This window comes from Phyllobacterium sp. 22552, from assembly GCF_052044585.1.
Classification (GTDB): domain Bacteria; phylum Pseudomonadota; class Alphaproteobacteria; order Rhizobiales; family Rhizobiaceae; genus Phyllobacterium; species Phyllobacterium ifriqiyense.
Window position 1 is genome coordinate 230,687 of sequence record NZ_JBQENG010000007.1, and the last position, 107,305, is coordinate 337,991.

At 53.5% G+C, this 107,305-nt stretch carries 102 protein-coding genes (1 of these 102 only partly in view); 48 read left to right on the top strand and 54 right to left on the bottom strand.

The annotated features are described in order from the left end of the window. Both nrdE and nrdF read left to right on the top strand, forming a co-directional pair. Nucleotides 1–2 carry a 2-nt sliver of a class 1b ribonucleoside-diphosphate reductase subunit alpha gene (nrdE, locus tag ACTJI9_RS17480; protein ID WP_440809667.1) on the top strand. Its footprint begins 2,152 nt before the window's first position, so only 2 of the gene's 2,154 nt are visible here; its start codon lies off the left edge, out of view; the stop codon is cut by the window's left edge — 2 of its three bases fall inside, at nucleotides 1–2. A gap of 14 nt (nucleotides 3–16) precedes the next feature. Beyond that, entirely contained in the window at nucleotides 17–1,006 is a 990-nt protein-coding gene (nrdF, locus tag ACTJI9_RS17485; RefSeq protein WP_115055017.1) for a class 1b ribonucleoside-diphosphate reductase subunit beta, read from the top strand. Nucleotides 1,007–1,128: 122 nt separating this feature from the next. Here nrdF and hisC read toward each other — a convergent pair whose 3' ends face one another. Beyond that, nucleotides 1,129–2,190, bottom strand: coding sequence for a histidinol-phosphate transaminase (gene hisC, locus ACTJI9_RS17490; RefSeq protein WP_440809671.1), 1,062 nt, complete (start codon nucleotides 2,188–2,190; stop codon nucleotides 1,129–1,131). A gap of 347 nt (nucleotides 2,191–2,537) precedes the next feature. Between hisC and ACTJI9_RS17495 the strand changes: the two genes are divergently transcribed. Next, nucleotides 2,538–3,587, top strand: coding sequence for an SGNH/GDSL hydrolase family protein (locus ACTJI9_RS17495; RefSeq protein ID WP_440809674.1), 1,050 nt, complete (start codon nucleotides 2,538–2,540; stop codon nucleotides 3,585–3,587). Nucleotides 3,588–3,708: 121 nt separating this feature from the next. On the opposite strand, the gene ACTJI9_RS17500 is transcribed toward ACTJI9_RS17495, so the two are convergent. The 6 genes from ACTJI9_RS17500 to ACTJI9_RS17525 form a co-directional block, all read right to left on the bottom strand. Further along, a complete protein-coding gene (locus tag ACTJI9_RS17500; RefSeq protein ID WP_440809676.1) occupies nucleotides 3,709–5,079 on the bottom strand; it encodes an FAD-binding oxidoreductase in 1,371 nt (456 codons plus the stop codon). Continuing rightward, nucleotides 5,076–5,888 (bottom strand): ABC transporter permease, encoded by an 813-nt coding sequence (locus ACTJI9_RS17505; RefSeq protein ID WP_115055019.1) that lies wholly within the window; start codon nucleotides 5,886–5,888, stop codon nucleotides 5,076–5,078. The genes ACTJI9_RS17500 and ACTJI9_RS17505 overlap by 4 nt, the downstream gene beginning before the upstream one ends. A 4-nt stretch (nucleotides 5,889–5,892) precedes the next feature. Further along, nucleotides 5,893–6,720, bottom strand: a complete 828-nt coding sequence (locus ACTJI9_RS17510) for an ABC transporter permease (protein WP_115055020.1) — start codon at nucleotides 6,718–6,720, stop codon at nucleotides 5,893–5,895. Nucleotides 6,721–6,784: 64 nt separating this feature from the next. Next, nucleotides 6,785–7,900 carry an ABC transporter substrate-binding protein gene (locus ACTJI9_RS17515; RefSeq protein WP_115055021.1) on the bottom strand — a complete coding sequence of 372 codons (1,116 nt, stop codon included), beginning with the start codon at nucleotides 7,898–7,900 and terminating at the stop codon, nucleotides 6,785–6,787. Between the two features lie 44 nt (nucleotides 7,901–7,944). Next, nucleotides 7,945–9,051 (bottom strand): ABC transporter ATP-binding protein, encoded by a 1,107-nt coding sequence (locus ACTJI9_RS17520; RefSeq protein ID WP_115055022.1) that lies wholly within the window; start codon nucleotides 9,049–9,051, stop codon nucleotides 7,945–7,947. A gap of 128 nt (nucleotides 9,052–9,179) precedes the next feature. Next, on the bottom strand, nucleotides 9,180–10,070 hold the full coding sequence (locus ACTJI9_RS17525; protein ID WP_115055122.1) for a LysR substrate-binding domain-containing protein: 891 nt from the start codon (nucleotides 10,068–10,070) through the stop codon (nucleotides 9,180–9,182). Between the two features lie 106 nt (nucleotides 10,071–10,176). Here ACTJI9_RS17525 and ACTJI9_RS17530 point away from each other — a divergent pair, with 106 nt between their 5' ends. The 4 genes from ACTJI9_RS17530 (at nucleotide 10,177) to ACTJI9_RS17545 (ending at nucleotide 16,326) form a co-directional block, all read left to right on the top strand. Beyond that, nucleotides 10,177–11,763: an amidohydrolase gene (locus ACTJI9_RS17530; protein ID WP_440809683.1), complete on the top strand. Its 1,587-nt coding sequence runs from the start codon at nucleotides 10,177–10,179 to the stop codon at nucleotides 11,761–11,763. A gap of 13 nt (nucleotides 11,764–11,776) precedes the next feature. After that, a complete protein-coding gene (locus tag ACTJI9_RS17535) occupies nucleotides 11,777–12,712 on the top strand; it encodes a dimethylarginine dimethylaminohydrolase family protein (RefSeq protein WP_440809686.1) in 936 nt (311 codons plus the stop codon). Between the two features lie 177 nt (nucleotides 12,713–12,889). Beyond that, nucleotides 12,890–14,608 (top strand): cation:proton antiporter domain-containing protein, encoded by a 1,719-nt coding sequence (locus ACTJI9_RS17540; protein ID WP_307277395.1) that lies wholly within the window; start codon nucleotides 12,890–12,892, stop codon nucleotides 14,606–14,608. A 137-nt stretch (nucleotides 14,609–14,745) separates the two neighbouring features. Beyond that, nucleotides 14,746–16,326, top strand: coding sequence for an ABC-F family ATP-binding cassette domain-containing protein (locus tag ACTJI9_RS17545; RefSeq protein ID WP_440809690.1), 1,581 nt, complete (start codon nucleotides 14,746–14,748; stop codon nucleotides 16,324–16,326). Here the strand turns inward: ACTJI9_RS17545 and ACTJI9_RS17550 are convergent. The 3 genes from ACTJI9_RS17550 to ACTJI9_RS17560 are packed head-to-tail and all read right to left on the bottom strand — an operon-like array spanning nucleotide 16,315 to nucleotide 20,020. Next, nucleotides 16,315–17,523 carry a TIGR03862 family flavoprotein gene (locus ACTJI9_RS17550; RefSeq protein ID WP_440809693.1) on the bottom strand — a complete coding sequence of 403 codons (1,209 nt, stop codon included), beginning with the start codon at nucleotides 17,521–17,523 and terminating at the stop codon, nucleotides 16,315–16,317. The genes ACTJI9_RS17545 and ACTJI9_RS17550 overlap by 12 nt on opposite strands. Before the next feature lie 26 nt (nucleotides 17,524–17,549). Continuing rightward, entirely contained in the window at nucleotides 17,550–19,157 is a 1,608-nt protein-coding gene (locus ACTJI9_RS17555) for an acyl-CoA synthetase (RefSeq protein ID WP_440809696.1), read from the bottom strand. Further along, nucleotides 19,157–20,020 (bottom strand): IclR family transcriptional regulator, encoded by an 864-nt coding sequence (locus ACTJI9_RS17560; protein WP_115055028.1) that lies wholly within the window; start codon nucleotides 20,018–20,020, stop codon nucleotides 19,157–19,159. The genes ACTJI9_RS17555 and ACTJI9_RS17560 overlap by 1 nt, the downstream gene beginning before the upstream one ends. 215 nt (nucleotides 20,021–20,235) lie before the next feature. On the opposite strand from ACTJI9_RS17560, the gene ACTJI9_RS17565 reads away from it, so the two are divergent. The 8 genes from ACTJI9_RS17565 to ACTJI9_RS17600 all read left to right on the top strand — a co-directional run bounded on the left by ACTJI9_RS17565 (nucleotide 20,236) and on the right by ACTJI9_RS17600 (nucleotide 28,962). Continuing rightward, on the top strand, nucleotides 20,236–21,252 hold the full coding sequence (locus ACTJI9_RS17565) for a TRAP transporter substrate-binding protein (RefSeq protein ID WP_115055029.1): 1,017 nt from the start codon (nucleotides 20,236–20,238) through the stop codon (nucleotides 21,250–21,252). A gap of 17 nt (nucleotides 21,253–21,269) precedes the next feature. Continuing rightward, the gene (locus ACTJI9_RS17570; protein ID WP_440809698.1) at nucleotides 21,270–23,171 is read left to right on the top strand and encodes a TRAP transporter large permease; all 1,902 of its coding nucleotides are present in this window, start codon (nucleotides 21,270–21,272) and stop codon (nucleotides 23,169–23,171) included. After that, nucleotides 23,171–23,974, top strand: coding sequence for an SDR family NAD(P)-dependent oxidoreductase (locus ACTJI9_RS17575; RefSeq protein WP_307277404.1), 804 nt, complete (start codon nucleotides 23,171–23,173; stop codon nucleotides 23,972–23,974). The genes ACTJI9_RS17570 and ACTJI9_RS17575 overlap by 1 nt, the downstream gene beginning before the upstream one ends. Then, nucleotides 23,967–24,839: a PCC domain-containing protein gene (locus ACTJI9_RS17580; protein WP_440809702.1), complete on the top strand. Its 873-nt coding sequence runs from the start codon at nucleotides 23,967–23,969 to the stop codon at nucleotides 24,837–24,839. The genes ACTJI9_RS17575 and ACTJI9_RS17580 overlap by 8 nt, the downstream gene beginning before the upstream one ends. A 189-nt stretch (nucleotides 24,840–25,028) precedes the next feature. Beyond that, nucleotides 25,029–25,835 carry a transporter substrate-binding domain-containing protein gene (locus ACTJI9_RS17585; RefSeq protein WP_115055033.1) on the top strand — a complete coding sequence of 269 codons (807 nt, stop codon included), beginning with the start codon at nucleotides 25,029–25,031 and terminating at the stop codon, nucleotides 25,833–25,835. Between the two features lie 68 nt (nucleotides 25,836–25,903). Then, nucleotides 25,904–27,184, top strand: a complete 1,281-nt coding sequence (locus tag ACTJI9_RS17590) for an NAD(P)/FAD-dependent oxidoreductase (protein WP_440809704.1) — start codon at nucleotides 25,904–25,906, stop codon at nucleotides 27,182–27,184. A gap of 30 nt (nucleotides 27,185–27,214) precedes the next feature. Continuing rightward, nucleotides 27,215–28,186, top strand: a complete 972-nt coding sequence (locus tag ACTJI9_RS17595; RefSeq protein WP_115055035.1) for an ABC transporter permease subunit — start codon at nucleotides 27,215–27,217, stop codon at nucleotides 28,184–28,186. 23 nt (nucleotides 28,187–28,209) lie between these two features. After that, nucleotides 28,210–28,962 (top strand): amino acid ABC transporter ATP-binding protein, encoded by a 753-nt coding sequence (locus tag ACTJI9_RS17600; RefSeq protein ID WP_440809707.1) that lies wholly within the window; start codon nucleotides 28,210–28,212, stop codon nucleotides 28,960–28,962. 10 nt (nucleotides 28,963–28,972) lie between these two features. Here ACTJI9_RS17600 and ACTJI9_RS17605 read toward each other — a convergent pair whose 3' ends face one another. Beyond that, nucleotides 28,973–29,356 carry a hypothetical protein gene (locus ACTJI9_RS17605; RefSeq protein ID WP_440809710.1) on the bottom strand — a complete coding sequence of 128 codons (384 nt, stop codon included), beginning with the start codon at nucleotides 29,354–29,356 and terminating at the stop codon, nucleotides 28,973–28,975. Between the two features lie 234 nt (nucleotides 29,357–29,590). Between ACTJI9_RS17605 and ACTJI9_RS17610 the strand changes: the two genes are divergently transcribed. After that, nucleotides 29,591–32,710, top strand: a complete 3,120-nt coding sequence (locus tag ACTJI9_RS17610) for a LysM peptidoglycan-binding domain-containing protein (RefSeq protein ID WP_440809713.1) — start codon at nucleotides 29,591–29,593, stop codon at nucleotides 32,708–32,710. An 11-nt stretch (nucleotides 32,711–32,721) separates the two neighbouring features. On the opposite strand, the gene sctT is transcribed toward ACTJI9_RS17610, so the two are convergent. The 12 genes from sctT to ACTJI9_RS17670 are packed head-to-tail and all read right to left on the bottom strand — an operon-like array spanning nucleotide 32,722 to nucleotide 40,775. Next, nucleotides 32,722–33,552, bottom strand: coding sequence for a type III secretion system export apparatus subunit SctT (gene sctT / locus ACTJI9_RS17615; RefSeq protein WP_115055038.1), 831 nt, complete (start codon nucleotides 33,550–33,552; stop codon nucleotides 32,722–32,724). 6 nt (nucleotides 33,553–33,558) lie between these two features. Then, nucleotides 33,559–33,828, bottom strand: a complete 270-nt coding sequence (locus ACTJI9_RS17620) for an EscS/YscS/HrcS family type III secretion system export apparatus protein (RefSeq protein ID WP_115055039.1) — start codon at nucleotides 33,826–33,828, stop codon at nucleotides 33,559–33,561. Nucleotides 33,829–33,830: 2 nt separating this feature from the next. Then, entirely contained in the window at nucleotides 33,831–34,490 is a 660-nt protein-coding gene (gene sctR / locus ACTJI9_RS17625; RefSeq protein ID WP_115055040.1) for a type III secretion system export apparatus subunit SctR, read from the bottom strand. Beyond that, on the bottom strand, nucleotides 34,483–35,541 hold the full coding sequence (sctQ, locus tag ACTJI9_RS17630; RefSeq protein ID WP_440809717.1) for a type III secretion system cytoplasmic ring protein SctQ: 1,059 nt from the start codon (nucleotides 35,539–35,541) through the stop codon (nucleotides 34,483–34,485). Before sctQ ends, sctR begins: the two co-directional genes overlap by 8 nt. A gap of 2 nt (nucleotides 35,542–35,543) precedes the next feature. Next, nucleotides 35,544–36,035 carry a type III secretion system stalk subunit SctO gene (sctO, locus tag ACTJI9_RS17635; RefSeq protein WP_440809720.1) on the bottom strand — a complete coding sequence of 164 codons (492 nt, stop codon included), beginning with the start codon at nucleotides 36,033–36,035 and terminating at the stop codon, nucleotides 35,544–35,546. After that, the gene (locus tag ACTJI9_RS17640) at nucleotides 36,032–37,378 is read right to left on the bottom strand and encodes a FliI/YscN family ATPase (protein ID WP_440809722.1); all 1,347 of its coding nucleotides are present in this window, start codon (nucleotides 37,376–37,378) and stop codon (nucleotides 36,032–36,034) included. The genes sctO and ACTJI9_RS17640 overlap by 4 nt, the downstream gene beginning before the upstream one ends. After that, nucleotides 37,375–37,977 carry a FliH/SctL family protein gene (locus ACTJI9_RS17645; RefSeq protein ID WP_307277435.1) on the bottom strand — a complete coding sequence of 201 codons (603 nt, stop codon included), beginning with the start codon at nucleotides 37,975–37,977 and terminating at the stop codon, nucleotides 37,375–37,377. The genes ACTJI9_RS17640 and ACTJI9_RS17645 overlap by 4 nt, the downstream gene beginning before the upstream one ends. Continuing rightward, nucleotides 37,977–38,654 carry a type III secretion protein gene (locus ACTJI9_RS17650; RefSeq protein ID WP_440809725.1) on the bottom strand — a complete coding sequence of 226 codons (678 nt, stop codon included), beginning with the start codon at nucleotides 38,652–38,654 and terminating at the stop codon, nucleotides 37,977–37,979. Before ACTJI9_RS17650 ends, ACTJI9_RS17645 begins: the two co-directional genes overlap by 1 nt. Next, on the bottom strand, nucleotides 38,651–39,457 hold the full coding sequence (gene sctJ / locus ACTJI9_RS17655) for a type III secretion system inner membrane ring lipoprotein SctJ (protein ID WP_440809728.1): 807 nt from the start codon (nucleotides 39,455–39,457) through the stop codon (nucleotides 38,651–38,653). The genes ACTJI9_RS17650 and sctJ overlap by 4 nt, the downstream gene beginning before the upstream one ends. Then, complete coding sequence (locus tag ACTJI9_RS17660; RefSeq protein WP_115055047.1) at nucleotides 39,441–39,854, bottom strand: hypothetical protein; 414 nt, start codon at nucleotides 39,852–39,854, stop codon at nucleotides 39,441–39,443. The genes sctJ and ACTJI9_RS17660 overlap by 17 nt, the downstream gene beginning before the upstream one ends. A gap of 40 nt (nucleotides 39,855–39,894) precedes the next feature. Continuing rightward, complete coding sequence (locus ACTJI9_RS17665) at nucleotides 39,895–40,083, bottom strand: hypothetical protein (protein ID WP_115055048.1); 189 nt, start codon at nucleotides 40,081–40,083, stop codon at nucleotides 39,895–39,897. Next, nucleotides 40,083–40,775 carry a type III secretion protein gene (locus ACTJI9_RS17670; RefSeq protein WP_115055049.1) on the bottom strand — a complete coding sequence of 231 codons (693 nt, stop codon included), beginning with the start codon at nucleotides 40,773–40,775 and terminating at the stop codon, nucleotides 40,083–40,085. Before ACTJI9_RS17670 ends, ACTJI9_RS17665 begins: the two co-directional genes overlap by 1 nt. Before the next feature lie 377 nt (nucleotides 40,776–41,152). Between ACTJI9_RS17670 and ACTJI9_RS17675 the strand changes: the two genes are divergently transcribed. The 12 genes from ACTJI9_RS17675 to ACTJI9_RS17730 all read left to right on the top strand — a co-directional run bounded on the left by ACTJI9_RS17675 (nucleotide 41,153) and on the right by ACTJI9_RS17730 (nucleotide 54,209). Continuing rightward, nucleotides 41,153–41,314 carry a hypothetical protein gene (locus tag ACTJI9_RS17675; protein WP_307277448.1) on the top strand — a complete coding sequence of 54 codons (162 nt, stop codon included), beginning with the start codon at nucleotides 41,153–41,155 and terminating at the stop codon, nucleotides 41,312–41,314. Between the two features lie 136 nt (nucleotides 41,315–41,450). Then, on the top strand, nucleotides 41,451–42,362 hold the full coding sequence (locus ACTJI9_RS17680) for a SctD/MshK family protein (RefSeq protein ID WP_307277450.1): 912 nt from the start codon (nucleotides 41,451–41,453) through the stop codon (nucleotides 42,360–42,362). Nucleotides 42,363–42,485: 123 nt separating this feature from the next. Next, the gene (locus ACTJI9_RS17685; protein ID WP_307277453.1) at nucleotides 42,486–42,878 is read left to right on the top strand and encodes a hypothetical protein; all 393 of its coding nucleotides are present in this window, start codon (nucleotides 42,486–42,488) and stop codon (nucleotides 42,876–42,878) included. Continuing rightward, nucleotides 42,875–43,210 (top strand): type III secretion protein, encoded by a 336-nt coding sequence (locus tag ACTJI9_RS17690; RefSeq protein WP_336441485.1) that lies wholly within the window; start codon nucleotides 42,875–42,877, stop codon nucleotides 43,208–43,210. The genes ACTJI9_RS17685 and ACTJI9_RS17690 overlap by 4 nt, the downstream gene beginning before the upstream one ends. Beyond that, nucleotides 43,207–45,342, top strand: a complete 2,136-nt coding sequence (gene sctV, locus ACTJI9_RS17695; RefSeq protein ID WP_440809734.1) for a type III secretion system export apparatus subunit SctV — start codon at nucleotides 43,207–43,209, stop codon at nucleotides 45,340–45,342. Before ACTJI9_RS17690 ends, sctV begins: the two co-directional genes overlap by 4 nt. 115 nt (nucleotides 45,343–45,457) lie before the next feature. Further along, nucleotides 45,458–46,744: a type II and III secretion system protein family protein gene (locus ACTJI9_RS17700; RefSeq protein ID WP_440809737.1), complete on the top strand. Its 1,287-nt coding sequence runs from the start codon at nucleotides 45,458–45,460 to the stop codon at nucleotides 46,742–46,744. Continuing rightward, the gene (locus tag ACTJI9_RS17705) at nucleotides 46,734–47,177 is read left to right on the top strand and encodes a hypothetical protein (protein ID WP_440809739.1); all 444 of its coding nucleotides are present in this window, start codon (nucleotides 46,734–46,736) and stop codon (nucleotides 47,175–47,177) included. Before ACTJI9_RS17700 ends, ACTJI9_RS17705 begins: the two co-directional genes overlap by 11 nt. Before the next feature lie 40 nt (nucleotides 47,178–47,217). After that, nucleotides 47,218–48,030: a tetratricopeptide repeat protein gene (locus tag ACTJI9_RS17710; RefSeq protein WP_115055056.1), complete on the top strand. Its 813-nt coding sequence runs from the start codon at nucleotides 47,218–47,220 to the stop codon at nucleotides 48,028–48,030. Between the two features lie 15 nt (nucleotides 48,031–48,045). After that, nucleotides 48,046–49,086, top strand: coding sequence for an EscU/YscU/HrcU family type III secretion system export apparatus switch protein (locus tag ACTJI9_RS17715; protein WP_307277472.1), 1,041 nt, complete (start codon nucleotides 48,046–48,048; stop codon nucleotides 49,084–49,086). Nucleotides 49,087–49,145: 59 nt separating this feature from the next. Next, nucleotides 49,146–49,814, top strand: a complete 669-nt coding sequence (locus ACTJI9_RS17720; RefSeq protein ID WP_440809741.1) for a L,D-transpeptidase — start codon at nucleotides 49,146–49,148, stop codon at nucleotides 49,812–49,814. 12 nt (nucleotides 49,815–49,826) lie between these two features. Then, on the top strand, nucleotides 49,827–50,630 hold the full coding sequence (locus ACTJI9_RS17725; RefSeq protein ID WP_115055058.1) for a hypothetical protein: 804 nt from the start codon (nucleotides 49,827–49,829) through the stop codon (nucleotides 50,628–50,630). A gap of 63 nt (nucleotides 50,631–50,693) precedes the next feature. Beyond that, the gene (locus ACTJI9_RS17730; RefSeq protein WP_354346323.1) at nucleotides 50,694–54,209 is read left to right on the top strand and encodes a hypothetical protein; all 3,516 of its coding nucleotides are present in this window, start codon (nucleotides 50,694–50,696) and stop codon (nucleotides 54,207–54,209) included. 34 nt (nucleotides 54,210–54,243) lie between these two features. On the opposite strand, the gene ACTJI9_RS17735 is transcribed toward ACTJI9_RS17730, so the two are convergent. From ACTJI9_RS17735 to ACTJI9_RS17750, 4 genes are read right to left on the bottom strand one after another with little or no spacing between them, the layout of a single operon-like run. Beyond that, entirely contained in the window at nucleotides 54,244–55,251 is a 1,008-nt protein-coding gene (locus tag ACTJI9_RS17735) for an FkbM family methyltransferase (RefSeq protein ID WP_440809746.1), read from the bottom strand. Nucleotides 55,252–55,262: 11 nt separating this feature from the next. Then, the gene (locus tag ACTJI9_RS17740) at nucleotides 55,263–56,567 is read right to left on the bottom strand and encodes a glycosyltransferase family 4 protein (RefSeq protein ID WP_440809748.1); all 1,305 of its coding nucleotides are present in this window, start codon (nucleotides 56,565–56,567) and stop codon (nucleotides 55,263–55,265) included. Then, nucleotides 56,564–58,678, bottom strand: coding sequence for a capsular polysaccharide biosynthesis protein (locus ACTJI9_RS17745; protein ID WP_440809750.1), 2,115 nt, complete (start codon nucleotides 58,676–58,678; stop codon nucleotides 56,564–56,566). The genes ACTJI9_RS17740 and ACTJI9_RS17745 overlap by 4 nt, the downstream gene beginning before the upstream one ends. Before the next feature lie 4 nt (nucleotides 58,679–58,682). Continuing rightward, nucleotides 58,683–60,113 (bottom strand): capsular polysaccharide export protein, LipB/KpsS family, encoded by a 1,431-nt coding sequence (locus ACTJI9_RS17750; RefSeq protein ID WP_440809752.1) that lies wholly within the window; start codon nucleotides 60,111–60,113, stop codon nucleotides 58,683–58,685. Nucleotides 60,114–60,463: 350 nt separating this feature from the next. Here ACTJI9_RS17750 and ACTJI9_RS17755 point away from each other — a divergent pair, with 350 nt between their 5' ends. Continuing rightward, nucleotides 60,464–61,663, top strand: coding sequence for a capsule biosynthesis protein (locus ACTJI9_RS17755; protein ID WP_115055063.1), 1,200 nt, complete (start codon nucleotides 60,464–60,466; stop codon nucleotides 61,661–61,663). Then, nucleotides 61,660–62,394, top strand: a complete 735-nt coding sequence (locus tag ACTJI9_RS17760) for an ATP-binding cassette domain-containing protein (RefSeq protein ID WP_115055064.1) — start codon at nucleotides 61,660–61,662, stop codon at nucleotides 62,392–62,394. Before ACTJI9_RS17755 ends, ACTJI9_RS17760 begins: the two co-directional genes overlap by 4 nt. Before the next feature lie 44 nt (nucleotides 62,395–62,438). Here ACTJI9_RS17760 and ACTJI9_RS17765 read toward each other — a convergent pair whose 3' ends face one another. After that, nucleotides 62,439–63,248 carry an ABC transporter permease gene (locus ACTJI9_RS17765; RefSeq protein WP_115055065.1) on the bottom strand — a complete coding sequence of 270 codons (810 nt, stop codon included), beginning with the start codon at nucleotides 63,246–63,248 and terminating at the stop codon, nucleotides 62,439–62,441. A 244-nt stretch (nucleotides 63,249–63,492) separates the two neighbouring features. On the opposite strand from ACTJI9_RS17765, the gene ACTJI9_RS17770 reads away from it, so the two are divergent. After that, the gene (locus ACTJI9_RS17770) at nucleotides 63,493–64,572 is read left to right on the top strand and encodes a capsule biosynthesis protein (protein ID WP_307277498.1); all 1,080 of its coding nucleotides are present in this window, start codon (nucleotides 63,493–63,495) and stop codon (nucleotides 64,570–64,572) included. 16 nt (nucleotides 64,573–64,588) lie between these two features. On the opposite strand, the gene ACTJI9_RS17775 is transcribed toward ACTJI9_RS17770, so the two are convergent. The 11 genes from ACTJI9_RS17775 to ACTJI9_RS17825 form a co-directional block, all read right to left on the bottom strand. Continuing rightward, nucleotides 64,589–65,434 (bottom strand): tetratricopeptide repeat protein, encoded by an 846-nt coding sequence (locus tag ACTJI9_RS17775; protein ID WP_440809756.1) that lies wholly within the window; start codon nucleotides 65,432–65,434, stop codon nucleotides 64,589–64,591. Further along, nucleotides 65,431–66,429 carry a hypothetical protein gene (locus tag ACTJI9_RS17780; RefSeq protein ID WP_115055067.1) on the bottom strand — a complete coding sequence of 333 codons (999 nt, stop codon included), beginning with the start codon at nucleotides 66,427–66,429 and terminating at the stop codon, nucleotides 65,431–65,433. The genes ACTJI9_RS17775 and ACTJI9_RS17780 overlap by 4 nt, the downstream gene beginning before the upstream one ends. Beyond that, a complete protein-coding gene (locus tag ACTJI9_RS17785) occupies nucleotides 66,407–68,725 on the bottom strand; it encodes a glycosyltransferase family 4 protein (RefSeq protein WP_440809758.1) in 2,319 nt (772 codons plus the stop codon). Before ACTJI9_RS17785 ends, ACTJI9_RS17780 begins: the two co-directional genes overlap by 23 nt. Nucleotides 68,726–68,880: 155 nt before the next feature. After that, nucleotides 68,881–70,065, bottom strand: a complete 1,185-nt coding sequence (locus ACTJI9_RS17790) for a Hint domain-containing protein (RefSeq protein ID WP_440809760.1) — start codon at nucleotides 70,063–70,065, stop codon at nucleotides 68,881–68,883. Between the two features lie 57 nt (nucleotides 70,066–70,122). Beyond that, complete coding sequence (locus ACTJI9_RS17795) at nucleotides 70,123–70,824, bottom strand: outer membrane protein (RefSeq protein ID WP_440809762.1); 702 nt, start codon at nucleotides 70,822–70,824, stop codon at nucleotides 70,123–70,125. 145 nt (nucleotides 70,825–70,969) lie between these two features. Further along, complete coding sequence (locus tag ACTJI9_RS17800) at nucleotides 70,970–72,136, bottom strand: hypothetical protein (protein WP_440809764.1); 1,167 nt, start codon at nucleotides 72,134–72,136, stop codon at nucleotides 70,970–70,972. A gap of 7 nt (nucleotides 72,137–72,143) precedes the next feature. Beyond that, on the bottom strand, nucleotides 72,144–73,466 hold the full coding sequence (locus tag ACTJI9_RS17805; RefSeq protein WP_440809834.1) for a glycosyltransferase family 4 protein: 1,323 nt from the start codon (nucleotides 73,464–73,466) through the stop codon (nucleotides 72,144–72,146). Nucleotides 73,467–73,509: 43 nt separating this feature from the next. Further along, the gene (locus ACTJI9_RS17810; RefSeq protein ID WP_440809766.1) at nucleotides 73,510–74,376 is read right to left on the bottom strand and encodes an FkbM family methyltransferase; all 867 of its coding nucleotides are present in this window, start codon (nucleotides 74,374–74,376) and stop codon (nucleotides 73,510–73,512) included. Nucleotides 74,377–74,419: 43 nt separating this feature from the next. After that, nucleotides 74,420–75,550 (bottom strand): polysaccharide biosynthesis/export family protein, encoded by a 1,131-nt coding sequence (locus ACTJI9_RS17815; protein ID WP_440809769.1) that lies wholly within the window; start codon nucleotides 75,548–75,550, stop codon nucleotides 74,420–74,422. A 102-nt stretch (nucleotides 75,551–75,652) separates the two neighbouring features. After that, nucleotides 75,653–76,642 carry a helix-turn-helix transcriptional regulator gene (locus ACTJI9_RS17820; protein WP_440809772.1) on the bottom strand — a complete coding sequence of 330 codons (990 nt, stop codon included), beginning with the start codon at nucleotides 76,640–76,642 and terminating at the stop codon, nucleotides 75,653–75,655. Nucleotides 76,643–77,107: 465 nt separating this feature from the next. Beyond that, nucleotides 77,108–77,380, bottom strand: a complete 273-nt coding sequence (locus tag ACTJI9_RS17825; RefSeq protein WP_115055075.1) for a hypothetical protein — start codon at nucleotides 77,378–77,380, stop codon at nucleotides 77,108–77,110. A 248-nt stretch (nucleotides 77,381–77,628) separates the two neighbouring features. Here ACTJI9_RS17825 and ACTJI9_RS17830 point away from each other — a divergent pair, with 248 nt between their 5' ends. Further along, entirely contained in the window at nucleotides 77,629–77,799 is a 171-nt protein-coding gene (locus tag ACTJI9_RS17830) for a hypothetical protein (protein ID WP_162802623.1), read from the top strand. A gap of 214 nt (nucleotides 77,800–78,013) precedes the next feature. Here the strand turns inward: ACTJI9_RS17830 and ACTJI9_RS17835 are convergent, their stop codons facing one another. The 3 genes from ACTJI9_RS17835 to ACTJI9_RS17845 form a co-directional block, all read right to left on the bottom strand. Next, complete coding sequence (locus tag ACTJI9_RS17835) at nucleotides 78,014–78,364, bottom strand: DMT family protein (RefSeq protein ID WP_115055076.1); 351 nt, start codon at nucleotides 78,362–78,364, stop codon at nucleotides 78,014–78,016. Nucleotides 78,365–78,480: 116 nt separating this feature from the next. Next, complete coding sequence (locus ACTJI9_RS17840) at nucleotides 78,481–79,578, bottom strand: HPP family protein (RefSeq protein ID WP_440809776.1); 1,098 nt, start codon at nucleotides 79,576–79,578, stop codon at nucleotides 78,481–78,483. A gap of 230 nt (nucleotides 79,579–79,808) precedes the next feature. Beyond that, the gene (locus tag ACTJI9_RS17845) at nucleotides 79,809–80,255 is read right to left on the bottom strand and encodes a hypothetical protein (RefSeq protein WP_162802624.1); all 447 of its coding nucleotides are present in this window, start codon (nucleotides 80,253–80,255) and stop codon (nucleotides 79,809–79,811) included. Here ACTJI9_RS17845 and ACTJI9_RS17850 point away from each other — a divergent pair. The 3 genes from ACTJI9_RS17850 (at nucleotide 80,254) to ACTJI9_RS17860 (ending at nucleotide 81,670) form a co-directional block, all read left to right on the top strand. Next, nucleotides 80,254–80,544 (top strand): hypothetical protein, encoded by a 291-nt coding sequence (locus tag ACTJI9_RS17850; RefSeq protein ID WP_440809778.1) that lies wholly within the window; start codon nucleotides 80,254–80,256, stop codon nucleotides 80,542–80,544. The genes ACTJI9_RS17845 and ACTJI9_RS17850 overlap by 2 nt on opposite strands. Before the next feature lie 179 nt (nucleotides 80,545–80,723). Further along, nucleotides 80,724–81,044, top strand: a complete 321-nt coding sequence (locus ACTJI9_RS17855; RefSeq protein WP_440809779.1) for a PepSY domain-containing protein — start codon at nucleotides 80,724–80,726, stop codon at nucleotides 81,042–81,044. A gap of 29 nt (nucleotides 81,045–81,073) precedes the next feature. Continuing rightward, complete coding sequence (locus ACTJI9_RS17860) at nucleotides 81,074–81,670, top strand: general stress protein (RefSeq protein WP_115055081.1); 597 nt, start codon at nucleotides 81,074–81,076, stop codon at nucleotides 81,668–81,670. Between the two features lie 47 nt (nucleotides 81,671–81,717). On the opposite strand, the gene ACTJI9_RS17865 is transcribed toward ACTJI9_RS17860, so the two are convergent. The 3 genes from ACTJI9_RS17865 to ACTJI9_RS17875 are packed head-to-tail and all read right to left on the bottom strand — an operon-like array spanning nucleotide 81,718 to nucleotide 86,816. Beyond that, nucleotides 81,718–84,867, bottom strand: coding sequence for an efflux RND transporter permease subunit (locus tag ACTJI9_RS17865; RefSeq protein ID WP_440809783.1), 3,150 nt, complete (start codon nucleotides 84,865–84,867; stop codon nucleotides 81,718–81,720). Continuing rightward, nucleotides 84,864–86,081 (bottom strand): efflux RND transporter periplasmic adaptor subunit, encoded by a 1,218-nt coding sequence (locus ACTJI9_RS17870; protein WP_440809785.1) that lies wholly within the window; start codon nucleotides 86,079–86,081, stop codon nucleotides 84,864–84,866. The genes ACTJI9_RS17865 and ACTJI9_RS17870 overlap by 4 nt, the downstream gene beginning before the upstream one ends. Before the next feature lie 21 nt (nucleotides 86,082–86,102). Then, a complete protein-coding gene (locus tag ACTJI9_RS17875) occupies nucleotides 86,103–86,816 on the bottom strand; it encodes a TetR/AcrR family transcriptional regulator (RefSeq protein WP_440809788.1) in 714 nt (237 codons plus the stop codon). A gap of 149 nt (nucleotides 86,817–86,965) precedes the next feature. Between ACTJI9_RS17875 and ACTJI9_RS17880 the strand changes: the two genes are divergently transcribed. From ACTJI9_RS17880 to ACTJI9_RS17890, 3 genes are read left to right on the top strand one after another with little or no spacing between them, the layout of a single operon-like run. Next, nucleotides 86,966–87,502 carry a sigma-70 family RNA polymerase sigma factor gene (locus tag ACTJI9_RS17880; protein WP_115055085.1) on the top strand — a complete coding sequence of 179 codons (537 nt, stop codon included), beginning with the start codon at nucleotides 86,966–86,968 and terminating at the stop codon, nucleotides 87,500–87,502. Continuing rightward, the gene (locus ACTJI9_RS17885; RefSeq protein ID WP_115055086.1) at nucleotides 87,495–88,268 is read left to right on the top strand and encodes an anti-sigma factor; all 774 of its coding nucleotides are present in this window, start codon (nucleotides 87,495–87,497) and stop codon (nucleotides 88,266–88,268) included. The genes ACTJI9_RS17880 and ACTJI9_RS17885 overlap by 8 nt, the downstream gene beginning before the upstream one ends. Nucleotides 88,269–88,291: 23 nt before the next feature. Continuing rightward, the gene (locus ACTJI9_RS17890; protein WP_115055087.1) at nucleotides 88,292–89,008 is read left to right on the top strand and encodes a Bax inhibitor-1 family protein; all 717 of its coding nucleotides are present in this window, start codon (nucleotides 88,292–88,294) and stop codon (nucleotides 89,006–89,008) included. Between the two features lie 56 nt (nucleotides 89,009–89,064). On the opposite strand, the gene ACTJI9_RS17895 is transcribed toward ACTJI9_RS17890, so the two are convergent. After that, nucleotides 89,065–89,625 (bottom strand): winged helix DNA-binding protein, encoded by a 561-nt coding sequence (locus ACTJI9_RS17895; protein ID WP_115055088.1) that lies wholly within the window; start codon nucleotides 89,623–89,625, stop codon nucleotides 89,065–89,067. A 380-nt stretch (nucleotides 89,626–90,005) separates the two neighbouring features. On the opposite strand from ACTJI9_RS17895, the gene ACTJI9_RS17900 reads away from it, so the two are divergent. Then, complete coding sequence (locus ACTJI9_RS17900; protein WP_440809793.1) at nucleotides 90,006–90,134, top strand: hypothetical protein; 129 nt, start codon at nucleotides 90,006–90,008, stop codon at nucleotides 90,132–90,134. A 166-nt stretch (nucleotides 90,135–90,300) separates the two neighbouring features. Continuing rightward, entirely contained in the window at nucleotides 90,301–90,894 is a 594-nt protein-coding gene (locus tag ACTJI9_RS17905; RefSeq protein WP_440809795.1) for a transglycosylase SLT domain-containing protein, read from the top strand. A 208-nt stretch (nucleotides 90,895–91,102) separates the two neighbouring features. Here ACTJI9_RS17905 and ACTJI9_RS17910 read toward each other — a convergent pair whose 3' ends face one another. The 3 genes from ACTJI9_RS17910 to ACTJI9_RS17920 all read right to left on the bottom strand — a co-directional run bounded on the left by ACTJI9_RS17910 (nucleotide 91,103) and on the right by ACTJI9_RS17920 (nucleotide 92,357). Beyond that, complete coding sequence (locus ACTJI9_RS17910; RefSeq protein ID WP_440809798.1) at nucleotides 91,103–91,528, bottom strand: SRPBCC family protein; 426 nt, start codon at nucleotides 91,526–91,528, stop codon at nucleotides 91,103–91,105. Further along, nucleotides 91,521–91,853, bottom strand: a complete 333-nt coding sequence (locus tag ACTJI9_RS17915) for an ArsR/SmtB family transcription factor (protein WP_115055129.1) — start codon at nucleotides 91,851–91,853, stop codon at nucleotides 91,521–91,523. Before ACTJI9_RS17915 ends, ACTJI9_RS17910 begins: the two co-directional genes overlap by 8 nt. Nucleotides 91,854–92,003: 150 nt before the next feature. Further along, a complete protein-coding gene (locus tag ACTJI9_RS17920; RefSeq protein WP_336441518.1) occupies nucleotides 92,004–92,357 on the bottom strand; it encodes a DUF1428 domain-containing protein in 354 nt (117 codons plus the stop codon). 222 nt (nucleotides 92,358–92,579) lie between these two features. Between ACTJI9_RS17920 and ACTJI9_RS17925 the strand changes: the two genes are divergently transcribed. Both ACTJI9_RS17925 and ACTJI9_RS17930 read left to right on the top strand, forming a co-directional pair. Next, nucleotides 92,580–93,683 carry a (5-formylfuran-3-yl)methyl phosphate synthase gene (locus ACTJI9_RS17925; protein ID WP_440809800.1) on the top strand — a complete coding sequence of 368 codons (1,104 nt, stop codon included), beginning with the start codon at nucleotides 92,580–92,582 and terminating at the stop codon, nucleotides 93,681–93,683. Nucleotides 93,684–94,385: 702 nt separating this feature from the next. After that, the gene (locus ACTJI9_RS17930) at nucleotides 94,386–96,014 is read left to right on the top strand and encodes an MFS transporter (RefSeq protein ID WP_115055130.1); all 1,629 of its coding nucleotides are present in this window, start codon (nucleotides 94,386–94,388) and stop codon (nucleotides 96,012–96,014) included. A 3-nt stretch (nucleotides 96,015–96,017) separates the two neighbouring features. Here ACTJI9_RS17930 and ACTJI9_RS17935 read toward each other — a convergent pair whose 3' ends face one another. From ACTJI9_RS17935 to ACTJI9_RS17950, 4 genes are all read right to left on the bottom strand, one after another. Continuing rightward, the gene (locus tag ACTJI9_RS17935; protein ID WP_440809837.1) at nucleotides 96,018–96,440 is read right to left on the bottom strand and encodes a nuclear transport factor 2 family protein; all 423 of its coding nucleotides are present in this window, start codon (nucleotides 96,438–96,440) and stop codon (nucleotides 96,018–96,020) included. Between the two features lie 52 nt (nucleotides 96,441–96,492). Beyond that, complete coding sequence (locus tag ACTJI9_RS17940; protein ID WP_440809802.1) at nucleotides 96,493–96,963, bottom strand: SRPBCC family protein; 471 nt, start codon at nucleotides 96,961–96,963, stop codon at nucleotides 96,493–96,495. An 84-nt stretch (nucleotides 96,964–97,047) separates the two neighbouring features. Further along, a complete protein-coding gene (locus ACTJI9_RS17945; RefSeq protein WP_440809805.1) occupies nucleotides 97,048–98,289 on the bottom strand; it encodes an RNA polymerase sigma factor in 1,242 nt (413 codons plus the stop codon). Then, nucleotides 98,286–98,660 (bottom strand): YciI family protein, encoded by a 375-nt coding sequence (locus ACTJI9_RS17950; protein WP_307277582.1) that lies wholly within the window; start codon nucleotides 98,658–98,660, stop codon nucleotides 98,286–98,288. Before ACTJI9_RS17950 ends, ACTJI9_RS17945 begins: the two co-directional genes overlap by 4 nt. 35 nt (nucleotides 98,661–98,695) lie before the next feature. On the opposite strand from ACTJI9_RS17950, the gene tam reads away from it, so the two are divergent. From tam to ACTJI9_RS17965, 3 genes are all read left to right on the top strand, one after another. Continuing rightward, on the top strand, nucleotides 98,696–99,532 hold the full coding sequence (tam, locus tag ACTJI9_RS17955) for a trans-aconitate 2-methyltransferase (protein ID WP_337353463.1): 837 nt from the start codon (nucleotides 98,696–98,698) through the stop codon (nucleotides 99,530–99,532). A 28-nt stretch (nucleotides 99,533–99,560) separates the two neighbouring features. Continuing rightward, the gene (locus ACTJI9_RS17960; protein WP_307277587.1) at nucleotides 99,561–100,853 is read left to right on the top strand and encodes an NCS2 family permease; all 1,293 of its coding nucleotides are present in this window, start codon (nucleotides 99,561–99,563) and stop codon (nucleotides 100,851–100,853) included. A 223-nt stretch (nucleotides 100,854–101,076) separates the two neighbouring features. Next, complete coding sequence (locus ACTJI9_RS17965) at nucleotides 101,077–101,826, top strand: FadR/GntR family transcriptional regulator (RefSeq protein WP_440809808.1); 750 nt, start codon at nucleotides 101,077–101,079, stop codon at nucleotides 101,824–101,826. Between the two features lie 97 nt (nucleotides 101,827–101,923). On the opposite strand, the gene araD1 is transcribed toward ACTJI9_RS17965, so the two are convergent. Beyond that, nucleotides 101,924–102,916 carry an AraD1 family protein gene (gene araD1, locus ACTJI9_RS17970; RefSeq protein WP_440809810.1) on the bottom strand — a complete coding sequence of 331 codons (993 nt, stop codon included), beginning with the start codon at nucleotides 102,914–102,916 and terminating at the stop codon, nucleotides 101,924–101,926. A 345-nt stretch (nucleotides 102,917–103,261) separates the two neighbouring features. Here araD1 and chvE point away from each other — a divergent pair, with 345 nt between their 5' ends. The 3 genes from chvE to mmsB all read left to right on the top strand — a co-directional run bounded on the left by chvE (nucleotide 103,262) and on the right by mmsB (nucleotide 107,066). Then, entirely contained in the window at nucleotides 103,262–104,275 is a 1,014-nt protein-coding gene (gene chvE / locus ACTJI9_RS17975) for a multiple monosaccharide ABC transporter substrate-binding protein (protein WP_115055132.1), read from the top strand. A gap of 77 nt (nucleotides 104,276–104,352) precedes the next feature. Then, nucleotides 104,353–105,876, top strand: a complete 1,524-nt coding sequence (gene mmsA, locus ACTJI9_RS17980; RefSeq protein WP_337353465.1) for a multiple monosaccharide ABC transporter ATP-binding protein — start codon at nucleotides 104,353–104,355, stop codon at nucleotides 105,874–105,876. Between the two features lie 2 nt (nucleotides 105,877–105,878). Then, nucleotides 105,879–107,066: a multiple monosaccharide ABC transporter permease gene (mmsB, locus tag ACTJI9_RS17985; protein ID WP_115055101.1), complete on the top strand. Its 1,188-nt coding sequence runs from the start codon at nucleotides 105,879–105,881 to the stop codon at nucleotides 107,064–107,066. The last annotated feature ends 239 nt before the right edge of the window (nucleotides 107,067–107,305 follow it).

Consider the following 107,305-nt stretch of genomic DNA (forward strand, 5'->3'; position numbering starts at 1 on the left):
GATTTCCGGGGAAACAATGAACATTCAAATCAAGAATAAAGCTGTAAAGCTTCCTGCAGCCGTTCGCGCCATCAACTGGAACCGCCTTGAGGATGACAAGGACCTTGAGGTCTGGAACAGGCTTACCGGAAATTTCTGGCTGCCGGAAAAGGTGCCGCTGTCGAATGATATTCCGTCCTGGGCTGCACTCAAACCCGAGGAACAGCAGCTTACCATTCGTGTGTTCACGGGGCTGACCCTGCTCGATACAATCCAGACCAGCATTGGCGCGCCAAAACTCATGGAAGATTCGATCACTCCCCATGAGGAAGCAGTCTATTCCAACATCTCCTTCATGGAGGCCGTGCATGCCCGTTCCTACTCGTCCATTTTCTCCACATTGTGCTCGACACCTGACGTTGATGATGCCTATCGCTGGTCCGAGGAAAATGAGCATTTGCAGAGGAAGTCCGCGCTGATCCTCGAACATTACCGCAATCCCGATCCTCTCAAGCGCAAGATTGCCAGTGTGTTCCTGGAGAGCTTCCTGTTTTATTCCGGATTCTATCTACCGATGTTCTGGTCGAGCCGCGCCAAGCTGACCAATACTGCCGACATGATCCGCCTCATCATCCGGGATGAAGCTGTACATGGCTATTACATCGGATATAAGTTTCAACGCGGACTGGAACGTCTTGGTGAGGAGCGCCGTTCGGAAATCAAGGATTTCGCTTTCGATCTTCTGCTTGAACTCTACGACAATGAGGCAAAATACACCGAGACACTCTATGATGGTGTCGGCCTGACCGAGGACGTGAAGAAATTCCTTCATTATAATGCCAATAAAGCACTGATGAACCTCGGCTACGAGGCTCTCTTTCCTGCGGAAGCCTGCAAGGTCAACCCGGCAATTCTTTCAGCGCTATCCCCGAATGCTGATGAAAACCATGACTTCTTTTCCGGTTCCGGCTCTTCCTATGTCATAGGCAAAGCGATCGCCACGGAAGATGAGGACTGGGATTTCTGATCGGTCAGGCTTTTTAGTTAAAGTAGATGATGAGCGACTTAAACTGGAGGATTGTAATTTGCAGAAAAATCAATCCAAAACAGCTAGTTATAGCGGTTTCATCAATCTCTGCATTGATCAGCCTAGCTGTCCAGTATCGCTTGCAATGCGGAAATCAGTTTTTCGCATTCGGAGTCTGTGCCTATGCTGATGCGTAAATAGTCGTTTGTCCTCTGGCCGGGCAGGTGCCTTACAAGAATGGCCTTTGTTCTGAGTTGTGTAAAAATTTCCTTTGCAGAGCAGGCAGGGTGATGGACAAACAGAAAATTTGCCGAGGAGGGCAGGACTTCAAAGCCAAGGCCGCGCATGGACAAAGCCAATCTGTTGCGTGTCGCCATAATTTTATTGCGGCTTTCTTCAAACCAAACTGTATCCTGCCAGGCGGCGATAGCGCCGACGATGGCCAGTCGATCCAGCGGATAGGAGTTGAAGCTGTCTTTAACGCGATTTAACGCTTCAATAAGGGAAGACTCTCCAACAGCAAAGCCAACGCGAAGCCCCGCCAGTCCGCGCGATTTTGACAAAGTTTGGACAACCAGCAAGTTTGGGTAGTTCCTGACGAGAGGAATAGCGCTTTCAGCGCCAAAATCGACGTAGGCTTCGTCGATGACGACCACCTGATCAGGATGCTCGATGAGGAGTTTTTCAATTTCCGATGGTGGCAGTGCTGTACCGGTCGGCGCATTTGGGTTTGGTAAAATGATGGCACCGCAATTTCGCCGGTAATCGGATGTGCGAACTGACATTATGTCATCGAGTGCGATTTCGTCGAAATCAATTCCGTAAAGACGGCAATAGGTAGGATAGAAGCTGTAGGTAATATCCGGAAACAGCAACGGTGCATCGTGCTTCAACAAAGCTTGAAAAGTATGTGCCAGCACTTCATCGGAGCCATTGCCGACAAAAACATTGCTTTCGTCAAGACCGTAACTTCTGGCAATTGTTGCCCGCAATTGCAGCGCCGTGGGATCGGGATAAAGGCGAAGTGAATCTGTCGTTTCCGCAGCAATCGCCTTCAACACAAGCGGTGATGGCCCATATGGATTTTCATTGGTGTTGAGTTTAATCAGATTACCTAATTTGGGCTGCTCTCCTGCTACATAGGGGGACAACTCGTGAACAATCTGGCTCCAGAAACGGCTCATAAAACATCCAGCGCTGAAAAATTACTTGTACTCTTCCATAGCAAAATCAAGCTTATGCGCTAGCCTAAACTTATGACCCGCCCCACTTGGGTGTTGCAATTGTTTTTGTCAAAACTTCCTCTAGTCTGTTTTGAACAGCTTCCCATAATCCAACGTAAACCCAGGGAGAGAAAAATGAGACGTCTCATGAAGGCAGATCTATTGCTGCTTGCTATTTGTCTGATTGCGGGTTCCACATCCATTCAGGCCGTTCAGGCGCAAGAGAGTTGGCAAGGGAGCTGAGGTGCCAGTCCCGCCTTTCCTGTGGGCCAGAATTGAATAACTCGACAATACGGCAATATATTCGGATGAGCGCTGGCGGTTCCAAAGTCCGGTTCCGGTTTTCCAATGAAACTGGTACGCAGCCGCTCGTCATAGGAGCGGCGCGTGTGGCGCGCCCTGGCAATGCACAAGGGTCAATTGATCCTGCCAGCAGTAAAGCATTGACCTTTGGCGGAGAGAGCTCAATAACCATACCGGCTGGTGCCCCTGCAATTTCTGATCCCGTGGACGTCAGTGTTGCGCCGTTTGATACACTGGCGGTCAGCCTGTTTCTCTCACGCTGGACAGGACCTTCAGTCGTCCATCCGCTTGGTGAGCACACAGCTTATCTATCTGAGACGGGTGACAGTACGGAAGCGTCTGTACTGCCAGATGCAAAAACCTCTACCATGCGATTTGTACTTTCGAGAGTTGAGGTGGCCGGAGAGGGCGGTACGCTGGTGACGCTCGGAGACTCGATCACAGATGGGTACAGTTCCGGGGTCGATGCGAACATGCGCTGGCCCGACGTGCTGGCTGAGCGGCTTGGCAAAGCTGATGGAGCAAAGGTCGGCGTCGTCAATGCCGGTATTAGCGGTAACCGAATCCTGCACGACCAGCCGGAAGCGATGTTTGGTCCAAGTGCGCTTTCGCGTCTCGACCGGGATGTCCTGTCTGTACCGAATCTACGCTGGGTCGTAATCATGGAAGGCATTAACGATATCGGCCATTCTACCTCTGCCGGACTATCTGAACAGAGTGTCACGTCAGACGAGATTATTGGCGGGCTGAAACAGCTTGTCAGTAGAATTAAGGGCCATGGAGCAAAGGCCTATTGTGCAACGCTAACTCCCTATGAGGGGACTGTTTTCGCCAACTACTATAAATCGGAAGGTGAAGAAAAGCGTCAGGCTGTCAATGATTGGATCAGGACCAGCAAGGGTTGCGATGCAGTGATCGACTTCGATGCCGCTGTTCGCGATCCGGAAAACCCGAAAAGGCTTCGGGCGGAATTTGATGAAGGAGACCACCTCCATCCAAACGCGAAAGGTTATAAGGCGATGGCCGACTCCATCGATCTGAATTTGTTTCAGTAGATAACAACAATGAAAGATTGGTCGATTCGGGAGGGCGAGTCGTCAAAGACTTTGGTTCGTTTGATACAAGCAATGGTATGCTTGTATCAAACGCGACACTTCCGCAGAGCTGGTTTACAGTTCAGATCACCTTGCCGGGATTCATGATGCCGTTGGGATCGAGCAGAGATTTGAGCGAAAGCATCAGATCGAGCTTGACCGGATCAGCAAGCCTCGCCAACTCCGTTTTCTTGTCCAGTCCAATTCCGTGTTCCGCAGAAAACGATCCGCCCATTTCCTGCAAGGTAGCATAGATCAGCGACTTTACTGCTTTCTTGTCGGATATTCCGGCGACGCCAATATGCAGATTTCCGTCTCCCAGATGGCCAAAGGCAAAACCGTGAACATTTGGCCCGAGCATCGCAATTCCTTCGTGGAATTGTTTCAGCCAGGATTCCAGATGCTGTAGTGGGACGGAAATATCAAACCAGTGACCGTTCGGGTGGACGCGATCAATGACACTGCTGTCTTCGCGTATGTTCCAGATCTCACGGCGTTCCTTCTCGCTCTGCGCAAGAATTGCATCAAGAACCAAGCCGTCTTCTATGGTCAGCGCCAGAGCATTTTCCAGAGCAGATTGCGCCGATGCCTGATCGGCAGCATCGGTTTCGATGATCAGGTAAATGGGAGCCCGGGCGATAGCAGCGAGCGAGGGCGGTCCAAGATGATCGACTGCCACCACGAAATAGTCGTGCGCCATGAATTCGGCCCGCAGCAAATGCACATCATGATTCGCCTGCAATTGATGGAACAGTAAAACCGCGGCAGCCGCCGATTGGCAGGCGACGAGCGCAGTTGCGGTCAATGCGTCGGGAGGCGCAAGTTTAATCACCGCACGCGTTACGATGCCGAGCGTGCCCTCCGCGCCAATGAATAATTGTTTTATGTCATATCCCTCATTTGATTTCGGCACCTGCGCCATATCGCTCATGACGCGCCCGTCGGGGAGGACCACTTCAAGACCGAGTACGCGCTGGCGCATGACACCGTGCCGGAAAGCCTCCATGCCACCGGCATTGGTTGAGATCATTCCGCCTATCGTGGCAGTGCCGCGTGATGCAATGTCTATGCCTGTGGAAAGATGATGATGTGCCGCCGCTTCCTGTAGCGCAAACAAGGTGACACCGCCTTGAACGATTGCTGTGCCAGCGGATGCAGACACCATTTCGATAGTGTTCATTGATGATAAAGAGAGGATGATTTGTCCAACCAGGGATACGGCTCCACCCACTAATCCTGTCCGCCCGCCATGGGGAATAACTGCAATCCGCTGTTCGTTGCACAAACGAAGGACAGCAGAAACTTCCCCGGTGGTTCGGGGTGTCACCATTATGGTGGCATCGAGATTACGCTCGTCGGAACCCGGATGGATCATGGCGAGGGCTTCTCCGGTCTTTAGCCCGCTGGCACCCACGATGAGTTCAAGTTTGGCAAGGATATTTTCGGGTATCATTGAGGGTCCGTAGCCTTGCGCCGGTCAATGATAATTCTCAAGGCAAGTATGGCGGCAGTGACAAGGATCAGAAGAACCGAAATTGCGGCAATGGATGGATCAATATTGTCGCGCAGACCCATCCACATGAGCCGGGGAAGGGTGATTGCATTGACGCTGGTAATGAAGAGGGTGACACCGATTTCCTCCCAGGAAAGGACAAAGGAAAGAAGCGCCGCAGTCGCTATGCCAAATTTAATATTGGGGATGATGACCTTGAATGCGCGGGTGGCCAGATTGGCGCCGAGACCGCGAGCCGCAAGATCTATGCGCCGGTCAACCTGAAACAGGGAAACAAGAATGAGGACGACCGCAAAGGGCGTTATCATCACAGCATGGGCGAGGGCAACGCCGAGCCAGGTGTCATATCCGATCCAGTTGTTAAAGCTCGACAGGGTGGTCATCAGGAAATAAAGCGTCATGGCTGAAACAACTGGCGGAACAATGAGCGGCAACAGCACGAAGCCGATCAGCAAGGCTGAAAAACGTGGCTGGAACATCCAGATTCCAAGTCCGAACATGGTCGCCAATGCTGTTGCTAAAATGCTCGACACAATGCCGATGCGCAGACTGAGCAGAATGCTCTGGAGCCAGGCCGGATTATCGAGAAGAGCCTGATAATGGCGAAGCGAGAGATTGCCGGATGGCATAGAAAGAAATCGGGCAGGGGTGAATGAAACCGGTATCACCGCGACAAGCGGCATCAGCAGGAAGAGTGCGACGGCTGTAGCAAGAATAAGAAGTACGGGACCGGGGCGTGAGGATTGCATGACTCTACCCCACCATATGCGCGGGTTTGATAAAGCGCCGCAGCAGTGCCAGCAAAATCGCGATAAACAGCACCAGTACCACGCTGATTGCGGCGCCAAGTCCCCAGTCAGGGCTCTGGAAGATGCGAAGATAAACCAGCTCCGCTACCATAACGCTTCGACCGCCGCCGAGGATCGCCGGTGTGACGAAAAACCCAAGTGCAAACACGAAGACGATGAGCGCGGCACCGATCAATCCGCCATAGGTCAAAGGCAGGAAAACTGTCCAGAACGTGCGGCTCCTGGATGAGCCCATGCCCCGCGCCGCCAGCAATACACGCTCATCGATGCTGCGCATGGCGGATGCGATGGGAAATACAGCAAAGGGAATGAGGAAATGCGTCATACCGACAATGACGCCAAACTCATTGCGGGCGAGTGCAAGCGGTTCACTGATGATACCGGCCGATTGCAGCCATGTATTGATCAGCCCGCGATTGGACAGCATCGCCAGCCAGCCAAAGGCGCGGGTAAGCACGGAAATCCAGAAGGGCACAAGAATACAAAATTCAGCGAGCGCGCGTTGGACTGAGCTGCCGCGCACCCAGACATAGGCGATTGCGTAAGCTGTGATGAGCGAGGCGGCGGTTACAATCAGGCAGATGCGCAGTGTGCGAACGAAAACAGACTGGACGAGCGGATCGGTAAACACGGCTATATACTGACCAAAACCGGTCTCGGGCAAGGTAAAGCTCCAACGAACCACACCCAGAAAAGGCACGACATAGGCGAGCCCCAGAAACAGGAGCAATGGTCCCAATAGCAGGAATTTTCTGGAGGTTGCCGAGCCCATTCAACGTCCCTTGTTGCAGTGTGTGGAAAATGGCGCGGGATCATTGATCACGCGCCATTTTTCCTCAGGCTGAAATGACTTTTGTATATTCGTCGAATGCCTTGCCATAATTTTCGGCGTACCATTCCATGTCCAGCGGGACCTGCTTGGCCATGTTGGCTGGATCAACGCAGTTTATCCGTTTCTTCTCGTCCGGTATCAGCGCATCGGTTGCCGGATTTGCTGGGCCTTGGCCCAGGAGATTGAACATTTCAAGTTGCCGCTCAGGGGTCTGCGCGCTGGCGATGAATTTCATCGCATTGTCCTTGCCGCCGGGGTTGTTTTTCATAACGGCCAAAGCACCGGGTGAGATCAGGCCCTGATCCCAGACGAATTTGATCGTGCCGCCTGAATCCTGCTCGATAAGCTGCGCGCGCGTCGACCAGATCAATGCCATGGAGGCTTCACCGTCGATCAAAACGGACTGGCTTTCTGCGCCGCCGCCCCAATAGGCCACAACATTTTCCTTGAAAGCCGCAATCTTGTCGTGGGCACGCTTGAGATCAAGCGGGTAAAGTTTTTCCGGTGCAACCCCATCAGCCATCAAAGCCGCTTCCCACATGGCTGCACCCCATTTGTACATGGAGCGTTTGCCGGGAAACTTCTTCACGTCGAAGAAATCTGCCATGCCGGTGGGTACCTGATCGCCAAATTTCGAAGAGTCATAGGCAATGATGTATGAGAAGAAATAGGTTGATGCCGCTGTGTCCCAGCCAAAGCCGGGGCGCATCTTGTTCTTGTCTACAATAGCGTAATCGATTGGCTCAAGCATTCCCTGCTTGCCGAGTGAAATACCGGAGAAAGGATCGATATCAAGGAGGTCCCAGCTCGGTTTGCCGCTCTTGAACTGTGCTGTGACCGCTCCTTCCGTGGGGCCTGAACCGTCCATCTTGACGGTAACACCGCTTTCCTTGGTGAAAGGCTGGCCATAGGCCTTGTCATAGGCAGTCATGGCATCACCGCCCCAATTGACCAGCACAAGCTCCTTGGCCTGAGCATAAGAACCGGTGGATCGGAGAAGCGCTGGTGCACCCGCCAGAAATATCGCAGCCATCTGCGTAAAGCGCCTGCGGCTAATCTCGCCCCGCTCGACTTTGCTGGCCAGTATTTCGAGGCAGTCTTTTTGAAATGCGTGATCCATTTTGTTTCCCTCTGGATTGTTGTTGTCACATTCCTGAATGCAGCCTAACTCCCATTCGGCAGCAAAAAGCCCTGATGCTCCGGCCATGACACCCACACATTCGTGTTGGGTTCTATGGGCGAGGTCGTCGCTGTCGGCATTGAAACCGCCAGGCTCGTTCCGGTGCGTGTTCGTAAATGATACTTGGTCGAAGCGCCGAAATATGTTGCTCCTTCGACCCGGCAGGTGATGGCGTTGCAATTGTCTTTCCGGTGCTCCACAGAAATGACCATGTGCTCAGGCCGTATAGCCGCCAGCGCTGCCCTGCCTGCAAGTGCCGATGATTTATTTACAGTGATCGTCTGGTCTTCAAATCTGCCTGCGGCACGCTCACCATCCAGTTGAACAGTATCGAGCGGCAGAAGGTTGATCTCGCCAAGGAATTCGGCAACAAAACGGTTTGCCGGTCGCTCATAGACCTCCTGCGGTTTGCCTGCCTGCAGCAGTTCGCCATGATTGAAGATGGCAACGCGGGATGACAAAGCAAGCGCTTCGGATTGATCATGCGTAACGAAGACAAAGGTTGTGCCGGTTTCCTGATGCAGCCTCTTGGCTTCTTCCTGCATCATTTCACGCAGATTTTTGTCAAGGGCCGAAAATGGCTCGTCCAGCAGCAGTACGGAAGGCTCAAACGCCAAAGCACGGGCAAGCGCAACGCGTTGCTGCTGGCCGCCGGAAAGTTTGGCTGGCAGTTTCTTCTCATGGCCAACTAGGCCGACACGCTCAACCATTTCACCGACCCTACGCTTGATATCGGCAGCAGATTGGCGGCGTACCTTGAGCGGGAAAGCGATGTTCTGCTCGACAGTCAGATGCGGGAAGAGGGCGTATCCCTGAAAGACCATACCATAGGAGCGATCTTCAGCGGGTATATTGGTAATGTCTTTGCCGTCCATCACCAGTTTGCCGGATGTTGGGGCAAGGAAGCCCGCCAGTATCATCAGAAACGTGGTTTTGCCCGACCCCGAAGGCCCCAGAAGAGTCAAAAATTCGCCGCGCTTGATGTCGAGCGACAGGTCTTTGAGCGCATGAAATGCGCCAAATGTTTTGCCAATAGATATAGCCTTGATCTCGGCGGCTTTCGCGTCGCCCGGCTGCATGCTTTGAGGCATTGATTGAACCTCTTTCCCCTTCTTTTTAATGAAGCCTAGGCACAATCTGCAATAACGACAATTGAATTATATTACCCTGACACGTGAAAATAATTCACGCCACCGCCGAATCTATCCCACGATGCGTTTTAGGCGTTGCGGGTTTGAGAAAGCCGGGACTTCAGCCATTCAGTAAAGGCGAGCTGCGCCGGATGATCCATTCTCGCATAATCGGTAACAAGAAAATACGACTTTGGTGATTTGATAGCGAGATCGAACGGCTGAATGAGCTGGCCGCCTCTCATTGCCTTCCGGCATGTCAGCTTGTCGCCGATTGCAATCCCCTGCGCCGTGATCGCTGCCGAAAACACAAGGTTCATATCGGAAAACACAATTCCGCGCTCTGAGTCAGGGTTGTCGACATTTGCCAAGGCCAGCCAGAGCGTCCAATCCTCGAAATCGACCAGATGCAGCAAAGGTGCCCGCAATATATCCTTCGGTTCGGCCAACCCACCCAATTTGTTGAGCAGAACAGGGCTGCACAGCGGAGTAAACTCGATCTCGCAAAGCAGATCGACGGCCCTGTTGGGCCAATTGCCATCACCAAAAGCGATAAAGAGGTCAACGCCCGGCGCAGTTACGTCATCAAGTTTGCGCGGAGTGACAATCCGCAGGGCGATATCGGGATATTTCTCCTGAAACTCCGCGATATGTGTGCAGAGCCAAAGCGATGCGAAGCCGGACGTGCAACTGACAGTTAATGTCCCGCCAGTGCTTGCAGGGCTATGTCGCCCGCCAGCATCGTCGATGACGATGAGCGCCTTGCGCACATCATTGGCATATTTTCGTCCCCTCGGCGTAAGGGTAACACCCTTGCCATCCCGCTGCAAAAGCTCGAATCCAAGGTCGCGTTCCAACAGACGAAGCTGGTGGCTGACCGCGCTTCTCGTCAGGTGCAGTTCTTCCGCAGACCGCCAAACGCTGCCATGTCTGGCAAAGCTTTCAAGTGCGCGAAGCGCCTGAGTTGAGGGTATTCTCATGCGATGCCTTCGATAAGAGGTGAAAAGAATTTGCACGTTTTGAGAAAACATATCACTTTTTCTCCCTGCATCCAGATGATTATCTGCCGTCTGACGGGAGATAATTGTGGTCACGGAAGCATCGGTCTCAGCACTCAATTTCATTGATGATCACAAGGCTGATCTCTCGGCATCGGCACGCACTATTTTTGATTTCGGAGAAACCGCCTGGCGCGAGTACCGATCTGCAGATTGGTATGTTCATCGCTTGCGGCAGGAAGGCTTTGATGTAGAGGCCGGTTCTGCTGGCATGCCGACTGCATTTTGTGCGCATTGGACCAATAGAGCAGGAATGTCGGGACAGGCGCCAACCATTGGCATGTATGCAGAGTACGATGCGGTGCCCGGCAATTGCCAGGCCGCTACCACGTCGCGGCAACCGCGCTCCGGACTGAGTGAGCATGCTGGTGGTCATACTGACCCGCATTCGGGACTCGGAATATCTGCTCTTGGAGGTCTCTTGGCCACAAAGGCGGCAATGGAAAAACACGGTATTGCCGGAACCCTGCGATTTACCGGAGAGCCGGCAGAGAAAGTGCGCGGCTCCAAGCCCATTCACGCAGCCAAAGGTTATTATGACGGATTGGACGGCATGATCTCGTTCCATCCGTTCTATATGCTGCCTCTGTGCAACACCGTCCGGTGGGATACGCATTGTGGCGCTGCTTATTCGATGATCTATCGATTCATCTGCGATCAGCCTGAACTTTGGGGGTTGAGCGATGGCGCTCCCATTCCGCAATCACATTCCGCTGTGCGTGCGCCAGGAGCCAATGATGCGCTGATGATGATGTATATGGCATCAAAAGCCTTGCGCGATTCCATGTTGCCGCATCAGGGCGGCTGGTCGATCAGCGAGGCAATTCTGACTGCAGGGCAGGCAACAGCTGACAATCTGCCCGCTGGGCTTGCCGAAATTCAGTATATGATGCGCGTTCCGACTATCGCCATGGCTGAGAAGATTACCGCCGCGTTGGATCGAAACGCCGAGCATGCTGCGGCAATGTCCGGTTGCAGGGTTGAGCGGCATTGGGTCTGTAAGTCTCGGCCCGGTCTTGCCAACCACGCAATGGCAAATATTACCTGGGAAGCGCTCAAATATGTTGGTGCTCCGCAATGGGACGAGGCTGCAAAAGCAATCGCGCGAGAGATTCAAGTCAATGCCGGTATTGACGCCATGGACGACCCCTTTCTGGATGAGTGCGAGCGTTTGATTTCACCGCAGGATGCAGAAGCCATATTACGGCGTGACTTGCCCCCCTCGCAGTTGAATTCGACCTCCGATGACTACACCGACATGACCTGGCATGCGCCGACAGTGCGCTTCTACGTGGCTCGTCCGGCGTTGAAAGCGCCAAAGGGTAAAGCCTATCCGGGCTGGGTCATGAATGCCCTTGGCGGAATATCGGAAACGATTGATCCGATGATTGTTTGCGCCGCAAAGACAGTGGCCCTGACGGCATTGCGCTTGCTTGAAGATGGCGAGGCCCGTCGTGCGGCAAAAGATGAGTTTATTGAACGGACAGGCGGCGGTGTCGGCGGTTCCAAATGGATCGCGCCGCTATGCGATTACGAACCGCCAATTCATTTCCGTTGGCCCGAATACATAACAACCGCGCGCGGAACCGAGTGGTGGATACCAAACGCCGCATAATGAGGAGAAAGCAATGACACGTCACGAGAATGGTTTTGATGCCGATGCTTTCACATTGAAGCGGCGAAACCCCAATGGCGCTACAAAGCCGCTTGTCAATTGGGGGTTTCGCAATGAGACCGATCCGCTGACTGATGTGTTGCTGGGATCGCCGGCATTTCTACGTCATATGGCAACCAGTTCACTTTCCCGAAAACACTTGCGTGAAGCTCCCTGCAATATTCAAACCGCGCAGGCGCAGCATAAGGAGCTGGTGGCCGCCTACGAACATTTCGGCGTGAATATTCACTGGCACGAGCCGGAACCTGAATTGCCCATGCAGGTCTATTCAAGGGACTCCAGCGTCATGACGCCCTATGGCGCAATCATCACCGCCATGGCGAACTGGTGGCGACGCGGAGAAAACTACGCGGCGATCCGCACCTATGAACGGCTGGGTATTCCGATCTACGATATGGTCACAGCCGGAACCTTTGAGGGTGGCGATTTTAACGTCATTGAAGAAGGCTGCGTCCTGATCGGATGCGGCGGTGCGCGGACGCAGGAAGAGGGGGCACGCCAAGTCGAGGAGTGGTTCCGCAAAGAAGGTTGGGAAACACGGCTTGCCTTTATCGACGAATATTATGTCCACATTGATCTGATGGTCGTGCCGATTGCGCCAAAGCTCACTGCCGTTTGCCTTGCCTGTACGGAACCTGGCATTGTCGATTGGCTCAAAGCAAAGGGACATGAAATAATTGATGTGCCTTTTCAGGATACGATGAATCTTGGGTGCAATTTTATGTCGCTCGGCAAGGATCGCATCATCGTACCGACATCAAGCAAGACGTTGATCGAAAAGCTGAGAGCGACAGGATTTGAAGTTGCGGCAGTCGATATGAGCGAGATTTCCAAAACCGGCGGCGGAATCCACTGCATGGCGCAGGCACTGCTGCGGTCCCCAGCGTAACAAGAGAGGTCAGCTGATCTGATATTGAGGTGCACACAGCACGGCATTCAATCCGGCATTGAGATTCTGGTTGCATTTAGTGGTAAGCGTTCTTATCGAAACTTTGGGCTGAAATAGCCTGGGGCTCGCGCTTCATAGTTTCACTTATCAATGCAATCTGGAACGCCAAGGATTGATGTGCACAGCGAAGTAGCTTTGATCTCGACAGTTGCCGTCAGCTTCGTGGCCGCAGCTATTTGCGGCTATCTGGCTGACAGATTATGGTTGCCGCCGCTGGTGGGCTATCTTTTCGCAGGCATTCTTCTGGGGCCTTTCACGCCCGGCTTTATTGCCGATAGCGGACTTGCGGGCCAACTTTCCGAAATGGGCGTCATACTGCTCATGTTCGGCGTGGGGTTGCACTTCTCCGCATCGGAGCTTCTGGCCGTCCGCAATATTGCTGTGCCGGGCGCGATCATCCAGATACTCCTTGCCAGTTTGTTGGGGATTGGCCTTAGTTCTTTTTTCGGATGGGGTATTGGTGCCGGGGTTGTTTTCGGGCTTAGCCTGTCCGTCGCGAGCACGGTCGTGCTTCTCAAAGCGCTGGAAGAGCGCAATCTCGTTAACAGCGCGAGCGGGCGCGTTGCAGTTGGTTGGCTGATTGTTGAAGATTTGGCCATGGTTCTGGCCCTGGTTCTGCTTCCTGCATTGGCTGAAGTTCTCGGTGCAACCGGCACTGGCATTAGTGGAACACAGCTTGCGCTTAACCTTGCAATTACGCTGCTGAAAGTTGCAGCCTTTGCGATAATGGCGGCCTATCTTGGCCCCAAGGTCGTGCCGTGGCTTCTTACGCTGATCGCACGTACGGGTTCGCGCGAATTGTTCACCCTTTCCGTGCTGGCAATCGCCTTGGGAATTGCGTTCGGTTCTGCCGAAGTTTTTGGCGTGTCATTTGCGCTGGGCGCCTTCTTTGCGGGCGTCGTCATGAGTGAGTCGAATCTGAGCCACAGGGCTGCTGCCGATTCACTGCCGCTCCAGAATGCTTTTTCGGTTCTGTTTTTCATATCAGTCGGGATGTTCTTTGATCCTTCCATTCTGTTGCGCGAACCATTGGCGGTCATCGGAACTCTGCTGATCATTATCCTTGGAAAATCCGTTATCGCTTTGGGGATTGTGCTGGCTCTTCGTTATCCGATCGGCCTTGGCCTGACAGTTGCAGCAGGACTTGCCCAGATCGGCGAATTTTCCTTCATTCTTGCAGGGCTTGGCGTTTCGCTGAAGCTTCTTCCCAAGGAGGGGCAAGACCTTATTCTGGCTGGAGCAATCCTTTCGATTACTCTCAACCCGCTGATTTTTGCTGCCGCCGAAAGGCTTAAGAAGACCGCCCTGATCAAGTGGCCCATCTGGTGCGACCGGCATGGGAAAATGAAGCATGAGAAGCTGGAGCGCGAACTGGCCATTATAAGGGTCGCGGGTGAAGAGCGCGACAAGAAGCACCAGCAGGAGCTTAAGCAGCTTATTGAAACGTTTCCACTTTTCTCGCAGCTCGACAAGACATCGCGCGAAGAGCTGTTCCTGCTGTTCAGACCCAAATCAGCATCTCCCGGCGAGCGCGTCATTCGCGTCGGCGATCGTGGTGACGGCATGTATTTCATCGTTGCTGGTGCTGTGGAAGTCCGGCTGGACAGCGGTGATGTTCCGTTGAATGCCGGTGCATTTTTCGGCGAAATGGCGCTCTTGAGCGGCGGACGTCGCACTGCGGATGTCGTGGCGATCGATTTCTGTCAGTTTCTGGTCCTTGACCGCCGGGATTTCAATATTTTCGCCTCGCGATATCCGGGACTTCGCTCCGCCGTTACCACCATGGCAAGAGAGCGTACGGAGATGAATGTTTCACGCCAAAAAGCAGATGACTGACACAGCGTCGTTCTGGCTGCCTTGATATTACAACATTCCGCACCTAGTTTTGGGGGGACATACGCAGGAGCTTACGACAATGAAAATTACAACCGAAACTTCATTCGCCTTATCCGCAATTGAATTATCGGTTGGTCATGTCAGCTCTTCTCATTCTGCAGAATGTTTCCCACACCACGGCTGAAGGCCGCGAACTCTTCAAATCCCTGGACCTCAGTCTTGAGCGTGGTTGTACCGGCCTTGTCGGGCGCAATGGTGTGGGCAAATCCACTCTTTTAAAACTCGTCGCGGGTGACTTCGCCCCGCAATCCGGCACGGTCAGTCGGGCAGGCTCTCTCGGCCTTCTTGAACAATCTGTTCACAACTCAGATTTCAGAACGGTTGTCGACGCGATGGGCGTTGCCGAAGCCTATCAAACGATATGGCGGATTATGGCTGGCAATGGCACGCCCACCGACTTTGAGAAAGCGGACTGGACTCTCCAATCACGGTTGATCGAGGCATTGGCACAGGTGGGAATGCAGGAATGTGACCCCCTACGCGATCTGTCGACATTAAGTGGCGGACAAAGAACCAGAATTGCACTTGCCGCCCTGATCTTCAGCAAGCCTGATCTTATTCTGCTTGATGAGCCTACCAACAATCTTGATCGTGAGGGCAGGGAGGCCGTGACGGACTTTCTCCTCCATTGGAAAGGAGGGGCATTGGTTGTCAGCCACGACAGGCAGATACTTCGCCAGATGGACCGGATCGTCGAATTGTCCGGCCTTGGCGTAAAAACATATGGCGGCAATTGGGACGATTATAAAGAACAGAAAGGCCGGGAGGTAGAAGCAGCAGAACGCGAATTGATCGTTGCCGAACGCGATGCCGCGCTGCTCTCCCGCAAGATACAGATTGCTGCAGAGCGCAAGGCCAAAAAGGATTCTGTGGGAAAACGTTCACGCGGCAAAGCAGGCCTCAGCAAGCTCATTTTGGACGCACGTGAAGATCGCGCGGAGCAAAGCTCCGGACGTGGCAAGCAATTGGCAGACAGGCAGCGTCAAAAGACTGAACAGAAACTGCAATCGGCCGTCTCGAACATTGAGCGCCTAAAGTCACTCTCCTTCGAGATCGGGGCATCCCGCACACCGGCTGGAAAAATTGTACTTGCGTTTGATGAGGTATTCGGTGGGCCGGACATGCAGGCTCCGATAATCAACGAGCTCTCCTTTACAATAACCGGCTCCGAACGCATGGCAGTTACAGGGCCCAATGGTTCAGGCAAAACCACACTCCTTCGTCTCGCAATGGGCGAGCTTCTTCCCACAAGCGGAAGAATTCAGCGCTCGGGGCCATTCGCCATGCTGGACCAGAGTGTCAGCCTGCTTGATCCTGCAAGCACGATTTTGGAAAATTTCAAACGCCTGAATCCCGACAGTACGGACAATGATTGCCGTGCTGCATTGGCACGGTTTCTCTTCCGGGCCGATAGTGCGCTACGGCTGGCCTCCTCCTTAAGCGGGGGAGAGATACTTCGCGCCGGGCTGGCTTGTGTGTTGGGCAGTAACGCACCTCCTGATCTGCTGATTCTCGATGAGCCTACAAATCATCTTGACCTTATGTCGGTTGAAGCAATCGAAACGGCACTGAACGCTTATGACGGTGCATTGCTTGTCGTTAGTCATGATGAAGACTTTCTGGCGGCAATTGGCATTGAAAAATGGCTAGCACTTTAGCCATTCGGCAATGCCGCGCCCTGCTGCGCGGCCTGTAGCCAAGCAAGCCGTGAGCAGATATCCCCCTGTCGGCGCTTCCCAATCAAGCATTTCTCCGGCAGCGAAGAGACCGGGGATTGCTTTGAGCATGTAGTTTTCGCCAACACTGTCCCAACGAATACCGCCCGCGGAGGATATTGCCTCTGCTATCGGGCGGGGCCTTGAAACAGAGATAGGCAAATGCTTGATGAGCCGTGCCGTACTTTCAGGGTTTGTCAGATCGGTGTCGTCAGCGAAATGACGCAACAAAGCCAACTTTACGCCATCAATTCCCGCGCCCTTTCTCAGGCGGTTCGAAAAGCTTGATTTGCCGCCTTGCCGCGCCAGATCTTTGACCAAGCGTTCCAGCGTTCGGCCCGGCACAAGGTCCACCAGAAGCGCAGCTTCGCCCTGGGATGCCAGTCGCTCGCGCAGGTTCGCTGCATGCGCGTAGACGAGACTGCCCTCAATGCCGTGGCGGGTAATCACGAATTCGCCGGGAATTATACCGGCGTCGGAAGTGGCTGTAACGGATTTGACGGGCGCACCGGCAAAACGTTCCCGGAACATGTCATCCCAAGCGACATCAAAGCCGCAATTGGCCGGTTGAAAGCTAGCAACATTCACACCGGCATTTTGCAGCCATGGGAGCCAACTGGCATCGGAGCCAAGACGCGGCCAGCTTGCACCACCAAGTGCAAGCAAAGCTGCATCCGGCTGTATCATTTTTTGACCATCCGGCGTATCAAACAGATAGTCTCTCCCAGAAAACCCGGTCCAGCGGTGGCGTGTACGAATTTTTACACCGCATGTTTCCAGCCGTTTTAACCACGCTCGCAGGAGAGGGGAAGCCTTCATCGCTGTTGGAAATACGCGGCCGGATGTGCCAATGAAGGTTTCAACGCCGAGCTCTTCTGCCCATGCCCGAACGGCCAGCGGACTGAAAGCGTCAAGCGCCGGGCGCAAACGATCTGACGCCGAACCAAAGCGCATCACAAGTTGCCTATAGTCTTCCGCATGGGTGAGATTCAGCCCTGACTTTCCGGCCAGCAGAAACTTCCGGCTGAGCGTTGGCATGCTGTCATAGACAGTTACCGAATGACCGGAAAAAGACAGTTCCTCTGCTGCTGCCAGACCGGCGGGGCCACCCCCGATAATCGCGATCTCTTTTGGTTTCACACGCAGCCTGCTCGAGTTTGGAGAAATCAGGCGTCGAGTTCCTTTCGCCTGATGAGCTCGTCCCGTATCAGCTTCTTGGCAATTTTTCCATATGCGGACTTTGGCATTTCAGGCCAGAAAACAAGACGCTTGGGCAGTTTGTACCGCGCCATCTTGTTTCCAAGCCAATCGATAATGGCCGCGCCGTCGGGCGCCGCGCCAGCTTTTGCCACGCAGATCGCAAGCCCGACCTCGCCCCATACGGGATCGGGAATACCGATCACCGCTGCTTCGCTTATGTCTGGATGAGTGAGGATTTTTTCTTCGATCTCACGGGGATAAACATTGGAACCGCCCGAAATATACATGTCAGAGGCGCGGCCAGTGATGAAAAGAAAGCCTTCCTCGTCCAGATGGCCGAGGTCGCCAGTCCGGAACCAGCCATTACGAAATGCTTTCTCATTGGCTTCGGGATTGTTGTAATAGCCCGCAAATACCGCAGGGCCTATGACGCAGATCTCGCCCGTTGCACCGGCGCTGACTTCGTCGCCATTATCATCCTGAATGGATATCTGCATTCCGGTGCGAGCAAATCCGCAAGTGCCGATTTTTGCCTGCGCATTGTCTTCTGCAAAATGATATGCGGGCGGCAGGACGGTGATGTTTCCCGTTACTTCCCCGAGGCCGAAATATTGGACAAGGACCGGCCCCAGCGTCTTGAGTGCGTGGATCTGGTCGGTGCGATACATTGGAGCGCCAGCATAAATCACATAACGCAACGATGAATGATCATAGGTTGAGACAGACTGGTTTTCGGTCAGAATCTTGAGGATCGTCGGAACGGTGAACATGTTGCTCACCTTCCATTCTTCCACCAGTCGCCAAGCTTCCGCCGCATCGAACTTTTCCGTAGGCAGCAAAATGGTTTTCGAGCCTCGCGCCACCTGCGTGAGCTGATGAATACCGGCACCATGAGACAGAGGAGCAACGACGAGCGAAGCGTCCTTATGTGTTGTTTCCGGCATCAGGTCGCAAAGGTGATTTGTGATGACAAAAGCCATTTGCCCATGGGTTAAAATGGCGGCCTTCGGTCTGCCGGTTGTGCCGGAGGTGAAGAAAAACCAGCAGGGGTCGTCGTGATTAACCAAAGCCATTTGCGTTGTCTGGCCGGAAAATGCGTCAACCAGATCATCATACTCATCGCCGAACTTGCTCGTGCCAATACTGACGATGAATTCCAGTTCGTTGCTTGAGGCGCGGCATGCAGCGGCATGGTCGGGAAAGGCGTTAGCGCATATCATGCCCTTTGCCTCGCTGGCACTGGCAAGATAGGCTACCTCCTCCGGTGTTTGCCGGAAGTTTGCCGGTACCCATACGGCCCCAAGCCTGAAACAGGCAAACATCGATTCAAACATCTGGTTACAGTTTTGCGACTGGATGAGAATGCGATCGCCCCGCACAACGCCAAATTTGCTTTGCAAGGCCGTAGCCATCGCATTGACACGCTGGTCAATCTGCGACCAGGTCCAGCTTTTATTTCCCCAGACAAACCCGATTTCTTTGGGAAACCGCCGCGCGGCCTCACTCAGGAAATTGGCAAGGTTCATCACCCGCTTGCTCATAGGCAAAATAGCCAGCCCCTCAGCCTGCGCCATTAATTTGCTCCCTCGACCTTTGTTCCCAGCCTTGCTGGATTGACAGGACGTTTTATCCGTCCATTCAAAGGTTGAAGATGGGCGAGCCGCGCCTCAATCTTCCTTGCCTCCACCTGCATAAGCGCGACAAGCTCGATCTGCCTGGCGGGCTGCATACGGCTATCGATGGCGGCAATGCTTAAAGCGCCCGCAGGACGCCCATCAGGATGGTGTATCGCAAGCCCGATTGCCCAGGAGTTTGCAAGGATTCGGCCCGGATTGAGCGCAAAGCCAGCTTCCCTGGTTGTCGCAACATCATCCCGGATTTGAGCGGGTCCCAGATTGGGGTATTCCGCTTGCAATACCGGATCGTTTGCTTCGAGTATGGCTTCGATTTCCTCGTCTGGCAAAGCTGATAAAATGGCCAAAGAACCGGCGCCTACGCCAAGCGGATGGCGATAGCCCGCTTGCAAGGCATGGGTGCGAATTTGGTATGTGCCTTCCTCGCGGTGCAGGCATACGGAGGACGTTTCCCGCTGAATTGAAAGGAAGCTTGTGTCTTCGGTCTTGGCGGAGAGCGTTGTCAGGCTGTCGCGGGAAATTTGGAGCAGGCCATAGCGACGCGAAGCCAGTGTGCCAAGAATGTAAGCCTCCTCACCGAGAAAATAACGCCGGGTCATCTCGTCCTGCTCCAGCATGCCCGAACGCATCAATGCAAGCAGCAGGCGGCGTGTCGTCGGCTTGTTCAAGCCGCCTTGTTCAACAAGCTCGCTAAGGGTCGAGCCCTGGTCTCCAAAATAGCTGACGAGGCTTAGCAGACTAAGCGCCCTGTCTACGCTTTGTGCACCGCTAAGGCCGGATGTCGACGCGACACGCTGTTCCATCTTCCGTTTCCCAAAGGTCCATAATGTGGATCAAGATTCAATCTTATAAGACAATGCCATAAAAAGGATTGCAAGACCGCTTTGTTTGTTTATGATTTTCCAGGAACGAGGAGAGAGCGCATTCTATAATATGGATCGCAGTGTCGATATGGCAATGGAGGTTGCCCTATCCGGCAGGTTCGCAGAACTGCAAGAGATACCCGGGAGGAACTTCAATGAACAATTTTTCACGTCGCCAGATCTTGCTGGCTGCTGGCTCAACACTGGTTGCCAGTCCATTTATTATGAGACGTCCGGCCATGGCTGCTGAGTTCTCTTATAAATATGCCAATAACCTGCCTGTTTCTCATCCAATGAACATTCGAGCCAAAGAAGCCGCTGACAAGATCAGGGAAGAGACAGGCGGCCGGTTTGAACTGTCGATCTTTCCCTCAAGCCAGCTCGGTTCTGACACGGATACATTGAGCCAATTGCGTTCCGGTGCGGTCGAGTTCTTCACCCTGTCTGGACTTATTCTTTCGACCCTCGTGCCCGCCGCGTCAATCAACGGTATCGGTTTTGCCTTTCCCGATAGTGCAACGGTCTGGAAGGCCATGGACGGTGAACTTGGCGCCTATGTGCGTACGCAGATCGAGAAGTCCAATCTCTTTGCCATGGACAAAATCTGGGACAATGGTTTCCGCCATATCACATCAAGCACAAAGCCAATTGTAACGCCCGACGATCTCAAGAATTTCAAGATTCGCGTACCGGTCAGCCCCTTATGGACATCCATGTTCACGGCTTTCCAGTCATCGCCAGCCAGCATTAACTTCAATGAAGTCTACTCATCGCTGCAGACAAAGGTGGTGGACGGGCAGGAAAATCCGCTCGCCATTATTTCGACTGCGAAGCTTTATGAGGTCCAGAAATACTGCTCCTTGACCAGCCATATGTGGGATGGGTTCTGGTTTCTGTCGAACCGCCGCGCCTGGGAAGCGCTTCCGGACGATATCAAGGAAATTGTTTCCAAAAACATCAATGCTGCCGGTCTGGCCGAGCGCGACGATGTTGCCAAATTGACTGAGACTTTGCAGGCGGATCTTAAGTCCAAAAACCTCGAATTCAATACGCCCGATCCTGCTCCATTCCGTGAGGCATTGCGTAGCGCCGGATTCTATTCCGAGTGGAAGGGCAAATATGGCGATGAGGCTTGGGGACTTCTGGAAAAAGTCGTCGGACAGTTGGCCTGATTGAAGAGCCGCAGACGATGGCCGGAATCAAAATAACCGAAGGCGCGGTCGCTGCAGGCGAGGAGAGTATTCTATCTCCTGCACAACGCGGCGACCAATCTTTTCTCTCAAAATGTGACCGGCTTCTCGGCCATCTGGTCGAATATCCGGTGGCTGTCCTGGTGGTTGCCGAAGTGGTCATTCTCTTCGCAGGCATCGTCGCGCGTTATGTTTTGCATCGCCCTTTGATCTGGTCAGACGAGCTGGCGTCGATCCTGTTTCTTTGGCTTGCCATGCTCGGTGCAGTGGTAGCTTTCCGGCGCGGCGAGCATATGCGCATGACTGCGCTGGTTGGCATGATGAACCCGGCAAGGCGCGCATTTTTCGACGTGGTTGCGGTGGTCGGTGCGCTGGCGTTCCTCCTGCTGATCATTTACCCGGCCTATGATTATGCCCATGAAGAAACCTATATAACCACGCCTGCGCTGGAGATTGCCAATGCATGGCGGGCGGCGGCACTGCCGGTTGGTGCAGCCCTTATGATTGTTTCATCACTGATCAAGCTTTTTCAGGTTTCCAATCTGCGCAATGTCTTTACCGCCGTGGTTCTCATCGGTACTATTGCTTTGGTCTTGTGGCTGCTTGGTCCATGCTTGAAGACGCTTGGTAATCTCAATCTGCTGATATTCTTCGTCGGGATTGTCGCTGCGCTTGTATTAAGCGGTGTGCCGATTGCCTTCTCCTTTGGTTTGGCGACATTTGGCTATTTGTCTTTGACGACAAGTGTCCCGATGCTGGTTGTCGTAGGGCGCATGGACGAAGGCATGTCGCATCTCATTTTGCTGGCGGTTCCGCTCTTCGTTTTTCTGGGCGTACTTATTGAAATGACCGGAATGGCGCGAGCCATGGTACAGTTTCTCGCCAGCCTGCTTGGGCACGTGCGGGGAGGACTATCCTATGTACTCATCGGTGCCATGTATCTCGTCTCCGGCATTTCCGGTGCGAAGGCGGCTGATATGGCTGCTGTTGCGCCCGTTCTGTTCCCGGAAATGAAAGCACGCGGCGCAAAACCGGGTGAGCTTGTTGCGCTTCTTTCTGCAACGGGAGCTCAAACCGAAACCGTACCGCCAAGTCTTGTGCTGATCACAATTGGCTCAGTGACTGGCGTTTCAATTGCCGCATTGTTTACTGGGGGATTGCTGCCCGGGGTGGTGCTTGCCATCATGCTGTGCTTTGTCGTCCGGCATCGCTACCGCAATGAGGACCTTTCCCACGTAACCAAGGCAACCGGCAGCCAGATTGGCCGCGCGTTCCTGATTGCGTTGCCGGCTCTGGCTTTGCCATTCATCATCCGCGCGGCTGTCGTGGAGGGCGTGGCGACGGCGACAGAAGTATCCACCATCGGCATTGTCTATGCTGTTCTGGCCGGCCTGCTGATTTACCGGCAGTTCGACTGGAAGCGCCTGAAGCCGATGCTCGTCGATACGGCGTCATTGTCAGGCGCGATCCTTCTTATCATCGGCGCGGCAACGGCCATGGCCTGGGCCTTGACGCAGTCAGGTTTCTCGCGTGACCTCGCTGCAGTCATGAGCGCATTGCCCGGCGGTCCCATAACATTTCTGGCGGTTTCGATTGTCGCCTTCATCATCCTTGGCAGTGTGCTTGAAGGTATTCCTGCAATCGTCCTTTTCGGCCCGCTGCTGTTTCCCATTGCGCAACAGGTTGGCGTGCACGAGGTCCATTATGCAATGGTGGTTATTCTCGCCATGGGCATTGGCCTTTTCGCGCCGCCATTTGGTGTTGGCTATTATGCCGCTTGCGCCATTGGCCGCGTCAATCCGGATGAGGGCATGAGACCGATCTGGGGTTACCTCGCCGCGCTTGTGATCGGGACTATTCTGGTTGCAGCCATACCTTGGATTTCGACTGGATTTCTTTGATGGCAGACAGACTGAAAGACAAGATCGCGATTGTTTTTGGCGCGGGTTCATCAGGCGAGGGTTGGAGCAATGGCAAAGCCACGGCTCTGGCCTATGCCCGCGAGGGCGCCACGGTTTTATGTGCCGATTTGAGCTTTGATTCTGCGAAGGAAACGGCCGAAATCATTTCGGGCGAAGGGCTGGCGGGCATCGCAATTGCGGTTGATGTCACAGATACCAGTTCTATAAACGCAGTCGTCGATACAGCCATTCGGCAATATGGCAGGATTGATATCCTTCATAACAATGTCGGCGTGGTGACGGCAGGCGGTCCGGAAGAGCTCGGCGAAGAGGCTTTCCGGGCATCACTCGATATTAATGTTGGCTCGGTTTTCCGTACGGCAAAGGCTGTCCTGCCCCATATGATGGCGAGGAAATCCGGCGCGATCATCAATATCTCGTCATTGGCCGGGATCCGTTGGACTGGATATCCCTATTTCGCCTATTATACGGCCAAGGGCGCAGTCAATCAGGCTACAGTGGCACTCGCCATGCAATATGCAAAACATGGAATTCGGGCCAACTGCATAATGCCGGGACTGATAGATACGCCCCTGATCTATAAACAGATTTCAGGCAATTACGCTTCCGTTGAAGATATGGTCAATGAGAGAAACCGGCTTGTGCCCATGGGCCATATGGGAACGGCTTTTGACGTGGCCAATGCGGCGGTCTTTCTCGCATCCGACGAAGCACGGTTTATCACCGGCGTCTGCCTCCCCGTTGATGGCGGGCAAAGCTGTTCGGCGGTTGCGGGTGTCTGATCGCAGTCTGATACAACCGGGTCCGGTTGCAGCGCAGCGGTTCGAAAGCTTCGAGGGCAAGGGCCGTAAGTTAGAGTTCACTCTTGCCCCTGGCCTCAGCATCAACGACGCGATTGCGCGTCCATTGCTTGCAGAAAATATCCGGGCAGCGGCGCTGGTCATTGAGGATGGCTCATTTGCCCCGCTTCACTATCTGATGCCGGCTCTATCGACCGATGGTGTTCATGCGGCATGGTATAGCGGTCAATATTCGCCGATGGGTGAAACGCAACTCGAGCGCGGCAATGTCACCTTTGGCGAACGCGATGGCGCACCATTCATTCATTGTCACGCGATCTGGAACGAGGCGGATGGCAGTCGCAATGCGGGCCACATCCTTCCGCACGAGACAATTGTCAGTCAGCCGATCCGTGCCACGGCTTGGGCTGTTGATAGTATCGCAATGGTGTCCGAGCCTGACGAAGAAACCGGCTTTACGCTGTTTCATCCCGTACCGTTGGATGAACTGAAAACGGACCAACAGGCGCCGCGCATGGTGTTTGCCCGTATTGCTCCTAATGAGGACATTATTGAATCCTTGGAAGCCATATGCCGCAAGCATGGCATCGAACATGCATTGGTTCGTGGCAGCGTTGGAAGTCTGATCGGTGCCCGCTATCTGGGTGGGAGCATTGTCGATGACATTGCCACGGAAGTGTTTGTTCTTGAGGGAATTGTGAGCGAGGGCGCCGCTGCGACCCGGCTGGAAATCGCAATGGTTGATACCCATGGAACCATTACGCGCGGCTTTCTGGAGCGTGGTGATAACCCTGTCTGCATCACATTTGAGCTATGCTTGGAAGAAATTGCCCGCCCGATGTGGTGAGGGCATGACCCTATAACGAAATTGCAATAAGTTTCGATGCTGCACCGGCAACTGGCTGGGCAACACCTATTGCTTACGCTGGATAAGGGGCGCACATTCTCCCTCCCGCTGTCTTACATAATAATAAATACGGGGACAGGACAGCTCGATCACCTAAGGAGGAATAGTGTGAACAACGTTCTTAAAAGCATGATCTTTGGAGCCTTGGTTCTGGCAACATCCACCGCCGCTCAGGCTGGCACAACGCTTGACCGCGTTATGGAAAAGAAGGCTATGGTCGTCGCTACCAACAGCAGCTGGCCGCCACAGAGCTATCTTGACGATAACAATGAAATGGTCGGTTTCGATATCGATATGGCCAAAGAAATCGGCAAGCGTCTTGGTGTGGAAGTCTCGTTTCAGACGCCGGATTGGGCAACTTTGACCGGCGGACGCTGGCAGGGACGCTATGATGTCGGCGTGGGTTCAGTGACGCCAACCAAAGCGCGTGCGCAGGTTATCGATTTCGCATCGGTCTATTATTACAGCCCCTATGTCTATGTGGTGCACAAGGACAGCAAGGCGAAGTCCGTCGATGATCTGAACGGCAAGGTAATCGGCGTTGAGACCGCGACGACTTCGGAAGACTTTATCCGCCGCCAGCTGGAGATCGATGCGCCGGGATTGCCACCTGTCGAATACAAGATCGAACCGGGCGAAATTCGCACTTTTGCCGATTCCATGCTGCCATTTGACGATTTGCGCCTCGGTGACGGCGTGCGTCTTGATGCTGTCATTGCGCCGGAACAGACAGCGCAGAACGCAGTGAAGAACGGCTATCCCGTCCGGATTCTTGAAGGTGGCTATGCTTTCCGCGAACCACTCGTGGTTATTGCAGAAAAAGGTGATCCGGAATGGACAGCAAAGGTTGGCGAAATCATCACTGCCATGCGTGCTGACGGTACGCTCGCGACCCTGACGACCAAATGGTACGGCAAGGATTATAGCGCCAACTAAGGCTGCGTAAGCTGCGCGCCGCCGAAAGGCGGCGTTGCCCCTCTGCTTCTTCGAGCAATGAGAATCCAATGAACTATATCGATACTTTTTATCGACGCACCATCGCCGATGATAAATCCTTTTCTGCCTTGCCCGGAACTGTCGAGTGCGACACCTGCATTATCGGCGGGGGGCTGGCTGGTCTGACGACCGCGCTGCAACTCGCCCGCGCGGGGCACGCCGTTGTCGTTCTTGAAGCGCAACGTATCGGGTGGGGTGCATCGGGCCGGAACGGCGGCTTCGTCAGTCCGGGTTTTGCCAATGACGGGGAAGCGATCGCACGGGCGGCAGGAGCCGAAAATGCAAAGAAATTGCATGGGCTTTCCATTGAAGGTGTGCGGTTTGTTCGCGACACCATAAACGAATTGAATATTGCATCCGCTGCGCCCGTTAATGGGATCATGAGTGTCCTGCGCTATAGCGACGAACAGGCGATGAAGCAGCGAGCCGAATATCTCCACCGGACCTTCGACTATCCAGTTGAATATATGAGCCGGGAACAGGTGCAGGCGAAACTCCGCTCGGAGCGATATTTTCAGGCATTGCGGGACCCACAGGCCTTCCACATGCATCCCCTCAATTACCTGCGCGCCCTGGCGCGGGAAATCGAGCGCCTGGGCGGCAAAATCTTTGAATCCAGCGCTGCAAGCTCAACTGAATTTTCCAAGCCGGAGAAGGTTGTCAGCACTGATATGGGTAAGGTTAAAGCGCAAAATGTCGTCATCACGACCGGCGGCTATACATCCGGGCTGATCGGCAAGCTCAAGCGCAGTTATCTTCCCATTGCTACCTATGTCATGCTGTCCGAAGAGGCACCGGACCTGATCCGGACGGCTATCCAGACGACAGATGCAGTTGGCGATAATCGCAGAGCGGGGGATTATTACCGCGTTGTCGAAGGCGGCAAACGCCTGCTTTGGGGTGGGCGCATCACGACCAGAGCGGCATCCTCTTCCGCCGTTGCTGCGGAGCTCCGTAGGGAAATGGTCGGCACCTATCCGCAACTTGCCGAACTGAAAACCGAAATATCCTGGTCGGGCCTGATGTCATATGCACGTCATTTGATGCCCCAGATCGGTCAGTTGCAACAGGGCGTCTGGTACTGCACCGCCTTTGGCGGCCATGGGCTGAATACGACTGCCATGGGCGGCAAGGTGATTGCGGAAGCAGTGCTTGGACAATCGGAGCGTTACAGGCTTTTCCAGCCATTTGGCCTTGTTTGGGCCGGTGGACTGGCAGGGCTTTCCGTTGCGCAGCTGACCTATTGGAAACTGCAGGCACAGGATTGGTGGCGGGAACGTCACGCGTAAAATTACTTTTTTTGAATTGGGGGAATTGATATGATTGCCACGCTCATCCTGTCACACCCGAAAGCCGTGAAACGTGTCGGCGCTGCCCTCGCCATTCTGGTGGTTGCCGTGCTGCTCTACTGGATGGGCGTCGGTGGAGCTTGGGTTGGCAGCATATTCCCCTCGCTTCTTCCGGGCATGGAAGCGTCACCCCAAACCACGCGTGCCGTTGCCGCAATCATTTTCGCGTTGCTGATAGCCGTTAACTGGAAGCTCCTTGGACTTTTGCCGCGCACCTATCAAATCGGTGCCGTTTGGGCAGAGTTGTTTTGTTTGCTGCTTTTATTTTTCTACTCCTTTAATCTGAGTTTCTCTTTCATTGCCAAAAAGATCGGCTTTCTCATCACGCAAGGTGTCGTGACGACGCTCTATATCTCGGTCATTTCAATATTCATCGCCACCGTGATTGCACTTATCGGAGCGATCGCCAAACTTTCGAAAAACGGCGTCGTCTATGGCCTTGCCAGTTTCTACACCTCTCTGTTTCGCGGTTTGCCGCTGTTGATGCAGATTTACATTATCTATCTGGGTCTGCCCCAGGTTGGCTATGTCATCGGCGCTATTCCGGCGGGTATTCTGGCGTTGTCGCTGTGCTATGGTGCCTATATGACAGAGATTTTCCGCGCCGGTATCGAGAGTATCCCACGCGGACAAAGCGAAGGCGCAACAGCGCTCGGACTGCGACCCAACCACACGATGTTTCTGGTCATTCTACCGCAAGCCATGCGCGTAATCATTCCACCAACGGGCAACCAGTTTATCGCAATGTTGAAAGACTCCTCGCTTGTATCGGTCGTCGGTGTTTGGGAGATCATGTATCTCGCTCGCACAATGGGTCAGAAAGAGTTCCGTCACATTGAGATGCTGATCACAGCGTCGATGATCTATTGGCTCCTGTCCATTGGCCTGGAGATTATCCAAGCCCGTATCGAAGAGCGCTTCGGCAGGTCACTGAAACGCTGATGTCCTCTTTTGAAGGAAATGCCATGACACTACCCATAGTTTCCGCCGGTGAAATTGAACTGAATGGCGTCCACAAATGGTTTGGCAGTTTCCATGCGCTGGACGATATAAATCTCGTCATAGCGCCACAGGAGAAAGTCGTGATCTGCGGCCCTTCCGGCTCAGGCAAGTCGACGCTTATCCGCTGCATCAACCGACTTGAATCGCATGAGCAAGGAAAGATTGTTGTTGGCGGAATAGAGCTTACGGAAGATGAGGACCAGATTGACGAAGTCCGCCGCGAAGTCGGCATGGTCTTCCAGCATTTCAATCTTTTCCCGCATCTGACGATCCTGCAAAACTGCATCCTTGCTCCCATGTGGGTGCGTAAAATTCCAAAGAAACAGGCCATCGAAACCGCGATGCATTTTCTGGATCGGGTGCGTATCCCTGAACAGGCAGGCAAGTTTCCGGCACAGCTTTCAGGTGGACAACAGCAGCGAGTTGCGATTGCCCGCGCGCTCTGCATGACGCCCAAAATCATGCTCTTCGACGAGCCAACATCGGCGCTCGATCCGGAGATGGTCAAGGAAGTGCTCGATACAATGGTCTCTCTTGCAAAAGAAGGAATGACGATGGTCTGCGTCACCCATGAGATGGGATTTGCCAAACAGGTCGCAGACCGTGTCATATTCATGGATCGCGGACGGATCGTTGAAGAGGGCAAGCCGCTCGAATTCTTCGACAATCCTCAAAACGAGCGAAGCAAATTATTCTTGAGCCAGATATTGCATTGAGGTCGAACTCTTACGCGAGATAAATCACGCAGGCGATGATGGCAATGAGAGCCGTTAAGACGGTCGCTGCGACGTATCGCGACTTGGCGGATGGGGCCGGTTTGGCTTCCGCGTTCTGTATGGCGGGTGCTATGTTGGAACGGATGTCCACCGATGAAGATTTGTCAGGCGGCAACGAAGTCTGGGGTGGAGCGGCAAGAGGTTTCTGATCGATTGATTTCGAACTGGCACCCAGCTCTACCGAATTTGGCCTTTGCTTGTCGTCAAGAATTTCGTGTTTGCGTTGGCGTGTGGCACCGTCCGCCGCGCGTTCGAATTTTCGCATGGCATTTTCATCATTCCAATTGCTTTCGAGCGCCTGCTGCGATCCCGCATTGTTGATGGACTGAACCAAGAAACCGTCCTTTCTGGATAGTTATGGCTGAACGTCTTACCTCTGCTGTTGGAATGATGACGAGAACCTGTCTGATTGGCAAATATATTTTGTCAGGCCGTCAATTCTAATTTGCCCTATGTCATAAAACTGTGAGGCACATCTTCCATGTTTCTCCTGCCGTTGCCGGTGAGTCCCACGCGTTCTTTCGCGTAGCAGCAACATTCCGATTTCCCGATCAGGCAGGAGAACGCGATGTCTTTTCGTATAGATGTAGATGGTAAGAACCGCTTTGATGCCAATGGCAACAAGATACCGCTGACCTCTACGCAACAACAGCAACTCTTCGTGGAGCAAATCAGGCAGGCTGTGCGCGAACGTGCGCAGGCAGGCGGGCCAAGCTCATTCGACCCCGATAAAGAAAAGCTGATCGTGGTTCAGCCGGGTGATAGTCTTTGGGAAATCGCCAAGGATAACAATGTGCGGTTTGGCGACGTAGTTGAGGCAAACAAGGGACTTCACGACAATCAAGTCGATTTGGTCAATCCGAATGACATCATCATTATTCCTCATATTGCGCCGGATCTGGCTGCGGACACCGTCAAGGACAGCAAGGGCGTACCGGCGGGCGAGGCTGCTTTCAAGAACGAGCTTTATGAGCGCGGAAATAATCTTCAATATGCAGATGATCCATCCAAGACCGATTTTCCTGGTGAAACCAAAGGCATACAGCAGGATGTAGGGGCCTATCTCGATGGGCTTCCGGCAGGTGAACGGCAGGCCGCCGTTTCAAGGCTCATTGGAAACAAAAGCGATTGGCAGGATGCAAGTCCGGCGCTGAGCGCGATAGAAGCCGCTGCCACAGAGAGGCAGTTGATCGCCGATCCTCAGGAAGCCTTTGCAAAGGAAATCTATGCGACAGGCAACAAGCTGCAATATTCCGATAATCCAAACACTGACTATAAGGCCGGAACCGCAAATATTGCAGCGGATGTAAAGGACTATCTTCAAGACATTCCGGAAGGCGAGCGCACCAAATCCCTTCAGGCGCTTTACGATCACGACTGGACCGATGCGGGACCGTCGCAAGTCGCGCTGGAAAACACGGCCAAAGAGCTTGGCATAACACTGCGTCCTTCGACCCATCATGGACCCGAAATCGAGTCGCAGGCACGGCGGATTATTGACGATGCGAAGGCAGCGGGCAAACCGGATGAAGCGTTCAATGCGTTAAATGCCGCCTATGGCAAAGCGCCGGCAGAAGTGCAGGCTGCAATTGACGGCAATGCCGATGCCAAAGGGCTCATAAGCAATGCTGCGACTTGGGCGACAGAGAGGCTCAAGGATTATGATCCTGAAAAGGCGATCAGCGATCAAGGCGATAGTGCGGAATCCATGCGCAAACTGGAAGCCTTGACCAAAAATGCGGATCCACAGCTGGCAGCGCAATTGATGCTTGATGCTTTGCCGACGATAGAGGCTGCAAACGCACGCAAGCAGGAGAAGATTGGTGGTGACCTCATTGGCCTGGAGGGGCAGCAAAATCTCAATATGATTCTTGGTCGAATCGGTGACACGCCAAAAGGCCAGATCGTCATCGACCACTTTATAGACATGGATGTTGGAAACCCCACATCGATGCGTATGGCGATCATTTCAGGCTCAGGCCTTGATTTTCCGATCGAACGAGCTGCGACGTCTCCCTCAAGTGCCTATCTGGAGAACACGATCCTCCCGAGTGTCGTTGAATTCTCCAAAGGTTCTGTGAATGGCAGTGTCGACAAATACTCCGCCCATATGCAGGAGCTCCAATGGTTGATCGCAAATCACGGCGCCACAATGACGCCGGAACAGCTTGAGAAAGCTATTACGGATTATGAAGCGGAGAAGGGTCAGGGCTGGACAGATCAGAAGCTGGCGCTGGAAAATGATGTTGCCGCAAAGGGCAATCAACTTCTCAATCAGATAAGCCAATTGGGAAATCTGCCGCCGGAGCTGTCTGCTCAACAGGGCGCTGCCGATGAAAAAATCAAGGAAATCCTTTCCGACGACAAATCAGTCATGGCTATGCAGGTCGCGCTGAAGAATGATCCGGCGCTACTGGATAAACCTGCTGTTGTTTCCCTGTTATCCCATCAGGCACGCTTGACGGATCGTGGCCGGAAACTTGCAGAAGAAGCAATGACGCAGATCGTGCGCCGGACGGTCTTGCCGTCATTCGGGAATCTCAATCCGAACGACCCTGCCAGCATTGAGCGAGCCAAGGCTGGCATAGCCTCTTTGCACAATTCTCCTGCTGCCAAATTGCTTGGCATACCCGACGATGAATTCAAGAAAGCATTGAGCGCAGTCGAGGAGGCACTTCCGGCAGCGGGTGATACTGAAGCCCAAATGGTCCAGAAGTTGAAAAACCTCGACGCCAGGTTGACTGACACAAATGATGGCATGAAGTCGTTCAAGAATACGACAGTTCCCGGCCAGATGTTGCGCTTGATTGGACTGGCCGCCGTGGGCGTGGGGTTGGCCTCGACATTGAGTCGAACGGGTCAGGACCCATTGATGAAGTTCAAGGTCTTCATCGATGCTGCCGGTGTGGGGCAGCGCACGATCGAATTGCTCAATGGCTTTCAGCAGATCAACCCGGATTCAATGGCCGTGAAACATTTCGGCAGCAGCAGCACGACCGCCGCAAAGTGGTTGGGGTCGGTTGGTGCAAGCTTCGATCTGGTGCTGGCGACGCGCTCCTATATGGGCGGTGACTGGCAGATGGGTACATTGCAGGCCGCTGCTGGTGCAGGTGGTATACTCGCCGCTTTCGGGACTGGATCTATGGCAGGACCGGTTGGTCTGGTCATTGTAGGAGCTGCGGTCATTGGCCAGATGCTTCTTACGAATACCCGCCAGTCGAATATCTATATGACAGACACCTCCATGCGGTTTTTGCAGCACGCCCAATTATCGCAAGAAACCGCGAAGACACTGGTTGATCAGAGCGGCGAAGGGTTCAGTCCTGTTCCATTGCTTGTGAAATATGCAGAGCTGAAGGGCTACAAGCTTGATCAGCCTGCAGACCTTCAAAGCTTCGTCAGCTGGCTCAATGCCATACCGCAAGACAAGCTCGCTACACTGCGTGATAATCTGCATCATACGCTTGATGGTCTGAATGGGGACGTTTCCCGCTTTCCCGCCACCGCGGAAGGGGATGCAAACTACACTGATCCGCAAAAGCTCAATCACCGCACACAAAGCGCCTCGGGCAAAGCTGCGGTGACGCTTCCAAGTCTTGCCGACAAGATCAATGACGGTGATGCGAGCCCTCAATCCGTAGCGCAGATTGATGCCACCCTCCGGCAGCTTGGCATATCCGTGGCCTGAGGCTATGAGCCTCAGGGTGCTTTTTGGGGTACGCCATCCACGAGCGAACGCATGATGTCCGAGGTTCCCCGGAGGTCCTTTAACTCTGACATCATGTAGGGCACCAGATAGGAAATGTAGAGCACCATCAGCACGGCAAAAAGCAGGTTCTTGATGGCAAGCGACAGATCGAAAACATGCAGCTGCGGCGACATGCGCGAAAGATAGGCCAGCATCAAATCGGTGAGCAGCAGGGCCAGAACGATAGGTGCAATCAAAATGACCGCGATTTGCATGATGCGGTCCAGAACCCCGAGCAGGGCGGGAATGGCATTCACGTTGATCACCGGGGCGAATTTGACCGCGGGCCACAATTCATAGCTTTTATAGAAGCCATCGACGAGCAGCAGAAACCCGCCTGACATAAAGAACAGCGCGAGCAGGGCAAAGACAAGAAGGGTTCCGGCAATGCTGGTTTCGCTCACCTGCAAAGGGTCGATCAACTGTGCCGATGTCGAGCCACGTTGCAGATCGACCAGATCGCCCGCAACCTCTGCGCCCCAGAACGGGATGCCGAAGGCGATGCCGATGATCATGCCGACAATCAGTTCTTTAACGAGCAGACCGGTAATAAGCAGGCTGCCGAGCTGCCCTTCGGCAAGAATTCCATTCAGCACCCCGGGGACAGCCGGAATACAGATCGCCACCGCAACGCTGGAGCGGATCATTCCAGTCAGTCCCAGCCGGATGAAGGCGGGCGTGACCATGATCATGCCCAGCGCGCGGGCAACGCTTATGGCCATTGCAACGAGCAAGGGATAGGCGAGGGCAAGGAAGGATGATGTGCTGGAGATAGCGTCCATATTCCGCTAACGCGTCATTGCCGGAAAACTGTCAAGCACATGACTTGCCAGATTGGCGACCTGCACGGCAAGTGTCGGCCCAAGCACAATGAGGGTAAGCATGACGGCAACAAGTTTCACCGCCTGTGGCAATGTCTGATCCTGAATCTGTGTCAGCGCCTGTATCAGGCCCACACTGATGCCAATGATAATGGCGATCCCCAATGCTGGTGCCGAAGCAAGCAGAACCGTCAAAAGCGCATTCTGCATCTGTGCAAGAAAAGCGGTCTGACCCACAGCTACGTGCCTCCATAACTTAGTATGAGACCATGCATCAGGCGGGACCAGCCATCGACTGCCACAAAGAGAAAGATCTTCAAAGGTATCGAGATCAGGGTCGGCGACACCATCATCATGCCCATCGCCATCAACACGTTCGAGACGATCAGATCGATGACCAGAAACGGCAGATAAAGCAGGAAGCCGATCTCGAATGCGCGAGTGAGTTCCGAGCTTACGAACGCCGGAATGAGCACAAGCAGACTGTCCGGCTTGAGGTCAGCGCGCGCTTCAGGCGACCACACATTCTCGGTTGCCTGCAGGAAGAACTGACGCTCGTTTTCATTGGTGAACTTGGAAAGATGAGCTTGCAAGGGCGGTCGCAGGGCTTCTGCGGCGGCCCTCATACTATCCATTGATTGCGTATCGACCTGCTGGGCTTCCAGAATGCGATACATCTCGCCCACGAGCGGCGTCGTTACGTATACGGTCAGGATCAGCGCAATGCCATACAGGACCAGATTGGGTGGCGATTGCTGGATACCCAAGGCGTTGCGAATGAGAAACAGCACGATGGAGATTTTGAGAAACCCCGTCATTGTCACCACGGCAAGCGGGATCAGCCCGATAACCGAGACAACAATGATGATGGGTATGAGATTGGTCTGATACTCACCCAAGCCGGACGACCCTTACGCCCAGTCCAGCGCCGATCTTGACCAGTTCGCCGCTGCCAACCAGACGGCCATTGGCCAATATGCTCACGGCATTTGAAGTGCTGGCGGCAGCGGGCAGGACACTGCCTTCACCGAGCTTGCGAATTTCACTCAACGGCAGTTCGCAGCGGCCGATTTCAAAGACCAGCTCTACCGGGAGGTCGTCAACTTGTTCGAATCCTGCCGATCCGGAAGGGTTGGTATAGGATTGCGACATGGTCGAAGTCTCCCCATTCTTTGCGGGCAGGCTCCACCCGCTGGTAAGTCTGTGTGTCTGTCCGTCCGGTGAAATTGAAGCAGTGAACCGTCCCGAGAGAATGGCAATGGGATCGGCCTCCGATGATTCCCTGCGCAGGATCACATCACCGGCTTTAAGACCGCGCAATTCTGCCATCGTCAGGACCTGCGTTCCGGCGCAAAGCTGCACCGGAAATTCGATACGCGACAGCAGTTCCGTCGCCTCGGGAGCATGAGTTTGCTTGATCGCACTGCCAAGAAGCTTTGCGGAATCACGCGTCAGGTGCAATTCAGCATTACGCGGGTAATCGTCGAAATCGAGAACCCACGGCAAGATGATGTCGTAATCCGCGACCTCCTCCTGATCGCCGAAACGAATGGGATATCCGATAATCTCCTCAAGCCGGTCCAATTGTTCCGAAAGAACATGTTCGATCAGGATGGTACGCTGGCGTGGCTCAAGACCGGCAATCATTTTGGTGATGCCGAATCCCTGAACAAGACGCTCAAGCGTGCCTGCGGACAATACCAGTTTACAGGCCCATGGCCCTATGGCGACTGGCACCGTAACTGGATTGAGAAGGAGCGAAGCATTGTCGGCCAGATACATGCCGATTTCAGGCCCGCTCCTGGTCAACTGTACGGAAATGGGCTTCCTCGGAAACATATTCAAAATGGCAATATGATCCGGGTTGACTGAAGGTAGCCAGTCAAGGGGCTCCTTTGCGTCCAAGGGCCGGGTTTTTGAGAATGTTTGCGTCTCTGCGAGCATGTTCATCCTCAAAGTCCCTTGTGAACTGATGATGCGGGCCTCTGCTGGTCCTCATCCTCCAGTTCCGTCATCAAACCGGCGCGTTTGTCCTTTTTGACGCCCTGTTTCTCGAGAAGAAGCTCGAGCTTGTCATGCTGCCGGAGCCTGGAAAGATGTTCGGCGGCTTTTTCGCGGGCTTTATCTGCTTCTTCAACCAGTTTGACCTTTGCCTGCGCCTCCATCTGCTGGAGATGGGCAGCCTGATAGGTCAATGCGGACAGAGCGTCCTGATAATCATCAAGTGCCTGACGGCCGAGCAAACCGCCGGACATTTGGTCATACATTGCCGTTTCGCGGCTGAGACGACTTTCATCATTCTGGATGATGCGCTCTGCAGCCGCGTCCACGGCCATTGATGCAGTTCTCTCGGCATTTTGCTGACGAATGGAGGCCTCTTCGGCAAGTCTTGTGCGCAATTTGCGCAGCTCCATGAGCTTTTTCAGGTTCTTTTCCAGGCTCATGCGAGAAGTCCCTGCAATTGCAGTTCAGTCTCGGCAAGTCCGAAATGTTCGTCGCTGCCTTGCCGGAGAAATTGCTCGATCTGCGCATGGCGGTCCAGCGCTGCATCCGAGCGCGGGTCTGCTCCGCGCTTATATTCCCCGACGCGCAACAGCAGTTCTATATCTTCATAGCGCGCCATGAGATCGCGGACTTGTGCTGCGTTGGCACGGTGGGTTTTACTGGCAACCGCATCCATCAGGCGGCTGCGGCTTCGCAAAACATCAATGGCAGGAAAATGGTTGCGTTGGGCAAGTTCACTGCTCAGAACAATATGTCCGTCAAGAATAGCCTTTGTTTCTTCGGCCACAGGATCAAGTGTTCCGTCGCCTTCGGTGAGCACCGTATAAAGGCCGGTAATGGATCCACCAAGGCCCGGCCCGGCGCGCTCAAGCAAGCGCGGTAATGCTGCAAACAGGGAAGGCGGAAAACCTCGCCGCGTCGGTGGTTCCCCTGCCGCAAGGCCGATCTCGCGCTGCGCACGGGCAAAGCGGGTCACGCTGTCCATCAGCAGCAACACATGCTGGCCCTGATCTCTGAAATATTCAGCGATTGCCGTGGCGCCATAGGCTGCTTTGACCCGCTCGATGGCAGGACGATCAGAGGTTGCAACAACAACAACGGAACGTTTCCGGCCTTCTTCGCCGAGCTGAATATCGATAAATTCCCGCACCTCGCGTCCGCGTTCGCCGATCAACGCGATCACGATAACGTCTGCCTGTGTGCCGCGTACAATGCTGGAAAGCAGCGATGATTTACCGACGCCAGCTTCACCGAATATGCCGATGCGCTGCCCGCGTGCCACTGTAAGAAGACCATCAATAGCCTTCACACCCAGCTGCAGCGGATATTGGATTAGGTCGCGTTGCAATGGCTGGAGAGGAACATTGTGCGTGGGATAATAAGTGCCGGTATGCAGGGCTGTGGGCAGGCCCGTGCGGCTGAGAACTTCACCAAGCGGATTGAGAACGCAGCCCAGCAATTCCGGTCCTACCGGAATCTGCAATGTATGGCCGGTGGGTATCACCTCCGCCCGTGTAGACATGCCGTCGAGATCGCCGATTGGCGTGAGAACGGCCTCCTCGTCATGAAACCCAACTACTTCGGCGGGGACGATTTTTCCCGACACGGGGTCACGCAGATGGCAATATTCACCAATGCGCACCATCGAAACCGTTGCATGCACGATAATGCCGGTAATCTTGCGAATACGGCCCCGGACAGGGCGCGTATCAGCCTTGGCTGCAGTGTCCTGCAGCCGGCCCATGAGTTGGCTGAGGTCGGGCGGATTGAACTCGCGCTTCATTCCGCCGCTCCGTCCTGTCGCTGGGGTGCGACAAGGGCCTCACGGATGGCGGCAAGTTGCGTTTCCAGTCCCGCATCAACAACTGCTATCGCATTTGAAAGCACACATTTGGTGCCGCTCAAACGGGGGTCGGGAAGAACCGTGATGTTCAGCGAAGGATTGACATAGTCAGAGGCGATCCGCCGGGCTACGTCTTCGGCAATGTCCGGAGCGACAGTTATCGTGATGTCCCGCTCACGTTGAAATCCCTGCAATGCATGTTGTGCAAGTTTTGCAACCAGTTCCGCATCGTCGAACTTGCCGAAAATCCTTGAGATGATGGAAAGGCTGAGGTCAACAAGCTGCCGGTCAAGCCCGGCAACATAATCATTGACGCGGGCAGTTGTTGTCGTCAGCAAGGCCGAAGCCTCAAGCGCCCCTTGCTGGAATCCCGCCTGATAACCCTCCTTGCGGCTTGTCTCTTGAATCCCATGGATCTTTTCCATCTGGGCAATAGCTTCGGCTCTGGTCGCTTCGACAAAAGCAAAGCCGTCGATCCAGTGCTTAACATCCTGCTCGCGAATAATCTTTGATCCGGGCATCGTCGGCAACTGGCTCATCACACTGCCTCTTGTGCGGGTGAAGAGTCTGGATTTACCGCAAGCCTTCGCATGATCGCTGCGCCAAGGGCACGCTGTTTTGCGTCCGGAAATGGGATGAGAGAACGGTCATTGGCATGTTTCAGGCGGGCCCATGCGCCGATCGCCGCCGGCAGTGCTGCATGCCAGCTCGCAAGGCATCGATAACCATCGGCCTCAAGATTGGCTTCCAAAGCATCGAGGCTGTCCGGGGAAGGCAGGTTGCCTGCCAGATCGCGGTTGGCAAGCGCTGCCTGAAACGCGACCTCACCGATGCGCCGCTTTATCTCGGTTACCTCATTGGTGCGGATTTCACTGGCCAGAAATTGTGCCCAGAAAACTGCACCGGCAAGAGGGATCAAAGCCGCAATCTGATCGGCCCGGATAGAAATCAGATGAACGTCAGCCGGGTCAATGCTCATCGGCGCTGGCAATTCCGGCAATGCGAAACGATCCATCAGCAGTGATGCCAGCTGCCTCTGTACCCTTCTCGATGCCTGAAGTTGCGCCGCTACGTCTGATGAAATCACACCGTCATAGCAGGCAACAATACGCTCCGGGTGGACGAGCTTCGCGGGAGTTGAAACAAGACTGTTCCAATCCGACTGTCCGGATGGAGCGCTTGCTGCTTCGTTGGCCGAACCCAGACCCTCGCTCACTTGGCGGGTCCCACAGGTACAAGCGGATAGACCCGTCTGCGCTTCTTTTGCCAGAACAGGTAGCCGAGCGCTCCGCCAAGACCGAGGACCGCGATGAGCAAGAGACCGAAAAGCCATTTGGCTTTCGCGGCGCTGGCCGGGAGCATCCATATGCCGAGGAATGATGTGAGTTCAGTATTGGTGCCTATAGTGGGACTTGTCATCGCGACCACAGGTATGACGGACACTTTTTCATAGGTAAGTCCGGCAATACCATTTGCTACAAGGGTTTTGATCTGCGGTATCAGCGTATTGATATCCAGATTGGGTTCGTGCCGGATAAAAACCGAGGCTGAAGCGGGAACTGCATTGCGTTGCAGCGGATCATTATCCGGCAGAACCACATGGACCCGGGCGGAAACAACCCCATCAATCTCCGACACAGTGCGGGATAGTTCCTCGCTCAGCGCAAAGATCATCTGCGCTCTTTCCTGGACAGGAGAGGCGACGAGTCCTTCCTGTTTAAAGACGCTGCCCATCGTCGCAAATTGCGTTTTGGGGAGACCGGCCTCGTTGAGAACTGAAACTGCTTGCGCGAACTGGTCTTCATCGACCGTCACAGAAAGCTTGCCATTCTTTTGCAGAATGCGGCCTGCGGGGATGCCCTTCTGGAGCAGGGCGGCAACCATGGCATTAGCCTCCCGCTCTTCGAGATTGGTATAAAGATCCTCTTTACATGCCTGCAGGGCGAGACAAGTCATCGCCACGATCAGGCATCGTTGTACCGGGCTAATCTCCATGCGAAGCTTACTGACCTTTGACAAGTGTATTTGCTGCGCCTGTTATTTGCGTTGTTCCACGCACGACCATCTGTGTTTCAATCGAATGATCGAACACAGTGCCCAATTCCTGTACGACACGGGCAATGGCATCGCCTTCCACCTTGGCGGATTTTTCGCCATTGCTTCCCGTGCTGGTGAAGGATTGCAGCGAGGTGCCCTTATCCGTTTCATTTGTGCGATTGACGAATTTCCCGCTGCGCTCGACAAACCCTTTCAGGTCCTCAACCAGTGAGCGCCCGAGGTCGGCCGGACTTGCACCCTGTGGCAGCGTCTGGATATTGCGGGACATATGCTCGAAAAGATTTTGCGAAGCGACAGATTGGGTCGCTGTCGCATCTGCCGGCACTGTTGCGGCTACGGCTGCCGAGACTGCTGTCATAACAAATTCTCCATCTGATCCGGACTTTCAGCGATAGGGCTCATTCGTCCTCGGACATGGCTTCATTCAACATTTCATTGGCGATTTTCATCATTTCCTGGCCGATCAGCGAGGTGCCGCCACTCATCACAGCTTGATTCAGCGCTTCTTCAAATTGCTGCTGTTGTTCCGAAGGTGTCGGCTGATTGGCTGGCTGCTGCGTAACATTGGAAATCTGTGGGGTAGCCATTACTGCTCTCCTGTCTGCTGTTCGGCACCCGCTGATATTTGTCGGCGCGCGCTGTTCTGTCCTGTATTTCGCGGTTCGGATTGGGCAACTTCTTCTACGACTTCGTTTTTCTGTCCGCCGCGGAACACGCGTACGCGAGGATCGTCCGCTGTGGCTTGGGGTGGTGGCTGAACTGTCGAAACGACCTGCTGAACCATGGCGATAAAAGCGGGAGGGCCGGAAACGCGCAGCGCCGGGGCGTTCGGGGTGGACTTGATGGAGAAGCGATCATCCATGAGATCAAGACGCTGAACCTCATCAACAACCATCCCGCCATTTGCCCGGCCAAGGTCGATAATCTGGGTGGCGAATTCTTCGTTGGAATTCATGTGAAGTATTGATCCGTCATAGTACCAGATCAATCCGTTTGCTTCGGCCAGGCGTGTCAGGAAAGCGCCGGCTGTATCGGCGCGCACTTCACCTCGCACCTGACCGCGTATCTTGTCCGAAAGCGCAACGGGAACACCGAGGTTGCGGCCAAATTCTTTCAGCGCGTCGCGAATATCCTGATTGATCAGTACATAGGAATATCGCTTGCCGAACCATTCGGGTGCCGCTGCAAATGCCAAACCGCAGGACGTAAAAACGAGGCCTGCTGTGGCAATCGACACAACGAGCCTTCGCATATGCCCAACGGTCATCGGAAAAGTCATGCGAAAGCACCCTCTAATGCGAAGTGTCACATTTACCTCTATAACAGCAATGAATCAGATGCAACGCAACTATAAACTAAATGTAGTTTGACCCTACTGACATTTTTTGTCAGTAGTAACATCATGTATTGCGAATAGTTCAAATTTTGAATTAGTTTTGATCTTGCGGCGCAAAAAATTGTACTGATACGATTCCGAGATCAACTATCGTTACGTTTTGTAATATGAACTGAACTTTGTTAAATTGCCTTCTCTATTTTTTCATACTATCACCGATTACTAGCCAGTTCGCTTAGTCTTATGCCCCGGCTGGCGCCGAGACAGTATAATTCGGTTTGGATTTCTATAGATGAGTGTCAATCTCAAGGAGAAATAGCATGGCTGTTCAAGGTGTTGGTGGAGCGACGGGCTCGGATGCTTCAATCGGAAAGATGGAAGCAGCTTTTGACAAGGCGATCGAAAAGTCCGCAAAAATCACCGAAATCACGACTGAAAAGAAGGTCGCACTTGATGCTGCCAAGCAGCGTCCAAACAACTGATTTTTAAAATTTGCGCAGGTGGCAAATGTGTCATCTGCGCAAATTTCTATTGCCGGTCGGGCGCCTTTTGCCAGTTTGAGCCCGATGTAAAGACGCATGCGAATACTTCAAATACTTTACAAACGAGGCAAACGTCATGGGCTCCATTGTTCGATTTCAAGAACCAAAACCAGCATTGTTACTCCGGGTAACGGCGGGTGTTCATGATGGCGTACTGCTCCCGCTGGAAGGCAATGCCTATCGCCTGGGATCAGCGGCAGATTGTGACCTGACGCTTAGCGACCGCGATGTCGGTGCTCATCACATGACGCTCCAGCTTCAAGGTTCGAATGTACTGATCGAGGCCATTGACGGCGATGTCGTCATTGATGATGACACGCTTGTGCCGGCTGGCCATGGCGTGCGTTCTCCCTTGCCTTTCGAATTTCAGATCGGTGGCGCAACGATCGAACTGTCCTCACCCGTGCCTGAGGGCGATTCATTGCGGAAAATGCCAAGAGCCAGCTGGATCGCCATTGGCGGCGGCGCGCTGACGCTTTTGACGATTGCTGCCGTCCAGGCAGGGGTCGGGGATTTCCTTGGTTCGAACAATGCTGCTGTTGCCCATCTTTCGGCCAAACATGGTCAGGTCATCGAGAGCGTTCATGCTCCTGCTGCTGATGAACCGGTGGCGGCGTCGCTCAAGACCAGACTTGCAGAAAATGGCCTTTCCGGTCTCAAAGTTGATGCGGACGGGACGCGTTTGACAGTGTCGGGCGAGTTGACCGCAGACGAGAACAAGGCCTGGGCCAATATCCAGAACTGGTTCGATCGCACCTACGGCGGAACCTATGTCCTGACCAGCATGGTCGGGGCTATGGCGCCCAAAGTGCAACCCAAATTCAATTTGCAGGCTGTGTGGTTCGGGGATGCGCCCTACGCCATCAGTTCAGATGGAACGCGGCTCTATAAGGGAGCTGCGCTCGAAGATGGCTGGATCATCAAGGACATTCGTGACGGACGCCTGACCGCGGCCCGTCAGGGCGAAGAGTTTGTCCTGACGTTCTAGAGTTCTGCCTTAATGCGCATAACCCCAGGAATTGTAAATGATTTTTGGAAGGACTTATGCGCCGGATAAATAATTGCTGCGTCTTTTGTATGTGGAGACAAAACGCAGTGATGGGGGATGCGAATGGCACTTGACGTTCGTCGGCAGGAAGATCGGATTCGGGCGCAGCTCGGGTCAGTTTCCGCACGTCCCGATGCCACGAGGGTCGAGCAGGCACAATCCAAAGCATTCGACGCATCCCTGGCTCGCTCCGAGCAGGCAGCGCGGCGCGCCAAAGAACCATTCATCGGCCAGATAGGACGGCTGCGAAAGCCGAAACTGGCAAATCCCGGCGTGTTCGATTTGGCGCGATCGCAGGAGATTCTGGACTATCTCATCAATGATCTGCTGCCGGAGCTGGATATTGACGAGGAAATCGCTGCAATCACCGCATCAATGCTGACGGAAGAGATAGAGAGCAGGCGTGAATTGCAGGAACGGCTCAGTCTTGCGCAAAATCAGGCATTGGGCCAGTGACTCAGCAGCGCCGGGACAGTGTCGAATTTCTTCATGGGCTCGGTTATCTCTATTGCAGGGCGGGGCAGCCCGAACGCGGATTGGTGTTTCTGCTGCTGGCCGCAAAGATTGCCCCGCATGAAACGTCAATCCTCAAATCCCTGGCGGCGGTCTTTGTCGAAACCGAATCCGCCACGCGCGCGCTGACTGCCATTGATCGAATCGAAGATATTGAAGGGACAGTTGCCCCTGGTCTTTCCCTTCTCAAAAGCAGGGCGCAATGGCTTCGCGGCGAACATGACCGGGCCCGCGAGACGTTTCAGGATTATGTAGAACGAAGGCGGTCGGCATGAATATTCTCGCCTCGCTCAATCGCTTTGCGCGGGTGGCCTCCAAGCGCTCGGACATTGTCATTGCGGCTTTCATGCTGATTGCCATCATCATGATGATCATTCCGCTGCCGACATTTCTTGTCGACATGTTGATTGGTATGAACATCGCTTTCAGCCTGCTTATCTTTGTTGTGGCCTTCTATATCTCGAAGCCCGTGCAGTTTTCGGCTTTGCCGTCAATTATCCTGCTTGGCACGCTTTTTCGTCTTTCGCTTTCGATTACCACGACGCGTTTGATTCTGCTTCAGGCCGATGCCGGCCAGATCGTTGCCGCCTTTGGTGATTTCGTTGTGGGCGGCGAGGTCGTGATCGGTCTTGTTGTCTTCCTGATCATCACCATTGCCCAGTTTGTCGTGATTACAAAAGGCGCCGAGCGCGTGGCCGAAGTCGGTGCGCGCTTTGCTCTTGATGCCATGCCCGGCAAACAGATGAGCATTGATAGCGAGGCGCGCAGCGGCGATATAGATCAGGCCGAGGCAAAGCGCAGGCGTCAGGGTCTCGAGCGCGAGAGCCAGTTCTATGGCTCCATGGACGGCGCCATGAAATTCGTCAAAGGCGACGCAGTTGCCGGGTTGATCATCATTGCGATCAATCTCATCGGCGGCCTTGCCATCGGTACATTGCAACATGGCCTGCCGTTCGGCGAGGCAGCGCATACCTATTCGCTGCTGACTGTCGGCGATGGTTTGATTTCGCAAATACCGGCGCTGATGATGGCAGTCGCCGCAGGCATGGTGGTGACCCGGGTAACCTCTGACCGGGACGAGGATCTGGGCAGCGAGATCATTGGCCAGCTGGGTGCAAACCATCGTGCTCTCGCCCTGGCGGCGGTTATTCTTTTCGGCTTTGGCGTCGTTCCGGGGTTCCCGACCTTCGTGTTCTGGACACTCTCGGCACTGGCAGGCGGACTTGCCTATGTCGTGCACAAGAGGGCTGGCGGCCAGGATACCGATGACGACAATGCCGGCAATGTCCTTCAGATCGGCAATATAACCAGGCCGCCACTGACACTGGCAGACGGGCAAACAGGACTTCTGCCCGGTTCGCAGCGCCTGGTCCTTTGCCTTGGTTCGCATCTGGCGGAGACTGCGGCGCTTCCGGTATTGCAAGAGAACATTGAACAGGTCCGCGCCAACGTCCTTACCGATATCGGTGTGCGTGTTCCGCAGATCGGCATTCGCACCGATCCGACGCTGGAACCTGACCAGTTCCGCATCGATCTTGAAGGCGTTCCGGTCACGGACGGAATAATCTTTATCGATCAGATTCTGGTGACGGATGAAACAGTTCATCTCGAACTCATGTCCATCCCCTATCAGGTGCGCCCCGTTCTTATCGGACGGAACGATTCCGTGTGGGTTATGCAAAACCACAGGCAGACATTGGAAGATGCCGGCATAACATTCCATGAGCCCGTTGCGGTTTTGATGGAGGTTCTGACCCGCTCTGTGCGCCGTTATGCATCCGACTTCATTGATGTGCAGGAGGTTCGTTTTCTCCTGTCGCAGGTTGAGGAGGATTACGGCGATCTGGTCAAGGAAGCCGTAGGCGTTTCATCTCTGCAGAAAATCTCCGAGGTTCTTCGCAGGCTGGTTGAAGAGGATATCCCGATCACCAATCTGCGTGTCATCCTGCAGGCCATCGTCGAATGGGGGCCGCAGATCCAAAGCCCCTATGTGCTGGCCGAGTATGCGCGTATCGGATTGGCAAGGCAGATTTGCCACCGGCATTCGGAAATGAACCGGATCGTTTCTGCCTATCTGCTGACGCGGGAAACCGAAGATGCAGTCCGTGCCAGCGTGAATCAGGGGCCGGGCAATCCTTCGATCAATATTCCCGAAGATATATCCCGTCCCATCATCGAGCAGCTGAAAAGCCGGTTCAATGGCAGGGATACGGATATCGTCAGAACAGTGCTGACAACAATGGATATTCGCCGTCCTATCAGAAATCTCCTGATACGAAACGATATCAATCTGCCGGTTCTTTCCTACCAGGAAATCTCGCCGGAATTCAGTGTGCAGTCTCTTGGCTATATCTCGCTACCGGCCTCCGGCCAGATGCGGCAGATCGGGGCAGGGGCAAATGAGTAAGCGTTCAGTCAGTTTCCGTAACCAGCAACATCAGAATGTGGTGGACAATTACCCTATGCTCATACTGAATTCCTTTAAAAGGATCCGGCCGGCACGTTTGCCGGCGCCCATATTTATGCTCGCTGTGCTCTTGTCGTTTCTTGCCTGTCTGCATCCCGCTTCCGCTCAGGTCAAAGTGGATGCCACTGCGGGACAGGTGCTCAAGCTCAGCATGGGACAGGGACAGATATTGCGTTTCGACCAGCCGGTTGAATCGGTCTTTCTGGCCGATACGACCATTGCCGATGTTCGGGTCGTCTCGCCTGGAGCGGTCTATATTTATGGAACGAAAATCGGCAACACCAATCTGATCGCGCTCAGTCCCGATCAGGGCACGCGCGGGACTGTCCAGATACGTGTTGTCGGCAATCCAAAAGAAGCGCAGCAGTCGGCCAAGGTGCTGCAACCGACCTCCACGGTGGATATTACCCTGTTCGGTGAGCAATATGTCGGCAAAGGCCAGACGAACAATGTGGGCGAGGCGCTGGACACGGACAATGTGCTTCAAAGCTATTCCAAACCTGACAAGCCCGCGCTCAACAATACAACAATTTCGGGTCCAAATCAGGTCAATATCCGCGTGCGGTTTGCCGAAGTGGCACGCAATGAGCTTGCGCGCTACGGTGTCGATTGGAGTGCGGTCGTCAATAGCGGCTCGTTCTCCTTTGGTCTTGTCAGAAGCGGTAATGTTGCCAGCCGGGATGGTGCAACTGCAATTGGTGTGAATAGCCGCAACGTCAATGTCGGCGTCCTTCTGGATGCATTGAAGGACAATGGCGTCCTGACGATCCTTGCAGAACCCAATATCACCGCCGTCACGGGACAAACGGCAAGCTTTCTTGCCGGTGGTGAAATCCCGGTTCCGATTCCGGTAGGAAACGACCAGATCGGCATCGAGTACAAGCAGTTCGGCGTGTCCTTGCAATTCACACCGACACTTCTGCCAAATGATCGCATTGCCTTGCAGGTGAGGCCGGAAGTCAGCAGCGTTTCGCAGGATAGCGTGGTGTCCATCGGCGGACTGGTTGTGCCATCCCTGCGCATCAGGCGGGCTGATACCACCGTGGAAGTCGGAAGCGGCCAGACATTTGCCATTGCCGGTCTGTTCCAGCGCCAGGAAACGCAATCGATCAACAAGACACCGGTCGTCGGTGATGTGCCGATCCTCGGAGAATTGTTCAAGTCGAAGCGTTTCCAGCGCAACGAGACGGAGCTGGTCATTTTGATCACGCCCTATCTCGTCGAGCCTACATCCTCCCGCAATCTAAAAACGCCGCTGGACAGCCCGTCGGGTGCAATCTCGTCGCCGCGCAAAAAATCCAGGAAGGTCGTCAATCAGGGGTATGGTTTCTATGTTGAATAATCGACCAATGTCCCCCAATTGCTTTGGCCTCAAACTGTTGGTTCTGACCGGTGTGGTGGTTCTTTCCGGCTGCATGGGTACCAAGATCCAGCCCTATTCGCCAAACTACAGCTATATCGACGCTGGCGGCACTTCGCGGCCGGGCGTGGTCAGAAAAGGGTATGACAGTGAGCGGGCCGCCATGCTCGTTCCCGATGCCTGTATCACGCCCGATACGGGTGAATACCCGATGTATCTGCCGTCGGGCTGCGCAAATAATCTCAATTTGCAGCATATGGCGGCCAAGAAGCAGGATTTGATGCGTGGCCGGGAGATGGGGCCAGCCATGGCTGCGCCTGTCGCCCGCGCCGCACAGAATTACATTGAAGGGACCGACCCTGAAACCAGACGCCGCCGCCTTCCGGCGGATGAGGCAAACCGGTCAACCCAATGAGGATTATCGGCATGATCAAATTATATCGGGGAGCATCAATATGATCATGAAACATCTTGTTGGCGGTATCTTGCCCGTCCTGACCTTGGGGCTGGCAGTAACGGGCTGCATGTCCGGCACAGCGGAGCAAACAGCAGCCAAGAAGCCTGTCAGCGAGCAATCCAGATTGATGAAGATTGCCAGGGATATTGATGCAAAGGGCGAGAGCGGCACAGCTTTGGCCCTATATGAACGCGCTGCCGAAATGTCCGAAAATGATTCGACCGTCCATGTCAGGCTTGGAAATGCCAGGATGAAAGACGGTGATCCGGACGGGGCGGAACAGGCCTACCGTTCTGCATTGCAGATCAATCCGCAAGACGCCAATGCCATGCTTGGGCTTGGAACGGTGCAGTTGCAGCGCGGCGATGCGAGCGCTGCCGCCCGAATTCTGGCGTCGGCTGCGCCAGCGGTAAACACCGTATCGGCCTATAACAAACTGGGAACCGCCATGGTTCTGAGCGGCGATGGCGCGGGAGCGGAAGGAGCCTTCGCCAAGGCGCTTGCGCTGCAACCGGGAAATCTTGATACCAAAACCAATCTGGCATTGGCGCAGGCCCTGTCGAACAAACTGCCCGACGCATCGACAAGCATGAACAGTGTCGTGACATCGCCACTCGCCGAGAAGCGTCATTTCATCAATTACATGATCATTCTCAGCATGTCGGGAGATTCGGCAGGAGCACGTGCAATCGACGTGCCTGACATGGCGGTGAACCAGAAGAATCAGATTTTGGCGAAAGCTGCAAAATTACGCTCGATTCAGGATCCGGCGAAGCGGGCACAAGCCATTGGCCTGCTCGCTTCGGCGTAATCAAGGACGAAAGATGTGAGCCAGACCAGCGAAGAAAAAACACTTCCAGCGTCAGACAAGAAGATCGAGGACGCACGCAAGAAGGGTCAGGTGCTGCATAGCCCTGACATGGTTTCCGGCGTGATCATTCTCTCCTGCACCATGTTCCTCATCTACATCGCTCCGGTTCTGCGTGTGAAAGTTGGTGCTCTGCTTGAGGAAGCTTCGCATATTTACGACCGTCCTTTTGCCGAAGTCTGGTACCGGTTGATCACAATTTCGGTCCAGAGCCTGCTCACGGCCACCATACCCATACTCCTTATCACCATCTTCGCAATTCTGATTACCAACGTCGCGGTGACGCGCGGCTTTGTCTTTTCCGCCAAGCCCATTGAGCCCGACTTTGACCGTATTAATCCGGCGACGGGGTTGAAGCGTATATTCTCGCTCAAAAGCGTCGTTGAGTTCTGCAAGGCCCTGTTCAAGATCATTGCCGTGACAACCGCTTTTGTCTTCGTCTTTCAGGCCGGGCTGAAGGCCCTGTTCGAGTCGCCATCCTGTGGCGGGCTGTGCATGCAGGCGACATTCTTTGCCATGTTGAAGCCATTGGCTGCGATAGCCGTCGGTGCATTCCTGATCCTCGGTTTTTGCGACATTTTCCTGCAACGCTGGCTGTTCCTGCGCGAAATGCGAATGACGAAGACGGAGAGCAAGCGCGAGCACAAGGATATGGAGGGTGACCCGCTGATCAAGCAGGAACGCAATCGCCAGCGCCAGGCCATGACCGGTGGCAAGACCGGGCTGAAAAGTGCAGTTCTAATCATTGGCGACCCAGCCGATACAATTGTCGGAATCCGCTACGTGCGCGGTGAAACGCCGGTTCCCATCGTCGTTTGCCGCTCGTCCGGTGCCGGTGCCATGCAGATGAGCCGGCAGGCGGGCGATCTCGGGATTCCCGTATCATTGGATGGCGACCTTGCCCGTCAGATCGCCAAGACTGCCAGCATAGGCAATCCGGTTCCCGAACGCGCCTTCCAGCCCGTCGCAAATGCTCTTGTCGCAGCGGGGTTGATTTGAATGTTTCAGGATTTTGCACGGCCAAAGCACGCAATGCTCTCAATGGAGGTATATTTTTCATGATGACCCTGAAGTCCGGCTTCGGAGCATTGACGATTATTCTGGCTTGTCTTGGCAGCGTCGGCGCGGGTGAGAAAGTGCTCCCGACCGAGCCATCACCGCCCATCCTCGACCAAAAGAACCACAAGGTCTGGATTCAGCAAGGCTATCTCGATTTCCTGATGGAGCCGGAAAGCTATCCGCCTCGCCATGCGCGTCATGGCGCTGTGGCAGTGGACAGGCTCCAGCCTGCCGCCCCGCGCAGCGTCGTGAGCTACGAGACCCATGAAAAGCCGGGCACGATCATTATAGAGACGGAAAACCGCTCGCTTTATCTCGTGCAGGGCAATGGCCGTGCACTGCGTTACCCTGTTGGTGTCGGCCGGGAAGGCTATGGCTGGCGTGGGACCGAGCGTGTGTCGAGCAAGAAGGAGTGGCCCGATTGGTGGCCTCCCTCCGACATGCTTGCCCGGCGGCCTGACCTGCCACAACGCATGGCTGGCGGACCGGAAAATCCGCTTGGTGCACGCGCGCTTTATCTGGGAGACACACTCTACAGGATTCACGGCTCGAACGAGCCTGAAAGCGTGGGGCAATCATCCTCATCAGGATGTTTTCGCATGACGAACGAAGACGTCGTCGATCTCTATCGCCGCGTAAAAATCGGAACAAAAGTAGTTGTTTTGTAAGGAGGCAATACAATGGCATTTGTCGTGAAATTTGATGGAAAAAGCTTCAGCCTGAAGAGTGCAGATGGCGCTCAGACCTACAATGTCAGCCCTGCACAATCGCAATCCTGGCAAGCGGCGCTGGAAAAGCAGGCCAAGATGCAGGGCTTTAAAAGTACAACCGAGTTGCTCGATACCTTTGTGGTGACCGTGCCAAACGCCGGAGACTCCCAGTATAAGATCGCCGATCAGTTTGGTATTGGGCCCGAAGGGGCGCAGGCGATGGTGGAGGGCAATGTGCAATTTGCCGACCCTGATCTGATCCATACCTATCATGAGGGCGATCTCAATCCCGATTTTGTTACGGTTCCGGTACAGCCCGAGGCGGATAAGCCCATTTCAAATAAAAACCCGGATGGACCAGTTCCCTCATCAGACGAGCCAACGGGGCAAACGGATGGTGTCAAGAAGCAGAGTGCGATCGATACGCTGAAGAATCCCAGTGCTACCTCAGAACAGCGCAAGACTGCCATTGCGACCTATCTCGATGGGCATAGTGGCAGCGTAGAGGACCGTACCAAGGCGGCGATTGAGCTGCTTGATCCCAATCAGGATTATGGCGAAGAAAAAGTGAGGACGGCCAAACGTCAGGAGATACTGGATGTTCTCGTGGAGCCATCCAAGGACAATGACGCCAAGAAAAACGTCTTTGACAGCCTGCTGGAACACAATTGGGTTTCGAAGAGATTTGACGACAAGAGCATGGACAAGCTGATCGGCGAGCACGCCAAGAACAAATACAATATCGATTGTGATCCGGTGAAGTGGAATCGCTGAGGTCTGGCCCTGGCTTTTCTTTGAAACAACGGACTGCGATGTCCGATTTCGGAAGGAAATAAGATGTCTTTTGGTGCAAATAATATCTTTCAGCGCTGGCGGGCCCAGCCTGCGAATGTAGACAATAAATTCGATACTGCCCTCACGCAAAGTGCCAAGGCAGCACCGCCACCGGCGACCCCGCCAAAACCGCCTGTGGCACCGCACGGATGGAATGAAGGCCCTGCCGGTATTTCACAGCACCGCACGGAACCCGGTCTTTGGCCTTTCCGCATCTATGACAAGGCGGGAATAGACCCGACGGATAATAAGGCATTGCACGATCAGCTCGTTGCCACGCCGCAACTGGATCCCAAAGCTTTTGGCAATAGGCCAGCTGCGCCAGCGGATGCCGACAAGGCTTTGGAGAACTGCGATACGATCAATGTTCTCAGTCCTGAGCGACTGGCATTGCTTGAAGAACAGCGCACCGCATTGGCGACGGTAAGTGATAGCTCAAAGACCCAAGTTGAAAGAGACGGGGCAAAAGACGATCTGATTGTCGCCATCGGCAATGAGATTGAATTGGCCACGGTAGGACAGGGCGTGCCGAAGCTTGGCACTGACAAGAATGGCGACAAGAAAGTCGACGTCAATGAAGCAAGCGATGTTACAAAGCCCATTCTTGAACGCGCGCCAAATGATCCTGTGTTTGTTGATGCCTTCAATCAGGCGAAAGAACTGAAAGAATCCGCGTGGAAGGCCGATGGCCGCACGGACGATCAGATTGGTGTGATTGCCAAGGCAGGCGACGCCAAGGATTATGACAAGGTAACCAGCGAAACCAAGAAGCAATTGGTTGACCTCGCACTCGCAGCGGGCCCCACCGAGGCCCAGCAGATAACAGCGTTGAGCAACCGCGCCGATATTTACATGAACTTCAGTGCAGGCGATCCTGAAAAATATCAGGCAGCGCTTCAAACTGGTGCTGAACAGGCGATCAAGGAAATTCGCGTTGATCGTAAGGTTGGGGAACTGACCAACGCCTTTGGCAAGGGCGATCTTGGTGGTGCTCAGGCATTCATGGCCAAGTTGCGCGAGCAAACCGGTACGAAGGACACGCTTCCGGGAAGCGGTTCGCTTCTGGCTTCGGATCCCCGGGTCATGTCAATGCTCGATAAGTCAATTGATGCGATCGCCGGTGCCGGCCCGCGTGATGGTGACATGAAAGCGAAAACCCAGGCGGTTGTCGATCTGGCCGAGGCCAGCCAGAACATTCTCTACAATGATGGCGACAAACCCGGCAAGGGCAAGGACTTCGTTGATCATGTTGCGAAATATGTGATCGACAAGATGCGCACGGAGTTACCGGGCGATCATCTGAATGTCTTCAGCCAGAATAAATTCTTCAGCATTGCCAGCCGCGAGGATTTGCAGGGGCGTGGCACATCCCTGCTTTCGGCGACTTCGGCCTATACCGCAGTTGAAGCTGACAAGCAGAAGGATAAGACTATATCACTCGAAGACTATGATAATAGTTTTCAGGGGATCAATTCCAATGCGCAATGGGCGACCCGTCGCAGCATCGAAAACTTCGGCTCGGCGGCCAAATCGCTCAATGAGGAAATAAACACCAAGTACAACGAGCTTTATCACGGGCTCTCTGGCTGGGGTTCCAATGTCAAAGCCGATAACGGGATTCCTCCGGAAGCCCAGCTTGCCGAGGATATGAAGGCAATCGACAATATGTCGCCGGAGAACAAGAAGAAGTCCGAGGAGCTGGTTGATCTGGGTGAAACCAAACAGAAGCAATGGGAGATTCAGGACAGTATCGAGCTTGGTGTCAAATTGTACAGTAATGACAACAAGAAGGTCGATGGACAGGATACAGAAGCGCCCATCCCGATGTTGTTCGGTACCGGCATCATGATGACCAAATCCAAGTCGACCAAGGAAGCACTGGCGGACCTGCCGGAGCGTCCGAAGGAAATGACCACCACCGAACAAAAAACCCCAGGCACCGTCTGGGTGCAGCGTGCGACCCGTGCTTTGGCGACAGAAGCCATCACCCAAACCCTTAAAGGCCGAGTCGGAGATATCACTGCTGCAATGGGAGAGAATCGTTTCCAGGAGATATTGAAAGGGAACACCCTGCCCACAATGGCCGAAGCGCAGGCAATTCTCAAAGCTGACAAGCTGAGGCCTGCCGATGCTGCCTTCTTGAAGGATGTTAAATCAATCCTGGGCGAGTCGAAAGTCCATGATATCGTGTCCGGAAAAGTCGTTCCCACTGATGAAGAGCGCAGGCAAATTGCGAGCGTACAGCGCCTTGATCACGGATTTGGCAGAGTTACACGCTTCTCCTCCGGGTTAAGTGCAGGCCTGTTTGGCAAGAACATAGACGGCCTGACGGGTACTCCAGACGATTTGGTGTACTACGTGCCGCATACGATAATGATGTTGACCGCGGCACAGACGGCTTTGAATCCCAATGCCAAGTCAATCTTGTCGACTCCGTCTGCTACCGGAAATCCGCCTGACGTGGCCGAGATCAATGGGCATGTTAACAACGATCCGACGCTTGATTCAAAACAAAAGGAGAGGTGGAATAAGACCTCTCATATGCTCACGAGGGCGGGTGGCGTCGATACTCTTTATGTCGCCGCCGACATGACAAACATGATTTTGAATACAGTGGGGACTGACTCCGTCAAGCAGGATACAGTCAAGGCCTGGGGCTATGGCATTGCTACGGTTAGCGATGCGATGTTTGCGGTTGCCGCCTCAACGGGGAAGGTAACCACAGGTGCCGCAGAGGCTGCTTTGGTCAAAGAAAGCGGAGCGGCTAGATTAATGACGCGCCTTGGATTTCTCAGGGTCACAGGTGTTGCAGCAGTACTGCAAGTCGCCGGTGCCGGTATCGTTGGCGGGCGAGGCGCTTATAACGCTGCTCATACCTATGACAAGGCGGATGCTGATGCCATCCAGGTTCTGTATGGAGTCAATGATCGCAAGACTGCGGAAATGCTCGCCGAACATAATGATCTTCTGGATGAGGGTCTTATGGGCATACTCCAGACCGTGCTTCCGGGCGATAAGTATCTGATGGGCGGCGATGAAGGCACACGCAGTGCAAATAATGTTCTGACCGGCACCTATGCCGATCTTGATTACAATCGGGCGCGGCTCGGCAAGCTGTTCAACAGTTGGACACCGGAAGAAGCCAAGGAAGTGTCCGAGACAATTCGCAACATGACAACCAATGACGACCACAAGTTGAAGGATACGCAGGACGATCTTCAATATCTGCAATTGCCTTTCGATCCGGCCAAGGCAGATTTGGCTAAGTATCCGAATATCAAATATGACGCTCAGGAAAAACGGTACGAAGACTCGCAGACTTCCATGTATTGGGACGGAAACAAATGGTGGGCTCCTCCGAAGAAGGTCGATCCCAACGCTCCGATGACGTACCACATACTATGGTACGATCCTGCGGCGGGCCATACAATGCGTAATGATGGCTTCGCCCGTGAGGTTAAACCCGACAGCACGGAAGGGCTCAAGGCCTGGTTGAAAAACAAGGGCTATCTTGATTGACCACAAAAGACCGGCGCTCAGCGCCGGCTTTTTTCTAGAGTGAGAGGCCGAGCGTGCTCAATCTTTTCTGCACGTCTTTCTTGCGATCCGGATGAACCGCCAGAATATTGGCAACCCTGCCTGATGGAAACGCAGCATCGACTTCTGCGGCGTTTTTAAGAGGCGCGATTGAATCGATATCGACCTCCCATACCCCATATCCCCAACTTGTCAGAATGTCGCAAATTTTACCCGGCGTCACGCGGGACAGGTTCCACAGCACATCCCGGTTTATCTCGACGAGCATGGTTGGATGCGATGATTGGATCGTATGGGCAGCGCCTATGAAGAACATGCCTTCGGCGCCCTCAATATCCACTTTGATCGTATCCGGCCTGATGCGTTTGGCGATGGCATCGAGCGTTTCGACTCTTACACTGCGATCTGAATGGCGGTTTTGCGAACCAGCAACGAGACTGGTCGCACCGGCATTGACGGTTTCGTCCGCTCTGTTGAGTTCCATCGTGCCTGGAACATCTGCAAGAGCGATCTGATGAACCGTAATTGTTTTTGAAAGCTTGTTTTCTTTGATCGACTTGCTGAAAAGCGTCCATAAATGGGGGAGAGGCTCGAAGGCCACCACCTTGCCTGAAAAACCGGGCTTTGTGGCAACTGAAAGCGAATAATAGCCCACATTGCCGCCGACATCGAAGAAGGTCCCATTGTCCGGTGTGATCGCCTTGATAATATCAATGTCGAACTTCTCATAGCCGCCGCTAAAAATGCCGAAGGTCATGTGATATTGGCGCAGGTCGAGATAGATTTTGAACCCGTCCTTGGTTTCGTACATGACTTCAATGCTCTTGGGCACGAAATTATTGAACAGCAGTTCGGCGTGCCTCTGGTGAAATTCGACCGAACTCATGAACCTTCTTCGATGCTCCGTCAGGGGCAATTCTGAAATGCTGAACAGGTTCTCGGAAATGATACGGGTTTCTTCAACGTTCACATCACGCCCGAGGATGTACTTATACGAATTGAGAATGTCGTTATAGCTCGTCATTACGCTTTCACTCATTTCCCGGAATGGTTGGCACTGGTTTGTTTGTCTGCATTGCTTTTTTGACGTGCTGCCGCGTCCAGCAACTCGTCGAGTTGATCAAAGTGCTTTTCCCACTTTTGCAGTGTCAGGGGCGCGCGACGGCGATGCTCCGCGGCGTGGGTTTCGATTGCTTCGCGCCATCCGAGACCATCGAGCGGATCAAGAAAGATTGCATGCTCTCCGGCTATTTCCTTATGCGAGGGAATATTGGAAGCAATAATGGTCGTGCCGGTTGCCATGGCCTCGGCCAAGGGCATGCCATAGCCTTCTGCAAATGAGGGGGCGAGCAGGGCGGTCGCGCCTGCCATGAGATCGGCGAGGGCTGCATCTCCAAGATCTGGAGCTTCGATGACAATATCGCGCAATTGAGGGCAACGTTCGAGGGTGGCAAAGACCTGCGCGTTCTCCCAGCCGCGCTTTCCGGCGATGACGAGGCGCGGTGTATCCTTACCGTGCTCGTCAACCAATGCGCGCCAAAGTTGCAGGATCATCGCATGGTTTTTGCGCGGCTCAATGGTTCCGACCATCAAGAAATAGGGTCGCTTTGAACGGCGCGCGGCTCTGCTGGCAACGTTGAAACTATGTTCGACGCCGGGCGGGAGAACGGCAATTGGGGGAACCGCACGGCCTTGCTCTTCGGCAAAGGTTTCAAATGAACGAGCGGTGGTTTGCGAGTTGCAAAGAACCAGCCCGGCATGTTTCAGCACGGTTTCCATGCGTTGTAGGTGTCGCTGCGGCTCGTTCTTGCGGACAAACTCCGGATGGGTGAGCGGGATGAGGTCGTGAACGTAGAATATGCCGTTGCTGCGTTGAGCATCCAGCCAGGAAAAGGCGGCAGGACGATGCAGATTGGTGTGTGACACATGCACAAAGGGTGCGCTGGTGGCCAAGCGGCTCATTGGTAATATGGTGCGCAGCACCTTGCCGGCATTCATGCCCCATTGTTGAAGCTTGGATTTATTCTTCGTCGGCACGATGCTCTTTAACTGTGACCAGGAGAGACGGCCGTCTATTGCCGCATAGATCTGTTCCAGTTCTGTCGATTGCGATTGGGTCAAAGCAGCCGTTGACCATCTCTGTTCCAATTCACTGATCAATCCATTGGCGCGGCCACGGTTTATCTCGATTGGCTTTGTCCGTCCCATTTCAATGAAATAGGAGCTGCGCGCCTTTGCCCAATTGGCGTATTGAAGCTCGAAGCGATCAATTCCGGTGGGTGTCGAGAAATGCGACCTGTCAATCAGCCGGGAAATATCCATCGCAATTGCATTCATCATGACCATCCCATCATGCGCAGAGCCGTCTTCAATAAGGTTGGCTCTGCTGGCGTCTCACCATGCAGTTCTTCGATCACGTCTTCCACCTCGCAAAGAAGGTTTGTGCGGGCGGAAAAATAGAGCGGGTAAAGGATCAGCGCTCCGGCAACCAAAGCATCCAGTGTCAGATATTTGCGTGGGCGTAGCGGGGATACACAATCATGCGTCAGCCCCCAGCCTGCATAGAAGGGTAGGCCGTGACACCAGACTGGACGGCCCCGCATCAATGCTTCGAACCCGATCAGGGATGTCGCAACGTGGATCTCGTCACAGGCGCGCAGCAAGCTATCTACCGACACATTGCCGACGACCAGATCCGCAAACTGCGCAAGCTGGGCTGGGTCTGAAGCCATGCCGCGCTTTCCCGCAAGCATGTCGGGATGTTCCTTGAATATGATGAAGGCTTGCGGACGTTGCGCGCGGACAGCTTTCAGCAGATCCATGTTTGAAACGCTGTTGGTCAAGCCAAACCGTAGCGATGCATCGCCCGGCACCTGTCCCGCAACAAGGATGACAGGTTTTCCAGCTGCCAGATGACGGTAGTCTGGAGTGATCGCGCCCTGAAGATTATATTTGGTAATGTTGTGCTGGACTATGCTCTGGCGCAGGCGGGCAGCACGGCTCAGCAAAGCAGGCGTGAAGTTGGTATTGAGCAGCAATCGTTCAAGATCGCTCTCGCGTGTCGCATCGAAATATATGCCATCCCGGTCGAGGCAAAGCGATGAAGCCGGAACCAGATGTGAGCCAAGCCCGACCGAGCGGATAAAACCATCTTCCATTCGCAGGGTGGGGACGGAACGGGCACTCCTGTCAGTGACGGCAGCCTCTTCCTGCCGACCCCAACGGACGAGATAATCTGCCTGTGCAAGCGCTTTGGCATCTGGCTTGGAATTGATGAACCGGACCGTCGACCATGGACCGGAAAGAAAGCGTTTGACGCTGCGGTGCTTGTGCTTGGAAAAGCCGACGCACAGATAATTACCGCGCCGCGCCAAGGCATGATGCCGCCAGGCAATGAGGCGTTCGATTGCCTTCTCGGCTGTGGTTGCTTTCCCGCTGACCGGGTCGACATAGCGGGAATAATGCAGCAATGCGGCTGCAACAAAACTATCCAGGTCCGGTCGGCTAGTCCGGCGCGAAAAGGCAGCGCGTGCAACCGGACCGTCAGCCCAGTCAGTGGTAAGCCCCCAGCCTGCATAAAACGGGACGCCAAATGTCTTGACGGGCACTGACCGGATCAAAGCATCGAAGCCGAACTGGCTTGAAACAGTCCACACCTCGTCCACGACATCAAGCAAGGCGTGGGGAGAAACATTATCGCTTATAACGTGAAGATTGGCCTCACCGGCAAGGTGTGTGAGATAGCCTCTGGCAAATCCTGCAACAATATCCGGGTGGCTTTTAACGAGAACAGTGGCGCCGGGCACAGCTTGTGCTTCCTGCAACATCTGGTGGAAACTGTGCTCATTGGCACCCGCACCGCTGACCGAATAGTCCCCCATGACCTGGTCGATCAAAAGAATCCTGCGGCCGGAGTTTGGCGCGAGAGAAAATGGATAGTCCGGCAGATGGTTATATTTGGTCAGTCTGTGTTCAATGATTTGCTGCTGCAGGGCGCGGCTTCTGCAAAGATCATGCTCGCCAAAGCCGCCTTGTACAAGAAGCTCCAGCCGGGATGGTTTTGCTGCGTTGAAGTAAATGCCGGTGTCGTCGGCAACGATTGCAACCCCCGGCGCGCCAGCCTTGCCGAGTCCAACAGACCGCAGGAAACCGTCTTCCAATGCCCAGTAGGGTAGCCCGCGCAACTTTGCCAACCGGCGGGCCATGCGTGCCAGCGGTTTTTCGCCCCAGCCGACAATGCCGTCTGCCGGTCTGGCCGCCAATTCGGCACTGCATATGCGCGATGTATTCAAGGCAGCCCCGATCAAAGGAAACCGCAGGCGCGTTGGCGTGAAAGCCAATAGCCGCGCATTCTTCTCTGGCAGCCAGTTCGGCGCTGCTTCACGCACTCGAAAATCATCCAGAACCACCGGAGCAGAATGTGCAATGGGAGGTGGCGGGATTACGCTCATGGCATCAATTCACCGCATCTGCTGAAACAGAAGCACCGACGGTTGCTGCTTCTGTTGTCGCGGTGGTCTTGTCTTGTGTGGAAGGCATTGTCACCAAAGATGAAGCTTCATCAATCGGGACAATCTTCAGCTCCAGCTGAATTCGTTTCACGACTCTTTTGGCAGTCGCTTCGAGCAGATTTCGAAGATAGAAACTGCCATTGACGAGGCTTTCGTCGTGCATTCTTGCGTTGAATGCATTTACCGCCGTTTTGTCCGGTGCCTCCGGCGAGGCCCAGAATGCATCCATATTGCTGGCAACAGCACCCTTTTGAGGGTCGTGTGCAAACGACAGTCCCTGACCGCTATACAAGGCATCCCCCAATGCCAATAGCGGTTTGCCGTGGTTTAGCGCCAGCAGGCCTGATGTGCTGTTGACTGTCACCAGCCCAAGCGAATGGCGGATCAGCAGACCGATTGAACCGTCATCAACAATGTGAACCCGGTCTTCGCAGCCGGCAATGCGGGCCAATGCCATGGCAAAGGGACGGTAGCTCTTGTGGCCGCGGTCCATTGGATGAATCTTGATGACAAGGTGATGATTGCTCGCCGCATGCCGTTCGAATGAGCGCAGGCTTTCGGTGATCAACCTCTCCATCGTCCACCCACGACCGTGGCGAAGCAATTGCTGGTCATCATGCACCTGAAGCGCGACGACAAAATACTGACCCTCGAGATTCTCGATCAGATTGAGCATCAGTTCATTATTTGCCGGATAATAGCGAAGCTTCCGGTAGAAGTTGCGCGTCCATAGAATGGATTCGGAAATGATGCCGCGGCTGCGATGATGCGCATTGCCGCGAAAGAATACGGTCCCCGCCGTTTTTGCCAGATAATAACGGATGGCAAGGAAGGTCATGGCGCGGAAGAGATTGCCTTTTACCTGTTCCGGAGGCAAAGCGGGGCCACGGGCAACAAGACGCGGCGTGTGTGTGCGCAAGGGAGACATGGCATTATTGCCACCCCATTCGAGCGTAATGAAGTTTGGCCGAACATAGCCCTCTTCGAATGAAGCGACAGGAATACCGGCCTGCTGCGCCACTCGAATGGCCTGGCGGTGATAGGGCCGGCTGTCGCCGAAAAGAACAATGGTCTCCGGTTTACGGCCGCGGATAAAATCGCTCAGCCAATCGCTCCATGCCTCTGTCGTTCCGGAAAAATGCAACGTTTTCGATCCGCGAAAATAGGACCAGTCTCCGCCGTTAAAATTGACTTTGAGAACGTCATAACCCTCGGCTTCGAGTTCTGTGGAAAGAACACGGAAAAACGGACCGACAGGACCTTGCAGGAGAAGAATGAGAGGTTTTTGTGTGGGCTGCGTATGGCCTGTACGCTCCGGAAATGAAACGATCAGGCCCAATTGGTCGGATTCATGGCGTCCGATTTTATGCCCCACAGGTCTTCAAGCCCCTTTACAACGCTTACTCTGGGTCAAAACTCTACTCAGAGCATAAAATTGATGCTTTTCAGAGAGTTATTTCATCCGCAACCATTGGGCGCCATACTAATTACGCCAGAACAAGTAAAAAAACGCCAATTACCCATTAAAATTATCTATTATGGTTTCTATTCTAAAATCTATTTACTTAGTTGCGTTTATATAAATGTTTACAGTGGTTTATAATTGCGACTAATGTTTTTTCATTATATGCTTCACTTTAATTAGTGCCGATAACGCACGTTTTTAGTGCACATATTGGAGCGTAATTTGGCTTGGATATCCTCTAGACACCGGTTCTACGCAGCATGACGCGCGTTAGTACAAATGATGAGTTTACCGACTATCTGACGTTGGTGGATATTCATGCCGGAGATGTCCCTCCCGAAACGAAATCTGTCACTGATCGGGCGCTTTCCTGGATTCGAAACCACATTCTCGTCTTGATCATGGTTGCATTGCCGACCAGCCTGGCCACCATTTATTATATTGCAATCGCATCGGACCAGTATGTTTCCGAAACGCGGTTCGTCGTGCGCAGTCCCAATAGAAACGCCGCCGGGCTGCTCAGCGGTTTCCTTCAAAGCACAGGCTTTGTCCGGGCTCAGGACGACAGCTATGTCGTCATGGAATTTATCGAATCGCGTGCAGCCTCAGGCGATCTGGCGGAACACAGCAATTTGCGCGAAGTATTGTCCCGTCCGGAGGCAGACTTTCTTGCCCGCTTCCCCTCACTCTGGAGCAAGCCCACCGAAGAGGCGCTGTTTGAGCACTATCTTGATTTTGTGACAATCGAGACCGATTCCGGTGGCGGGGTTACAACATTGCGGGTGCGCGCGTTCCGTCCGGAAGATGCGCAAATGCTGGCGCAAGCACTGTTGGATCGCGCTGAAATGCTTATTAATCGGCTTAATGATCGCGCGCGTCAGGATGCGGTTCGCTTTGCGCGTATTGAGGTTACAGACAGCGAAAAACGGCTCGGTGACCTGCAGAAATCCCTGACGGATTTCCGCAACAAGGTTGCGATGATTGATCCGAGCAAGCAATCCACCGCCATGTTTGAGATGATTGCAAAATTGTCGGATGACGTTGCGCAAAGCAAGGCACAGCTCGCTTCCCTGATGCAGCAGACACCGCAAAGCCCTCAGATACAGGCGATGCGCAGCTCCATTGATGCCAAGGAACAACAGATTATCGAAGAGCGTGCCAGGATCGTTGGCGATGACGCTTCAATGGCGCCGCTGATCGCCGAGTACGAGCAATTGCTGCTTCAGCGCGAGCTTGGCATGCGGATGCTGGAATCGTCGGCGACATCGCTTGAGAATGCCAAACTGGAGGCGCAGAGGCAGCAGCTTTATCTCGAGCGCATCGTCAGTCCCAATCGCCCCGATTACGCCATGTACCCAAAGCGTATAAAATCCATTCTCATGGTATTGGCCCTGTGCTTTGCCGCTTTCTGGATTGTTCGCTTTTTCCGCAACCAGATTTACGATCATTCAGAGACATGAGCACAGAAGGCACAATCACGTTCCATGGTGGCAAGGACGGTCTCCCGCCCTCGTTGGCCGCTAGCCGACCCGCCAAGACCGGTGCCGTTTCTGTTCGCAATATCATCAAGGAATATCCCATGAATGGGGGCACACGCCGTGTGCTTGATGACATAAGTTTTGAGGTGAAGGCCGGCGAGAAAATTGCTGTTCTTGGTCACAATGGTGCGGGTAAATCAACGCTTGTCAGGCTTATTGCGGGGATGGAGCCGCCGACCTCGGGTGAGATTACCAGAACCATGTCGCTATCCTGGCCCATTGCATTGAGCGGCGGGTTTGGCGGGTCGATGACCGGCATAGACTGCATGCGGTTTCTGTCGCGCGTTTATAACAGGCCTGTCGACGAAATCCGCGATTGTGTGGAGACGTTCAGTGACCTTGGCAAATATCTGCGCATGCCGATCAAAACCTATTCCTCGGGCATGCGTGCGCGACTGGCGTTCGGACTTTCCCTTGCGATTGATTTCGATTGCTATCTGATCGATGAGGTCGTTGCGGTTGGCGATCAACGGTTCCAGCGTAAATCTTTTGAAGAACTGTTTGTGAAGCGACGCGATCGGGCAATGATCATTGTCGGTCACAGCCTGGATGTCATCGCCGAACATTGTTCATCAGCGCTTGTGCTCAAGAATGGGCGGGGCAAGGTGTTCAATGATGTAAAATTTGCCTTCGACATCTACGCGTCGCTGTAGGAGGGGCCATGCAAAGCAAAGCCCCAAAGCCTCATCAGGCACCACTACTCGAACTTGATGTGATCGCGCACCCGTTCGATCAGGAAAAAGCCTATGGCGGTGGTGATCAGGCAGCAGGAGAAAATATACGAGATGTCGTAATGGGCGACGATTGTATCGCCGAATGTTCCGGACCTAAACATTTCGAAGCAGTGTACGAGCGGCACATAAAGCGCCAGTTTCTGAATGTCGGAAGGCAGCCACGAAACCATGAAGAACATGCCCGAGATGGGCAAGGTCAGATATTGCAATGGCGCAATGAGTTTCTCGACAAATTCGAAGAACTCCGCCAGAGCCGCCAATATCATGCCGACCCCGAAGGCAAACCAGGCCATGAAGAACCAGCCCGCCATCACCAGTCCGAGATCGTGATAGGGCTCCATGAGACCAGCCAGGCGTGTCCCGGTGTAAACAATAATCAAAGCAAGTGTGGTGCCGCCAACCTCCAACAAGGCACGTGCCATCAGCGTATCCGCCATACGGATTTGGCGATGATACATCAGAGGCAGATTGTGCTTCAGGCAGGAAACCAGCTGGGACGAGACGTGGCGCCAAAGGGTCAGTGGCATATACCCGCTCAACACAAACGCAATAATGCCAAGGCCATGCGACTCGTGTTTCAACAAAGTCCACATAGCCATGACGCCAAGCGTCAGGATCATGGGTTCAAGAATGAGCCACAGAAACCCGACATTCTCGCGACCATAGCGTGTGATCATCTCACGCATGACAAGCGCACCAAGGACGCGCAGCTGGGTACGTATGCCCGTGAGCATCGTCGTTTTCAATGTGGGTTTTGCCGGAGCAGCTTCCATTCTATCGCCTTGGTATTAACAAGAGGAGTTCATTGACGAATATATACATACAGTAGTATTCTGCAATAGAAATAAGAATAAACTTTGCCTATGTTAAATAGATAAAGTTTAAATAGGTAATGATGCTCAGTATATTTGCTGCGCTTCTGCATGTGCATAAAGGGGAATCGCCATTAATAGTCTTGCTCCAGGTCTGTTTACACCGGCACCCGCGCCTCGGCCCATATATGCACGCGCAAAATTTGTGCCGCGCCTGCTCGCTATCCTGTTCATTGGCCTGCCGACTTTGCTGGTGAGCCTCTATTATATTTTCATTGCATCACCCATGTTTGTCTCGGAGTCGGCCTTTGTCGTGCGAATGGCCACGCCGCCATCCTCATCAAACCTTGGCTCCATGTTGCAGAACAGCGGCATCACGAGATCGCAGGACGACACTTTTTCCGTTCAGGAATATATACGTTCCCGGGATGCTCTGACTGTTGTGCAGGATACTCTGCCCCTGCGAACCTATTTTGATAGCAGCCATGGAGATGTGCTGGCACGGTTTCCAGCTCCGTGGGAAAGCGGGCTTTTCGAGGAGTTGTTCCGCTATTACGGCAAGCGTGTCCAGATTGTGCATAATGACACGACAGGCATAACCCTTCTGCGGACCTCGGCATTCCTGCCGCAGGACGCTCTGGCCCTGAACAAGACACTTCTGGATATCGGCAATGCGCGTCTGATCAAGATGAATGAACGGGCGAGGGGGGATGCGGTACGTTTTGCTACTGCGGAAGTTGAAAGTGCGGAGCAACGGATGATCGAAGCGCAGAAGAACATAACGCTCTTTCGCAACAAGGAGCTTATGATCGATCCCAAGCTCAACTCCGTGTCCATGGTCGAACTCATGAGCCGGATCAGTTCGGAGCTGGCTGTTTCCCGCGCAAATCTTGCAGAAACCAGATCCACGGCTCCCGATTCAAGCTCGATCCCCTTTATGACGAGCCGCATTGATGCACTCGAAAAGCAGTTGGTCATGGAGCGGAGCAAAGTGGCGGGAGAGGACGGTTCGATTGCGCCGCGAATAGCAGATTATGAAGCCTTGATGCTGCAAAGGGAATTTTCCAACAAGGCGCTCCTGTCAGCATTGGATTCGCTGAAAACGGCGCGGGCCGACGCGCGCCGGCAGCAGCTTTATTTGGAAGTGGTCGTCTCGCCCAATTTGCCAGACCAGGCCGAGCTTCCTCTGGCCTTGAAGAATATTGCGATCGTATTTCTGGTCACATCGATCGGATATCTGCTTGGCTGGCTACTGCTTACCGCGATCCGCGATCACGACAGTTGAGTTTAGACAGGAGCGCTCAGGCGGGTGGTGCAAAACAGGTGTAAATCTCGCTGATGCACGCTTGAATTTCGTTCTCTATAGAACCTGTCTGGTCGATATATCCGGATCGTTGCGCTCTCACATTGCGCGCCAGAATATAGTGCGACAGTGCTGTTTTATAGTCGCCGGTCAATTTGTGTAAATGCCCAAGCTGGACCTCTACGTCTTCCAGACTGTTTTGGTCAAAAGCTTCCGCATAGGCGCGGTACTCGCCATAAAGCTTCTTCGCTTCGTCAAAATCCCCGTCTTCTTTGGTTATATTGGCGTAGACGGCAATCATGTCCCGCTCATTGTCCTCGGTAACAAGTTCGCGCAGCAGTTGGCGTGCGCGAGACCAGTCCTGCTCCTCGACATATTTCATTGCTTCGAGGCGCTTGAGCTGAACACCGGGTTTGCCGGACCGGCTGCGTGCGATATTTGTGTGGCGGATCAATTCCTCGTCCGCAGGCGCCAGTTTTAAACCCTTCTCGTACCATTCAAGGGCTTTTTGTGACTCACCCGCCCGGCTGAAGAGGTGTCCCAGCTGTAGATACACATCCGCATTCTCAGGGTTCATACCGACAAACTTCCGATATGCCGTTTCGGCCCGATCATAATTGCCGAGTTCCTTTTCGGCGTGACCTAGCTGCACAAGCAAACCCGTGCGTGCGGGATCGGCGGCAATAGCCTTGGTGTAGAGCGCTGCGGCCTCTTCCCAATTGCCTTTGTCGCGAGCGGCATCGGCCTGCTGGGAAAGGTTTCTGGGGCTGGTCGCGCTATCCGCTACCGCAGCAAGCTGCACTGCAATACGCCGCGTCCGGTCCGAGAAAGGCAGTTTGATCATGAGTTTTCCAGCCCCTGCTTGCTCCGGATCATGGAGACATCGCGCAGTTTGATCCAGGGCGTTGTGTCGGGCGTTTCGAGTATTTTGAGTCGGAGTTCCACAAATCTATGCTCATTGCGGATATTCACGCACAGGCTTCCGACGAACGAACCGGCAATGATCAATTCCTGCAAGGTGTCGAGTCCGGAATTGGCGCTGACCTGTACGGCAATTCTGGCTGCCGGATCCTGCACGAGATCCAGCCGGACCATCCACGTGCCGGCTTCCAGACTGCGTTTTGGTCCGGTAATCAACCAGCCAGGCGAAACACTCCATCCGCCATCGACAACATTGACCGGCTGGTGCAGCAGGTCCGGGCCGATCATCCAGCCTTCGCCTGGCACTTCGCGAACAAAAATCAGTGTCTGGTTGCCATCAATATCATAGGAAAGGCCTGCCGGCAGCGTGCGGGCGGAACTGGGATCAACCGGCTTGTTACCCGAGTGCTGGGTCACCGGTTGTTCCAACGTATCCCAGAGCGAAATTTGACCGTCGCGGCGTGCGATAGAGACGACGCGTTTGACGATATCTTCGCGCGTGGTCACATTCCGCCGCAGATCGAACTCCATGGTGAGGCGTTCTTTTTCAGTGGGGTCGCGGCCACAAATCTTGTCAAATGTATAACGCAGAAAGGCGACATTATTATCTGGTGCAAAACGTGTGAAACTCTCGATAATGGCATATTGATCCGGAGTACGCCGCAACACCTGTGCCTCATAGTCGACTGGTTTCTCGCCGCCGTCGGACGATATGGCGCGCAAGGCGTCAATGATCTTGAGGCGGTTTGTACCGTTGCGGATGGCTTTCACGAGATTTTGCCTTTCTTCATCGTTGAGCTCATCAGCAGACAAGTTGAAAGCAGTGGCCCAGGCATCCACAAAGGCTTCACCGGACAGGGAAAAAACATCCTTGGGCACAGCTTGAAGCGGGATTTTATGCAGCTCGGCGATTGTCATGTTTTTGATCCAGCATCTGTTCGATAAGGGCGGCATGTCTTGCAGCGACGCGCGGATAGGAATTCCATTGCACCGCCTGACGCCGGTCGGGATCTCGCAGCCCAAGCAGGACCGGATTTTGTGCAAGACTGATTATGGCTTCGGCAACGCAATCTATATCCACGGAACGAACCACATGGCTGATCGGCCACATGTCGCGCAGGACGGTCGAGCGTGAGCACAGAAGCGGCCGGTCGGCACTCATTGCGATGCGAGCCGCTCCCGTCGCCGTTTCGTTCGAGGGACCATAGAGAAAGGCCAGAAGATCGGACTGTGCCAGTTCGCGGGCAAGTTCATCCTGTTCCACGAAATCAAATCGTGCAGAGGCTACATCGTGCAGATTGAAATGGGAGAACAGGTTTTCAATGACAACCCGGGCTTCCCGCGATTCATCATTGGGAAGCATGCAATTGAGAAGCTTCAAGCGCAAACGTGGTTCAAAGACCCGCGCCCGTGCAAAGGCCTGCACCAGAAGGTCGATATTCTTGTGCCGCGTCAGAAATCCGAATGATCCTATAGTGAAAACCGATGGATCGGGGCGGATATCGTCTTCCGGTATCGGAATGACGCCATGGGGCATGACAACGGGATTGGGATGCCCGGCCTTTGCCAAAAGGCCCGCATCTTCGGCAGAATGCACGAACACAATGTCGAACAACTTCGTCCATTCGAGATGACCGTGACGAAGAACTTCCTTCACACTGTGCATCGTGATAGCGCGCAATTTATGCCGGGTATTTGCCAGCGTATTGTTGACAAGTTCCATATCGGGTGTCGAGAAATGTCCCGGATGATGCTGTATCCACAGCACGTCTCCCCGGGCATTTTCGATTTCCGAAATGAATCTTGTCAGTGATGTCAGATCATATCCCCAGGAGCGGGAAACGAGATCCTGCGCGGGAGCATGTTTTGCCTGTGCGGAAGGCGGCAACTCATCATTGAGCAGGCGTCTTGCATAGATATGCGAAAATCTGTCGGCAAATGCCGGGGTGGAATAGAGATGTTCCGAATAGGTAGCGATGCCGCATTGTTGATGCCAGGACGAAACCAGGTCCAGGCTCCAGGGTTTGCGCGCTGTGGCTGCGCTTTTCTTGACCTTGGCGATTGATGCAAGCACGCGCCCTGCTACAGCACCCCAGCTCAGGTGATCGGCCAGAAGTCTTTGGGCGTTTTTACTTCGCAAGCGAGCGTCTTCGTGGTTCGTCAGGGCCGCCCGCATCTGCGCGCCAAGATGTTCAACAGAAGGATCAGCCCAAATGCTCAAAGGCCCGGAAACATGGGTTTGTGAGGGGGCCATTTGATAGTCCACCATCCATGCGGTCTCGGGCGTACAAAAATCCACCTGCCCGCTATAGGCCGTGGTGACAACCGGTATATCAAGGCGCATCGCCTCAGCCAGAGGCAGGCCAAAACCTTCGCCTCTGCTTGGCGCGGCAACAAGCGAGGCTGTGCGATAAAGCGCCAGCAGCTGCTCGGAAGTGTAAAGATCATTGATGATTGTTATCGGTGCAGCAGTGGCGAGCCGATCACTGAACTTTTCCATGACCGACGACAGAATATTGTCCGGGTTTGGAAAGGTCTTGATGACAAGTTCAACCTGTTCGTTTTGCTTGAATGTCTGTGTAAAGGCATCCACAAGCACATCAATTCCCTTGCGCGGAAAACAGGATGAGACATGCAGAATGCGTTTCTTGCCGGTGGCGGGCAGGGGCGAGGGCGTGTTCAGGCCCGCATCAAGCGCAACATGGTCCGTGCCATTGCCGACAACTTCAACAGGGACCGTCAGGCCGGATTGCACGAAAGCCTGTTTCACAAAATTGGCCGTTACCATGACAAGATCAAGGTCGCGATTAAAGCGCTCGATCATATATTGGGGAACTTCCAGTTCTTCCCAGGCGAAGTTCACATAGGCGTTGAAGCGCCCAATCATGTCATGCGTGGCTGGCGGCCATGTGTTACGCAAATGGATGTCGTATTTCTCGGTCGGATAGCCGGGCAGCAGCAGGCGTTTCACCTCGGGAGCGGCGTTGAGCCTTGCATCGCTCTGCCAATCGGATTCGGGCGTATAACAGTGAAGATCGACACCGGCCTCAACAAGCGCTTTTGCCAGAAGCCGATTAACGATGGCAAGGCTGTAATCGCCTTTGAACACACCGTCGAAGAAAACACGCTTACCGGCAAATGCCTCGCGTGCGAACTTCAAATTTTTATCATCAAGATCAATAGTATAAGGCGACACGATTGGCGCACTGCGCATACACTTTTCTCCAGAACATCTGCTGGCCAGATGTCATACTGAATGTGAAAAACTTCTAATGCGTAAATCGACCTCTACCTTGCACAGTAAAGGTCGATTCTAGATTAAAGAAGTATGTGAGGCGCGTTGACTGGAGTAAACGCGCCCCACAATTATCAGGAAACCTTGGCTTCTTCGGTTTCGTAGCCAAGCTCTACTTCGCGCTCGGTAATAATTGCGCGGGCTGCATCCACAGCCGGACCCGAATAGGCAAGCGGGTAGCATGCCTTCGCGTCGTATGCCTTGGGCGAGGTGAATTGCAGTACACCTGGCTCGAGGAATACATGACGGTTGCCGAGATCAAGATAGGTCTCAGCCATGGCACCGTTTGCCCAGATCACGTCATGCTGCTCAAGTTCGATATGATAGTAATCGACTGGATTGAGTGTGATCGGCTGGTTGACGGTTGTCCCGTTGATCAATAGTTTTGCCGGCACAAGAGATCCATTGACGAACATGCAATGGTCCGGCGAGACGTAGAGGTCGCGCGAGGGCATATCTTCCGCAATCGCACCTGCAAGGATGCGGATTGGCAGATCATTGCGTGGCTTGTCCAGTGTCTTTGGATCAATGGATCGATTGCCAACCCATTTCACGGCAACCGCGCCATTGTTCAGGCTGGAGATGACCGTGCCTGCCTTCAGACGTTCAACTGCGATCTCTCCGTCCGGAGTTGCGATAAGTGTGCCGCGAACGAAGCAAGGAGTCAGGAAGGTCAGTGTATCTGTGGCGTTGCTATAAGTGTAAGTAGCGCCAGCAGGGATGTCATAGGAAGCGATGGGTTGCAGAATGCCCAAAGGTCCATAGAACGTTACAGTATTGCCCGATTGCTGAACACTGGCCGACCCGATTACAGTTACGCGATCGCCATTGTCCACGTTCACAATGTCCGGCGGACTGCTGAGAGCAATGTTTAGCAGACCGGAGTCATAAATGAAGTGGCCATTGCCATTGGCATTCAGGAAGTCGACGGTCGTGCCATCGAGAAGAGAAGCACTGATGGCTGCTGCCTGGATTTCCAGACTTGTGCCGTCACCAATCATATAATGGAATGTTGAGCCCGCCGTCACACCGGCCAAAGCCGTATCGACGACGAGATCAGCGCCGTTTTGCAAGATGATGGTGGTGCTTGTTAGGACACCCCCACCGATGAGGTTCGTCAGTGTAAGATCGACGCCATCGATGATCAGCGTACCATTGGAGACCAGGCCCAATTCGAGGGTATCGCCGTTCTGGGCACCGCTACCGGCATCAATGGTCTGCGTCGAATTACTGATCAGATTGAGGTTAATTAAAGCCATAGCCTTCCCCGCTCCTGTTAAGAGTTAATTTATCATAGTGATGCTGTTTAATTGGGATCAGAACTTGTAGTTCAGACCCACACGAATGCTATGAAAGTCTGGTGAAGCCCGTGTCGAGACACCTTGGCTTTCGACAGTATAATCGCCAAAGCTGACATATTGATATTCAAGCTTGGCGGTCACATGGTCGGTGAATGCATGTTCAACACCTGCACCGGCAACCCAGCCAGCACGGGTTTTGTTTTCGTCCATGAATTGCACGCCATCTGCCGACATCTTGTAGTTGACGCGGCCATAGGCCAAACCGCCCGTACCATAGATCATCGTGCGATCCCAGGCATAGCCGAGACGGGGACGCAATGTACCGTACCAGTCGATGCTGGATTTGGCATGGAGATCAACGCCAGTTAGTGTTCCTGATGTAGAGTCATCAAGGCCAGCCCCCTGGAAGTCGGCTTCAATACCGAGAACAAAATTGTTCATCTGGTAGTTATAGCCTATCTGGGCACCGCCAATGAAACCATTCTGCTCGATCTTACCGATATTTCCAAGAAAAGTATCGCCGACCCGGACGCCAACGCGGTCATCGCCACCAAAGCCGTAACCGGCATTCACACCCGCATAAAAACCTGTCCAGACAAAGCCCGGATCAGCCATCACAGCTTCGGGAGCAGCTTCAATGACAGCATCGGCGGCATGCGCGCCCCCCGAAACAACCAATGCTGACAAGAATAGACCGATAACGTTGGATTTCCGCATGAGATTCACCTTTGAATGTGCAACTTCAACTTATACTTGCACAGAATAAACCGTGGGAATACAATATAGTTAGGCCAGTAATGCTAAAGATATTCGTTAAATGTGCTTAATTGACGTAATTTGTATTGAACAGAACTACGTTGGGCTAATGAGCGTTCGCAGGCTGATTTTCTTTTGATTTGGAACGTTCTGATGGCGGCAATGCTCGCTCGTTTTCAGAGTAATTTCCCGTATCGCCAAAGCGTTGTGCTGGGAGAGATTCTTCTGGAATCAATTCAACCGACCAGTGGGCGATTGAACCTTCTATGGCACCGCTTTCTGTAAACAGGCGCACCTCTATCGGTTCCTTGGCCCGTTCGATCTGAAATTGAGCTTGAGCAACAAATGATCCGGTTTGCGAGGGGCGGATTCTGATTTTGCTCAGCAGCTCTGAATTGTGAATTTCGATGGTGAATATCTGGCCGTAGATTTCATTGTCGATGCGCATGGAAAAACGAGCAGTCCATTCCCCCGGAGGAAGGTGAAAATAGGGACCATAAACGACACAGCGTGCCCGCCCCACCAACTCAATTTCGCTGACAATATTGGCGCCTGCCTTATCGGCGAGCAAAAAGGTCTGCAATGGCCAGGTCACATTCGCAATGGGGGTTCGCATGATCGAACCGTCTAGCGGTTTGAGTACATCAAGTGCGATGGCGCGTATCTCAGGCGAAATAGCTTTGAGCTCGGTGCCGGGCGTCAAATAATGAGGGTCAAGCTTTTTGGCGGATGCTTCGAATGTGGGAATACGCGAAAGGTCCGGCGCTGGTCCTGAAAAGTCGGTGCCAAGTTTTTCAAGACAACGGATAATCCCTTCCTTGGAGAGATTAATTCCAAGTGTCCGGCAAAAATGGCCAAGTATTCTATGTATTTGCACCGGGCCCATTTTCTGCCGCTGCACGGCAAGGATCGATGGATGCGTGCGTATTTGAGAGATGCAGGCAAGACTCGCCGACATGGCCCGTACCAGCGGGATATCAGTTGTACCCGTCGTTTTGGCCAACCAGTTTAAAGCGTCCATCACGTTTTCGGTGAATACGAGATAGGGCGCTTTTGACCGCATAAGGAAAGCGCAGAGCTCCTGATCCGGATAATGGGAGGTAATAATCATTGCTTCGCTGGTGCGGTTTCGCCAGGCATCCTGCAATTGCGGCAGGGTCTCTACTTTCACAGTGTTGCAATCGCCATAGACTTCACTGGCAATGGCCTTGAGCGCAGCAATGCCCCAAGAAAACATCGTGCCGGGCAATCCAAAGGCGACGAAGAGTGTCATCTACCTCTTAGCTCCCCAACAGATCGTCATACAGTGTGGCGATCTTTTGCTGATAGCGCTCAGGCGAGAATTTAGCGGCCTGAGCCGGGCCAAGTTCCGCAAGATGGTCGCAAAGGTCTTGATCATTGGCAAGTGCGCGCACCGCATTACGCAAGGATTCAGTGTTGTAAGGATCAATCAAGAGGGCAGCGTCGCCCGCAATTTCCGGAACGGAGCCTTCAGTGGATGTCAGCACCGGCGTACCGAGTTGCATCGATTCCAGAACAGGCAGGCCGAATCCTTCGTAAAGCGAGGGAAACAGGACAGAGCGAGCTCCGCGGATCAGACTGACAAGCAGATTATAAGAGACGAAATCGAACCGGTGGATACGCCTGCCGGGGGTGATGCGATTATCCTGCTGAAGGAAGAAGCGAAAGCGGTCGTCTTCAATCAAAAGCTGCGTCTGATCGCCCTTCCACCCCGGCGCGCCAACGATGATCAATGGGTAATCGACCTTGGCCGAAAGGTAGGCTTCAACCAGACGGGAGAGGTTCTTTTTGGGTTCAAATGCGCCGAAAAAGAGAAAGTATTTTTTCCAGTCCAGATTGAATATTCCGGCAATTTCGTCGGCAGCAACATCTTGCGTTTTTTCGCGCAGCTCCAGCGGCACGTGAACAGCCTGATAGGTATTGGTTACCCGGCTTTCTTCGACGCCGAGAAACCGGATAATGTCCTGCCGCGATGTTTCGGACACCGTGACGATATGGTCAACGGATTTAACCAGATGCTTTAGCATCTTGTAGTGGTAGCGTTTGTTGTCCTCGGTAAGGTAGGGCAGGCGTAGCGGCACCAGATCGTGAATGGTGCATACATTCAGTGCTTTTCTGGCTCGCATCGGTATGGGATAGGTGCAATGGAGAAGATCGGGCTTGTGCGCAAATGAAAGCGGCAGGCTCTTGCCGAAATTCTTGAAGTGATGCCGTGCCGTGGCAAACAGATCGTTGTTTGCGTAAAGATAATCCGAGTCCAAAACGTTGCCCTGCAGTGATTTCAGGATAACTGTCCCGGTCAGTTCAACATGGGTTGGTGTTAGGCCGAATGGTGCCCCAACGCGCCGCCGCGCCCAGCGTTTACCCAGAGCTAGGGGCCCCAGCTTCCTGTTCGAATTATCGTCAAAGAGCACCACTTCACGCAAAGCCGGATTGCGGGGCAACTTGCTTTGGACACTGTGTACAATTCCTGTCTGATAACCAAGGTTCCGCACTGTCTGAATCAAACCGCGTGTATAAGTGGCAACGCCGGTCCCCTTTTGCAGGGATAGATTAAGTCCATCGTAGAGGATGGTTTTCACCAAGGCGGCATCCTTTCAAGCGATATTTCAAGGCCCTATGACCTCATGCAGGTTCGTTATCCGAAAGCACAAGCAGCCAGTCCTGGCCATAATTCTGCGTCATCAAATCACTGGCCGTAACGGGCCGGGCAAAGCCTTCAAAATCAAGACGCCGGATCTTTCCGTAAATTTTCGTGAGCTTTTCGACGAACTGAGCGCTGTTCTCCGAACGGGCAGCGTTGAACTCGACAACGATCATTGGCCGGTGACGTTCTATCGTCTCGCCCATGGCAGAAAAAATATCCTCTTCTGCTCCTTCTGCATCGATCTTGATGAAATCCACGCGTTCAAGCGGCATGCATAATGCATCCATGGTAGCGACCGAAATTTCGATAAGGTAACCGCCATGTTGCCGGGCATTTTCGGCATCGAAAGCGGCAGGCACAACAGTCGCATTTTTCGGTTCGTGATCGCGGACGAACAGCTTCGCGCTACTGGATCCTGTGCCGCCAAGCACCTTTTCTATAACCTGGCTGCGCGGAGTAAACCCGTTCAGGTCGAGGCTTCTTTTGAGGAAGTCTGCCGCGTGCGGATTGGGCTCGACAGCGATCAGCTTTCCTTTCTCCCCAACGAGTTCGGCAAGTAGCACTGAATAATAGCCGAAGTTGGCACCGACATCGATGGCTGTCATGCCGGCCCGGACATTTCGGGCGCAAAACTGTGTCAGCCAAATCTCCCAAAAACCATCGAGCAGAATATGCGAGCCGAAGCCGCGATCGCGTGTGTCGATATAGAGCTTGTATCGGCCAAGCACGCGGGCAATCGCAGTATGATCTCCCAAATAGGCACTGTTTGCGAGTGCCAATATCGCAGCCTCAAGATCAAGCCGCTTCAATTTCGCTATCTCGTGCAAGTGAAGCAATGATGGCATGCGCTATCTCATTCCAGTACCCGGTAGTAGACAAAAACAGTTTTCATAGACGGCTGGCACTAAGACCAAGCGAGGTTGCACTCATTGCAGGGGAACTTACACCTTGGAAAATGGCCATGACTTTCTGCAGATCTGCACCCGCCGCATTGGCAACATAAATCACGTCGCGCGGTTGGATTTCGAAACGCTGCATGGAAAGCATCACATTCGTGTCACGCATATTGAAGCGATAAACCACGGGAATGTATTCGCCCCTGCTGAGGAGCGGACTGCCTGCCGGAATGAAGTGTCGCGCGACAGACGCCAGTTCGTATCGCAAAACGAATACGCCGCTCGCATCCGCCCGCTGGTCATTCAGACCTGCGGATTTTGCCAAGGCATCAGCCATTGTTATGCGGGACGCGTCGAATGGAACTTCTGCATTGCGGCCAGTGGCGCCGAATACCAGAAATGTACGTGGTTCGCGCACCACTGTTATCAGATCACCGGAGCGCAAACGGACATTTTCTTCCGGGTTTTCCAGCATGACGTCGAAGGGTACGCGTGCGACGACGCCGTTGCGCGTTAGCCCAACTATGCTGTCGCTTGCTGTCGCACGAAGGCCGCCAGCGCTTGCGATGGCATCAAGGACCCGTTCGCCGGCACCTGTCAGCGATACTCTGGCGCCTGCAGCCACTTCGCCGGTTACGGTCACTGCATTGGCCGTGCTGCGCTGGATGGTGACCAGTGCCTGCGGCTGAACTGCCTTGCCTTCAAGCGCCTTGGTTATCTGTTGTTCGACCTGTGTCGGCGTATTACCAATGACCTTTATGCGGCCCGCATAGGGTACGGCGATCGTTCCATTGCCGGAAACCGTCTGGGGCGGAATGGTAGCTGAGCTGCCTGATGGTTGCTGAAAACCGGCCATGGTGATGTTTCCGCCAAAGAGACTGCCGGGAGGCGCTTCCCAAATGTTGACGGCTACAACATCACCCACAGCGATGCGCAGATCACTGGAACGCGGCCCGGCGCCAAATTTGGCGGCAAGGCTTGCCCGCGGACGGGTCCCGGCATAGGTCAATATATCCTTGCCTATGTCGACGAGAGCGTAATTCAGGTTGGTTGACGTCTTCCGCTGATTGAGAACGTCACCCGTTGTTGGCCCCGAGCGGGGAAGGCAACCGGAAACCGACACCGCTATTGCCAGCATAAGTGGTAAAACGCTTATCCTGGCCAGGGTGAGTGGTTTTGAGGAAGGCAGGCTACGCAAGGTACAAACTGGCATTCGCAACATGTGTCAGGTATTCTTTTCATGAAAGCGCATCATTGCCGACGGGCTCATTCCATAGGCATTGCGGTACAGTGACGAGAAGCGTCCGGGATTGGAAAATTGCAGGTGGATGGCAAGATCCGTGACATTGCGAGCACTGCCACTCAGGATAGCCTCATGTGCCGCAGATAATCTGTACTCGCACAAAACATGCATCGGGCTTGTATCCCGATATTCCTTGAACATTCTCTGCAGCGCCCGCGCACTGCACCCTGCTGCATCTGCTATGTTATCGAGTGTCACAGCATTATGGATATTTTCGCGCATGAATGCCTCGGCGCGCTGCAGATAGCGCGGCGATATCCGGCGACCTGCCAAATTGTTGAGCGTGTTTACATTGTCAGGTTTTGTCATGAACAGTTTCGCCAGCAGTAAGCGTTCATAGACGTTGGTCAGAACGTCTCGTGTCGAATTGGTCGCATTGGCGAGATCTTCACTGACGTAACACAGCGTTTGATACAGAGCTGCCGCACTACCGGAGCGAAAATCATGGAGAGGCGCGAAAGCCTGCTCCTGAAAATAGGGCCGGTGCATCAGGCGTTCGAAATATTCCCGCAGCGTGGTGATCGGTACCCGATAGGCTACCCAAGAGCTTCCGGGGTGGATTTTGGCTTTCACATCTGCCCGATCGATGATGCTGGTTGCATTGCCGGCTACCAATGTCTGTATTTTTCTCTTTTTCATGTCGACCAGGTCAATAGTTCCCTTGATGACAAAGAGAAAACTGAGAGTGGATGAAGCTCCTTTGGAGATCATTTCTAGTCGGCCATGGGTATCGCCGTACATAATCGTGGTTTGTTGCAGTTTATAAAGGTTGCGACTGTAGCCAATATTGCCCTTATCATCGCTATAAGAAGACCAACGCCACTTCTCATCCGGGGCCTCTGCATCCCGATCAGTATCATCTGCTACGGTCAAAGACCTGTAATCAGATTTACCTAGAGAATTGTCGTACATGAGTCCCCCAATTACCTAAACCGTGTTAACCAGTTTCGTATGAAACCAATGTTCAGTTATCGAATTAAAAGGATTTATTTGCAATTTTAACAATATTATAAAGCTATATAAGAATAGCTGTATTCAAAACTCGTAAACAATCCGATTTACACCTTTCTCCCTTAGACACTGCTTCATCGCCTTACATATGGCAATATTTTTTTTTGAATAATACGCAGACAAAGTGATTTTAATCCAAGATGTTTGACGAGACATTACTTTTTGGCGCTTATAATACTTTATTGTCGCAAAATGTATGTTTGTGATCCGGTCAAAAACCGCGTGGATATAAGAATGTAATATTCAAGTTTGAAACTTCGGGCGGATATTGGCCAAAAGAATCGCAGCCTATATTGCTTCGGCGCTTTACGTCCGACGCAATCTGTCCTGAGTGGGATGTCTCGTCAGAAAAACGGTTTTACGCCTTCACGCCTGATTCTCAGGATTGAGAGGGGAGGCCTCTATCGCCGCCTGTATCGTTCGCGAGGTCACAGAGGGGCGCGCACGGTTAGCCGCATCGATCATTTCATTCGTCGGGTTACGAAGGACATCATAGACGATGGGGAGCGCAACATTGGCATAATCACGATAGGTTTGACGGATGAAGTCGGGGATTTTGTCCCACTCCTGGCTACCAGTGCTGCGGTAAGCATGAATAGCCTGAGCTACTGCTTCAATAAGTTTTTCGTGTCCCGTCATGGTTCAATTCTCATTTTCGACCATACCCCACCACCGAAATGGTCACTCCAGATTAATTTAGTCCGCAATCGATTAATTATAGTGGGAATCGTTTATCCATTTTCAATATAGGCAAGCTTGTCTTTGCCAATTAACGCATAATATGGTTATTGTTGACTGGTTTAGAGGGTGTCGCTTCAAGACGTTCTTCCACGAGCGATGCCTGCATTCTTTATTCATTTAAAGCTTACTCCTTGTGGAGTGCAATTATGCAGAAGCTCGGCCAAGAGATTATATGTCACGAGTGCAAAACCAGTCATATGACGGTTCCGATTGAAGAAGAGGACGAGGCGCCCGTGCATTGTTCCGAATGCGGTGCCTTAATGTGCTTCTGGCGCGATGTGGTTGCCGACGAGACGCCGGCCATGAAAAAGGCATGAGTCCAGCAATCTGGCGCGCCAAGCTTTACAGTATTGGGCAATGAAAGCGCTCTCCCCATTTATTGTTCTTATCTGCTTTTCTGAAGTATTCACGCACAAATCAATTGTACAAAGTTAGACCGCATTTTTTTGCGGTCTGTCATCCCCGATTTGAAAAATAGAAGGATGAACTGTCGCAGATTTGCGACAGTTCAGGACAAATTCCGAAATTCAATTATAGTGGCCCTTTGAATACGAAGAATGCGCCGCCACAAATCATGGCAAAACCGACAGCGTGGTTGATTGTGATTTTTTCGCCGAGATAAGCCACCGAAAAGCCTGCGAAGACCAGAAGCGTGATGACTTCCTGGATCGTTTTCAGCTGGGCTGCGGAATAAACCTCATGCCCGTAGCGGTTGGCCGGAACGGCAAGGCAATATTCGAAGAAGGCGATCATCCAGCTGACAAGAATGACCAGCATCAAGGATTTATTGCCAAATTTGAGATGCCCGTACCACGCGAATGTCATGAATACATTTGATCCGAGGAGTAGGAGGATAGGACGGATATAATCGAAAGACGGCATGGAGGGTCTCTTTGGTTTGCGGGATTTAACGGTGATATCAGAGTACGGGTCGCCGGACGACGGGCGATAAGCGCCCGCTCCCGGTTTTTCCGGCACTGCATCTTTTGCGCAACGGATCAGAGATAGGAATTGAACGCGACGCCGAGCAGATCGGTCTGGGTGACCAGCCCGAGAACATGGCGGGAATCGTCAATGATGATCACCGCATGGGTCTTGCCGTCAGTCAGCATGGGCAAAAGCTTCATGGCATGGTCGTCAGGCTTGGCAGTGACAGCAGCGGTGATTGACCCTTTGATTGCCGCCCCGGCATTTGCCAATTCGCGCAAGCCGATCGTGCCAAGCAGGCATCCTGAAAGGTCAAGAACGGGCAGGGCACGCACATTGTGTTCAAGCAGCAGGGTCCGCGCGGTATCCGCACTGGCATCCTCAGAAACCTTGATTACGTCACGTGACATGATATCGCTGCACAGCAGTGCCCGGTGCCACCGTATAGCGGCCTGAACCTGCACTTCCCGCAGCAGAATATCGATATCGCTTCGTTCAATATCGAATGTCTCATCAAGTGCTTCCAGCGCGTTATCGACATCTTCGCTTTGAAAGCCCGAACGCAATGGGGCTGGCGGGTCCTGCGTCCCATGTATATTGGCAACAGGCGCGGCTGCCTTGTGTGGATAGGTTCTGCCAGCCAGCCTGTGAAACAGGATACCCAGCACAACGAGCAGCACGGAATTCAGCGCAACCGGCACGAATGGGAAGAGAAAACCCGCCGAAAGAACCGCTGGCCCGCCGATAACAGCTGTCAAAGCGGCAGCGCCACCTGGCGGATGCAGACACCGTGCCACCGACATCACTGCGATTGCACATGCAACAGCCAGAGCAACAGCCAGTTCCGGCTGATGTACGAAATGAGCCACTGTCACGCCGACCAAGGCGGAAATTGTATTGCCGCCGATGATTGGCCAAGGCTGTGCCAGAGGGCTGGCCGGAACGGCAAACAGCAGGACCGCGGATGCGCCAACAGGCGCGACGATGAGCGGCACGGCGGGGCCAGCACCGAACATGATGCCGCAAATCCAACCGGTCAGGCCAATGCCGATCAATGCCCCAATGCAGCCGATAATTCTCTCGCGCAATGTCGCCCCGGCGAGGATCGGCACGAAGAGACGAAACCGCTCCGTCCCATCCGGGCCTTTTGAATAGAAAAATTGGCGCATTTGGAAAATTCCGGGCGACTTTCGATATAATACCCGCATCTACGGCGGACGGGAGCCAATGAAAAGGGAAATAATTCTCTAAATCGGCGATTATCCGTAAAAACTTTTTCCCTTTGCCATGGTAACGAAATACCAAGGAAGCCCTGTCAAATTAGGAATATCGCGACTCGATATTTCCGACTTTTATCCAGTCACCCCATGATGGACTGAAAACGGCAGGACTCAATGGCTCAGAAAAAGCGCCGCACTCGTTCAACTTCGCGCTCTCCGAAGCGATCTTCCTCGCGGTCGTCGCAGCGTTGGTCTCCCGTCGGGTTGCTGCTTGCAGTGGCGGTATTGGGTGGTGTCGGGTTGTTGGCATTCTGGACAAAGGAACAGGCGAAAAACCCATCTGCAACAAATACCAGATCCCCCGTGGCTACAGCTTCCAGAGCGCCGTCTGCGGTGCCCAGACCCGAGAAAGAGGTGAGGTCGCCGGCAAAAACAGCGCTTCGCGAGGATAGCGGACGGACAGAGATAGCACGAGCGCCTGTGCCGCGACCCTCCGTTCCCGTGGGCGTGCCGCAACAAAATCCTGCTGCAACGAAGCCGACGCAGCAAGCATCATTGCAGCGTCCGCAGGGGCCCATTGGCAAAGCAATTGGCGAGCCACCGCGCGGCACCAATGTGCCGGGCATGGCGCCGTCGGTAGTCTATGCTCGTGACAGGCTGGTTTTACGGCGTAGCGCATCGCAAGCTTCCGCCTCGATAGGCTCTGTCGAAAAAGGGCGTGAAATGCGCTCCTACAGCAAAGCGGGCAAATGGCATCATATTGCAGTGCCGACAACTGGCATGATTGGCTGGGTGCATGAGGACATGCTGATAAAGGGAAGGCAGGCTCCCAACATATCAAGCATGACAACCGGCGCAATATACCGTGTACCTGCACAGGCAGTCTATCCTCCGCGGCCGGTGGGTGCGCAATAAGCCCGCGCCGTTCCTCGCGATTGTTTTTGGTTCTTGTCATTGACGCTCCTTCCAGGAAGTTCCGTCAATTAGAAAAAATAAACCTGCTCTCCATCATCTGAAAATCAGGAACCTCATCTGCCTATGCGGGTTAGTCTCTCAGGCGGCTGACAAAATGGTCGCGAAAGATGGAGGTTCATATGAGACGAATTGCACTCGTACTTGGCGCGCTTTCGATTGCCTCACTGGCTTATGCACAGGAGGCTCCTAAGCCGACTACAGAGTCTGAAACACCGGCAGTGACAACGCCGGATTCTACCAATCCTGCTGCGCCTGTCGCCGGAGAAAATAGCTTTACAGAAGCCCAGGCCCAAGAGCGCATTGAAGCCAAAGGCTACACTGCCGTAACGGGCCTTGTAAAAGGCGAAGACGGCATCTGGACGGGTACGGGCAACAAGGACGGCAAGTCTTTCGAGGTCAAGCTCGACTATCAGGGCAACATAACAGAGACCGCAAAATAAGGGCGTAAACCAGCTCAAGGAGATCAGATATGCAAACTGTAACAGGACTATATGACAATCACCGCGATGCAAGACAGGTGGTCGAGCAGCTCGAAGACGCCGGGGTTTCCTCTTCCGATATCACAATCGCGGGACGCGATGGCGATAGCGGCGAAACCTATGCGGGCGAGGGGGCTGCTGCCGGCGCCGGTATTGGCGCTGTTGTCGGTGGTACGGGCGGGCTGCTTGCCGGTCTTGGCATGCTGGCAATTCCTGGTGTCGGCCCTGTCGTGGCGGCAGGCTGGCTCGCAGCTACAGCTGCTGGTGCGGCGGCCGGTGCAGTGGCTGGCGGCGCCGCTGGCGGATTGATTGGCGGGCTTACGAGTTCCGGCGTTGATGAAGATGATGCGCATGTCTATGCGGAGGGCGTCCGCCGCGGCAGCACGCTCGTATCCGCCAGGGTCAGCGATGACCAGGCCGATATTGCCCGCTCGATCATCAACAATAATACGCCGGTAGATCTCGACACGAGGCGATCCATGTATCGTGAAGAAGGCTGGGATCGCTTTGATGAGTCAAGCCCGGCATTTACCGAAGAAGAGCTCGCGCGGGAACGGGACAGGGTTCGCAATTACCATCCGCTATAATAGCAGCAGCAGAAACAGAAAGAGCGCCCTTGGGCGCTCTTTTGCGTTTATTCAGCCGCTTCGGTCATGACCCGCGCCGGGTGGATGAGCGGCACCGGACTGCTGGCATAGACCTGCTCCGTATGCGGTTCATCCGGTTTGTTCGGACGCATGGACCAATGGAATATTCTGCCCATCCAATGGCTCACATCATCCATGATTGTGTAGAAGGATGGTACAAACACCAGCGACAGAACTGTTGAAACCAGCAGACCGCCAATCACCGCAATCGCCATCGGGGCCCGGAATTCACCGCCATCGCCAAAAGCCATTGCTGCGGGCAGCATGCCTGCCGACATGGCAATCGTCGTCATCACGATTGGCCGGATGCGTTTGCGCCCGGCATCAATAATTGCCTCATTGCGCGGTATCCCATGCTTCACTTCTTCTATGGCAAAATCGACAAGCATGATCGCATTCTTGGTGACAATGCCCATCAGCATCAAAATACCGATGACCACGGCCATGGAGACGGAATTATTGGTCAAAAGCAGAGCCACCGCGACACCTGCAATCGAAAGAGGCAGTGACATGAGGATGGTGAAGGCGTGGAACACACTGCCAAAGAGCAGGATCAGCACAACGAAGACCAGCATCAGGCCCATGATCATTGCATCGCGGAATCCGGTAAAGACTTCACCCATCACCTCGGCATCGCCGGTTTCCTGAATCCTGACGCCTTCCGGCATGGATTTGGTCTGCGGCAGGTTTTTGACAATGGAGAGGCCCTCGCCAATTTCCTTGCCCTTGGCCATGTTTGCGCCAACGACGACCCGGCGTTCGCGGTTGAAGCGCTCAATGGAGGAGGGACCCTGTCCAAAGCTGATCTGCGCAATTGATTCCAACGGAACGACTACACCGGCAGGTGTTGTTACGGTCAGGGTCTGGAGCACAGAAAGGTCACGGCGCGAATCCTCGGTCAATTGAACGCGGATCGGGACCTGCCTTCCATCAACCGTATATTTTGCCAGATTGGCATCAAGATCACCCAAGGTCGCAACACGCAAAGCCTCCGACAGCGCTGATGTCGACAGGCCCAGCTCCGCCAGCTTATCCATGCGCGGTGTCACTATGATCTCGGGGCGATCCAGCGCCGCCGTGGATGACACAGCCTGAAAGTCGCCGGTTGCAGTCATGGCGCTTTGCAATTGTCTTGCCTGCTGGGTTACTTTCTCACCATCATTGCCGATGACGCCGACAGCAAATTCGCGTTCGCCGCGATCATTGACGAAATTGGCGCGCAGATCGGAAACCTCGGACAATTTGTTGAAAATGTCGGTCTCCACCTGTTTCTGAGTGCGGTCCCTTTCAGATTTATGGCTGAGCTTAACGACCATCGTTGCGCGCCTTGTATCCAGCGAACCCGTTGGCGACGCACCGCCCGTCACATAGGTCTGCTTGACTTCTGGTATCTGGCGAACAAGTGATGCCGCCTCGTCACTAACGCGGCGTGTTTCCTCGATAGGTGCACCCGGAGGCAGTTCAAGGCTCACGACAACCCGGGCTTCATCCTGTGGCGGGACAAAGCCCGATGGCAGAAAGCCCATGGCCCAGATTGCAACAGCAAAAAGAGCCACGCCGCTGCCCAGCGTCAGCCAGCGGAAACGCAAAGTGACGGTCAGGAAGCGGGTATAGGCCTTGATCCAGCCGGTTTCTTCCGAGCCGTGGTGCAGGCTTTTTCCGTCGCGCAACAGATAGGCGGTCATCATCGGCGTAATAAGCCGTGCAACGAGCAGCGAGAAAAAGACCGCGACCGCAACCGTCAGACCGAATTGCTTGAAATATTGACCGGCAATGCCGCTCATGAAGCTGACCGGTGCGAACACGGCAATGATTGTGGCCGAGATGGCGATAACAGCAAGCCCGATTTCGTCGGCAGCTTCCAGTGAAGCCCGATAGGGTGATTTGCCGGATCGCATATGCCGGACAATGTTTTCGATTTCGACGATAGCATCATCGACCAGAATACCGGTCACCAGAGTAATACCAAGCAGACTGATCAGATTGAGCGAGAAACCCAGCATGTCGATGGCCCAGAAAGTAGGGATCGCCGACAAGGGCAGGGCAACAGCCGCGATCAATGTCGCCCGAATATTGCGCAGGAACAGGAACACGACAATGATGGAAAGCACGGCACCTTCAATCAGCGAACTCATCGCGGATTCGTAATTGCCATAGGTATAATTGACCGAATTATCGATCATGCTGAAGCGTGTATCGGGGTATTTCTGCTGCAACTGATCGATGCGCGCCTGCACGGCCGCAAAGACTTCCGTATCGCTGGCTCCCTTTGCGCGGAACACACCCAGCGAAACAACCGTCTGATTATCGACACGCGCAAAGGATTTTGGCTCTTCAAAAGCGTCGCTGACAGTTCCGATTGCATCGAGCCGGACAGAGCGTCCACCGGCGAGCGGAATTTCCACGGCACGCAAATCTTCGAGCGAACGGGAGCCGCCCAAGGTTCGGATCGTCTGTTGCGTATCGCCCAGATCGCCGCGACCGCCGGTCAAGTCGGCGCTCATGGATTTCAGGGCACGATTGACATCGGCAGCGGTAACCCCGAGTGCGGTCAATCGATCGGGGTCGAGCGAGACACGTATTTCGCGCTTCACCCCGCCATAGCGCTCCACCTTGCCAACGCCCTTGAGCCCCTGAATGTCGCGGATAATCGTGTCATCGACAAACCAGGAAAGCTGTTCCGCCGTCATTGCCGGAGCGGAAATGCCGTAGGTCAGGATTGCCGAACCTTCGACATCCACCGAATTGATCAGCGGTTCCTTGATGGTCGCTGGAAGATCATCGCGGATGCGCGATACGGCATCCTTGACGTCGTTCAGCGCTTTTTGTGTATCAACCTCCAGCCGGAACTCGACAAGCGTTGTCGAATTGCCTTCGGTCAGATTGCTGATGACATTCTTGACGCCGGTAATATTGGCGACAGAGTCCTCAACCCGCTTGGCAATCTGGGTTTCCAGCTCTGTCGGCGCAACGCCTGGATCGGTTATTGAAACCGATATCAGCGGCACGTCGATATTGGGGAAACGGGTGATGGGCAGTTTGGAAAAGGCCATCAGCCCCAGCACGGTCAAAACGACAAAGAGGAGAATTGCCGGAACCGGGTTGCGGATGGACCAGGCGCTGATGTTCCAGTTCATTTGACCGCTCCGGTCTGCTCGGCTGAGACACGAACCGGGGTAACGCGGTCGCCATCGGCGACGAATGTTCCGGCGCGGGCGACGATTTCTTCGCCCTCGGCAAGACCCTCAAGTACTTCGGCGGAATGGCCGTTGCGAATGCCGATCTTCACCTTGCGGCTTTCGACAACACCGTTCTTGACGACCTGAATGAGCGTCGCCGGCCCATTATAGACAATAGAGGAAAGCGGAACGCTAATGCCGCCACGACGGGCAAGTTCAATGACAGCGCGGGCAAAATTGCCCGGGCGGATTGAAGGGTTCTTCTCAAGCGACACTTTTACCGCGCCCAGACGCGAGCTTGCTGAAATCTCCGGAGAGATCAGGCGGATTTTGCCTGCGACCGGTTCTTCCATGCCCGAAACGCGGACAGAGACCGGCATGCCCGCCTTTAACAGCGGCAAATCGACTTCCGGAATATTGCCTGCGAGCTCAAAATCATTATCGCGGGCAATGCGGAACAATGGTCCCGCATTAGCGGAGACGATTGCACCAAGAAGCGCGTCGCGGCTCAAAATAACGCCGCTTGCCGGGGCTCTTACATCGGCTTTCTCCAGACGCAGCATGACATCGCGTTTTTGGGCGGCGACAAGTTGCAACTGCGTTTGCGTTGCCACCAGCGCGTGACGAGCCGTGTTCAACTTGGCATTGGCGCTGTCATGGGCATTGGTTGCATTGTCAAATTCAGCTTTGGAAGTGAAGCCCTTGGCGCTTAAGGAGCGGGCACGCTCCAGCGCTTCCAATGCTTGCCGTACGGCAATCTGCGCATCGACAATCTGTGCTTCGGACTGTGCGATGGACGCGGCGGCCTGAGCCCCTTGCGCTTCGATTTGCGCAAGCTGGATCTCAAGCGAAGACTTGTCGAGCCTTGCCAGGATGTCGCCTTCCTTGACCACATCGCCCTGATCGGCATTGAGCTCGAGCACAAGCAGTCCGGCAACATCCGTGCCGACGGCAACCTCCTGCCGGGGAACAATGGTTCCCGTTACAGTCAGTGTCGCCACCATTTCCTGCTTTCCGGCAGTGACCACATTGATCGAGGGAGCCTTGGGTTCGCTTGCAACCGCTGGTGTGTCTTCCGCCGCGGCAATTCCGGGCAAGGACAAGGCGAAACCAATCGCCACAATGAAGGAGAAGAGAACTTTTCTGAGATTGCGGTGAGGGTGGCGGTTCATCTTGGAGCCTGGGGGTGAGAGCTATAGTTGCTTGTTCGTTGGTCGCAAAACGGCGGTTGCCAGCGCACGGAACACGGGTTCCAATGCTTCCAGCGGCACGCCTTGTGCTGGAAAATTGCGAAGGATAATGCCTTCGCCCATGGCTGCGAGCGTGGCGACGGCAAGCTCCAGTTCGACCACCGGGTCGATAAGGCCGGCCTCTTTTGCTGCGGTAAATGCAGCAATCAGCCTTTCACGCATCATGCCTTCATGCAGTTCGCAAATGGCAGCAACCGCATCATTGCGTGTCGCCTCGGCGCGTACTTCAATGAAAAGGCGCGCACTGGCATCGGCTGGGCCGTTATTGCTCATATCCATCGACATGTGGCGCACATGCTCTATGCCCACTTTGACAACGGCCTCAATAATGTCATTGCTATTGGACATGCGATCAAGGATCTCTGCGCTTTCACGCCGATGTTGCGCACAAATATGTTCAATGATCGCCTCTTTTGAGGAGAAATAACGATAAAGCGCGCCAGGGCTCATGCCAGCCTCGGAACAAATGTCATTCATGGAGGCTCCGCGAAAGCCGGAGCGGATGAAACAGGTGGTTGCAGCGGCAAGGATGCGCTCTTCCTGCGCCTCGCGATTGCGCGCCCGCTTGCCGAACAGCTTGGTGACAAAACAGCATGATCCTTCCGTATCATCACTTGATGCGGCGGGTGTCTGCCTTGGCATTGCTTGATCGGTCATCAGTCACCAATAAAAAAGAGAGAACGTTCTCTCTCATTTATATCAGCTGCACAATATCGTCAATATGAGAATGATCATTCTTGTTTTACTGCTGACAAAAAAACCGTACTGCATGGGAATAAACCCGCGATAGGCTACGTATATCGGTCATGAGCAATGAGAAAACCCGCTTCGACGTGATTGGCCAGCTTGGATCGCTGCGCCGTTATGCGCGCTCGCTGGCTCGTAATGAGCAGGATGCCGAGGATCTCGTGCATGATGCGCTGGTGCGGGCCTATGAAAAGCAGGCGAGTTTTCGTCCGAACGGTAATTTGCGGACATGGCTGTTTTCCGTGTTGCACAACACGTTCATTGATGGTTTCCGCTCGCGCCAGGCTGATGCGCGCAGAATAGCCCAGACAGCAGAGACGGCGGAAACCGTCCAGCAGCCATCGCAGGAACATGCGGTGCGGCTGGAACAGATACGCCAGATGTTTGAAACCTTGCCCGAAGAGCAGCGAAGCGCGCTGCATCTGGTGGCTATTGAGGGGCTTTCCTATGAGGAAGCTGCCGGAATTCTGGACATACCTATCGGCACATTAATGTCGAGGGTCAGCCGGGCACGGGCTTTCATGCGCGCCAGCGAAGGTGAAGAGCCTTCTTCCCGCGCTGCCCAACTGCGAATTGTCGGAGGTCGTGATGATTAAGACAAGAGACCCTATCGTGCAGGCCGATTTTGATGCCTATGTGGACGATCAGCTGGATGGTGCGCGCCGTATCGAGGTGGCTGGATATCTTTCCGAGCATCCCGAAGATGCTGCCCGCGTCATGGCAGATTTGCGTGGCCGTGATGAATTGCGTCTCGCGCTCTCAGCGCCCGCTTCGGTTTCCGGCCTTGCTTCTGCACAGGCTGCCGAGCGGCTTCAGCGCAGCCTTGGGCGCAGGCAGATTTTCAATCGGCTGCAACGCGTTGCGGCGGTGGCATTGCTTGTTGGCCTCGGTTGGATGGCCCATGCCGGTTTTGGTCCGTTGATCGTTTCGGAGGTTGTCGCTTCACAGCCGGCTCCTGCCTATGTCCAGGATGCGGTGATGGCGCATCGCACGTCGCTGGTCCGCGCTGCAATGACATCGCAGCCCGGCACCCGAAATTATGACCCGGCTGAAATACGTGCCGCCACGGCAATCATTATGCCCAAGCTTCCAACCGAATGGAAAGTGAAGGACGTGCAATTGTTCCCGTCTACATTCGGACCAAGCATTGAACTTGAGATCGGATCGTCTGTCACGGGTGCCCTGTCTCTTTTTGCGGTTCGCCCCGGGTCATTTGATGTCGTTAAACCACGCATTGTCGAGATTGAAGACATGAAAGCAGCCTATTTCCAGATCGGCGACGTCGCCTATGCACTCGTTGCCGATGGTGGTTCCGATGAGCTGGGCAAAGCCGCTACTCAACTTGCCAACACACTTTACTGATCAACAACAGAAGGAACGTTCTGATGAATACACCACTTCGTTATGGCATCGACCGGGCAGGCGGCCAGTCAGCCGCTGCGTTCGACGAGGGCCTGCGCCAGCATATGCTGCGCATCTACAACTATATGGGCCTTGGCCTTGTTCTCACCGGTGTTGTCGCTTTCGTCGTCGCTTCAACGCCAGCACTTTATGTACCAATCTTCTCGACACCGCTTAAATGGGTGGTGATGCTGGCGCCGCTGGCTTTCGTGATGTTCTTCTCGTTCAAGATGCAGACAATGTCGGCAGCTTCCGCTCAAATGCTGTTCTGGGCGTTCTGCGCCGTCATGGGCCTGTCCATGGCTTCCATCTTCCTGGTCTTTACCGGCAACAGCATTGCGCGCACATTCTTCATTGCTGCAACAATGTTCGGTGCAACCAGTCTTTACGGTTACACCACCAAGCGTGACCTTTCGCAGTTCGGCTCGTTCCTGATCATGGGTCTGATCGGTGTTGTCGTTGCCAGCGTGGTCAACATCTTCCTTGGTTCGACAATGATCCAGTTTGTGGTGTCAGTTGCCGGCATTCTCGTCTTCGTCGGTTTGACCGCCTGGGACACACAGACGATCAAGGAACAGTATGGCGAGAATATTGATTCAGAGACACAGCAGAAAATGGCCGTATTCGGTGCGTTCTCGCTCTATCTCAACTTCATCAATATTTTTCAGCTTCTGCTGAACTTTACAGGCGAGCGCGAATAGCAACGCCTGAAGAGTTGACGAAAGGGCCGGAGAAATCCGGCCTTTTTTGTTGGTTATTATTCGCCGCGGGGGCCGAAAATGGCTGCGCTTGCCCAAGTCTGCTCAATACGATCAAGCGTTTTGAAAGTGATTTCGAGGTTACGAATATTGTCGGGGCTGTCGGCAACGATTTTATGGCAGTTGGCGGCGATGGCCGTCATGTCGGCGCAAAGCTCCTTGCCCTTTTCCGAAAGCTTGATTCGCGCTGCGCGGCGATCACGCTGCAGGGCGTTACGCTCAATATAACCGGACTCACCCAGCTGCTTGAGGTAGTAGGAAAGGTTGGTGCCCGCATAGGGACCGCGTTCCATCAACTGCGTGACAGAAATTTCATCATCGCCAATTGCCAGAAGCAGCATCAGATGGGCGTGGCCGATTTCTTCAACGCCGCGACGGGTCATTTCCGATTGCATAAAGGCTGCAAATCGTCTGTTCACCCGCTCCAGCGTGCGCGCAAGTTCAAAATGTGTGATGTTCGGTGCCGGAATATTGGCGGGCTTGCGGCCACCAAATGGCTTCGACACGTCATCCGGTGCCGCTTCGTTATCAATCATATGTTGCAGATAATTCGGTACCATCGAAGTCTCCGTAACGGTGCCCACCGCCAGTTTACGAGAAAACTTACCAGCGCTTAATGGTGCGCCGCACATCAAAGCAATTAACAAGACAATCAATCAGAAGCCATCGGTATATAAGCATAAAGTATTAGAGAAAAGCATTCATTTACGATCGTGCCGCTTTTTTTCATGATGGCTTCCCTTGGCGCAGATTGGGACAAAAAGTGCCAAGCGGCGCCATATTCCGTTATTATGCCGACATATATTAAATAATATGCACAATGCGTAAGCTTATATCTGATGATGGATAAATATTAGGCAGCTATTCTTGCTGACGCCAGCGAAGCAACAATTGACCCTGCAGGGCAAAGGTTTCACGCGTTCATTCGAGGCCTGCAAAAGTGCACAAGAAAATTGTGGCAGACGTGGCGACACGGGTAGCCGGTTGGCAGAGGTACGGAAATCCTAATATTCTCGACGAAATGAACAAGGGCGTTGCCGATATGCCCGCCGGCAACTCGGCTCGATAGCAATTGCTGACGTAAACGCCCTGTTCATTCCAATCCTCTGGCCGAGTACCGGGGCCGCATCTCCGCAGGGAAGCGGCTGCGGAGGATGACTCGCCGCAACAATTGTTGAAAACCGGCGAATCGCATGGCAAAAAACTATTAACTTTTCCTGTCTATATCAGGAACAATGTTACGAAAATTGTCTCTGAAAATGGCAGTAATCGCCGTCATTCTGGCTCTGGGCGGGTGCGCATCTGCGCCCAGCCGGATTAATAATGTCTGCGCTGTTTTCGAGCAACGCGATGGTTGGTTTGATAATTGGTATGTTGCTGCCAAACAGACCGAACGCGAATATGGCGTACCAGTGCCAATTCTCATGGCGACCATCCGCAAGGAATCCGGGTTCAGTCCCCGTGTAAAGCCACCGCGTACAAAGCTGCTTGGCTTCATTCCGTGGAAGCGGCCATCCTCCGCCTATGGTTTTTCGCAAGCGCTGGATGGAACGTGGAAACAATATCAGCGCGAAACCGGGCGCTATGGCGCAAGCCGCAGCAAGTTTGCCGATGCGGTCCATTTCGTTGGCTGGTATCACTCCAAGAGCAACAAGACGAACGGCATCGAGTTGAATGATGCCTATCATCTCTATCTGGCCTATTATTTCGGTCACGGCGCTTTTTCACGCGGTGAGTGGAAAAGCAATGCCAGCATGCAGCAGGTCGCCCGCGCCACCACCAAAATGGCCGAGGATTACGCCGCGCAAATGCGAAACTGCAATCAATAACTCTGTTGGAGTGTCATTGTCGGCGCGAATTCTGCTCGAATTTCAGTTTGCCGCACCAGTATCTTGTGTGGTTCGACAAGCTCACCATGAGGAAAGCTGGCGATTGCAGGGAGTCAGGATTTGCAACGCTGGCAACTGTTATTGCAGCACTTTAACCATCCTCATGGTGAGCCTCGTCGAACCACGTATAACGCTGTTGCCACGCCCTTTAAGCGAGAGCCTCACCCATGGAATCAAGGATTGCTGTCCAGCCTTTGTTATGGCCATCGCGCGATTCTTCATTGCGGAATTTCACATGCCGCAGGGTAACATCCGTCTTGCCCTGACCCGCTTCCACAAAATCAATCGTGACCACGCTGTCATCGAGTGAGTGCGGAGAACCCCATGTGAAAGAGAGCCGCGAATGCGGATCGATTTCAAGATAAGTCCCATAATGCGGGATTTCGCGTTCGCTCGTCACCATGATGATCTCGAAGCGGCCGCCTTTGGTCGGGTCATTCTTCACCTTGGAGTCCGCGATGCAACCCGGCGGACGCATAAATTTTGCCATGGCGTTTGGGCTGATCCAGGCATTGAAAACCTTCTCGCGTGGTGCGGCGATTGTGCGGTTGATCGTCAGTTCTAGCTCACTCATTTTCGTCATCCTCCAAAAGCATGTTCTCAAGCGCTGTCAGGCGCAATTCCCAAATCGACTTCAACTGACCGAACCAATCTTCGGTAAGTCTGAGCGGGGCAAGCTCGGCAGCGATAAAGTGCTCGCGGCCCGAAGTCTGCCGGGTGACAAGTCCTGCTTCCTCCAGCACCTTGATGTGTTTGGAAACGGAATTCAGGGACATGTCGAAATGGGCAGCAAGTGAGGTCACCCTCAACGCACCCTCCTGAACAAGGAGCGTCAAAATCTGTCGCCGTGTCGTATCGCCAGCGGCCTTCAGAATTCTTGACAGGGCATCGTCGTCCATTTCATTCACCCATATGGTTGAATATCGCATCTGCGCATATTAGTCAACCATATGGGTGAATATTATTTCCCGTGCAATCTGAATGTCCGGTTTCGCACAGAAAAACCGGAAACAATGTCCCGTTGATTCTGCTGCCTATGGGCGAGGGCTCTACATTTGCAGCAGGACGTTGAACCCGCCATAGATCATGCGCTTTCCGTCAAATGGCATTTGGTCCATCTGCTTTGATAGTCGCGGGTCGTCCATGACCAGCTTGTTTATCTTGTCGCGTTGCTCACGGGATTCGTAGGTGATCCAGGAAAAAATCACGATCTCGTCGTCCTTTGCCTGTACGGAGCGGGGAAACGACGTCAGTTCGCCATAGGGCACATCATCGCCCGTGCATTCAACATAGCTTAGCGCGCCATGCTCCATCCAAACCTCGCCTCCCAGTTGGGCAAGCGCCCTATAAGCGTCGATCTTGTCCTTCGGAACTGCAAGTATAAAGCCATCAACATAGGTCATTTTGATTTCCTCTCATGGTTCACTCCCAAAGGAACGTTTGAGGAAATCCAAATCCTACATCGCTGTTAAGTTTTTGCCGGCGAGGTTTGAGCAATATGTGCCCGAACGTGTCGTGGGTTGAGCAGAAATATCGGAATAACTGTGCCAACATGTTGGGCGGGCGATCGTTACGAGCTATATCATCTTTATTTGCCGCTTCATCCAACATGGGTTCGCTCAGGAATGACAAAACTGCTTGCCAGCGTACAGAATCTGCCTGAGGCGGAAATCGTCTTCGAAAATGGTGCGGACATTATTGATGTCGGCGGTCCGGCCATAGCCATGTCAGGCTCGGTCGAATCCGGGCCTTTGCCGGAAATCATCAATTTCGTGGCTGGCCGCAGGCCCGTTTGTGCCGATGCCAGCCATTTGCCGATGCAGGCAGATGTGATGCGCCGCAAGGTTGGAGAGTTTGTCGCTGCGGGTGTGGAATATATACGGGTGGGCTTGCGTCCGGGCGAGAACCTGCTGGCAGTGATCGAGGCGATCAAGCCGTTCACCTCCAAAGTGAAGCTTGTCGCCGTCATGTTTGCTGAAGAACAGAGCCGATATCCCAAATCATTTTTAGATGACCTGGTTGCGGCCGGTTTTCACGCCGCCATGATTGACACGGAAAACACGCTTGGCGAACGCTTGCTCAACCATTTGTCGCCTGACCAGATCGGTCAGTTCTTCAAGCTCGTTCAGTCGAAAGGATTGCTGGCGGGTGCCGCCGGTTCGCTCGAAGCGCCCGATATTCCACGGCTGCTTTCCTACAGGCCGGATATGCTTGGTTTTTGCGCCGCATTGCGCACTGACCTTTATTGGGCGGCGCCAATGGATGGTCCTGGGGCAGCAAAGATAAGAGGGCTGATTCCGAAAGGCGCAGTGCGGTCCGTTGCACCATTGGCGGACGGCAGCGAGCCAGGGTTGGGTACGGACAAGATTTTCGTGCGCGATTTTGTTTTGCCGGTCGAGATCGGTGCCTATAGTTTCGAGCATGGCAAGACCCAGAAGATGCGCTTCGATGTTACTGCCGAAGTTGTTCGCGTTGCCCGCAATGCAGAACAATTGCGTCATGTTGTTTCCTATGATCTCATCATGGACGGCATAAGAGCCATTATCGCCCGGGGCCATGTCGAGCTGTCTGAAACATTGGCCGAACAGATTGCGGCTTTCATTCTGGAAAATCCGCGTGTGCTGAAAGTTGTGGTCAGGGCCGAGAAGCTGGAATTGGGGCCGGGCGGCGTCGGAGTTGAGATTGAGCGCCGCCGCGGTGAAACCGAAGGCTGGGGCGCTTTTCACTAGGTTTGTCTGGCCGTGCGGTTTTTGGTGCGTGGTTCGTCCTTTGACACGCTCAGGAGCTCACCATGAGGGAGGTTGTTATTTGCGGAAACCTTCCTGCAATACTGCGATGTATTGCAATCAATCCACATTACTCATGGTGAGCTTGTCGAACCACGCACTATTGGTTCCCGGGCATCAGCGATAAGGATTTCGTGCTCGGCGCAATGATCGAGAAGGTTGTGCAGTGGCAGCCTGGCAAAGAAGAGGGCCCGCTAGAGGGAACGCCGCAGGATGACCCGCGTTATGCCTTCGTAAAATATGATGTCTGAAAGGCAAGATTGAAGACCTGTCATTCCACCAGCCGAGATTGAAATTAGCTGCGCGACAGAACACAAAATTCCCGGGTCGAAATTAAAGAAACGATCGTTCAATTAATTTCGACCGGATTTCCAGAAATCGGCAATATTTGGAGGCTAAAAACAGGCTTTATAAACACGCTGCGCTGAAAATCGCACAACCTCGCTACACATTTGCGGAAAACTTCCCGAAGAATCGCCAAATTTTCCCGAAAAAATTCAACTTTTAAGTGCATTTCAGTTGTCTAAAGTTGTGCGAAGCGCATGTTTCGTTGCGATAAATGCCGTCCGCGACTGGCATTGCCGGAATTATTGCCTGTAAGATGTGAGCCCGAAACAACCTTGCCCGAACAAGAAAGTTGATGCGGTGACAGACCGAAAATCGCCCTTGGCGCCGTTCAAAAACGACACGTTCCGTAACATCTGGATTGCAAGTCTATCCTCGAATTTTGGATCTTTGATCCAGTCCGTTGGTGCAGCCTGGATGATGACGACCATTTCCAGTTCTGTGGGCATGGTGGCCTTGGTTCAGGCCTCGACCGCATTGCCTATCATGTTGTTTTCATTGGTGTCTGGCGCGCTCGCGGATAATTTCAATCGCCGCCGGGTGATGCTTGTGGCGCAAAGTTTTATGTTGGCTGTGTCCGTTTCTTTGTCGGCATTTGCCTATTTCGGGCTCATTACGCCTTGGTTGCTTCTCGCCTTTACCTTCCTGCTGGGATGCGGGACGGCATTGAACAACCCGTCATGGCAAGCCTCTGTGGGCGACATGGTTCCGCGCGATGACCTTCCGGGCGCTGTGGCGCTCAACAGTATGGGCTTTAATATAACGCGCAGTGTCGGCCCAGCTATTGGTGGCGCTATTGTTGCTTTCGCGGGAGCCGCAGCTGCATTTGCAGTCAATACTCTCAGTTACTTGCCCTTGATACTTGCCTTGTTTCGCTGGCAACCAAAATATGATGCTAATCCTTTGCCGAGAGAAACTCTCGGGAGAGCCATTTCTGCAGGTTTGCGTTATGTTGCGATGTCTCCGAACATTGCAAAAGTCATATTCCGCAGTTTTGTTTTTGGGCTTTCTGCCAGTGCTGTTCTCGCTTTGCTGCCATTGGTTGCACGCGATCTGGTGAAAGGTGGCCCGCTGGTTTATGGCATTCTGCTTGGCGCCTTTGGCATAGGGGCCATTGGCGGAGCGCTTTTAAGTGCCCGCCTGCGTGAGTTCATGTCAAGTGAAGCCATTGTAAAATCAGCGTTTATCGGGTTCGCGCTTAGTGCTGTCGTAACTGCTGTCAGCACCAATACCTGGCTGACTAGTGCTGCGCTTCTTGTATCCGGCGCGTGTTGGGTGCTGGCCCTGTCGTTGTTCAACGTCACCGTACAGCTATCGACACCACGCTGGGTTGTGGGCAGGGCGCTGTCGCTCTACCAAACGACAACTTTTGGTGGCATAGCCGGAGGAAGCTGGATATGGGGTCAGGCCGCTGCAGAACATGGTGCGGAAATGGCGTTGCTTGCATCGAGCGTGGTAATGCTTATAGGCGGCGCGATTGGTCTTCGTTATGCTTTGCCGGAATTCAAAACACTCAATCTGGATCCGCTCAATCATTTCAGTGAACCATTGCTGGCGCTTGATCTTAAACCGCGCAGCGGGCCCATTGTTATCATGATTGATTATGTCATCAAGGAAGAGGACGTGAACGAATTTCTTCAGGTAATGGCGGCGCGGCGGCGCATCCGAATTCGCGATGGTGCAGGCCATTGGGCCCTGATGCGCGATCTGGAGAACCCGGAGATTTGGACGGAAAGCTACCATACGCCGACCTGGGTGGAATATGTGCGCCATAATCAACGCCGCACAAAGGCCGATGCCATTGTCGGAACGCGGATCAGAGCCCTTCACAAGGGCGATACTGAGCCGCGTGTCCACCGCATGATCGAGCGGCAGACGACGCTGCCTCACGATATTGCCGCTCATAAAATGCCCATAGATATGTCTTGATTATCAAGGCTTTAAGTCTATTGCTGCTCGAAAGCTTCCATCCATATAAAATGGAACGGAAGCATGCACATGAGCGATTTTCCAGATGCCGCCCTGTTTGATTAGACCCAGCGTCTGCCGAAACCACAGGTCGGCCTTATCACCCGTGGTTTTCGTGCCGGTCATTCTGACCAGACAGCGCGCAAAAGCAACGTCGTCGCTTGCCGTAATATCCAACTCCTGCGACTCATTTCCGATAGGCCCGGTCCAGCTATCGAACCAGCTTTGAATGCCTTCGGCATCCTTGCCACGATACTGTAATGGTGGGGCAAGACTGAACTCGACAATGTCTTCCGTCAGATAAGAAAGCGTGCTCTGCGCATTCTTGTTGGAAATTGCATCCGACCAGTTCTTGAGGGTGTCCTCAATGGCGGTATTTTGATTAATACTTGTCACTTTTACTTCCTTCCAGTGTTAATTGCGGAGTGTGAAGCGAGTTTCAAAGTTTTGCGACGAGCGCCTCAAGTTGATCGGTGCATTGACCCCAACCTTCATGAAATCCCATCTTCTCATGTGCTTCGCGATCAGCCACGGACCAGTGACGGACAAGCGCCGTGTATTTCGTTTTGCCTTCCTGCTCCTCGAAAGTAAGAATCAGTGTCATGAAAGGTTTTTCTGAAGGAAACCAAGCACTGGTGAAAGCATCAGTGACCACAATCCGTTCATTCTCAATGACTTCAAGATACACACCTCGATTGGGGAATTCATTCCCGTCCGGTCCGCGCATGGTGATGAAGTTGGATCCGCCAACGCGCACATCCAGTTCCGCATGCGGTGTTGTATAGGGCAGGGGCGCGAACCATTGTTTCAATAATTCCGCATTGGTCCAGGCTTTAAAAACCTTTTCCCTGGGGGCGTTGATGAGGCGTGTCAGAACCAGATCACGATTTGTATTTGCCATTGTATCCATTGCAGTTCTCCTTGTTTCGATGGTCTGAACTAAGGACGAACGGCATGCGTGAAATCCGACATTTACCGCGAAAAAAATTGACGGTTATTTTTTTGAGAGACTATCAAGGTGGGTGCGGATATGGGCTGCTTCAGCGGCAGTATTGGCAAGAGCGATTGCGCGGTTGAATGCTTCGCGCGCTTCTCCATTCCGGCCGATTTTCATCAGCAATCCGCCCTTGACCCCGAAATAGTGAAAATAACCTGAGAGCCGCTCTTCCAATGGTTCGATGAGCGTCAGTGCCGCTGCGGGCCCGCGCACTTTAGCGACGGCAACTGCGCGGTTAAGCGTGATCACAGGTGAGGGCATCATGCGCTCCAGCGCGCGATAAAGCACGTCAATTTCGTTCCAATCAGTCTCTTCTGCGGTGGGCGCGCGCGCATGCAGCGCTGCTATTGCCGACTGAATTTGGTAGGGACCGGGCTGCCTGTGCCGCATCGCTTTATCGATCAGGGCCAGGCCCTCATTGATCATTTCACGGTTCCAGAGTTTGCGGTCCTGTTCCTCCAAAAGAATGACTTCGCCATTTGCATCGAAACGTGCAGCCGATCGCGCATTCTGTAGTAACAATAATGCCGCCAGGCCCATTATTTCGGGTTCGGTCGGATACATGCGCAATAGAAGCCTGACCAGACGGATTGCTTCGTCGCACAGCGGAATGCGGGCTTTTTGTTCGCTGGCGGCAGCGGAATATCCTTCGTTGAAAATCAGATAGATCATTGCCGCGACCGCCGCTAGCCGCTCAGCACGTTCGATGGGATCGGGCGTTTCAAACGGGATTTCGCCTGCGCCAATCCGGCTTTTTGCACGTGTTATGCGCTGTTCTATGGCGCTTTCGCCGACCAGAAAGGCTTTGGCAATTTGTTTTACCGAAAGGCCCGAAACGATTCTCAACGCCAATGGAATTTGTTGCGTTGCCGGAAGGTCAGGATGGCAGCAGATGAACAAAAGACGAAGGATATCATCACGATAATCCGCTCCGTCGATGTTCTCTGCAATCGTCGTTTCATTATCCTCCAGATCAGACAGCACTTCTTCAGGCGGCAATGGCTGCTGCTTTGCCTGACGGCGAACCACATCAATTGCGCTGTTGCGCCCGACGAAAATCAGCCAGGCCGTTGGATCGCGTGGCGGACCGTTCTTGGTCCAGTTTTTCAGCGCTTTGACGCAGGCCTCCTGAAACGCTTCTTCCGCTACATCAAGATTGCGAAAGTAACGCAGCAGCGCGCCTACAGCCTGCGGGCGGGCCGCTATAAGTGCCGCATCGATCCAACGTGCATCTGTCATGGTTTGGTTTGTCCGGGTCTGAATATTGAAATAGGCCGAATTTCGTAGGATCCCGTTCCGGGATTAGCGATCGAAAGTTCCTTGGCAATATCAAGTGCTTCGTCCAAAGAGGCGCAATCGACGACATAGAAGCCGAGGAACTGTTCCTTGGTTTCGGCAAAGGGACCATCAATAATGACGGGATCATTGCCGCTCTTGCGTAAGGTTGTTGCAGCTGTCGTCGGCAGCAGCCGTGCTACCGGACCGAGCTTTCCTTCCTTGGTCAGTCGTTCCTGAACAATTGCGAGCCGCGCCATGACAGCATCGTCCTCGTCTTTGGACCAGGCACCAACGATGTCTTCGGAATTGTAGCAAAGAATGGCGTAGAGCATTTTATTTCCTCTTCTTCATAGGATGACGAACCAGTATGACTTATGCCGACAACGGGTCAAAAATTTATTGCGATTCGTATCTGAAAGGTATCATCGTGAGAAAAACAGGTTGGTCACCGGAACAATATCTGAAGTTCGAGGACGAGCGCACGCGCCCAGCCAACGATCTTTTATCGGCGGTGCCGACGGCGGAAGTAGAATTTGCAGTAGATCTCGGCTGCGGCCCGGGAAATTCTACAGAACTCTTGCTCAAACGCTATATCTCAGCAGAGATTCTGGGAATAGACTCATCTGCAGAGATGATTGCGCAGGCTCGTGAAAGAGTGCCGAATTGCAGGTTTGAACAGGGGAATCTCGATACTTGGCGTCCGGAAAAGAAAGCTGACCTCCTTTACGCCAATGCTTCAATGCAATGGCTGTCTGGGCACGACACACTGTTTCCGCAACTCACGCAGTTTCTCAATATTAATGGTTCCTTGGCAGTGCAGATGCCGGACAATCTGGAGCAGCCGACCCATATTGCCATGCGGGAGGTTGCGGCCGACAAACGTTGGGCCGAAAAGCTTTCCGGAGCCAATGCAGCCAGAAGCAGTTTGGGCGAGGCTTCATTTTACTATGATTTACTTAAACCTCACGCTCGGCGTGTGGATATCTGGCGCACCATCTACCATCATCCGCTAAAAGGGCTCGAGGGTATTGTTCAGTGGTTTCTGGGCTCCGCGTTAAGGCCGTATCTTGCTGCGTTGAGCGAAGAACAGAAGCCGCAATTTATTGAAAAATATCAGGAATTACTCGCTCAATCATATAAGCCAATGGACAATGGCATTGTGCTCTTGCCATTTCCGCGTCTGTTCATCATAGCAACAATCTGAATATTCGTCTTAGCTTAGGGGGACCATCATGTTCGAAAAGCTTTTCAAGCTTAGCGACCACCAGACATCCGTAAGGACGGAGGTTTTGGCGGGCCTGACAACATTCCTGACCATGTCGTACATTATATTTGTCAATCCAGACATCTTGTCTTCGACTGGTATGGACCGCAACGCTGTCTTTGTTGCGACTTGTCTCGCAGCGGCGCTGGGTTCGGCCATCATGGCCCTTGTCGCCAATTGGCCAATCGGCATGGCCCCCGGCATGGGATTGAACGCGTTCTTTGCCTTTACAGTGGTTGCGGCACTTGGTTTTACCTGGCAGCAAGCGCTCGGCGCAGTCTTCATTTCAGGCTGTATATTCCTGTTGCTTACGGTAACAGGCATCCGAAGCTGGCTTGTTTCAGGCATCCCAAAATCCATTCGCAGCGCTATCGCCGCCGGTATTGGTCTCTTCCTTGCGCTGATCGCATTGAAGACGTCGGGCATTGTCGTGGACAATCCCGCGACGCTGGTTGGGCTTGGAAATCTTGGCGATACCGGCGTTCTGCTTGCTATATTGGGTTTCTTTGTCATTGCAGCTCTCGATGCACTCAAGATTCGCGGCGCCATTCTCATTGGAATACTTGTTGTGACTGTGCTGTCGATGGTTCTTGGTGTCAGCGAGTTCAAAGGCGTCTTTTCAATGCCTCCAAGCTTGGCCCCAACATTCTTTCAGCTCGATATAGCGGGAGCGTTGCATACCGGTTTTCTGCAAGTCATTCTGGTGTTTGTACTGGTTGAGGTATTTGATGCCACCGGCACCCTCATCGGTGTCAGCAAACGTGCGGGCCTTATCGAGGAAGGTAAGCCCAATCGCTTGGGCCGTGCGCTTTTTGCCGACAGCACCGCCATTGTAGCCGGGTCGGTTCTAGGAACCAGCAGCACCACGGCCTATGTTGAAAGTGCATCAGGAGTGCAGGCAGGCGGACGCACTGGTTTGACGGCTCTGGTTGTTGCGCTGTTGTTTCTTGCAGCTTTGTTCATAGCGCCATTGGCTGCGTCGGTTCCCAGCTATGCGACCGCGCCTGCATTGCTTTATGTCGCGGGTCTGATGATGCATGAACTGGTGGAAATCGAATGGGATGACATTACGGAGGCCACGCCAGCTGCATTGACTGCATTGGTAATGCCGTTCACTTATTCAATTGCAAACGGTCTTGCTTTCGGGTTCATCAGCTATGTAATTTTGAAGGCGGTAACCGGAAAATTCAGAGATATTCATTTGGCAACATTGCTTGTGGCGGCTTTATTCGTGATCCGGTTTGCATTTTTTCCGCATTAATTGACCGGCGAACAGCGCGAATGTGCTCTATTCGCGCTCTTCTCGCTCCATAGGAGGAAGGGGACCTGCGGAATAGCAATATTGCCGATTGTGAATGATATTATAATATTATAAATAGTATCAGGGAGAGAGGGAGGCAGAGGCTGCACGGTTCAGAAACCGTTGCGTGGCATGTTTTGCAATCTCCTGTGTAAAGTCACCCCATGAATTTACAGGCAAGCACTTGGCAGGCAGGGAACTCACCGATTACGACTTTCGCACGACGGGCCAGTCGCGAACGCATCATGGTCATGTTATGCGTGATCTTGGTATGAAGATCATCAGCGGCGCCTATCCTGAAAAGAGTATACTTCCAGGAGATACCGAACTTCTGCAACGTTTTGGAGTATCGCGAACCGTTTTGCGTGAAGCGCTGAAAACGCTGGCGGCGAAAGGTCTGATCCAACCGAAAGCCAAGATCGGCACAAGGGTCTTGGAACGATCGCATTGGAACCTGTTCGATCCTGATATATTGGTTTGGCATTTCGAGGCCGGCGCAACAGCCGATTTTCTGGCGAGTATTGTCGAGATGCGTCTGGCATTGGAGCCTGAGGCGGCGGGTCTTGCAGCATTGCGACGTACGGACAAACAATTGGAAACATTGTTTCGCTGGGTCGAGCGGATGGGAGAGGCAAAAGAGTCCGCAACGGACTTTGTCTACAGCGATTTGCAGTTCCATATTGCCGTTGCAGAGGCTTCCGGGAATCCCTTCATGCGCTCTATCAGTGCACTGATAGAGGTAGCTCTGGTGACGACATTTACCATCAGCTCGCCGATTCCTAATTCAGAAAGTCATATCCGTTCAGTAGCCCGCCATGCAGCAATTGCTGCGGCAATTCGTGACGGAGATGTGGAGGCTGCCAAGGCTGCGATGCGCGTTGTCATTGCCGAAGGCGCAGAGCGTGTCCTGGTCGCAGGGCGCGCAGCGTCATAGAACTCGCACTATAACCAGCCGGTATTATCACATGTCGAGGCTGTTCTTCCGTCAATACCGATAACGGAAGAACACGCTTCGATCATACAGAAGATACTTAAAGTGCTGTGATCTTCACTTTGGAAGGCTTTTCCACCTTGAGCGGATTGCGCAAGGGAAGGCCGAAAGCTGGTGCCTCGATTTCGAATACGTCGCCATTCTCGGGCTTTATACCATCCGCAAATGACAATGTTGCTGTTCCGAACATGTGAATATGAATGTCACCTGGTTGACGGAAAACCGAATATTTGAAGTGATGATATTCCAGATTTTCAATCGTATGGGACATGTTATCTTCGCCGGAAAGAAATGGCTTTTCCCATATAGTCTTGTTTTTTCGCGTAATGCGGGATGTGCCGCGAATATCTGCTGGCAAATCGCCAAGGATCAATTCTGGGCCGACCGAGCAGGGGCGAAGCTTGGAATGAGCAAGATAAAGATAGTTTACGCGCTCCATGACATGATCGGAGAATTCATTGGCCAGCGCGAAGCCCAGCCGGAAAGGTGATCCATCCGGGCCTATCACGTAAATGCCAGCGATTTCCGGTTCTTCCCCTGCATCATCGGCAAAAGCTGGAGAAAGCAGGGCTTGGCCTGGGCCAGTCAGCATTGATCCGTTGCCTTTGTAGAACCATTCCGGTTGAACTCCGGTCTTTCCCTTTTTGGGTTTGCCCTCTTCAAGACCCATACGGAACATTTTCATAGAATCGGTGAGTGTTTCTTCTTTGGCATCGCCAATCTTGCGGTGCATGGCATCGCGAGTTGCAGCAGATCCAAGATGTGTCAGCCCGGTTCCTGTCAGATGGATATGAGCTGGATCATGGGTATCGATGGGCGGCAGCAGTCTGCCTTCACTATAGGCAGCAGCGATATCGACGGTCTTTCCAAGTCCGCGAATTTCAATAATTGCAGCAATGCCAGTCCCAGCTTCGATTGCCGCATGGGCCAGTTCCAATACAGAACGGGTCCGTTTTACCAGACGAAACTCTTCGCCGATACGTGCAGCAACCTGACGCTTGCCCTTGGTATTGAGTAGTTGAACCAGATTCACAATTTCCTCCCGGTGTTCATTTGCAAATATTTATATAAGGGGATCGACGGATATGTCTTCCAAAAAATATTATAATAGGATTATATGGCATTAAGCCAGCGTTGAGTAGCCTGATGCGCAACTGAAAATGTTTGTGCAGCGGAATTTCACAATCGTGAAAGAAGGCCTATTCCAAAAGTCATACTTTTCAGATAAATGTGCAGGCGGGCCCTGCCTTGGGAGGACTGGTTCAATCTTGGCAAAGCTGGCTGCGGTCAACAAAAGCGCGTAATTTGATTGGAAATTGGGAGGATAGACGTGAAAATACTTAATTTGGTTGCTGCGGGACTGATCGCGCTGGGCGCGATGAGCACGCAAACTTTTGCACAAGACAAAGGCACCGTTGGCATTTCCATGCCTACCAAAGCCTCCGCCCGCTGGATTGCTGACGGCGATAACATGGTCAAGGCGTTGAAAGAACGTGGCTATGGTACCGATCTGCAATATGCGGAAGATGACATTCCCAACCAGCTGGCCCAGATCGAGAACATGGTCACCAAGGGCGTCAAGGTTCTTGTGATTGGTGCCATCGACGGCACCACGCTTTCGAATGTGTTGCAGCAGGCACATGATGCCGGTATCAAGGTTATCGCCTATGATCGCCTCATCCGTGATTCCGGTAATGTTGACTATTATACAACATTCGACAACTTCCAGGTTGGCGTTCTACAGGCGAGTTCACTGGTCAAGGCGCTTGGACTTCCTGATGCGAAGGGCCCGTTCAACATCGAGCTATTCGGCGGCTCACCAGACGACAATAACGCCTTTTTCTTCTATGATGGCGCAATGTCGGTGCTTCAGCCTTTGATCGATAGCGGCAAACTTGTTGTCCAGTCCGGCCAGACAGGCATGGATAAGGTCGGAACACTGCGCTGGGACGGAGCTGTTGCTCAAGCCCGCATGGATAATCTCCTTTCAGCCTACTACACAGACAAGAAGGTGGACGCAGTTCTGTCGCCATATGATGGTCTGTCCATTGGCATCCTCTCTTCGCTACGTGGCGTAGGCTATGGCACGAAAGATCAGCCATTCCCGTTCGTTTCCGGACAGGATGCTGAAGTGCCTTCCGTCAAATCCATTATCGCAGGCGAGCAGTATTCAACGGTCTACAAGGATACACGCGAACTAGCCAAGGTTACGGCCAACCTTATCGACAAGGTGCTGAAAGGCGAAGAGCCGGAAATCAACGACACAAAGACCTATAATAATGGTGTGAAAGTTGTTCCAGCCTATCTTCTCAAGCCTGTTGAAGTCGACAAGACCAACTGGAAAGAGATTCTGATTGGTGGTGGCTACTACACCGAAGATCAGCTGAAATAAGCTGACAGATCGCATGAACCCTGCATCTTGCGATGCAGGGTTCTTTTCCTATTGCAGTGACGTCGATGAGGATCTCGATGGATACAATCCTCGAAATGCGCAATATCACCAAGACCTTTCCTGGTGTCAAAGCGCTGAATAATGTCAATCTTAATGTTCGCAAAGGTGAAATTCACGCTCTGGTGGGCGAGAACGGAGCCGGAAAGTCAACCCTGATGAAGGTGCTAAGCGGAGTTTATCCGCATGGCAGTTATGAGGGAGAAATTTTCTACAAGGGCGAGGAGCAACGCTTCCGCGATATTAGCGACAGTGAGAAAAAAGGCATTATTATTATACATCAGGAGCTGGCTTTGGTGCCGCTGCTGTCAATTGCTGAAAACATCTTTCTTGGTAATGAACCTGCAAAGTTTGGCATTATTGATTGGCACGTAGCGGAAACCCGCACGCGCGAATTGCTTGCCAAGGTTGGCTTGAAAGAAGACCCGCTGACGCTCGTGACCAATCTGGGTGTGGGCAAGCAGCAATTGGTGGAAATTGCCAAAGCCTTATCCAAGGAAGTTGAACTTCTCATTCTTGACGAGCCCACAGCCAGTCTTAATGAAAAGGATAGCGATGCCTTGCTTGAATTGCTGCTGGAATTCAAGGCGCAGGGTATCTCGTCGATCCTAATCTCCCACAAGCTCAATGAAGTCGGTAAAGTCGCGGATCGCATTACAGTCTTGCGCGATGGTGCAACCATCGAGACGCTGGATAAGCAGGATATTTCCGAAGACAAGATCGTAACTTTGATGGTCGGCCGCCAATTGGCAGACCGCTATCCGCAGCGTGTGCCAAATATTGGCGAAGTTGTCTTCGAGGTGAAGGACTGGGTGGTCCACCATCATCTCCATAGCGACCGCACCGTGGTCAACGGGATCGGCATGAATGTCCGCAAGGGCGAAGTCGTTGGCATCGCAGGGCTGATGGGGGCCGGACGAACTGAATTCGCCATGAGTGTCTTTGGCAAGGCCTATGGCAGCAAGATCAGCGGCGAAGTTTTCATCAAGGGCAAGAAGGCCGATGTTTCAACCATTGGACGGGCCATCGATAATGGCATTGCCTATGTCACGGAGGACCGCAAGACCTATGGCCTCAATCTGATTGATCACATCAAGCACAATACCACGATCGTTAATCTGGAAGGTGTTTCCAGTAATGGCGTTCTAGATGATATGACCGAATTGAAGGTTGCGAATGAATATCGCACCAAAACCAATATCCGTTCATCCAGCATCTATCAGAAAACCGGAAATCTTTCCGGCGGCAATCAGCAGAAGGTCGTTCTGTCGAAGTGGCTTTTTGCCAATCCGGACTTATTGATTCTGGATGAGCCAACGCGTGGCATTGATGTCGGTGCCAAATATGAAATCTATTCGATCATCAATCAGCTTGTGGCGATGGGTAAAAGCGTTTTGGTGATCTCGTCGGAAATGCCGGAACTTCTCGGCATATGCGACCGGATTTACGTTATGAATCAGGGCAAGCTCGTTGGCGAAATGGCTGCCAGCGAAGCCAGCCAAGAAAAGATCATGCGCGCCATTATCCGCGCTGAAGGGAAATAATCATGAGTATTGAAACTGCACCGGCAAAAATTCAGACCGACGGTTCGGCGACAAAAGGCAATTTGCGTGAATACGGGCTGGTTGCGGCGCTGATTCTGATCATGCTGTTCTTTCAGTTCACCACCAATGGCACGCTGTTCCGCCCGGTGAACCTCACCAATCTCGTTTTGCAGAACAGTTACATTATTATCATGGCTCTCGGCATGCTTCTGGTCATTGTTGCCGGACATATCGATCTTTCTGTCGGTTCCGTGTCGGGCTTTGTGGGCGGATTGGCTGCTGTCATGATGGTGAAATGGCAAATTCACTATGTGCCGGCAACGATACTCTGCCTCATAATGGGTGGTGTAATCGGCGCGGCACAGGGCTATTGGGTCGCCTACCACAAAATACCATCCTTTATTGTCACGCTGGCTGGCATGCTGGTTTTCAAAGGGCTGGCCCTTTGGTTGCTCGGTGGACAATCGGTTGGCCCGTTCCCGCCTCAGTTCCAGCTTTTGAGCTCTGGTTTCATTCCTGACTTCTTTGGCGTCGTTGGCTTCAACGTAACTTCCATGCTGATCGGTATCGTTCTGGTTGCCTTAATGATCTATTCAAGTGTCCGTGGCCGGGCAAAGCGCGAGAAGCATGGCTATCACGGTGAGCCCTTTGCGCTCTTTGTAGCCAAGAACCTTATCATCGGCGGTATTATTCTATTCCTTGTTTACCTGCTGTCTTCTTATAAGGGGCTGCCCAACGTTCTCGTCGTCATGTCACTGCTGATTGCGCTTTTCGTCTTCGTGACCAAACGCATGACAATTGGCCGACGTATTTACGCCATGGGCGGTAATGAAAAAGCGGCAAAGCTCTCTGGCATAAAGACCGAGCGGCTAACCTTCTTCACCTTCGTCAACATGGGTGTATTGGCCGCGCTTGCTGGATTGATTTTCGCTGCGCGATTGAACACGGCAACGCCGAAAGCCGGTCTTGGCTTTGAGCTCGACGTCATTGCGGCTGTGTTTATTGGCGGCGCATCGGCAATGGGGGGCGTCGGTCAGGTGATGGGCGCAGTTATTGGCGCCTTCATCATGGGCGTCATGAATAATGGCATGTCGATTATGGGCGTTAATATTGATTGGCAACAGGTGATCAAAGGGCTGGTGCTTCTGGCTGCAGTGGTCTTTGACGTTTACAATAAGAACAAGGCTTGAGCCGTTCAACTGACGGCTCGTTCTCTCGTAATTCAAAAACCGGGGCTGGCCATGATGGCAGCCTCGTTTTTTTTGTGAAGAAATCGTAAATCGGCGAAGGAAAAATCTACATTTTGTTGAGTTATCCCCAGGGATTGGGATTTGTTTTATAAAAGTTATATTTTGGGGATTTTTTTGAGAAAGTGTTGTTGACAGTTTTGTGGAGTGGGGTCTATATACCGACACAACGAGGGCGGGGC

Excerpts from the sequence above, each read along its gene's own strand:
- nrdF (WP_115055017.1), top strand. The coding sequence starts at position 17 with ATGAACATTCAAATCAAGAATAAAGCTGTAAAGCTTCCTGCAGCCGTT.
- hisC (WP_440809671.1), bottom strand. The coding sequence starts at position 2,190 with ATGAGCCGTTTCTGGAGCCAGATTGTTCACGAGTTGTCCCCCTATGTA.
- ACTJI9_RS17495 (WP_440809674.1), top strand. The coding sequence starts at position 2,538 with ATGAGCGCTGGCGGTTCCAAAGTCCGGTTCCGGTTTTCCAATGAAACT.
- ACTJI9_RS17500 (WP_440809676.1), bottom strand. The coding sequence starts at position 5,079 with ATGATACCCGAAAATATCCTTGCCAAACTTGAACTCATCGTGGGTGCC.
- ACTJI9_RS17505 (WP_115055019.1), bottom strand. The coding sequence starts at position 5,888 with ATGCAATCCTCACGCCCCGGTCCCGTACTTCTTATTCTTGCTACAGCC.
- ACTJI9_RS17510 (WP_115055020.1), bottom strand. The coding sequence starts at position 6,720 with ATGGGCTCGGCAACCTCCAGAAAATTCCTGCTATTGGGACCATTGCTC.
- ACTJI9_RS17515 (WP_115055021.1), bottom strand. The coding sequence starts at position 7,900 with ATGGATCACGCATTTCAAAAAGACTGCCTCGAAATACTGGCCAGCAAA.
- ACTJI9_RS17520 (WP_115055022.1), bottom strand. The coding sequence starts at position 9,051 with ATGCCTCAAAGCATGCAGCCGGGCGACGCGAAAGCCGCCGAGATCAAG.
- ACTJI9_RS17525 (WP_115055122.1), bottom strand. The coding sequence starts at position 10,070 with ATGAGAATACCCTCAACTCAGGCGCTTCGCGCACTTGAAAGCTTTGCC.
- ACTJI9_RS17535 (WP_440809686.1), top strand. The coding sequence starts at position 11,777 with ATGACACGTCACGAGAATGGTTTTGATGCCGATGCTTTCACATTGAAG.
- ACTJI9_RS17545 (WP_440809690.1), top strand. The coding sequence starts at position 14,746 with ATGTCAGCTCTTCTCATTCTGCAGAATGTTTCCCACACCACGGCTGAA.
- ACTJI9_RS17555 (WP_440809696.1), bottom strand. The coding sequence starts at position 19,157 with ATGGCGCAGGCTGAGGGGCTGGCTATTTTGCCTATGAGCAAGCGGGTG.
- ACTJI9_RS17560 (WP_115055028.1), bottom strand. The coding sequence starts at position 20,020 with ATGGAACAGCGTGTCGCGTCGACATCCGGCCTTAGCGGTGCACAAAGC.
- ACTJI9_RS17565 (WP_115055029.1), top strand. The coding sequence starts at position 20,236 with ATGAACAATTTTTCACGTCGCCAGATCTTGCTGGCTGCTGGCTCAACA.
- ACTJI9_RS17570 (WP_440809698.1), top strand. The coding sequence starts at position 21,270 with ATGGCCGGAATCAAAATAACCGAAGGCGCGGTCGCTGCAGGCGAGGAG.
- ACTJI9_RS17575 (WP_307277404.1), top strand. The coding sequence starts at position 23,171 with ATGGCAGACAGACTGAAAGACAAGATCGCGATTGTTTTTGGCGCGGGT.
- ACTJI9_RS17585 (WP_115055033.1), top strand. The coding sequence starts at position 25,029 with ATGATCTTTGGAGCCTTGGTTCTGGCAACATCCACCGCCGCTCAGGCT.
- ACTJI9_RS17590 (WP_440809704.1), top strand. The coding sequence starts at position 25,904 with ATGAACTATATCGATACTTTTTATCGACGCACCATCGCCGATGATAAA.
- ACTJI9_RS17595 (WP_115055035.1), top strand. The coding sequence starts at position 27,215 with ATGATTGCCACGCTCATCCTGTCACACCCGAAAGCCGTGAAACGTGTC.
- ACTJI9_RS17600 (WP_440809707.1), top strand. The coding sequence starts at position 28,210 with ATGACACTACCCATAGTTTCCGCCGGTGAAATTGAACTGAATGGCGTC.
- ACTJI9_RS17610 (WP_440809713.1), top strand. The coding sequence starts at position 29,591 with ATGTCTTTTCGTATAGATGTAGATGGTAAGAACCGCTTTGATGCCAAT.
- sctT (WP_115055038.1), bottom strand. The coding sequence starts at position 33,552 with ATGGACGCTATCTCCAGCACATCATCCTTCCTTGCCCTCGCCTATCCC.
- sctQ (WP_440809717.1), bottom strand. The coding sequence starts at position 35,541 with ATGAACATGCTCGCAGAGACGCAAACATTCTCAAAAACCCGGCCCTTG.
- sctO (WP_440809720.1), bottom strand. The coding sequence starts at position 36,035 with ATGAGCCTGGAAAAGAACCTGAAAAAGCTCATGGAGCTGCGCAAATTG.
- ACTJI9_RS17640 (WP_440809722.1), bottom strand. The coding sequence starts at position 37,378 with ATGAAGCGCGAGTTCAATCCGCCCGACCTCAGCCAACTCATGGGCCGG.
- ACTJI9_RS17645 (WP_307277435.1), bottom strand. The coding sequence starts at position 37,977 with ATGAGCCAGTTGCCGACGATGCCCGGATCAAAGATTATTCGCGAGCAG.
- ACTJI9_RS17660 (WP_115055047.1), bottom strand. The coding sequence starts at position 39,854 with ATGACAGCAGTCTCGGCAGCCGTAGCCGCAACAGTGCCGGCAGATGCG.
- ACTJI9_RS17665 (WP_115055048.1), bottom strand. The coding sequence starts at position 40,083 with ATGGCTACCCCACAGATTTCCAATGTTACGCAGCAGCCAGCCAATCAG.
- ACTJI9_RS17670 (WP_115055049.1), bottom strand. The coding sequence starts at position 40,775 with ATGACTTTTCCGATGACCGTTGGGCATATGCGAAGGCTCGTTGTGTCG.
- ACTJI9_RS17675 (WP_307277448.1), top strand. The coding sequence starts at position 41,153 with ATGGCTGTTCAAGGTGTTGGTGGAGCGACGGGCTCGGATGCTTCAATC.
- ACTJI9_RS17680 (WP_307277450.1), top strand. The coding sequence starts at position 41,451 with ATGGGCTCCATTGTTCGATTTCAAGAACCAAAACCAGCATTGTTACTC.
- ACTJI9_RS17685 (WP_307277453.1), top strand. The coding sequence starts at position 42,486 with ATGGCACTTGACGTTCGTCGGCAGGAAGATCGGATTCGGGCGCAGCTC.
- sctV (WP_440809734.1), top strand. The coding sequence starts at position 43,207 with ATGAATATTCTCGCCTCGCTCAATCGCTTTGCGCGGGTGGCCTCCAAG.
- ACTJI9_RS17700 (WP_440809737.1), top strand. The coding sequence starts at position 45,458 with ATGCTCGCTGTGCTCTTGTCGTTTCTTGCCTGTCTGCATCCCGCTTCC.
- ACTJI9_RS17705 (WP_440809739.1), top strand. The coding sequence starts at position 46,734 with ATGTTGAATAATCGACCAATGTCCCCCAATTGCTTTGGCCTCAAACTG.
- ACTJI9_RS17710 (WP_115055056.1), top strand. The coding sequence starts at position 47,218 with ATGATCATGAAACATCTTGTTGGCGGTATCTTGCCCGTCCTGACCTTG.
- ACTJI9_RS17720 (WP_440809741.1), top strand. The coding sequence starts at position 49,146 with ATGATGACCCTGAAGTCCGGCTTCGGAGCATTGACGATTATTCTGGCT.
- ACTJI9_RS17725 (WP_115055058.1), top strand. The coding sequence starts at position 49,827 with ATGGCATTTGTCGTGAAATTTGATGGAAAAAGCTTCAGCCTGAAGAGT.
- ACTJI9_RS17730 (WP_354346323.1), top strand. The coding sequence starts at position 50,694 with ATGTCTTTTGGTGCAAATAATATCTTTCAGCGCTGGCGGGCCCAGCCT.
- ACTJI9_RS17735 (WP_440809746.1), bottom strand. The coding sequence starts at position 55,251 with ATGACGAGCTATAACGACATTCTCAATTCGTATAAGTACATCCTCGGG.
- ACTJI9_RS17740 (WP_440809748.1), bottom strand. The coding sequence starts at position 56,567 with ATGATGAATGCAATTGCGATGGATATTTCCCGGCTGATTGACAGGTCG.
- ACTJI9_RS17745 (WP_440809750.1), bottom strand. The coding sequence starts at position 58,678 with ATGAGCGTAATCCCGCCACCTCCCATTGCACATTCTGCTCCGGTGGTT.
- ACTJI9_RS17755 (WP_115055063.1), top strand. The coding sequence starts at position 60,464 with ATGACGCGCGTTAGTACAAATGATGAGTTTACCGACTATCTGACGTTG.
- ACTJI9_RS17760 (WP_115055064.1), top strand. The coding sequence starts at position 61,660 with ATGAGCACAGAAGGCACAATCACGTTCCATGGTGGCAAGGACGGTCTC.
- ACTJI9_RS17765 (WP_115055065.1), bottom strand. The coding sequence starts at position 63,248 with ATGGAAGCTGCTCCGGCAAAACCCACATTGAAAACGACGATGCTCACG.
- ACTJI9_RS17775 (WP_440809756.1), bottom strand. The coding sequence starts at position 65,434 with ATGATCAAACTGCCTTTCTCGGACCGGACGCGGCGTATTGCAGTGCAG.
- ACTJI9_RS17780 (WP_115055067.1), bottom strand. The coding sequence starts at position 66,429 with ATGACAATCGCCGAGCTGCATAAAATCCCGCTTCAAGCTGTGCCCAAG.
- ACTJI9_RS17785 (WP_440809758.1), bottom strand. The coding sequence starts at position 68,725 with ATGCGCAGTGCGCCAATCGTGTCGCCTTATACTATTGATCTTGATGAT.
- ACTJI9_RS17790 (WP_440809760.1), bottom strand. The coding sequence starts at position 70,065 with ATGGCTTTAATTAACCTCAATCTGATCAGTAATTCGACGCAGACCATT.
- ACTJI9_RS17795 (WP_440809762.1), bottom strand. The coding sequence starts at position 70,824 with ATGCGGAAATCCAACGTTATCGGTCTATTCTTGTCAGCATTGGTTGTT.
- ACTJI9_RS17800 (WP_440809764.1), bottom strand. The coding sequence starts at position 72,136 with ATGACACTCTTCGTCGCCTTTGGATTGCCCGGCACGATGTTTTCTTGG.
- ACTJI9_RS17810 (WP_440809766.1), bottom strand. The coding sequence starts at position 74,376 with ATGCCATCATTGCTTCACTTGCACGAGATAGCGAAATTGAAGCGGCTT.
- ACTJI9_RS17820 (WP_440809772.1), bottom strand. The coding sequence starts at position 76,642 with ATGTACGACAATTCTCTAGGTAAATCTGATTACAGGTCTTTGACCGTA.
- ACTJI9_RS17825 (WP_115055075.1), bottom strand. The coding sequence starts at position 77,380 with ATGACGGGACACGAAAAACTTATTGAAGCAGTAGCTCAGGCTATTCAT.
- ACTJI9_RS17830 (WP_162802623.1), top strand. The coding sequence starts at position 77,629 with ATGCAGAAGCTCGGCCAAGAGATTATATGTCACGAGTGCAAAACCAGT.
- ACTJI9_RS17835 (WP_115055076.1), bottom strand. The coding sequence starts at position 78,364 with ATGCCGTCTTTCGATTATATCCGTCCTATCCTCCTACTCCTCGGATCA.
- ACTJI9_RS17840 (WP_440809776.1), bottom strand. The coding sequence starts at position 79,578 with ATGCGCCAATTTTTCTATTCAAAAGGCCCGGATGGGACGGAGCGGTTT.
- ACTJI9_RS17850 (WP_440809778.1), top strand. The coding sequence starts at position 80,254 with ATGGCGCCGTCGGTAGTCTATGCTCGTGACAGGCTGGTTTTACGGCGT.
- ACTJI9_RS17845 (WP_162802624.1), bottom strand. The coding sequence starts at position 80,255 with ATGCCCGGCACATTGGTGCCGCGCGGTGGCTCGCCAATTGCTTTGCCA.
- ACTJI9_RS17855 (WP_440809779.1), top strand. The coding sequence starts at position 80,724 with ATGAGACGAATTGCACTCGTACTTGGCGCGCTTTCGATTGCCTCACTG.
- ACTJI9_RS17860 (WP_115055081.1), top strand. The coding sequence starts at position 81,074 with ATGCAAACTGTAACAGGACTATATGACAATCACCGCGATGCAAGACAG.
- ACTJI9_RS17865 (WP_440809783.1), bottom strand. The coding sequence starts at position 84,867 with ATGAACTGGAACATCAGCGCCTGGTCCATCCGCAACCCGGTTCCGGCA.
- ACTJI9_RS17870 (WP_440809785.1), bottom strand. The coding sequence starts at position 86,081 with ATGAACCGCCACCCTCACCGCAATCTCAGAAAAGTTCTCTTCTCCTTC.
- ACTJI9_RS17875 (WP_440809788.1), bottom strand. The coding sequence starts at position 86,816 with ATGACCGATCAAGCAATGCCAAGGCAGACACCCGCCGCATCAAGTGAT.
- ACTJI9_RS17880 (WP_115055085.1), top strand. The coding sequence starts at position 86,966 with ATGAGCAATGAGAAAACCCGCTTCGACGTGATTGGCCAGCTTGGATCG.
- ACTJI9_RS17885 (WP_115055086.1), top strand. The coding sequence starts at position 87,495 with ATGATTAAGACAAGAGACCCTATCGTGCAGGCCGATTTTGATGCCTAT.
- ACTJI9_RS17890 (WP_115055087.1), top strand. The coding sequence starts at position 88,292 with ATGAATACACCACTTCGTTATGGCATCGACCGGGCAGGCGGCCAGTCA.
- ACTJI9_RS17895 (WP_115055088.1), bottom strand. The coding sequence starts at position 89,625 with ATGGTACCGAATTATCTGCAACATATGATTGATAACGAAGCGGCACCG.
- ACTJI9_RS17905 (WP_440809795.1), top strand. The coding sequence starts at position 90,301 with ATGTTACGAAAATTGTCTCTGAAAATGGCAGTAATCGCCGTCATTCTG.
- ACTJI9_RS17910 (WP_440809798.1), bottom strand. The coding sequence starts at position 91,528 with ATGAGTGAGCTAGAACTGACGATCAACCGCACAATCGCCGCACCACGC.
- ACTJI9_RS17915 (WP_115055129.1), bottom strand. The coding sequence starts at position 91,853 with ATGGACGACGATGCCCTGTCAAGAATTCTGAAGGCCGCTGGCGATACG.
- ACTJI9_RS17920 (WP_336441518.1), bottom strand. The coding sequence starts at position 92,357 with ATGACCTATGTTGATGGCTTTATACTTGCAGTTCCGAAGGACAAGATC.
- ACTJI9_RS17925 (WP_440809800.1), top strand. The coding sequence starts at position 92,580 with ATGACAAAACTGCTTGCCAGCGTACAGAATCTGCCTGAGGCGGAAATC.
- ACTJI9_RS17940 (WP_440809802.1), bottom strand. The coding sequence starts at position 96,963 with ATGGATACAATGGCAAATACAAATCGTGATCTGGTTCTGACACGCCTC.
- ACTJI9_RS17945 (WP_440809805.1), bottom strand. The coding sequence starts at position 98,289 with ATGACAGATGCACGTTGGATCGATGCGGCACTTATAGCGGCCCGCCCG.
- ACTJI9_RS17950 (WP_307277582.1), bottom strand. The coding sequence starts at position 98,660 with ATGCTCTACGCCATTCTTTGCTACAATTCCGAAGACATCGTTGGTGCC.
- tam (WP_337353463.1), top strand. The coding sequence starts at position 98,696 with ATGACTTATGCCGACAACGGGTCAAAAATTTATTGCGATTCGTATCTG.
- ACTJI9_RS17960 (WP_307277587.1), top strand. The coding sequence starts at position 99,561 with ATGTTCGAAAAGCTTTTCAAGCTTAGCGACCACCAGACATCCGTAAGG.
- chvE (WP_115055132.1), top strand. The coding sequence starts at position 103,262 with ATGAGCACGCAAACTTTTGCACAAGACAAAGGCACCGTTGGCATTTCC.
- mmsA (WP_337353465.1), top strand. The coding sequence starts at position 104,353 with ATGGATACAATCCTCGAAATGCGCAATATCACCAAGACCTTTCCTGGT.
- mmsB (WP_115055101.1), top strand. The coding sequence starts at position 105,879 with ATGAGTATTGAAACTGCACCGGCAAAAATTCAGACCGACGGTTCGGCG.